Source organism: Pseudomonas sp. 8O (genome assembly GCF_902506495.1).
Taxonomy (GTDB): Bacteria; Pseudomonadota; Gammaproteobacteria; order Pseudomonadales; family Pseudomonadaceae; genus Aquipseudomonas; species Aquipseudomonas chaetocerotis.
The window spans coordinates 2099403-2214745 of sequence record NZ_LR733264.1 but is presented as its reverse complement, the minus strand read 5'-3'; the positions used below and the strand labels follow the sequence as shown (position 1 = coordinate 2214745).

The window sequence follows — 115343 nt, the reverse complement described above, 5'->3', positions numbered from 1 at the left end:
CTGGGCTACAAACTGGTCGGCCTGGTCAACGAAGCCGCCGGCGCGCCTCTGACACAGCGTGTGCGCGGCGTACGTCAGACCCTATCGGAAAGCCTCGGCTTCCTGCTGCCGGAAGTGCATATCCGCGACAGCCTGCGCCTTAAGGCATCGCAGTACAGCATCCAGATCAATGGCGAGAAGATCGACAGCGCCGAGCTGCATGCTGATCGCATGATGGCCATCCCCTCACCGGAGCTCTACGGCGAGATCGATGGCATCCTCGGCGTAGATCCGGCCTATCGCATGCAGGTCGTGTGGATCCAGCCGGAGGACAAGGCGCGTGCGTTGAATCTCGGCTACCAGGTCATCGACTGTGCCAGCGTTATCGCCACGCACCTGAACAAGGTCATCCGCGAACATCTGCCCGATGTGTTCAAGCACGACGACGTCGATCATCTGATGCAGCGTCTTCAGGTGCAGGCGCCGAAGCTGGCCGACAGCCTGAAGAGTCAGCTCAGCTACACCCAGCAACACCGTGTCTATCGCCAGCTGCTGCAGGAGCAGGTGCCGCTCAAGGATATCGTCACCATCGCGACGACGCTGCTCGAAGCCAGTGAATCGACCAAAGACCCGGTACTGCTGGCCTCGGACGTGCGCTACGCACTGCGCCGCAGCATCGTCGGCATGATCGCTGGCGAGCGTCAGGAGCTGTCGGTGTTCATTCTCGAAAACGCCTTGGAGAACACCCTGCTCAATGCCCTGGCCATCGCCCAGCAGGCCGGTGCGGTGAGCCTGGACAACATCCCGGTAGAGCCCAGCCTGCTCAATCAGTTGCAGAACACCATGCCGGTAGTGAAGGAGAAGTTGCGCAAGGACGGGCACCCGCCAATCCTTACCGTGATGCCGCAACTACGCCCGCTGCTGGCACGGTATGCGCGGGTGTTCAGCCCGGGCCTGCATGTGCTGTCGCAGAACGAGATCCCGGAAAGAGTGGGCGTCAATATTCTCGGCACGCTGGGCTGATCAGCAAACGTCGAGCACGCGGGTGGATGTTCTTCGCATCGACCCGCTCAGACCTGATAACAAGATTGCCGCGCCAGAGCGATCTCCTTCATCGCCCCTCCATCCGCCTCATCTAAGCCTTTTCCTTGCGCACTTTGCGCATTCCGTCGATCAGTCGGACGTACTCGGCCGTCTCCTCCTGCAAGGCCAGCCCGGCTTCGAAGAAGCCTGTGCGGGTATTCTCCTGCGACCACTGACAGACCATGTTCACATCCACCTGGCGCATCTCTCCCTGACGATCACGCATGCGCACGCGTAGCTTCAGTTCGCTTCCGGGCTCCACAGGCGTATCGCTCAGCAGTTTCATCCCGCATTCGGAAACATCGCCCGCATAACCGATCAGCGTGTCGCTTTCTCGATCGCTGATCTTGATGCGGAAGGTAGAGCGGAAGGTGATACGACTCGATTGACGCATAGGAGAATGCCTTAGTGCTCGCCACGTCTGGTTGGATCGCAAGGATCAGGAGTTATCAATCGAGATCATTCCGAAGGAAGTCGCGCATTGATGGCCTGTGGTTCATCAGAACAAGACGACCATAGCGAACACACACTTAAATTCGAGGTAACCGCTGATGACTTGCACGAGCGGCCTCTGCAGCGTGTCCACCTCAGGGTGCGTCGTGCGCACCGAGATGTCGGCGTCATTGGCGGTGCGCGCAGCGCACCCTACGCGAAGCGTTGTTTCCTACACAGAGAAGAAAACCAACCCGTAGGCGCCGTGCGCACCGGCATGTCGGCGTCATTGGTGGTGCGCGTAGCGCACCCTACGCGAAGCGTTGTTTTCCGGCGCACAAAGAAGAAACCCCAGACCGCGTTGGCGATCTGGGGTTTCGTATAGGAGCTTGACGATGACCTACTCTCACATGGTGAAGCACCACACTACCATCGGCGATGCGTCGTTTCACTACTGAGTTCGGGATGGGATCAGGTGGTTCCAACGCTCTATGGTCGTCAAGCAATTCGGTTGGGATCTCGCGGTTAGGCGCTATCCCTTGGATACGTGATAGATAATTTGTAGTTCTTGCAAATTTTCGGCTTTCTGTCGACTTCACCATCNCCCCTCCACCGCCGCCGCCACCTCCGCCACCCGAGGAGCCGCCCCCGGACGAGCCACCGCCGCCCGAAGAACTGCTCGACGGCGGTGACGACGCCAGGGCCGTGGCGCTGGCAAGGCCGGCGGCCAGCGCGCCACTGAGGGCCTGCGGCGAGCTGTAGCTGCTGCGGCTGTGGTACCAGCTCGGTTGATAGTCGCGCTGCGCCGGGTCGATCAGGCCGCTGGCCAGGGCCTCGCTGAAGCGCGCGCTCCATTTGTCTTCCACGCCCAGGGCCATGGCGAAGGGCAGATGACGCTCGTACAGCGCGATGCTCATCGCCGGGGCGTCGCCCGCCAGGGCCAGGGCGTCACGCTCGGCCAGTTGCAGGTAATCGCGATAGCCTTCCAGCGCATCGAGCAGTCGCCGCCCTTCCAGGGTCGGCGCCGGCAACAGGTAATAGAACACCAGCACCAGCAAGACATAGGCGACGACCAGCAGCAACGCCGGCACCGACACCGCCGCCGCAATCATCATCAGCCCCACGGGCACCGGCCAGCCGAACATCAGCGCCACCAGGTACAGCCCCATCTGCTTGCCGAAGCTGGGCTGGTGGCGGGCCATGTTGAACACGACCAGTGCCGGCACACCAAAGCCCAGGCTGAACACCAGCCCGGCCAGACCTGTGCCCCACTCATCTCCGCCCTGGCCACTCAAGAGCACGGTGGCGGCGCAAGCCAATGCGGCCCACACCAACCCCCAGGCCCAGATGCCGCGGTTGTTGGCGAACCAGGCCTTGCCCTGCTCGCCCAGCTGGCTGCTCAGCCCGGCTACCGCGTCCGCCAGGCGTGGCTCGTACTTGGTGCCGATGATCAGCGCGATGCCGGCCTTGTTGGCCGGGAACAGGCGCTTGCGCAGGTCACGATCCAGCTCGCTCATGTCGCCGCCCGTGCCCTGGTCGCGGGCCAGGCTGAAACCACCGCCGTGCGGCTTGTCCTCGATATGCAGGTGCTTGCGGATGGCCATGTCGGTGAGCCACACGCTGAAGGCCCGTGCCTCGCCGAAAGCGCCGCGCAACCCGCGATGCCAGAGGTAGCCCGCCTGCACCGCACTCATGCCCTGCGGCCCCTCGAACAGCGGGATGATCACGCCCTTCTGGGGATCGCGGCCGACGCTCTTCCAGGCACGCAGGTAGAACAGCAACAGACCGATCAGCAACACACCGCCAATGCCCACGCCCAGGTTGTCCAGCACTGCGCGGCTGGCGTTCTGCACCAAGCCTGGCCGTGGCACCAGTCCGGCCTGCCAGTCCACGGCCACGGTCAGGCCGTGATGGGCCGGCAGCGTCTCGGTGGTGGCCAGGCGCAGGTAGTCATCGCGCCGTTCGAGTATCTGGAAGTCCTGGCCCCGATCGCCCTGAGCACCGGTATAAGCCGCCAGTTGGCCAATGCGCGCGCCCGACGGCAGGCGCACCTCCACCGAGGCCTGGCGGATGGGGAATATCCAGCCGTTGCCGGTGACGTTCCAGTACAGCTCGTCCGCGTCGGCGTGATGCAACAGGGCACGCCCGACCCGATAACGCAGCTCGTAGCGATAGCGCCCCGGCTCCAGCAGGATGTTCGACGAGCCCAGATAGAAGCGCACCCAGGCGCCATTGCGCTCGCTGCGCACCGACTCGGGCCGGCCATCGCGGGTCACGCCCAGCAGGGTGATCGGGCTGCTTTGCTCCAGCCCCATTGGCAACGCATAGCTGACCGGCAGATCACGATAGATGCCACGGCGAATGTCCAGGCCTTCGGCCCGCACAGTGATGTGTTCGGTCACCAGCAGGTTGCCGTCCGCCTCGACCTGCAGGCTCACGGCAAAATCCTCGATCGCCTCCTGCGCCAGCGTCAAGCCGGGCAGCAGGACAGCCAACAGCAACAGCCCTCGCAGCCATCCGTGCATGCTCAGAACTCCATCTTCGGCGACTGGCCGTCACGCGGATCATCCAGCGTGAAGTATTCGGCAGGGGTAAAGGAAAATAGGCGCGCCACCAGATTGCTCGGCACCGACTCGACCAGCACGTTCAGCTCACGCACCGCGCCGTTGTAGTAACGCCGCGCCATCTGGATATGGTTCTCGACCTCGCTGATGTTGCCCTGCAACTCGCGAAACTGGTCGTCGGCCTTGAGCTCGGGGTAAGCCTCGACCAGGGCGAACAGCTGGCGCAATTGGCTGCCCAGTTGCGCCTCCACTGGCGCGCGCTGGCCCAGCGGCGAGTCGGCCAGTTGCACCGCGCGCATGCGCTCCTGCACCAGCGCCTGCAGCGTGCTCTGCTCGTAACTCATGTACTGCCGTACGCATTCCACCAGCGCCGGAATCAGGCTGGCGCGGCGTTTGAGTTGCACATCGATGCCGCTGCCGGCCTCGGCCACGCGGTGACGGTTGAACACCAGGCGGTTGTAGTAGAAAACCGTGGCGCCTCCGAGCACCAGCAGCGCGCCCACCAGCCACCCTAATCCTGAAACCTGCATAGCCTCTCCTTGATTGGCCGATGACCGCTCACTTTGCGCTGACATCGTGGCAGCCCGTATCCTGTAGTGCCAGCCAGTCAGCGAGGCCCGCATGCAGATCGAGTTGATCGAGATCCGCGACCACCTGAATCGCTTCGCCCCTTTCGACAATCTGCCGGAGCAGACTCTCGACGAGATCGCCCGCCAGGTGCAAGTGGGCTACTTCAAGGCCGGTAGCGAAATCCTCGCCGTCGGTGCGCCGATCCACGAGCTGCACTACGTACGCAGCGGCGCTGTGGAAATCCACCGGCGTGGCGGCGAACTACACAATCGTCTGACCGAGGGCGACATCTTCGGCCAGGCCGGCCTGCTGCGCGGCAACAAGGTGCGCCTGGGCGCCACCGCGCTGGAAGATTGCCTGATCTACTTCATTCCCGACACGCTGTTCCATCAGCTCTGCGAGCAGTTCGACAGCTTCGCCGACTTCGTCGAGGCCGAAGGTCAGTCGCGGCTCAAGTCCGCCCTTGAAGATAGCCACGGCAAGGCCAGCGAGCTGATGAAGGTCAAGGTGCGCAAGCTGATCTCGCGTGGCGCGGTCAGCGTGCCGCTGGATACACCGATCCAGCAGGTGGCGCAGGTGATGACCGAGCACAGTGTGTCCTCGGTGATCGTCGTCGATCCCGGCACGCGCTGGCCCGACCCGCACCAGGTGGACGTGGCCGAGCAACAGACCCAGGTGATGGCCGGCATCCTCACCGACCGCGACCTGCGTACCCGCGTGGTTGCCGCCGGCCTGCCCAGCGACACCCCGGTCAGCCAGATCATGACGCCCAACCCCATCACCCTGCAGGCCGACGACTCGGTGTTCGAGGCCATGCTGTGCATGCTGCGCAACAACATCCACCATCTGCCGGTGCTGCATCGCCGCCGCCCGGTGGGCGTGGTGGCGCTGGCCGACATCATCCGCTACGAGTCGCGTAGCAGCCTGTATCTGGTCAACAGCATCTTCAACAATACCTCGGTAGATGGGCTCAAGAGCCTGCTGCCTGACCTGCGCGCCACCTTCGTGCGCATGGTCGCCGACGATGCCAGTGCGCACATGGTCGGCAGCGCCATGAGCGGCATCGGCCGCGCCTTCAGCCAGCGCCTGCTGGAGCTGGCCGAGCAGAAGCTCGGCCCGCCGCCGGTGCCCTACTGCTTCATGGTCGCTGGCTCCATGGCCCGTGACGAGCAACTGCTGCTCACCGATCAGGACAACGCCCTGGTGCTCGACGACCGCTTCGATGCGGACGAACACGACGCCTACTTCGCCGAACTGGCGCAGTTCGTCAGCGACGGTCTGGCCGCTTGCGGCTACAGCTACTGCAAGGGCGGCATCATGGCCACCAACCCCAGGTGGCGGCAGCCGCTGAAGGTATGGCGGCAATACTTCAGCGAATGGATCGAACGGCCCAACCCGGAAACCCTGCTCAACGCCAGCATCTTCTTCGACCTCGATGGCCTCTATGGCGAAACCGAGCTGGTGGAAAACCTCAAGGACCTGCTGGCACAGAAGGCCAGCGCCAGCCCCGCCTTCCTCGCCGCGCTGGCGCGTAACGCGCTCAACCGCACGCCACCGCTGGGCTTCTTCCGCACCTTCGTGATGGAAACCGACGGCCGCCACCGCAACATCATCAACCTCAAGGGCCGGGGCACCGCGCCGCTCACCGACCTGATCCGCGTGCACGCCCTGGCCTGCGGCTCCAAGGCGCAGAACTCGCTGGACCGTCTCGACGCCATCGCTGCCACCAAACTGCTGCCCAAGGAGGCGCTGGAGCACCTGCGCTATGCCTTCGAATTCCTCAGCCTGGTGCGCGTGCGCCACCAGGCCCGTGAAGTCGAGGCCGGCAACGCGCCGAGCAACTACATCGAGCCGGAACAGTTCAGCGCCAGCGAACGCCAGCACCTCAAGGAAGCCTTCCAGGTGATCAGCAACGCGCAGAAATTCCTGCGTTTTCGCTACCCGGCGCAACCGGCGGGCCGCCCGCGATGAGCGAGCGCGCACCCCAGGACTGGCCGCAACTGTTCGCCAGCCTCGCCGACAGCAGCCGCGACCAGCGCCTGCGCGCCTTCTACGGCGCCGGCTGCGTCGCGGCTGATACACCTCTGGAGGATGTCCCGCTGGTGGCGCTGGACGTGGAAACCACCGGCCTCGACCCACGCGAAAACGCCATCGTCAGCCTTGGTCTGGTGCCGCTGAGCCTGCAACGCATCCGCTGCAGCGAGGCGCGCTACTGGGTGGTCAAACCCACCGGCGAGCTGAACGCCGAATCGGTCACCTTCCACCACATCACCCACAGCGACATCCGCCACGCCCCACGCCTGGCCAGCGTACTCGACGAACTGCTCGAAGCTCTGGCTGGCAAGGTCGTGGTGGCGCACTACCGCAATATCGAGCGCAGCTTCCTCGACCAGGCCGTGCGCCAGTACCTGGGCGAAGGGCTGATCTTCCCCATCATCGACACCATGGAACTGGAAGCCCGCCTGCACCCCAAGCGCACGGTGAGCTGGTGGGACCGCCTACGCGGCCGCGAGCCCCTCTCCATCCGCCTGGCCGACAGCCGCCTGCGCTACGGCCTGCCACTCTACTCGGCGCACCACGCCCTGACCGATGCGTTGGCTTGTGGAGAACTGCTGCAGGCGCAAGTGGCAACGCATTATCCGGCGCATACGCCGATCAGCGCACTCTGGAGCTGAACCCAACCGCAGGAACGATTGGGCGGCATTCCGCTTCAGCCGCGAAGCTTCTGGCTTTTAGAGCACGCCAACAAGCCACTTGGTTGAGCAACGCGATTCTCAGGACGGCGCGCATGGTCGAATATGCGCCGCACAACCGGTGGATGGAAAAAGCGTCATCCACCCTACGTGACTGGAGTTGTTGCTGATCGTTCGTCCCTATAAAGCGTGAGTGCCTGCAAATCATCAGCCTCAATAGTGATACCGCGCCTGAGCGAAAGGAAATTTCAAACCATGAATCAGATTGACTGGCATAAAAACCATATCGATGACAGCACATTAATCACAGACAACTATAAAACCACCCAGAATGTTCGTAGATACTTCAAATCAAAGTTCGGTGATAACTTTAAGTTTGACCGTAATTTCATGCTCTGGATGAAGACTGCTAAAGGGTTGACGATGGGCGATGCTTCGCAAGAATGGGTCAACCGTAAGAACTCAAAGTAAACTACAGATCATGCCCGCCTGGAACGTGACTGCTTTATCTTCCCCACACTCCGCGCGCGAATGCAGGCCAGGACGTTCTGCGCCGGCACCATCAATTTAAGACAGCACAGACGCACGCACATGAATCGCCGCAAAAAGATAAAGCAACTACTCGAAGCCCACGCCAAGAAGGCCAATGCCAAACTCGCGCCGAAAAGCAACAAACCCAAGTACATCAGCAAAGCTGACAGGCTGAAGTTGGAAGCAGAAGCAGCACAAGAACCCGTCACGCCCGCTGAGTAAAAGTCGGCAACCGGACAGTTGATCGTTCCCACGCTCCGCGTGGGAATGCAGCCCAGGACGCTCTGCGTCCGTTACGGTTTACGCTGCATCCGCCGACGCAGAGCGTCTCGAACGGCGGTGCCCACGCAGAACGTGGGTACCATCAGAAGCACCCTCTCCCACTGATCGTTCCCACGCTCCGCGTGGGAATGCAGCCCAGGACGCTCTGCGTCCGTTGCGGTTTAGGCAGAATCCGCCGACGCAGAGCGTCTCGAACGGCGGGATGACGCTAGCCGAGGACCTTGTCGGCGGTGTACACCGCCTCGTCGAGAAACACATTCACCGCCGGGTGATCGCGCTCGCCCTTGCGGTAGGCGAGGAAGACGCCGCGCTGGATATCCGGCAGCAAAGGTACGGCGGTGACGCCAGGCAATGGACGCACCAGGCGCAGGCCGGAGACGATAGAGATGGAGTTGCCCGAGGCGACCATGGCCGCGACCATCTCGAAGCCGGCGCAGTGGGCATTGATGCGCGGCGCGTAGCCCGAGCGGCGACACAGGTTGGTGATGAATTCGCCGAACGAGCTGCCGGTGGAATCCAGCGCCCAGGCTTCGTCGCGCAGCTCGGCAATGGTCAGGCTGTCGCGCCTGGCCAGTGCATGGTCGATGGGCAGCAAGACATGCAGCTGATCCTGAGTCAGCGGAATCAGCGCGTAGTTCTCGCGGTTCTCGTCGGGCTGCACCGCCAGGTCGTCGATCACCGCCACGTCGATCTGCCAGGCGCCGAGGGCACTGAGGCTTTCCTGTGGTTCCAGCTCCAGCACCACCACGTTCAGCCGAGGGTAGGCGCTGCGCAGCGCACGCACGGTTTCCGCTATCACCGCCACGGCGATCGAGGGGAAAGCGGCCACACGCAGCTCACCGGCGATTTCCCCACGCAGCAGCGCCAGCTCCGAGCGCGCTTCGTCGAGCACCATGAGGATGCGTTCGGCATGCGCCACCAGGCGCTCGCCAGCCGGGGTAAGCACCACGCCGCGACCGCGCCGTTCGATCAGCGCCATATCCGCTTCGCGTTCGAGCTGGGCAACCTGCTGCGAAACCGCCGAAGGCGTCAGGTGCAGCGACTCGGCGGCGGCCGCCATGGTGCGGCAGCGGGCCAGTTCACGCAGGGTGCGCAGGCGGGTGATGTCCATGACGCGTTCTCAATAGTTAAGGGTCGCTAACGAATAGGTTAAAAATAAATCAGTATACATAATGATATAGCCGGCCTTAGATAGAGATATCCACACGCGCTGAACCGGGCGCGTGGTTCACCCACATACAAGGCATCACTGAAAACCCGGTTTTCAGCTGTGCCCACAGAAGAAGAATCTCGCCATGGCTATCAGCGTTTTCGACCTGTTCAAAGTCGGTATCGGCCCCTCCAGCTCACACACCGTCGGCCCGATGCGCGCGGCCGCGCTGTTCACCCACGCCCTGGAGAACCACGGCCACATGCCGCAGGTGACCCGTGTCGCCGCCGAGCTGTACGGCTCGCTGGGCGCCACCGGCAAGGGCCACGGCAGTGACAAGGCAGTGTTGCTCGGCCTCAGCGGCTACGAGCCGGACACCGTCGACGTGGACCAGGTGCCCGGCTACATCGAGGCCATTCGCCGCGACAAGCGCATCGTCCTGGCCGGCAAGCACGCCGTCGCCTTCGACGAGAAGGCCGACCTGAAGATGTTCCGCAAGGCGCTGCCGCTGCACGCCAACGGCCTGCGTTTCGCCGCCTTCGATGCCGCCGGCATTCAGGTGCACGAGGCCACCTATTACTCAGTGGGCGGAGGCTTCGTGGTCAGCGAGGCGATCCTCGCCGACGGCTCCAGGCACAAGGTCATCGCCCCGGATGCCACCAGCTTGCCGCTGCCATTCAGCAGCGGTGCCGACCTGTTGCGCCTGGCGCGCGAGAACGGCATTGGCATCGCCGAGGTGATGCGTCGCAACGAACGTCACTGGCGCAGCGACGAAGAGACCGATGCCGGCCTGCTGGAAATCTGGAAGGTGATGCAGGCCTGCGTTGACCGTGGCTGCCGCACCGAGGGCATCCTGCCAGGCGGCTTCAAGGTGCGCCGCCGCGCCGCGATCCTGGCGCGCAAGCTGGGCGGCTTCCAGCGCAGCTACCTGGAAGACCCGCTGCGCATGCTCGACTGGGTCAACCTCTGGGCCCTGGCGGTGAATGAGGAGAACGCCGCCGGTGGCCGCGTGGTGACGGCACCGACCAACGGCGCCGCCGGCATCATCCCGGCGGTGCTGCACTACTACGCCAACGCCATTTCCGGCGCCAGCGAGCGCGGCATCATCGATTTTCTGCTGACTGCCGGCGCCATCGGCATCCTGTACAAGGAAAACGCCTCGATCAGCGGTGCCGAAGTCGGCTGCCAGGGGGAAGTGGGCGTGGCCTGCTCGATGGCGGCCGGCGCGCTGTGCGCGGTACTCGGCGGCACCCCGGAGCAGGTCGAGAACGCCGCCGAGATCGGCATGGAGCACCACCTGGGCCTGACCTGCGACCCGGTCGGCGGCCTGGTGCAGATCCCCTGCATCGAGCGCAACGCCATCGCCTCGGTGAAGGCCATCAATGCCGCGCGCATGGCGCTGTACGGCGACGGCTCGCACTACGTGAGCCTGGACAAGGTGATCAAGACCATGCGCGAGACCGGCGCGGACATGCTGACCAAATACAAGGAAACCGCCCGTGGCGGCCTGGCGGTGAACATCATCGAGTGCTGATGCACTCTCGCCAGATGCGAGAACGCCGCGGGCCCTGACAGGTTCGCGGCGTTTTGCTTTGTGGCCGGGGCGATGAGCCCCTCTCCCATCAATGGGAGAGGGGAGCGAGCTGCGTAGTTTTTAAGGAAACACTGAAAAAGCCGTCATGCCCGCGCAGGCGGGCATCCAGAACCTACGAATCATCTGGGCTCCCGCCTTCGCGGGAGTGACGATAAATGGCTTTCTCAGATCATTCCTAACGCGGTTCGCTCATCAGGCCTTTGACGATGGAAATACAGCCCACCAGCAGCACGATGGTGAACGGCAACCCCGTCGACACGGCCATGGCCTGCAGCGCCACCAGGCCACCGCCAAGCAGCAGGGCGATGGCAATGACGCCTTCGATGCTGGCCCAGAACACGCGCTGCGGTACCGGTGCATTGACCTTGCCGCCAGCGGTGATGGTGTCGATCACCAAGGATCCGGAGTCCGACGAGGTGATAAAGAACACCACCACCAGCACGATGCCGATGAACGAGGTGATGCCGGTAAGCGGCATCTCGCCGAGCATGCTGAACAGCTTCAGCTCCAGACCAGCGTCCTGCGCACCGGTGAACCCATCCACCAGCAGCTGGTTGATGGCAGTGCCACCGAAGGCGGTCATCCACAGCACCGAGACCAGCGACGGCACCAGCAGTACGGCAACGAGGAATTCACGCACGCTGCGGCCACGGCTGACGCGGGCGATGAACATGCCCACGAACGGCGACCAGCTGATCCACCAGGCCCAGTAGAAGGCAGTCCAGCCCTGGCTGAAGTTGGCGTCTTCACGGCCGACCGGGTTGGACAGCGCCGGCAGGTACTGCAGGTAGGCACCGAGGTTCTTGAAGAATCCGGTGAGGATGGCCAGGGTCGGCCCGACGATGATGACGAACAACAGCAGGGCCATGGCCAGGCCCATGTTGATCTCCGACAGGCGCTTGACCCCCTTGTCGAGGCCGGCGACTACCGAGGCCAGAGCGATCAGGGTAATGGCGACGATCAGCAGTACCTTGGTGGTGTCCGTGGCCGGAATGCCGAACAGGTACTCCACACCCGCCGCCGCCTGCTCCGCGCCCAACCCCAACGAAGTGACCAGACCGAACAGGGTGGCGAACACTGCGAGGATATCGACGATGTGTCCCGGCCAGCCCCAGACGCGCTCACCGAGGATCGGGTAGAAGATCGAACGGATCGACAGCGGCAGGCCCTTGTTGAACGAGAACAGCGCCAGTGCCAGCGCGACGATGGCGTAGATCGCCCAGGGGTGCAGGCCCCAGTGGAAGATGGTCGCGGCCATACCCAGGCGCACGGCTTCCTCGGCGTTGCCGGCGGCGCCGCCAAGCGGTGCCCAGTCGGTACGCACGCCGTCCTCACCAACAGTGATGCCGCCCATCGCCGAGCTGTAGTGCGACATGGGTTCGGATACGCCGTAGAACATCAGGCCGATGCCCATACCGGCGGCGAACAGCATGGAGAACCAGCCCATGTAGGTGTAGTCGGGGGTCGCGTCCTTGCCGCCGATGCGCACCTTGCCCAACGGCGAGACGATCAAGCCCAGGCACAGCAGGACGAAGATGTTGGCGGCGCCGATGAAAAACCAGGCCATGTGGTGGGTGAGCCAGTCGCGCACACCGCTGAACAGTGGTTCGATCTGGTTCTGCAGGGCCAGGGCGAGGATCACGAAGATCACCGCGACCAGCGCGGAGATGGTGAAGACCTTGCCATGAATGTCGAGGGCGAAGACGAATTGCCCTTTGATGTTGTCCTGACCGATGACGTAATCGGTGTCGATCAGGTTGGCTTCACCGGTCGGTGCCGGGATGCCTTCGTGGGTTTCCGCTACGGGTGGCGGGGTCGTGTCATGCGAAGGGACGTTTCCCATACTTGGCGTGCTCCTTGATGCGTTTGACTCGCTAGACGAGCGTGAACAGGACGGATGCCCTCCTCCAATTAAAGACGACCTGCAAACGGGTCGAACCGAAAAGGGTAACACATGAATTCCGCTCACTCAGACTCACAGACACATGAAAGTCTCGAATAATTCCTCGAAAGGTGGCAATTTGCCCGACACTGCCATTCTCCAGATGCCCATGGCAGGATGCTTGCGAACGCTGCACAACCCCCGTGGTCAGCTGCACACAGCCTGTGCAAAGGAAGACCCTGCATGCCTGCGGATTTCGGCATCCCCCATCTGTTCGCGTACCTGATCGCTACCATCCACGCCCTTGGCGTACTGGCCGCGATCCACGCCGTGCTGACAGTGCGCACCGCCCAGGGCGCGCTGGCCTGGGGATTATCGCTATTCTTCATGCCCTACCTGACGCTGCTGCCGTATCTGGTGTTCGGCCGCAGCCGCTTCGATGCCTACGTCAAGGCGCGGCGCCAGGCCGACAAGGAAATGCACCACGCCATGGCCGAGCAGGACTGGCGCCCCTGGGTCGAGGAAGCCAAGGCAGCGCACCTGTCGCCGGCCTACGACCGCCTGCGCGCGTTGCCACGTCTGTCGCATCTACCCGGCCTGACCGGCAACCGCGTCGAACTGCTGATCGATGGCGAGGCCACCTTCGCAGCGATCTTCGCAGCCCTGGCCAGCGCCCAGCAGGTGATCCTGCTGCAATTTTTCATCATCCGTGACGACAGCCTCGGCCGACGCCTGCACGACGTACTGCTGGAGCGCGCAGCCGCTGGCGTGCGGGTGCACGTGCTGTACGACGGCGTCGGCAGCCATTCGCTGTCCGCCGCCTTCATCGACCGCCTGCGCCGCGGCGGTGTGCAGGTGCACGCCTTCCCCACTCGCTCCGGTCTGTTCAACCGCTTTCAGCTGAATTTCCGTAACCACCGCAAGATCGTCGTGGTCGACGGCGAGATCGGCTTTCTCGGCGGGCTCAACGTCGGCATCGAATACCTCGGGCAGAAGCCACCGCTGGCACCCTGGCGCGACACTCACGTCGAAGTACGCGGCCCGGTGGTGGCCAGCCTGCAGGAAGCCTTCGCCGAGGACTGGTACTGGGCCTGCCAGAAGCTGCCGCCGCTGCTGATGCCGAGAAAGCAGGATGAGCCCGGCCTGCTCTGCCAGGTGATCGCCAGCGGTCCGGCCGACCCGCAGGAAACCTGCTCGCTGCTGTTCGTCGAAGCGATTCACGCGGCGCGCGAACGGGTGTGGCTGAGCAGCCCCTACTTCGTGCCCGACGAGGCGCTGTTCGCCGCCCTGCGCCTGGCGGTGATGCGCGGCGTGGACGTGCGCCTGCTGCTGCCGTCGCGCCCTGACCACCGCATCGTCTACGCCGCCTCCAGCCTGTATGCCTTCGAAGCGCTGCGCGCTGGCGTGCGCATCTTCCGTTACCAACCGGGGTTCCTACACCAGAAGGCGCTGTTGATAGACCAAGACGTCAGCATGCTGGGCAGCGCCAACCTGGACAACCGCTCGTTCCGCCTGAACTTCGAGGCCAGCCTGCTGACCTTCGACGAAGGCTTCAACGCTCAGGTGGCGAACATGCTGGAAGAAGATTTCAGCCGCTCACGCGAACTGGTCAACGCCGACCGGCGCAACCTGCACCGTCTACAGCGACTCGGCATGCGCGTCGCACGGCTGATCTCGCCGATTCTCTGAGAGTTGCGCCGACCTGATGCCTGCAAGACTTTGAACAGGCTCTGAGGCACGGCTATGGTTATCAGGCCAGCCGCTGTTAGCTGTCAGCGAGAATCTGCCTGCCATGACCAGATGCTTTGCCCTGCTGCTCTGCCTGTTCATCCTGCCCGCTCCGGCGCAGGAGGAAATTCACGTCGGTGTCGAACTGCAGCCCTATCAGCCTTATTCGGATGTGGAGAACGGCGAATACCGTGGCTATGCACGCGATTTGCTGGACGCTTTCGCCGCCGAGTACGGCTACCGCTTCATCTACTCGCCGCTACCGGTGAGGCGCCTGCTCGGTGATTTTCTGTCCGGCCGGGTCGACCTCAAGTTCCCCGACCACCCACAATGGAACGCCGACCAGAAAGCCGGCCAGCGCATCCACTACAGCGCCCCGGCTGCGCCCTACATAGACGGCATCCTGGTCAAGCCGCAGCACCTCGGCCAGGGCCAGCAGCGTATCGAATTGCTCGGCACGCAGAACGGCTTTACTCCCTGGCCCTATCTACAGGACATTCGTGCCGGAAAAATCCGCCTGATCCAGGCCAATCAGATCGACTCGTTGCTGCGCATGGCAGGCAGCGACCGCGTCGACGGGGTCTACCTCAACCCCAGGGTAGTGGCTCACCAACTCAGGCAGATGCGCATGGCCGCCGACAGCCTGGTGTTCGACCCAGAGCTACCGCACGTGGAAGATCACTACTACCTGTCGAGCATCCACCATCCGCAACTGATCGAGGCGTTCAACCGTTTTCTCGAAGAGCGAGCCGCGCTGGTGGGAGAAATCCGCCGCCGCCACGGGCTGTAAGTAGGCCCGTGGCACGGCGGCGGATCAGTACTTCCAGCTGACGCTCATGCTGGCATTACGCGGGGCACCGTAATAGGCCTGAGTCCAGTACAGGCTGCTCAGGTACTTTTCGTCGGTGAGGTTGTTGAGGTTGGCCGACACACTCCAGTTCGAGTCGATGTCGTAGCTGGCCATCAGGTCGACCACGGCGTAGGCCTTCTGCTCGGCATCGGCAGTGCCGATAGAGGTGAAACCGTCGTCGGCAGTCAGCGGCACGGCGATCTTGATATCGTCCTGCCAGCGCACTGCGGCGCCGACCTTGAGTTTCTCCATACCCGGGATACGGTAGGTAGCGGCCGCCTTGATCATGTGTTTGGGCGAGTAGGTCACGGCATGCCCGCCGTCGGCATTGGTGATGTCGACGAAGGTGTAGCCAGCGCTGAGCTGCAGACCGTCCAGCGGTTCACCGGAGAACTCCAGCTCATAGCCTTCACTGGTCAGGCCTTCAATGGCGCGGTAGTAGGCAACCGAACCGATCATGCCAGCCTGCTCGGCGAAGTTGTCCTGCTCGGTACGGAACACCGAGAGCGCCACATTGACCTTGTCGTCGAACAGCTCGCCCTTGATCCCGGCTTCGTAGTTCACCCCTTCCAACGGCGCCAGACGTGAGCCCGTCAAGTCGGTCTTGGTTTGCGGGGTGAAGATTTCGGTGTAGCTGGCGTAGACCGAGTACTGCTCGTTGAGGTCATAGACCACACCGGCATAGGGCACGACCTTGCCACTGTTCTTCGACGACTTGGCCAGACCGTAGTTGGTGCCGTCGCTCTTCACGTCGATCACGCGAGCGCCGGTGATCAGGCTCAAGTCATCCGTCAGACTCCAGCGCGCAGCACCGTAGACGCTCTTCATGCGATCGGTGAAGTCACTGCCGGCGCTGCCATTGTCATTACGCGGTTTCGGGTAGTCGCCGCTCCACTGCTCCAGCGGCGGCAGCATGGTGCCGGTGCTCGAGTCATACCAGGACAAGTCCTCCAACTCGGAGCGCGACCAGCTGCCACCGAGGGCCGCCTCATGCTGGCGCCCGGCAAGGTTGAACGGGCCACTGGCCTGCACATCGACGATCAGCTGTTTGTTCTTCTCGCTGTACTCGGACGGATAGGAGTACAGACCGGCACCGGTCGTGCGATTGGGTGTGCCGTAGACGTAGAACATCGAGCCGTCGCTTTTCTTCTCCACATGGGTAACCACGGTCTTGGCCTGCCAGCCGTTGTCGAAGGTATGCGCCAGTTCGGCGAAGGTACGGTTTTCCTGGTTGTCCCAGTAAGCCCAGTCGGTGGAGGTGCTGGTAGAGCGCGAGTAATTGGTCTTGCCGCCGTCCTGATACACCAGCGGCAAAGCGCCCCACATCGGCGAATTGGCGTCGCTGGTCTGCAGAGTGTGGCCGAGGGTGAAGATAGTGCGGTCGTCCAGATCGAACTCCAGCACGCCATGGAACACGTTCTTCTCGCGCGAATAGCGGTCGAGATAGGAGTTCTTGTTTTCGTTGGCGTACACCACACGTCCCCGTACGGTACCGGCATCATTGAGCGCGCCGGATACGTCGGTATCGATACGGCGCTTGTCCCAGGAACCGGCGGTCAGGTCCACCCGAGCCTGTGGTGCCAGTGTTGGCCGCTTGCGCACGAAATTGACGGTCGCCGAAGGGTTGCCGGTGCCGGAGATCAGGCCATTGGCGCCGCGAATGACTTCCACACGCTCGTACATGGCGGTATCCAGATCGCCCTCGACGTTGCCATAGACAAAGGGCACGGAGATACCGTCGTACTGGAAGTTGGTGATGTCGAAACCACGGGCGGTGTAGTAGGTGCGGTCGGTTTCGACTTCCTGCACCTGCACGCCCGGCACGGCCTTGAGCGCGTCGTTGACGCTGGTGAGCTTGAAGTCGCGCAACTGAGCGCCGCTCAGGGTGGAGATCGACTGCGGCGTCTGCCGCGGAGTCAGGTCGAGCTTGGTCGCAGCACTGCTGGGTGTGGATTTGTAGCTATCGACCTCGGCCACCGCACTGCTGCCAACCACGGTCTGGGCATCGAGTTCGAGCTGCTCCTGCTCGGCGGCCAGGGTTTGATTGAAACTGCAGGCGGCCGCAATCGCCACGGCCAGGTGGGTTTTTCTGCTGAACAAGGGACGGTCTCCTGATGCGCTGTCGATAGCCGCTGACAATCCCTTTGCAGCCGAGTGCTTCCCTGGCAGGCACTTGCCAATCGCAAATGCAAATAATTATCGACAAAATTCTCGCAGCAAAATGCCCAACCCGTCAATGAGAATTACTTACATTAAAATTGAAGATCATTGCCCGCCCAAGCTGCCGCAGTCCGCGCTCACCCAGCGCGCGCGGCCTTCCATGCTGAAGGGCTCGCGACTATAGGTGCCGCGGGTCTGGATGGTGAACGCCTTATTGCTGGCGAAAAGGATCTCGCCTTCGCCCTGGGATTCGTGGCAGACGAAGCTGAATTTCCACAGCGTCGCGCTGCGGTCGAGAGTTTCATAACTGCAGCCTGACTTGGGGGCGTACAAGGGGATGTCCTGGGCCTCGATCTGCTCCGCAGTCAGACACCTCTGCATCCCGCCGGCAACCAGCTTGAAACCCTGTTTGGCAAACCCGGCCTCCGCCCTCTGACGGCTATCGGGTGGCAAACTCTGCAACTGTTCCAACATCTCCCGAGTGCCGGGGACGATCTGACCACCAACCTGCATGCTGTCCGTGCTGACTTCCCAGACTCCAGGCAGCATATCCAGGGCACTGGCCGAAGCCGGCAACAGGCAGAAGGTGATAGGCAGGGCGAAACGGGGTATGGGGCGCATGACGATGCTCCTGACGGTGGTCCATAAAGCCTAGTCGCTGCGCACCGGACGAACAAAACCCCCACCGACCTGCGCCGCATGGGGGTTCTCTTCTTTCTTTCCACCGGCACTTGTGGCGCCGGAAGCCTGGGTCCGCTCTGGCGAACCTAACCCGCGTCAGGTGCGGGGGAGCTCAGCTCACAGCTCCAGAGTTCCAACGCCGGCTGGCTCGCTTGTGGCGGGCCGAGCCAGTCGCTCATCGGGCGACAACGCTGGTTGAAACACAGTTGGTAATCCCCGGCTTCAGGCGTACGCCCGACTCGCAGGGGTTGCAAAGGCGGTAGCTGACGCTGGTAGTGCCAGCTGCCATTGCGCAGTTCGGCGCCGTCGGGAATTTCCATTCCGGCGCCGGAACCCTTGACCCGCGCCTCGCCAAGCACCAAGCCCTCGGCGGTGACGCGGTAATCCTCTTCCCAGCGAATCTTCTCGATGGTGTGGGTCCAGGCCAGGGTGAAGGCCGGCGTGGGCAACTCTGCCCATACCGCGCCGGCCAATCCCAGGCACAGACCGATCACGCTGTCGCTGCCTCGGCACGACGGGCGCGCCAGACGTGCTGACCGATGAAGATGGCACTGAGGGCAAAGCCGATCTCGTCACTGATCGGGGTGGCGAGAATCAGGCTGGCGCCAGCGGCCAGCCCCAGAATGCGCTCCCACCAGGTCAACTTGGCCTGCAGGAAGCCGGTGAACACCACGCCCCAGATGCCGATGGCCAGCGCGGCCTTGAACAGCACGTAGAAGGTCGCCAACAGGCTATCGCCCTGCAGCATCAACGCGGGCGAGTAGACCGCCATGAAGGGCACGACGAAGCCGGCCACGGCGATGCGGATCGCCCACAGGCTGATCTTCAGACCACGCTCCTTGGCAATTGGCGCTGCGGCGAAGCAGGCCAGTGCCACCGGCGGCGTGAGGTCGGCCATGATGCCGAAGTAGAAGACGAACATGTGCGAGACGATCAGCGGCACGCCCAGCTCCAGCAGCGCCGGCGCGGCGATCGAGCTGGTGATGATGTAGTTGGGGATGGTCGGGATACCCATGCCCAGCACCAGGCAGGTCAGCATGGTCAGCACCAGCGACAGGAACAGGTTGTCCTGGCCGATGGCGAGGATGTAGCCGGCGAAGGTGGAGGCCACCCCGGTCAGCGACACCACGCCGATGATCACGCCGACCAGGGCGCAGGCGATACCGACCGGTACGGCATGACGCGCACCTTCGACCAGCGCATGCAGACACAGGGTCAGGGTTTCACGGCCGCCTTTGACGAACCAGCAGATCGCCACCAACAGGGCGATAACGCCGAACACCACGCCGATACCGAGCTGGAAGAAGCCGGCACAGAGCACGCCCAGGGCAATCCAGAAGGCGAAGCGCATGGCCTTGGACGAAACCTGCAGGATGATCGCCGAGCCAAGGATGACCATGGCGGTCAAGGCCAGGCCGACGGTACCGGAGAACAGCGGGGTACGACCGGAGAACAGCAGGTAGATGAGGATGAACAGCGGGATCAGCAGGAACCAGCGTTCGCGTACGGCCTTCCACGGGTTCGGACATTCTTCCTTGGGGAGGCCACGCAGGTTGGCGCGCTTGGCCTCCAGGTGAACCATCCAGAACACCGAGCCGAAGTACAGCAACGCCGGGATCAGCGCGGCCTTGGCCACTTCGAAGAAGGGCACGTTGATGGTCTCGGCCATGATGAAGGCCACGGCGCCCATGATCGGCGGCATGATCTGGCTGCCCATCGACGAGGTTGCCTCGACGCCACCGGCGAAGGCCGGGCGGTAGCCGAAACGCTTCATCAGCGGGATGGTGAACTGGCCGGTGGTGACCACGTTGGCCACACCGGAACCGGTGATGGTGCCCATCAGCGCCGAGGACACCACCGACACCTTGGCCGGGCCGCCGACCTTGTGGCCGAACAGACCCATGGCGAAGTCGGTGAACAGCTTGATCATCCCGGCCTGCTCGAGGAAGGCGCCAAACAGGATGAACAGGAAGATGTAGGTCGCCGAGACGTAAGTCGGCGTGCCGTAGAGGCCCTCGGTACCGAAGGCCAACTGGTTGACGATCTGGTCGAAGCCGTAACCGCGATGCATCAGCTCGCCCGGCAGGTACTGACCGAGCATGCCGTAGGCGAGGAACAGCGCGCAGATGATCGGCAGGGCGATGCCCATGACCCGGCGGGCAGCTTCGAACACCAGCGCGATCAGGATCAGGCCGATGATCATGTCGCCCGTGGTCAGGTCGCCCGAGCGCTGGATCAGATCCGCCTCGAAGTACCACTGGTAGACCGCCGTGGCCATGCCGGCCAGGCCCAGCAGCCAGGCCAGGGGCTGCCAGGGACGCTTGGCGCCGAAAGCCGGGATGCTGATGAAAACCACCAGCAACAGAAAGCCGACGTGCACAGCGCGCAGCACCTGGGTAGATACCGGGTGGAAGGCCGCGGTAACGATCTGGAAGATGGAAAACAGCAGCGCGACGGCGAACAACGCCTTCGGCCAGTCGGACGGGCTGGCGCCCATACCCTGATTCTGCTCACTCATGGAGTGCAAACCTCATGACTACTTCGATACGGGGACAGAGTCGCCAACAAAACCCACCGTCCATGAACGCCGGTTTTATTCGCGATTCTGTGAAGACCGGACCGTGGCGCAGGCACCACGGTCCGAGCCATCATTACAGCGCGCCAGCTTCCTTGTAGAAGCGCTCGGCACCCGGGTGCAGCGGGATCGGCAGGTTCTTGGTGGCGGTTTCCAGCTTGATGTCCTGAGCGGCGGAGTGAGCGGTGCCCAGACGGCCGAGGTTGTCGAACATCAGCTTGGTCATCTGGTAGGCCACTTCGTCGGAAACGCCTTCATGGCTGACCAGGATGTTGGTGATGGCGACGGTAGGTACGTCGGCGTCCTGGCCATCGTAGGTACCGGCCGGGATGGTGGCAGCCTGGTAGGCAGCGTTGTCGATCTTGGTAGTCACTTCGGCCGGAATGGCAACGAAGCTGATCTTCATGGTCGAAGCCAGGTCACGAATGGCGGCCATGCCCAGGCCCGAGGACTGCAGGGTGGCGTCCAACTGGCGGTTCTTGATCAGCTCGACCGACTCGGCGTACGGCAGGAATTCGACCTTGCCCATGTCCTCGTAGGTCAGGCCAGCCGCTTTGAAGATGGCGCGAGCATTGAGCTCGGTACCGGACTTCGGCGCGCCGACAGAGATGCGCTTGCCCTTGAGGTCTTCCAGGGTCTTGATGCCGGATTCGGCGTTGGCAACGATCTGGATGTAGTTCGGGTAGGTACCGGCAATGGCGCGGATTTTCTTCAGCGGCGCCTTGAAGCCAGCGTCTTCGACGCCGTTCCAGGCATCGGCTACCGAGTCGCCGAGGGCGAAAGCCAGCTCGCCACGACCGGCTTGCAGCAGGTTGAGGTTTTCCACCGACGCCTTGGTCGCCTGGACCGAGGTCTTGGAGCCCTCGATGCCGTTGCTGTAGAGCTGCGACAGGGCTACGCCGATCGGGTAGTACACACCGCTGGTACCACCGGTGAGCACGTTGATGAAGGTCGGGGCGGCAAGCACAGCGGTGCTGGCAGTGATGGCCGCGGCGGCGGCAAACAGGCTGAGTTTCTTGGTCAGTCGCATGGAAGTATCTCCGTCGTTGTTATTGGCTGTATGCAGAGTTTCACTCTAGACGACGCCGCACAGGCGGCGTCGACATTGCGCGATCAGCAGCGCAGGGTGCAGCTTCGGACAAGAGCCGCGGCAGGCGCAGCACGGAGACCCATGCACGGCAGCGAATGCGGCATGGCGCGAGGGACATGGCAGTTCATGGGCTGACCTCTTGTCGTTGTTATGGTCGCCACGTCGGCAAGATGCTGCGCGGCTACAACTGTCATAGCAGATGCCGTGCCAGGGGCTGAAAAGCCCGAGATAGAGGGGTTTTATCGATAGACCAATGGGTCACTGAGCGGGAAACCGCTTACACCCGAGCGAGCATAGGCAACAATCCGCTCACCAGGTAACCGGACGCAATCCGAGAATGAGGTGATCGCTACCTCCCGGATCGCATCCGGGTTACGGCTGCTCGCCAGACCGTAGGGTGCGCCGCGCGCACCGGCTGGCTCGAGAGCGTGGCACCAGGGGCGCACCGCGCACCTTACATATGCCCCGCCCGTCTACTCTTCGCCGCCCGGCAGGTAATCACCGCGTGCCAGGCCATGACGCTGCATCTTCTCGTTGAGGGTGCGGCGCGGCAGCTGCAGCATTTCCATGACAGCGGCGATGTTGCCCTGGCATTGCAGCAGGGCGTTGTGCAGACATTGCGCTTCGAAGGCCTCCATCTGCTGCGCCAACGCCTGGCCGGCGAAACGCTCGGCCGGCGGTGGGCTGGAAAGCCCCAGGGCATGGCGCTCGGCAGCGTTGATCAGCTCACGCACATTGCCCGGCCAGTCATGACCGAGCAACCGCGCCAGCTCGCTCGGGGCCAGTGGCGGCGCTTCGCGCCCATGACGCAGCGCCGCCTCGTGGGCGAAATGATCGAACAGCAGGGGAATGTCCTCGCGGCGCTCACGCAGCGGCGGAATATGCAGGGTGGCGACGTTCAGGCGATACACCAGGTCCTCGCGAAAACGCCCGGCCTTGACCTCGTCGAGCAGGTCCGGCTTGGCCGCACTGATTACCCGCAAATCGACCTGGATGCTCTTGTTCGAGCCGAGGCGTTCCAGGGTCTTTTCCTGCAGCACGCGCAGCAGTTTGACCTGTTGCGCCAGCGGCAGACTCTCCACCTCGTCGAGAAACAGAGTCCCGCCATCGGCATGCTCGATACGGCCGATGCGCCGCGCCTGGGCGCCGGTGAAAGCGCCGCTCTCGTGGCCGAACAGCTCGCTTTCGAAGATAGTCTCAGGAATCGCCGCACAGTTCAGCGCCGCGAAGGCTTTGCTGGCACGCGGGCTGAAGTCGTGCAGGCTGCGCGCCACGCGCTCCTTGCCGCTGCCTGTCTCGCCACGGATCAGCACATTGACCGAGGTACCGGCCAACTCGAGGATCTGCCGACGCAGATTTTCCATCGACCGCGAAATACCGATCAGCTGGCTCTCGATACGGCCCTTGTCGGCCACCTGCCGACGCAGCTGGCGGTTCTCGCAGACCAGCCGGCGCTTGTCCAGCGCGCGCCGCACGCTGTCGAGCAGACGCTCGGGGGTGAAGGGTTTCTCGATGAAGTCATAAGCGCCCTGACGCAGCGCCTGCACTGCCATGGGCACATCACCGTGACCGGTGACGAGGATCACCGGCAGGTCGGTGTCCACCTGCAGCAGCTTGTCGAGCAGTTGCAGGCCATCGCTGCCGGGCATGCGCACATCGCTGACGACGATGCCGGGGAAGTCGCGGTCGACCAGAGCCAGCGCTTCGGCCGCGCTGGCGCAGGTACGCACATCGAAACCGGACAGCTCCAGCCACTGCTGCACCGCCTCGCGAATCGCCGCTTCGTCGTCGACCACTATGACCTGAGCGCTCATGGCACCTCCTGTTCAAAACGGCGGGCAGTGTAGCCCGACGAATACAATACGGGGGAACGACCGGTGCGCACCGCGCACACTGCGATAAGGCAGCCCCGCGCAGAGAGCACCAGCCCACCCCAGACCCGCCGGCATGCCCCGTGTAGGAGCCGGCTTGTCGGCGATAGACCTGTGTGGCGCGGAGCATCGCCCGCGAGCGGGCTCCTACAAGGCATGCGCGCAGCCATCCGGGTTACGGCGCGGCGGGCAAACGCAAGGTAAACACCGCGCCCAGTTCGCCATTGCGCGCCTCCAGCGTGCCGCCGAGATCGCGCACGATACCGTAGGACACCGCCAGCCCAAGCCCCAGCCCCTGCCCCACCGGCTTGGTGGTGAAGAAGGGTTCGAATACCCGACCCAGGGTTTCCTCGGCGATGCCGCCGCCGCTGTCCTCGACGCTGAGCAGGCAGTCGCCGTCTTCGCGGGCGATGCGCACCAGGAGGATACGCGGCTCGCTGTCGGCCATGGCATCGAGGGCGTTGTGCAGCAGGTTGAGAATCACCTGCTCGATGCGGATCGCATCACCCAGCACCTCGGCCTCGTCATCGATCTGCGTGCGCAGCTCCACCTGCTCGCTGCGCATGCGTGGCGCCAACAGTTGCAGAGCCTGCTCCAGCACGTCACCCAGGCACAGGCGCTCGCTGAGGCCAGCCGGGGTCTTGCGGGCGAAGGTCTTGAGATGACCAGTCAGCGCGGCCATGCGCTGCAGCAGACCATCGATACGCTGCAGACCGTCGCGCACCGCTTCCGGCCGACCACTGCCCGCCAGCAGGCGCAGGCTGCCGAGCTGCATCTGCAGGGCGGTCAGCGGCTGATTGATCTCATGCGCCAGGGCCGCCGACATCTGCCCCAGCGCGGCCATCTTGGCAGCATGCACCAGGCCGTCCTGGGCTTCGCGCAACTCGGCGGTGCGCAGCGCCACCTCGCGCTCCAGACGTTCGCGGATGCCAGCCTGCAAGCGCTGGTTCTTGCGCCGCTGGGCGAGGAACAGAAACAGGAAGGCGAACGTCATCCACACGCCGGCAGCGGCCAGCCGATAGCTGCGCACACTGTCTGCCAGGCCGACCGGCTCGCTGAGCAGATGCAGGGTCCAGCCCTCCTCGGGCATGTGCAGACGCTGCCAGAGATAATCGCGGTTGCCGTCAGGGCCATCCACGCGCGCCCAATCCGCATCGGCGTCGATATGCCGATGCACCTGATGCGCCAGCGGCTGCAACGCCTGCTCGGCATAGCGGCGCACCTCCACCAGTTCAGCACGCGCCTGCTCGTTGAGCGGCTGCAGAGCGCGGAAGCGCCAGATCGGCTTGTTGCTGAGGATCACCACCTGATAGCTGTCGGCGACCATCAGTACCCCAGGCTGGCCGACCCATTCGCGCTGCAGGTCTTCCAACTCCAGCTTGACCACCAGCACGCCGAGCAGCTCGCCCTTGTCGTCGCGCACCACATGAGAAAGGAAGTAGCCGGGAATCCCCGTGGTCACGCCTACCGCGAAGTAGCGCGCGCCGCCATCACGCAGGGCGTTCTGGAAGTAAGGGCGAAAGGCGTAGTTGTTGCCGACGAAGCTGCTCCAGTCACGCCAGTTGCTGGCCACCAGGGTTTCGCCATGGGCATCGAGCAGGTACAGCACGGTGGAGCCGGCCGCCGCGTTGAGTCGCTCCAGGCGCTGGTTCAGCGCCAGGCGCAACTGACGATCATGCGGTGCGCGCAGCAGGCTACGAATGTCGCTGTCCAGCGCCAGCACCTCGGGTACCGAACTGAAGCGCTCGACCAGGGTGCGGATCGACTGGGCATAGAGCTGCAGCTGCCCGCGCGCCTCGACGCTGCGCTCGTCCCAGGCGCGCTGCTCGGCATAGCGTCCACCCAGCCACAGGCTCACCAGCAGGCCGGCAAGAATCGCCAGGACGGTGAGCAGAACGCGGGGGCGATAACGGGGACGCTGCGGCAAGGGCATGGGCGGCTCGCGGAATCAGAACGAGCCGCATGTTACCCCATCAGGCATAGAGGTCAGCACGTGTCCACGGCAGATCATGACCGCCGTCATCGCGCGGCTTCACCGCCAGTATCTGATGCAGGTTCATCCAGCCATGCTGGAAGCCGTACGCACAGCCGGCCAGGTACAGGCGCCAGATACGCAGGGATTTTTCCGGTACCCACTGCGCGGCCTTCTGCAGTTGCCGCTCCAGGCCCTGGCTCCACAGCTGCAAGGTGCGCGCATAGTGCAGGCGCAGGCTCTCGACATCGACGATCTCCAGCCCAGCCTCGCTGATCGCCTTGCTGATGGTCACCAGATGCGGCAGCTCGCCCTGCGGAAACACGTAGCGGTCGATGAACTCGCCAGCGCCACGACCAACCGGGCGGCCATCGGTGAAGCGCGAGGTGATGCCATGATTCATCACCAGACCACCGGCCCTGACAGCGCCGAACAGGCGCTGACAGTACAGCGGCAGATTGGCGTGTCCAACGTGCTCGAACATGCCGACGCTGACCACTTTATCGAAGCGGCCATCTTGCGGCAGGTCGCGGTAGTCCAGGCGCTCCAGAGTCACACGGCCCTCCAGACCCTCTTCGGCCACACGCTGCAAACCCAGCTCCAGCTGCGCCTGGCTCAGGGTGATGCCGTAGACCTCGGCGCCGAACTCGCGCGCAGCAAAACGCGCCAGGCCGCCCCAGCCACAGCCGACATCGAGCAGCCTGTCACCCGGCTGCAGGCGCAGCTTGCGACACAGGTGGCGCAGCTTCGCCTGCTGGGCCTGATCGAGGTCTTCCTGGCCGGTTTCGAAGTAGGCGCAGGAGTAGACCATGTCGCGGTCCAGCCACAGCCGGTAGAACTCGTTGGACAGGTCGTAGTGATAGCTGACGGCCTCGGCGTCGCTGCGCTTGTCGTGGGCGGCGTATTGCTCAGCTGGTGTGGATTCATCACCGAGCAGTGCCGTGCTCAGCGCATCGCCAACTGCGATGGCTTCTTCGATGGAACCTTCCAGATCCACCCGTCCTTCGACATAGGCAGCGCCCAGTGCATCCAGGCTGGGGTGAGCCAGTTGCGTGACCAGCGTGGGATCCTTCACCACCAGCGTCACCCGGGGTTTGGGCCCAAGGTCGATCTGCTTGCCGTCCCACAGTTTCAGGCGCAGCGGCAGTCGTAGATCACGAAGTGCGGTGGGCAATTGCGCGAGCATGGTCATCTCTCCTGGCCAGGAGTGCGTCTTACAGAGACTAGCTCAGATGACCTTTGCACCCTTCCAGCAGTTCGATCCTGGCGACTAGCGGCGCGTGTGATCGAAACGACTGGCGCAGAGTACGCCTGAGTTCGCTGGCGGATTGCGTAGTCATGCCTAAGCCGGCAGCGGCTGAGCGCTATCGACCCGCTGCAGCAGGCCGTCAGCCAGCCACTGGCGCAACCAGCTCACCGCTTGAACCGGTGCCTGTTCGCCCAGATGCGCCAGCTCGCCGCACAACTCGGCAAAGCACCAACCCTGCACGGCCATACCCTGCAACGCCGCCGCTTCATCGACGGCCAGACTGCGATAGCGGGTAATCAGTTGGTCGCGCCAGATCACACAGGTCTGCACCTCGGCCAATGGCTGGCTGCCGGGGAAGTCGCCCTGCTCCTTGCACGCACGCCAGATCGCCAGGCTGTTATGCCGGCACTCGAGCCACTGAACGCTCGGCAGCAGGCGGACTTGCAAGGTCGGCCACGCCTCGGCGGGCAGTTCGGCCATCTGCGTCAGGCTCAGGGGCTGGCCCTCGGGCGCATCGAAGGCCAGGGTAAAAGCCCATTCCAGCTGCGCCAGTTCGCTGAGCGGCGCGGCTTGCGCGGGGATCAGGTAGCCACCGATGAACGCCGACAGCTGTGCGCCGAGCCAGCGCAGGCTGAAGTGCTGCGAGGGGTGCGCATCGAGATAAGCCAGGGCCAGGGTGTCGAACTCGTCGTCACCAAGCCAGCCATGCACCGCCGGAAAATCACCACGCAAGGCTTCCAGCAGGCGCGCACGGTAAGCGTTGTGATAAATCGCCAGACCCTGTTCGGCACTCAGCGCCGCGCTGCCCAACAGGCTGGCCTGCAAGGCCGGGTTGGGCTGGGCATCGGGGCTGAGCAAATAGGCCTGAACCTGCGCCTGCCAGTCACTCAGGCGCATTGCGGCGTGCCTTGCAATGCTTGAGCGGCGAACCGGCGCGCGGTATTCAGCTCGTCGAGCAACACGTCCAGATCGGGAAAATGATCGTCGCGCTCCAGCAGCGTGGACACCGGGCCGAGGTGCTGCAGCGTGCGTTGATAAAGCTGCCAGACCGGGTCGCTGACCGGCTGATCATGGGTGTCGATCAGGTAGCTGCCGTAATCACTGTGGCCGGCCAGGTGCAACTGACGGATGCGCGACTTGGGCAGGCTGCTGATAAAGGTCCAGGCATCGAAACCATGGTTGCGTGCGCTGACGTAGACATTGTTGACGTCCAGCAACAGCTCACAGCCACTCAACTCGCTGAGCGCGGCGAGAAACTGCCATTCGCTGAATTGATCATCGGCGCAGCGCAGGTAGCTGGAGACGTTTTCCAGTACCAGCGGCCGCTCGATCACGTCCTGCACCTGGCGCACCCGCGCGGCCACATGCTGCAGGCTCTCCTCGGTGTAGGGCAGTGGCAGCAGGTCATGCAGCTGGTGGGCATTGCCCCGGCTCCAGCACAGATGATCGGAGATCCACGCCGGCTGCACGCGCGCAGCCAGTTGCTTGAGCTGACGCAGGTAGTCGCGGTCCAGCTCGTGCGGGCCGCCAATCGACAGCGACACGCCATGCATCACCAGCGGGTACCGTTCGCCGATGGCATCGAGAAAGTAGAGGGCCTTGCCGCCCGCTACCAGGTAATTTTCCGAGACGATCTCGAACCAGTCGATCGCCGGCCGTTGTTCGAGAATGGCTTGGTAGTAGGTGCTGCGCAGGCCCAGGCCGAAACCCAGATTGCCGCGTTGAGCATTCATCGCTGGCTCCTCGCTCGGTGATGCGGGGCAACCGCAGCGCGGCCGCCCCAGCTCACTTACTCGCCGACAGTACCGCCTGCAGCATTGCACTCAGCGAGTGTCATCGACTTGAAGCCGTGACCTTTGCAAGCACCCTGGCCTTTGCAGCTGTTTTCGGCGGTCTTGCAGTCGTTCTGGCCTTTGCAGGACGTGACGCCGTAACAATGTACCTTGGCTTCTTCAGCCACTGCTACGGTGCTTGAGAGACCAGCGAACAGGCTGGCAGCAGCGAAGGCGATGGCGGCACCAGTAGCAGCGGTGGATTTCATGCTCATGTGCGTATCCTCGGATGATCTGGGTTAGCCGGGCTAAGGTGTTTTGCGTGCCGGCATTCAACTAGAGCGACGAGGCGAACTGACGTTACAGCAGCGCTGAAAAAACTTTCGCGACTCAGCGCCGACGCAGCAGCAGAACGAAGAACACCCCACCGATGGCAGCGGTGACGATGCCGATGGGCAGGTCCTGCGGCGCCAGCCAGGTACGCGCGGCGACATCGACCCAGACCAGCAACAGCGCCCCCAGCAGCGCCGCCACCGGCAACACGCGACGGTGCTCGGCGCCGACCAGAAAGCGCGCCACGTGCGGCAGCATCAGGCCGACGAAACCGATGGCGCCGGACAGCGACACCAGCACCCCGGTGAGCAGCGAGGCCACCACGAACACCAGCAGGCGCACCCGCCGTGGCTCCAGACCCAGGCTCACTGCACTCTGCTCGCCGGCCATCAGCGCGTTCAGCGCGCGGCCCAGGCCCAGCAGCACGGCCAACGCCAACAGCAGGCACACGGCCGGCAGCCAGAGCAGCTCCCAGCGCGCCAGCCCCAACCCGCCGAGCATCCAGAACAGCACCGAGCTGGCCGCGTGCGGGTTGCCCAGGTACAGCAGCAGGTTGCTCGCCGCCATCATCACGAAGGACACCGCCACTCCGGCCAGCAGCAGCCGATCACTCTCCAGCCGCCCGCCACGACTGGCGATGGCCAGCACCAGCAGCATGCTCGCCAACGCACCGGCGAAGGCCGCCAGAGGCAGGCTGAGCAGGCCGGCGAATTCGCCCAGGTAGAGCACCACGAGCACCGCACCGAAGGCTGCGCCGGAACTGACGCCGAGCAGATGCGGATCGGCCAGCGGGTTGCGCGTCACCGCCTGCAGCGCCGTACCGACCAGCGCCAGCCCGGCGCCCACCAGCGCGCCAAGCAGCACCCGTGGCGCGCGCAGTTGCCAGACGATGCTGTCCTGGCCGACGCTCACCGCCGCATCGGGCACGCTACCGAACAGGTGCTGGCCAAGGATCGCCAGCACGTGCTCGAGCGGCACCTGCGCCGCACCGAAACCCAGCGAAAAAGCACAGGACAGCGCCAGCAGCGCGGTCAACCCGAGCAGCAACAGACGAAATCGACTCACCGGGCAAAGACCTCGGGATGCAGCGCCGCCGCCAGCGTCTCGATGGCCATCGCGTTGTCCAGGCTCGGGGTGACGGCCAGGTACGACAGCACCACGAAGCGCTGCTCGCGGATCGCCGTCACGCCTTGCAGCGCCGGATGCTGCAGGAGAAAATCGCGCTTCTGCGCCGCCGTGCGCTCACCATAATCGACGATCAGGATCAGTTCCGGGTCCTGCTCGACCACCGACTCCCAGCCCACCTTCATCCAGTTGGCCGCCACCCCATCCATCACATTGCGCCCACCCGCCGCCTCGATCAGCGGCTGCGGCATGCCCAGACGTCCGGCGCTGAAGGGCACGTCTTCGCCGCTGTCATAAACAAATACGCGCGGACGCGTCGGCTGCTCACCGAGCTGCGTACTGACTGCGGCCACGCGCGCCTGCATCCCTTGCACCAGTGCTTCGGCACGATCCTCGACGGCGAAGATGCGGCCCAGGTTGCGCAGGTCGTTGTACAGATCATCGAGACTGGCGACGCGACCCGGCATGACATGCGCACAGGACTCGCTCAGCTCATACACCGGAATGCCGAAGCGCTCCAGGCTGGCCGGGGTGACCTCGCCGCCGATGCGCATGCCGTAGTTCCACCCGGCGAAGACGAAATCGGCGCCCGCGCCCAGCAGGTTCTCCAGCGAGGGATAACGCGCGGCCAGTTCGGGCAGATCATCCAGATCGGCCTGCAGCTCCGGCGTCGGCGTCTTCCAGCCACTGACACCACTGTAGCCGACCATGCGCTCCTTCAGGCCCAGGGCCAGGAGCATGGCGGTCAGGGTGATGTCGTGGCTGACCGCACGCTGCGGCGGCTGCTCGATGGTCAGTTGGCGGTCGCAGCTGGTGACGGTGACGGCCCAGGCGGGGCTGGCCAGCAGCAACGCCGACAGCACGAGCGTGGGTAGGAGCGGCTTCAGCCGCGAATGACACAGACTCATCAGACTATCCAGGTAATACGCGGATGACCCGCCAGTGGATGGGTATCGACCAGCGCCTGCACACCGAACACCTGCAGCAATAGCTCGGCGGTGAGCACGTCGGCGGGCGTACCGATGGCCACCAGACGGCCGTGATCCAGCACGCAGAGACGGTCGCAGAAGGCTGCGGCCAGGTTGAGGTCGTGGAAGCTGGCCAGTGTGGCCAGGCCCAGCGCCTTGATCTGGCCGAGCAGTTCGAGTTGGTAACGCGGGTCGAGGTGGTTGGTCGGCTCGTCGAGAATCAACAATTGCGGCTGTTGCACCAGGGCGCGGGCGAGCAGCGCACGCTGCTTCTCACCGCCGGACAGCTGGGCAAAAGGCTGCCGCGCCAGCGCAGCGAGGCCGACCCGCGCCAGCGCCTCGCTGACCAGGCGCTGGTCGTCGGCATCGTCGCCATCGAACAGGCCCTTGTGCGGCGTGCGGCCCATGGCCGCCACCTCATGCACACGCAGGCCGAAATCCTGCGGAAACTCCTGCAGCACCACCGCCACTCGCTGCGCGCTCCAGCGCGGCGAGCGCTGCCACAGCGCCTCGCCGTCCAGCTCGACGCAGCCGACGCTGGGCTGCTGGAAGCGGTAGGCGCAACGCAGCAGGCTGGTCTTGCCACTGCCGTTGGGGCCGATCAGCCCCAGCAACTCGCCGTCGCCAACGTCCAGGTCGATGCCGTCGAGCAGCGGGCGCTGCCCATCAGGCGACCAGGCCAGCTCGCGGATGCGCAGGCGACCCATCAGAAGCTGTAGTCCGCGGTGACGAAGAACGAGCGCGGCGCCCCCAGGTACCACTGCTCGCCGTCGCTGCTGGCGCTGGTGGCGTACTGGCGGTCGAACAGGTTGTTCAGCTCCAGGCCCAGGCGTACGTCCGGCAATACCTGCCAGCCGATAGTGGCGTCGACCACGGTATAGCCGGGCACCTTGGCGGTGTTGGCCGTATCGGCGTAACGCGCATCGACATAACGCGCGCCGATGCCAGCGTCCATCCCGCCGCCAAGCGCCTTGTTCAGCCACAGGTTGGCAGTGCGCTTGGGCACGTTGGTTGGGCGATTGCCGCTGCGGTCACCACCGCCTTCGACGAAGTCGTCGTACTCGGCACGCACGAACGCGGCGTTGGCCGACACCTGCCAGCCCTGACCCAGCGCCAGTTCCAACGTGGCTTCCAGACCATCGGAAGACTGCTGGCCAATCTGCTCGGTGGGCGAGCTCGGGGTTTCGCGGCTGAGCAGCTTCTTCTTGACGATGTGGTAGGCGGCCAGCGTCCACTCGCCCTGACCATTCCAGAACATCTGCTTGAGGCCGATTTCGCTCTGCCTGGCTTTGCTCAGGTCGAATTGCTGCTGGCTCGGGCTGAGGGTCAGCAGGTTGTTCACCCCTTCGGTGCTGGTGGCGTACTGGCCGTACAGCGACAGATCGGGCGTCAGCGCGAAGACCAGGCCGACACGCCAGTTGCCGCCACTGAGGCTGCGGTCTACGCGGCTATCGCTCAGCAGATCGTCGCGCTGGATATGCACCTGGTCACGACGCACGCCAGTAACCAGCGACAGGCGCTCGCTGAGCTGAGTACGGTTCTCGGCGAACAGCGAGAACTGCCGGGCCAGGTTGCGCTCACGCGGCCCGTAACCGCGCGGGTCGGTGCTCTGGTACTGACCGCCACCGGAGCCGGCCAGCGGCACGCTGTCACTGAAGCTGCTGGCGAAATCGTGCTGACGGGCGAAGTGGATGCGGTTGTAATCCACACCGACCAAGGTTCGGCTGTCGAGGCCGAACAGGGCGTGGTCGAGGGTGAAGGTCTGGCGGTCGCCGACCTGCTCCTGGGTGTGCTTGATCTCGTAGAACTCGCTGCGCTCGACCGTATCGCCCGGCTGCCAGCGGTAGGCTTCGGCGTTGCGCCAGTAACGCTGGGTCTTGATGTAGTAGAGCTGGTTGCTGGCACTCAGTGCATCGTTGATGCGCCAGTCGGTGGTCAGGCGGGTGATCTGGTCGTTATAGCGAATGTCGGCGTTGGCGACGTTGTAGTTGCGCTCGCGGATGCTCTTGCGGTACTTGCCAGCCACCAGCGGCGTGCCGAGATAACGCAGCGGGCTCTGGTCGCCATGGTCGTGGGAGAGGGTGAAGCTCAGGTCGTCACTGGCGTCCCAACGCAGGGCAGCGCTGAGCGCAACGCTGTCCGAATCACCACGGTCGACCCAACCATTGCTGGCCTGTTGGTTGACGTTGAAGCGGTAGCTCAACGAATCGCTCAGCGAACCACCGCTGTCCAGCGCGGCCTGACGGCGGTCGTCGTTGCCGTAGCCGAGGCGCAGCTGGTTGCGAACCTCGCCTGCGAAGGGCTTCTTCGGCACCACGTTGATCACCGCGCCGGTGGCGCCTTCGCCATAGAGCACCGACGCCGGGCCACGCAGCACGTCGATGCGCTGCACCGACCAGGTGTCCACCGGGAAGGTCACCGTACCCGCGCCGATGTACTGGCGAGTGCCGTCGTACAGTTGCATGGTCGAGGCATGTCCGCTGAAACCGCGTGCCGACAGCGCCGTACCGCCATTGCCCGGCGTGCCGATGCTGCTGATGCCCGGCGTGCGGGTCACGGCATCCTGCACGCTGCGGTTGTTGCGCTCGCGTACCTCGGCGCCACTCAGGCTGGTGGTGCTGGCCGGCGTTTCCATCGCCGACAGATCGAGGCGTGAGCCGGACGTGGTCGGCGTGTGCAGCGTGGTCTCGCCCTCCTCCGCGGCTTGCGCCTGGACGGTGACAGCGGGGAGATCGACAGCGGACTCGTCGGCCAGGGCGGTACCGCCAGCCAAGACCACCAATGGCAGAGAACAGAAGCGCAAGAGTTGTAGCACGTGAACAATTCCGGGGCGTTGAAGAGGCTCGTCGAGTCGCTTCGAGGCTTTGGAATCGGGCCTTGCAACGGCCAGTGACGACTGCTGGTGGCCCTGGCCTGAAGCGATAATGTTATTGTTATAACATAACATTATCTTGTTTTGCAGGTAACCTGAAACGGGCTCAGGCCCTTCTTTCAGGCAGGAAGAAAAGAGGTTCTTGTAGCGGAAATGGCGCGCCATATTGCTTCCATCGCAAAGAGAAAAGGCACGGCAATCCGATGGAAATGCGCAACAGCAGACAGGGGCACGAGGGCGCCCTACTGGAGTCAACGCCCGCCCACCGCGGGTTGCCAGACACAAACGACTCCAGGCCGGTCTCCGGGCTTGCGAGGGTCATGAACGCATCGCCTTCCCATGCGCGTGGCGCACAGTGGCGTTTCGATGCGGTCGCTCGCTTACCGTTGCGGGGGCAGCGTCGGACTTCAACCGACTTCCCGTTTCACCTCACGCGCGGCGGCGTGAGACACCTGAAGCGGGGCGGATATGACCACCCGCATCCGCTCAAGTCAAGGCGCAGGGGCAATTGTGGCAGACGCTTTGGCGGCGACTGCTCGTAGCCTGGATTGGCCGCAGGCGTAATCCGAGTTGCTAATTGTTGCCCTGCTCATCGATACGCAACTCTGGCAACGACCTACCCGCCACCAGGCGCTCATCCACCAGACGAATCACCGCCGCCTCGTCCTTGATGCCATACCACTCACCCTGTGGATAAAGACTCGCGGTCGGGCCCAGGTCGCAGGGGAACTGGCACTGGCTGCGGGTGATGTGCACGCCACCCTCGCACTCCAGCTTGCCCGCGGCCTTGAGCCGCTGGCGCAGGGTTTTCCACAGCCCCAGCGCACCCTTGCGCGTGCAGCGCGGGCCGTTGCACAGCAGCAGGCGCTGCGCATGCGGCGGGATCTGCGACCAGGCGTGATGGGCCGGCACAGGCGGCACATCGCTGCAGGGGAGATGCGCCTCGCGATGCGCAAGCAGCGCGCCAAGGCCATCGAGCCAGGTGTCCTCAAGCGCCGTACAGACCACGAACACCCCTGCCCCGCCGCCCCGTTCGGTTATGCGCTCGCGCAGCCAGTCGCGGTGCGCAGCATCGGCGCGCGGCTCCAGATCCACCACCAGCAATGGCCGTGGTGCCTCGTCTATCGCCAGCCAGAAGCTTTCCTGCTCGCTGTCATGCAGGTGCACATCGCCCAGCAGCGCTCCGATGCGCTGCTGCAAACGCTCGGCCGAGGCACCACGACCCAGGCCGGGGCCGATGAACAGAATGCGGGCGTAGGGGGTTTGGCTCATGACGGTCTCCAGAACGGGCCGGCAGTCTAGCAGGGACGCGGAGCATGCCGACGGCAAGCATTTGGAATACCGATGGTACCCACGCTCCGCGTGGGCACCTGCGCGTGTGACCCTCCGCGTCGTGCCTGGCGAGGTTGATTGCTGTGCCAACGTGATGGACGCAGAGCGTCCAGAGCTGAATTCCCACGCGGAGCGTGGGAACGATCAGCGGCAGCCGTCCAGTTGCCGCTCAAGCGCCTCCCACAGGGCGTTCGGCTCGGCGAACTCACGCGTCACCAGCGGCAGTTCAGGCCGGCGCAACAACAACACCGGCAGACCCAGCTCGCGCGCCACCTGCAACTTCGGCTCGGTGGACGCGCTGCCGCTGTTCTTGCTCACCAGTACGTCGCAACGGATACGGGCGAACAGCGCACGCTCCTCGTCCAGCGTAAATGGCCCACGCGCACCGATGATCTCGGCGCGCGGCGGCGCCGGCTCGGCCTGCAGGCAGCGCACCGTCCAGTGCTGGTGCTCGGGAATCTCGTGCAGGTGCGCCAGCGGCTCGCGCCCGGAGGTGAAGAATGGCCGCTCGAAAGGTGCCAGCGCGCGGGTCAGTTCATCCCAGTCGTCCACCTCGCGCCAGTCATCACCGGCGCCAGGTTGCCAGCCAGGACGACGCAGCGCCCAGCAGGGCACACCGGTGATCTGCGCAGCACGCGCCGCGTTATGGCTGATCTGCGCCGCATAGGGATGGGTCAGATCCAGCAGCAGCTCGATGCCTTCAGCAGCAATAAAGGCGGCCAGGCCTTCGGCACCACCGAAACCACCGACACGCACGCGGCACGGCAGGTCATCCGGCACTCGACCCAGACCGGCCAGGCTGTAGACCGTCTCAGGCCCCAGACGACGAGCCAGGCGCAGCGCCTCGGTGATGCCACCGAGCAGCAGGATGCGCGCGCTCACGGCTTGCGCACCGCCAGCAAGGTGATCGGCAGCGCCGCGCGCCAGGTATCGAAGCCGCCCAGCGGCTGCGCCTGAGCCACAGTGAGCCGCAGCAGCTCGCCACCCTGCTGTTCGCGGAAGGCCACCAGCGCCATCTCGCTCTGAAGGGTCACGGCATTGGCCAGCAGACGCCCGCCCGGCTTGAGCGCGGCCCAGCAGGTATCCAGCACGCCAGGCACGGTGACGCCACCGCCGATGAAGATCGCATCCGGCGCCGGCAACCCGGCCAGTGCCTCGGGCGCATGCCCGGCGGCCAGTTGCAGGCTGGGTACGCCAAGAACATCGCGGTTGTGGCGAATATGATCCTGACGCCCCTCGTTGGCCTCGATGGCGATAGCGCGACAGGCCGGGTGCGCACGCATCCATTCGATGCCGATGGAGCCGCAGCCGGCGCCGACATCCCACAGCAGCTCGCCGGGCAGCGGCGCCAGGCGCGCCAGGGTCACTGCGCGCACATCGCGCTTGGTCAGTTGGCCGTCGTGGCGGTAGGCCTCGTCCGGCAGGCCGCAGGTCGGCGGCAACAGCTGCGCTTCGGCGTCGGCCATGCACTCCACGGCCAGCAGGTTGAGATCGGCGCCGCGCGGCAGGTTCCAGCTCGCGGCCAGGCCATCGAGGCGGCGCTCGTCAGGCCCGCCAAGGTGCTCCAGCAGGGTCAGGCGGCTGGCACCGAAACCGCGCGCACGCAGGGCTTCGGCAACCTGCGCGGGTGTGTCGCCATCGGCGCTCAATACCAGCAAGCGAATGCCGGGATACAGCCGGGCATTGAGCGTGGCCAGCGGTCGCCCCACCAGCGACAGCACCTCCACCTCCTGCAACGGCCAGCCCAGACGCGCCGCCGCCAACGACACCGAGGATGGCGCCGGCAGTACCTGCAACTCGTCGGCCGGCACCTGGCGCGCCAGGCTGGCGCCAACGCCGTAGAACATCGGGTCGCCACTGGCCAGCACGCACACCGCCTCGCCACGCCGCGCCAGCAGCGGCTCAAGGTCGAAGGGGCTGGGCCAGGTTTCCCGCTGGCCGCTGATGCACGGCGGCAGCAGCGCCAGTTGGCGCGGCGCGCCGACGATGCGCGTGGCTGCCAGCAGCGCGCGGCGCGCGGCCTTGCCCAGGCCGGGATAACCGTCTTCGCCGATACCGACCAGAGTCAACCAGGGTTTCATCCAATGTCCTCGCACAGGCCCGACGGACCGCCTGTCCGCGCTCCGGGCAAAGCGGGCATAATAGCGCCTTCGTCGGTGTCCTTTATAAATGGGCCTAAGAGTCTGTTTACGATCTCGCGAGCTAGAGCCATGCAAGGCGCAACGACCAACGGGAGTAACAGCCAAAGGCTGGCCCGGAGGGTGAGCGCCAGCGAATAAAAGCAGGCGAGGAAGCGCAGTGTGCTGTAGCACATGAGCATTCCGAGTCTGCTTTTAACGCAGCAGGGCCGACGCGCAGCAGATCGTAGACAGGCTCGAAGAGGGAACACGGTAATACCGTGGCTGCCCCCGCAACTGTAAACAGCGAGTCTGCCGCAACCGCGCCACTGGATTTCCGGGAAGGCCGCGGCAGATAAAGACCTGTCAGCCAGGAGACCTGCCGACGAACGCTGGTCGCGAGTGCCAACATCGGGCGGGGTGTACCGATGCCATGGAGTCCCCTATGGGATTTCGCTGGTTCGGTCGCCGCGTCTTTGTTGCTGGTGAACCCTGTGCGCGACCGCTCCATCACCGTCGAATCAATCCTGCCCCGGGCCTCCGCTTGCCCCGGTCTGCTGCGCATCGTCCCAGCGCTCGATGGCGGCATCTGCCGCATCAAGCTGCCTGGCGGTGTGCTGCGCTGTGCGCAGGCGCGGGCGATTGCCGAGGCAGCGCGGCTACATGCCAGCGGCGTGCTGGAGCTGACTAACCGCAGCAACCTGCAGATTCGTGGCGTGCTCCCCGGCCAGGAAAGCGCACTGATCGACGCCCTGCTGAGCGCCGGTCTAGGCCCGCGCGTGGCCGCCGCTGACGATGTGCGCAACCTGCTGCTCAGCCCTGCTGCCGGCCTCGACCCGCAGGCGCGAATGGACGTGCGCCCGCTGGCCAGCCAGTTGCTCGACCTGCTGCAGGACACTCCAGCGCTGCATGCCCTCTCCCCCAAATTCGCCCTGCAGCTGGACGGCGGCGAAGCCCTGGCCATGCGCGCACACCCCCACGACCTGTGGCTGGCCGCCGAGGATGAACAGCACCTGTTGCTGGGCCTGGCCGGCTGCCCCATCGACACGCCATTGGCGCGAATCGAGGCGACCCAGGCGGTCACGCTGGTGCGCGAACTCCTGTTGCTGTTCCTCGAACTGGCGACTCCCGAGCAATCACGCATGCGCCAGTTGCTGACGCAGATCCCTGCCGACGAATTGCTGCAACGCCTGCAGGCACGCCTGGATTTCACCCTGCAGGCCCCCCCGGCGTGGCAGCCTGCCGCAACGATCGAACACACCCCGGCAGGGATTTATCCACAGGCGCAGAATGGCCTGCACATGGTGTTGGCCGGCGCCCGGCTCGGTCGACTGCACGCCGAACAACTGCTGGCGCTGGCCGAGCTGAGCGAGCGCCACGGCGACGGCGAGCTGCGCCTGACACCCTGGCAAGGCGTGCTGCTGGGCAATGTGCCCGAACCCGCCAGCCGTGAACTGCTGGCAGCACTGGGCGAACTGGGCCTGCTGACCCACGTCGACGAGCCGCTGCTTGGTCTGGTCGCCTGTACCGGCTCGGCCGCCTGCGCACGCGGCCTGGCCGATAGCAAGCACCATGCCCTGCACCTGGCCGACCTGCTGCGCGAAAGCGGCGCGCGACCACAGGTGCACCTCAGCGCCTGCCCGCGCAGTTGCGCCAGCGCTCGCGTGCAGCCCTACACCCTGCTGGCCAGCACGCCTGACCACTACCAGCTCTATCAACGCACGCCCGAGGCGCCCGGTTTCGGCCGCCTGCTGGCGCCCGCCATGACCATCGACGAGGCCGGCGCCTGGTTCGCCCGCCAACACTCCGCAGGAACACCCGATGCTTGATTACATCCGCGACGGCCAGGAAATCTACCGCCGCTCCTTCGCCACCATCCGCGCCGAAGCCAACCTCGACGGCATCCCCGCCGACCTGGAAAAACTGGCCGTACGGGTGATCCACGCCTGCGGCATGGTCGATGTGGTGCAAGACCTGCGCTTCTCCCCCGATGCCGGCGCTGCCGGCCGTGCGGCCCTGCTGGCTGGCGCGCCGATTCTCTGCGATGCACGCATGGTCGCAGAAGGCATCACCCGCCCACGCCTGCCGGCCAATAACCCGGTGATCTGCACCCTGCACGATGCCGGCGTTCCGGAGCTGGCCCGCGAAGTCGGTAATACCCGCTCGGCGGTGGCCCTGGAGCACTGGCGCGAACACCTGGGCGGCAGTGTGGTGGTGATCGGCAACGCGCCCACTGCGCTGTTCTACCTGCTGGAAATGCTCGACGCCGGCGCGCCGAAACCAGCGCTGATCATCGGCATGCCGGTGGGCTTCATCGGCGCCGCGGAATCCAAGGATGCCCTGGCCGCAGACAGCCGTGGCGTACCTTACGTGATCGTCCGTGGTCGTCGTGGCGGCAGTGCCATGGCGGTAGCGGCGGTCAACGCCCTCGCCTCGGAGGTGGAGTGATGGCTGGCCGTCTGCTTGGCCTCGGTGTCGGCCCCGGCGACCCCGAGCTGCTTACCCTCAAGGCCCTGCGCCTGCTGAAAAGCGCACCCGTGGTGGCCTACTTCGTGGCCAAGGCCAAGCACAACGCCGGCCATGGCGGGAATGCCTTCGGCATCATCGAAGAGCATCTGGACGCCGCCCAGCAGCGCCTGCCGCTGGTCTACCCGGTGACCACCGAGAAGCTGGCCCCGCCGCTGTCCTACGAGGATGTGATCGCCGATTTCTACGACACCTGCGCCGAGCAGATCGCTCGCCTGCTGGACGCAGGCCAGGACGTGGCGGTGATCTGCGAGGGCGACCCGTTCTTCTACGGTTCCTACATGTACCTGCACGACCGCCTGGCCGGCCGGTATGAGGTGGAGGTGGTGCCCGGCGTGTGCTCCATGCTCGGTTGCGCCTCGGTGCTCGGCACCCCGCTGGTGTATCGCAACCAGAGCTTGAGCGTGCTGTCCGGCGTGCTGCCGGAAGACGAACTGGAACAGCGCCTGCGCGACGCCGAAGCCGCCGTGGTGATGAAGCTCGGGCGCAACTTCGACAAGGTCCGCCGGGTGCTGCGCAAACTCGGTCTGGATGGCCGCGCTCACTATGTCGAGCGCGCGACCATGGCCAGCCAGAAGATCGTCGCGCTGGACGAGGTGGAGCCGATGGATTCGCCGTATTTCTCGATGATCCTGGTGCCTGGGCAGAAGTGGCGGGGGTAAACGCGCGCACACTCTGGTGGATGAAAAAGGCGTCAGCTCCGTACTCGTTGATACACCGTCATTGTGGGAGGGGCTTCAGCCGCGACAATCGCCGCTGAAGCTCCTCCCACGGATCGCTGCCTGACCTCCCGGATGCAATCCGGGACACCCATTCCCCGGATTGCATCCGGGCTACAGGATTTACCGCATGAACATCGTCATCCTCGGCGCCAGCGCGCTGGCCACTGCACACCGCCTCCAGGCGCTTTATCCACAGGCCGTGATCCATGGCCTGCGCGGGCGCGCCGACGGCGCCGAGTGCCACTACGACGATTTCGGCGACACCCTGCGCGCCCTGTACCGTGCAGGCGAGCCACTGGTGGCGCTGTGCGCCGCCGGCATCGTCATCCGCAGCCTCGCCCCGCTGCTGGCGGAAAAGGGCGCCGAGCCGCCGGTGCTGGCCCTGGCCGAAGACGGCAGCGCCGTGGTGCCGCTGCTCGGCGGCCTGGCCGGGGTCAATCGCCTGGCTCACGAGATCGCCGCGCACCTGGGCGTGACGGCAGCCATCACCACCAGCGGCGAACTGCGCTTCGGCACCTGCCTGCTGGAGCCGCCAGCCGGCTATGCACTGGCCGACCTGCAGCAGGGCAAGCGCTTCGTCAGCGACCTGCTCGGCGGCGAGACGGTACGCATCGAAGGCCAGGCGCCCTGGCTGGAGGCCGCGCAACTGCCTGTGGATAAAGCCGCCAGTCGGGTTATCCACATCACCGCAGAGGCGCGCCCCGCGCAACCGGACGAGTTGCTGATCCACCCGCGCTGCGCCGCCGCGCTGATCGAACGCCCCGGCGCCGAACTGCTCGCGCGCCTGCAGCAGGCGCTGACCGCCGCCAACCTGGCGCCGCAAGCGTTGGCTGTGCTGCTCGCGGACAAAGGCTGGATGGCCAACGCCGAACTGCACGCGACGGCACAGGAACTGAAACTGCCGCTGCGCTTTATCCACAGCACATCCGCGCTGCCAGCCGAACACCATATTGGTGACGGCCTACGCCTGCTGCTGGACGAGCAGCCGCTGGATATCGAGCGCCTCGGCCAGCGCCGTGGACGCCTCAGCGTGGTTGGCCTCGGCCCCGGCGCTGCCGAACACATGACTCCGGCCGTACGCCGCGCCCTCGACGAAGCCGAAGACCTGCTCGGCTACGACACCTACGTGAAGATGGCTGGCCCGCTGCGCGCCGAGCAACGCCTGCACCCCAGCGACAACCGCGAGGAGCTGCAGCGCGCCGCCCACGCCTTCGAGTTGGCCGCCACTGGCCGCCGGGTGGTGATGATTTCCTCGGGCGACCCCGGTGTGTTCGCCATGGCCGCCGCCGTGATGGAAGCGCTGGAAAGCCCGCAGAACAACGCCTGGCACGGCGTCGAACTGGAGGTCTTGCCCGGCGTCTCCGCCGCCCTGGCCACTGCCGCCAAGGCCGGCGCGCCGCTGGGTCATGACTTCTGCCTGATCTCGCTTTCCGACAACCTCAAACCCTGGGCAGTGATCGAAAAACGCCTGCAGCACGCCGCCATCGCCGACCTGGCCATGGCCTTCTACAACCCGATCTCCAAGGCTCGCCCCTGGCAGCTCGGTCGCGCCTTGGAGCTGCTGCGCCAGCACCGCGAACCGCAGACCCTGGTGGTGCTCGGTCGCGATATCGGCCGGCCCGCCGAAGCGCTGCGCAGCCTCACCCTCGGCGAGCTGACCCCGGAGATGGTCGACATGCGCACCCTGGTGATCATCGGTTCCAGCCAGACCCGCCGTTTCCCCCGCGCAGATGGCGGAGAGTGGGTCTACACGCCGCGCTGGTATCCCGATCTGTAGGAGCCCGCTTGCGGGCGATACAGCACCATCGGACATACTGATCGCCGGCAAGCCGGCTCCTACGAAAAGCGCGTCCACGCACACCTTACAGACCCACGCACCAAGTGCCGGTATCCCAACCCGTAGGAGCCCGCTTGCGGGCGATACAGCACCATCGGACATACTGATCGCCGGCAAGCCGGCTCCTACGAAAAGCGCGTCTACGCACACCTTACAGACCCCACGCACCAAGTGCCGGTATCCCAACCCGTAGGAGCCCGCTTGCGGGCGATCCAGCACCGTCGAACACCTTGATCGCTGGCAAGCCAGCTCCTACGAAAGGCGCCTGCACAAACCTTCTAGTCCTGCTCGCCGAACGCGCTAAGCTCTGACGTTCACAGCACAAACGGGCAGCAGGCGATGAACGCGCAGTCATGGGTCGACCTCAAGCAGGATGCCGATACCGGTATTGAGGTGATCCGCGCGCATTTCGAGGGCCACGCCTACGATCCGCACTGGCACGACAGCTACCTGATCGGCTTCACCGAACAGGGCGTGCAGCAGTTCCATTGCCGCCGTGCGCTGTTCAGCAGCCTGCCGGGACAAACCTTCTTCCTCGAGCCCGGCGACATCCACGACGGCCATGCACCGACACCGGGCGGCTTCACCTACTCCACCCTCTATCTCGAGCCAGCCTGGCTGGAGCGCGCGCTGCCGGCGCTGTTCGAGCAGGCGCCCAGCGATTGCCTGCCCGGCGTACCACTCACCCAGCCGGACGACCCCGGCCTGCTGCCGTGCATCGCCAATGCCCTGCAGGCGCTGAGTGACGATGAGCCGCGAATGGTGCGCGACGCCGCACTGGATGCGCTGCTGGAGCGGATCTCGCGCAGCCTGCACTGGCGCCAGCGCCTGCCGGGCAACCCGCAGATCGCCAGCGTGGCCCTGCGCGCACGCGAGTACCTGCATGCGCACTTTCACGAGAACATCGGCCTCGACGAACTGGCGCACGTCTGCGGCGTCGACCGCTTTCGCCTGAGCCGCGCCTTCAAGGCCGCCTTCGGCATCGCCCCACACGGCTACCTGATCCAGCTGCGCCTGGTGCGCGCCCGCCGTCTGCTGGCCCTCGGCACGGCACCAGCGGATGTCGCCAGCGACCTGGGTTTTGCCGACCAGAGCCACCTGGGCCGCTGGTTCCGCCGCGCCAACGGTCTCACCCCGGGCGCCTACCGCAACCTCTGCACAAAGCTTCAAGACCACTGACATAGCTGCCCGGACAATCGCGCCATATCCCGATATGGCGCGATGCCAAATGTCTTTCACTGCCCGCCGGGCTCTGCCATGAACCAGTGGCTGCCCTTCATCCTTTTCGCCTCAGTGGCCTCGATCACACCCGGCCCGACCAACCTGCTGATCCTCGGCAGCGCCGCCCGCTTCGGTCTGTCCATCGCGCTGACCATCGCCGTGGGCGCCAGTCTCGCGGCCAGTCTGATGCTGCTGGTGGTCGGCCTGGGCCTCGGCGAACTGCTGGCCCGCGCCCCGCTGCTGCAGACGGTGATGACCTGGGCCGGATCGGCCTGGATCAGTTGGATGGCCTGCAAGCTGATGCGCGCCGACACCGCCAGCCTGGACGAGCGCAGCATCGACCAGCGTCAGGGTTTCGCCCAGGGCGCCGGCCTGCAACTGATCAATCCCAAGACCTGGCTGATGACCGTCTCGGTCACGGCGATCTTCCTCGATGGCCAGGCTTCGCTCGGCGCGGTGGCGGGCTACGCAACGCTGTTCCTGCTGGTGTCGACGCCCTGCCTCATCGTTTGGGGTCTGCTCGGCGCTGGCGGTGCGAAGTTGCTGCGACAACCGGCCAGGCTGCTGCTGTTCAACCGCTGCATGGCTGTGTTGCTGCTCGCTTCGGTTTGGCTGCCGCTGCTGGCAAGCCTGTAGGAGCGCCGCCCCGGCGCGAAGCGATTGCGGACACCGCCATACCGGCGTTGCCCTGACATTCGCCGCGAGGACGCGGCACCTACAAGTTGGAGGAGTTTGCGCCGCCCTGACGGCGGAAGGTGCCGGGCGCCAGGCCGAAACGCTGGCGGAACAGCTTGCCCAGATGGCTGGCATCGCTGACGCCAATCTCGTCGGCGAGTTGCGCCAGGCTGTGGCTGGAATTGAGCAGGCGCCAGCGTACGTGCTGCAAGCGCAGCTCGTTCCAGTATTCGCGTGCACTCATGCCCTGGCTGGCGTGGAACAGCCGGTCGAGCTGACGACGACTGATGCCGACGCTGGCCGCCAGCTGCTCGATGCCGTCGGCACTGGCCAGGCCGTGGCGCATCAGGGCAATGGCGCGGTCGACATGACGCTCGCCGCTCGACGTCGCGTGCAGCGAACGCAGCGCGTGCTGGCCGCTGCGTGTCTCGTCCACCAGCATGTCGGCCAGGCCTTTGAGCGCCCTCGTCCGGCCGCTGCCCTGGGCCAGCAGCTCCACTGCCAGATCGATGGCCGCCGTGCCTCCCGCGCAGGAGATCCGCGCGCCATCGAGGCAATACAGGCGCTCGTGAGCCAGACGCAGGTGCGGGAAGCTGGCACGGAATTCCGCCTCATGGCGCCAGTGCACCGCCACCCGATGGCCGTCGAGCAGGCCGCAGGTGGCGAGCAGAAAACTGGCGTTGTCGATCGCTACCAGCTTCACTCCGGCGCGCGCCGCACGGCGCAGCAACGGCTGGTAAGCCGGTGCCAGCGCGGCGGTGGCCTGCGCGTTGCGACCGCCGAACAACACCAGGTAGTCGTAGTCAGCCAGCTTCAGCTCGTCCGGCGTGGCCTCGATGCGCAGCGCCGCACCGCTGCTGGACAGCACATGCCCCGGCTGCAGGCCGAGAATGCTCCAGGCGCAGTAGCGCTGGCGGCTGTAGTCCTCGTCGTCGGCGCTGAAGCGCAACTTGTCGAGAAAACCACCGAACGGCAGCAGGGCGAACTCCGGCAACGGCAGCAGGAGAAAACGCAGATCGGGGTTTTCGGCCATGAAAAGTCCAAAATAAACCGTTAGATGACCAGAATCTACCTTATTCCAACACCTGCCGCTGACTAGACTGGCCGCGCCCTCACAGGAGACCCGCATGGCCCTCGAACTCTGGCTCGTCTACTTCGTCGCCACCCTCGGCCTGGCGCTGACGCCCGGCCCCAACAGCCTGCTGGCACTGACCCACGGCGGGCTGTATGGCGCACGCATGGCGCTGGCCACCATCCTCGGCGGCGTGGTCGGCTTCAGCACGCTGATCGCCCTGGCCATGTTCGGCCTCGGTGCCCTGCTCAAGGCCGCGCCCAGCGCACTGCTGGCGCTGAAGTGGATCGGCGGCGCCTATCTGATCTGGCTGGGCGTGCAGCTGTGGCGCTCGCCGCCGATGAACCTGACGCTGGCCGATAGCGGCGCCCGCCCCAGCGCCAGCCGGCTGTTTCGCCAGGGCCTGCTGTCGGCGTTGTCAAACCCCAAGGTGATCCTGTTCTACGGCGCCTTCCTGCCGCAGTTCGTCGACACGCAGCGCAGCCTGGCCGTGCAGTTCGTGGTGATGGCAGCGACCTTCGCCGTGGTCGAATTTCTCGTCGAGCTGCTGCTGGCACTGCTGGCCATTCGCGTACGTCCCTGGTTGCAGCGTGGCGGCCGTGCCTTCAACCGCAGTTGCGGCGTGCTCTTCGTGTTGATCGGCGTGGCGTTGCCGTTGGCGCGCTAATACAAGGAAGGACGGTTGCGAGTGTTACCTGCCTCACAGCCTGAGGACACAACCTTGCCAGGATGACGCTGACCGATAGAATGCCGCCCTACCGATGCACCGAACGACCAGCGTCCGGGCATATCCAACCAGCGATTAAGGACGATCAATATGCGGCACTTTCACTGCCTGCCAGTAGTTTTCTCCGCTCTGATGCTCGGCTGTGCCAGCACGCCCGAGCAGCACGATACGACTGCGGATCTCAACGCCACCCTGCCCAAGTTGACGCTGAAGACCGTGCTGCCCCCTGCGCAGGCAAATTCGTACTGCACAGCGCAAATGGACAGCGACATTCTCTATGGCTTGGGCATGCAGCTGTTCAACGCCAACGACACGGCAAACGCCAAAAGCTGCCTGATTTTCGCCGCTCCCGAACACAACCGGGCCTTCTGCTACCTGTCGCTGATTGCCGACAGAGACCAGGAAAAATCCCAGGCCGAGAAGGATCAGGAGTCCTTCAACTACATCGCCTATGCCGCGAGCCAGAACGATTGGTGCGCAGAGTACGGCATGTGGCGCATCTACCAGATCGGTAGCAAAGGCGTGGAGCGGGACCCGGAGCGTGCCAAGCGCTGGCTGGAGCGCTCGGCTCTGCATGGCTATGGTGAATCGCAAAGCGCTCTTGCCTATCGCTACGAAGCGGACGAGGACTTGGCCTCCAGCCTGGCCTGGTCACGCATCGTCGGCGACGACCACGCCGAACAGCAAGAGCAGCTGCGTCAGAAGATGGATGCCAAGCAACTCGATTCCAGCGACAAGCTCTATGAGAGCCTCCAGAAACGGGTCATCAGCAAGGAAACCATGTACGCAGAAGCGCGCGAAGAGGATATCGGCCGCTATTCGGCGACCATCCACCTCAACGATCCCGAGGTTCTGCAGGGCATGGAGACGGAGCACCGTCGCGACTTCATCCGCCAGGCCATGTTCACCGCGCTGGAACTGCCCTACGTAGAGACGCGCGAGCAGGTCACCCTGTACATGGTGCTGTCGCGCCGTGCCCAGATGCTCGAACCGGGTGCCGACATCCTGCAGAACCCGCAACTGGTGGCGCTCCTGCAGGATACGGAGCTGTCGTTTGAGCAGGCGAATGCCGATGCTCGGCGGATCATCGAAAGCACTTATCGCTGAAACGCCCTCTCCAGAGCCCATGATCCTTATCATGGGCCCTGTCACTTCAGGCCTTGAGCGCCTCGCCAATCGCGTAGTAATGACCGCCCGCAACGTGATGCAGGCTGCGCAGGCTCGGGTCGGCCGTTTCGAAATGCCAGCGACCGTCGCGGAACACGCGCTCGTCCGCCCAAGCCGCGATCACCTCGCCGATGAACAGGTCGTAGGCCTGCTGGTTATGCGGCTCATCAAGCAACCGGCAGACCAGCCAGGCCGAGCAGCCCGCCACCAGCGGCAGGTCGAGGCCTTCCATCGTGAACAACTCGACGCCGGCATGCGCCAGCTTCGCCGGATCGTCGGCCAGGCTGGTGTTGCCTACCGCCTGGGTCAGTTGCAGTTGCGCCACCGTCGGCACCTGGATGGCGAACAGGCCACTGCCCTCGATCAGCGCGCGAGTGCGAGTGGCCTTGTCCAGCACCACTGTGAGCTTCGGCGGGTCGAAATCCAGGGCGCAGCACCAGGCCGCCGCCATGACGTTATCCACAGCCTGATGACGAGCCGACACCAGCACGGTGGGGCCGTGGTTGAGCAGGCGGTAGGCCTTGGCCAGGTCGACGGGACGGATGTGCGCGCTCATGCAGACTCCTGATAACGAAAAAGGCGCTCGCATGCTGGCCTGTGAAGGCCCGCATCGCAAGCGCCTGCCGCAGCAGCGGTGAATCAGAACTCCTGCACGGTCGGGCGCAGGACGATCTCGTTGATGTCGACGTCGGCCGGCTGTTCGATGGCGTAGGCGATGGCGCGCGCCACCGACTCAGCCGGAATCGCCTGCTTGTAGAAGTCGACGACGAAGTCGCGGCTCTGCTGGTGGGCACTGCCAAACTTCAGCTCGGAGTCCACCGCGCCCGGCTCGATGGTGGTGGTGCGGATGCTGCCGCCGACCTCGTGACGCAGGCCTTCGGAGATGGCGCGCACAGCGAACTTGGTGCCGCTGTAGACGGTACCGCCCGGGCTGAACACCTTGATCCCGGCCACCGAAGCGATGTTGATGAAGTGCCCGGCGTTCTGCTGCTGGAACACCGGCAGTGCAGCAGCGATGCCGTACAGCACGCCCTTGATGTTGATGTCGATCATGCGCTCCCACTCCTCGACGAGCACGTCGCTCAGTGGCGCGATGGCCATCAGCCCGGCGTTGTTGACCAGCACATCGACGCGGCCGAAGGTGTCCAGTGCGCCCTGGATCAGCGCCTTGACCTCATCGGCGCGGGTCACGTCGGTCTGGTAGGCCACGGCCTCGCCGCCAGCGGCAACCAGCTCGCTGACAAGCTGCTCGAGACGCTCCTTGCGCCGCGCCGCCAGCACCACCTTGGCGCCCAGTTGGCTGAGGTGACGCGCGGCGGCTTCGCCCAGGCCGCTGCTGGCGCCGGTGATGACCACGACCTTGCCGGAAATGTTGTTGCTCATGGGTAAGCCCTCTCTCGATTCGTTGGAGTGTCCGTGCCATACGCCGGACATGGGCTCACGTTAGAGGTGATTTCAGTTTCAATGAATGGAAGAGTTTGGATTAGGCTATTCCACATTCTGGAATACAGAGGCACCCCGACATGCTCAATCGCATGGAGATGATCCGCATCTTCTGCAGCGCGGCCGACTGCAGCAACTTCCGCGAGGCAGCGACTCGCCTGGGGGTTTCCCCGCAGGCGGTGACTCGTGCGATCAAGGCGCTGGAGGAGGAGCTCGGCGAGATTCTCTTCCACCGCAACACCCGCCAGGTGCATATCACCGCTTTCGGCGAGGCCTATGCGCTGCGCGCCCGGCAGATGCTGGAGGATTTCGACGCGCTGTTTCGCGGCCACCGCGCCGATGCCGAATCGGCCATCGCCGGGCGCATCGGCATCACCGCGCCACAGGCCATCGGCAAGCGCTTTCTGGTGGCGTTCCTGCAGCCCTTGCTCAAGCAGCACCCGCAACTGGTACTGAACCTGCGCCTGGAGGACGAGATCACCGACGCGGTGGAAGCGCAGATCGACATCGGCATCCGCGTCGGCTTCCTGCGTGACAGCCGCTACGTCGCTCGGGCCCTGGCACCAGTACCCTTGCAAGTGGTGGCCACACCGGAACTGATCGCTGCCAGCGGCGCGCCGCGTGACCTCGACGAGTTGCAGCAACGGCCGCTGTCGGTGCTGATCGACCGCAAGAACGGACGTCCCTGGCCATGGACATTCGCCCACGGCCCCAGCCTGCATCCGCCCGCGCCAGCGCTGGTATGTGACGACCCCGAAGCCGAGCTGGAAGCCGTGCTTGCCGGCCTGGCCTACGGCCAGTTGCCTGCCTACCTGGCGCAGCCGTATCTGCAAAGCGGCCACCTGCAGGCGGTGCTGACGGAGCAGGCGCCCGATCCCTGGCAGCTGTTCATCTACCGCCCACAGCAAGGTCCCGTGCCACCGCGTGTGCGCCTGGTGTTCGATCACCTGCGCGCCTGCTTTTCCGATCCGGCGCAGTTTCCCCAGGGCTGAGGTCGCTCACGGCAACGCCGCTGTCGCCTGCGAAGCGCCCGCCCCGGCCATCGCTCCGTAACCTGCCTGAAGCCGTCTAAATCAGGGATCAGGAGCGTCGCATGAATGCTATCAACGCAGGCCAGCAGGTCAGCCCGGCCACCTTGCACAAGGTGATCGCCGCCTCGGCCATCGGCAATTTCGTCGAGTGGTTCGACTTCGCCGTCTACGGTTTTCTCGCCGTAACCATCGCCTCGCTGTTCTTCCCGCCGGGCAATCCGACCCTGGCGCTGCTGCAGACCTTCGCCGTGTTTGCCGTGTCGTTTGCCCTGCGCCCGCTCGGTGGCATCGTCTTCGGTATTCTTGGTGATCGCATCGGACGCAAGCGCGTGCTGTCGATCACGGTGCTGCTGATGGCCGGCGCCACCACGCTGATCGGCCTGCTACCGACCTACGCCAGCATCGGCCTGTTCGCCCCATTGCTGCTGGCGCTGGCGCGTTGCCTGCAGGGTTTCTCCGCCGGTGGCGAGTATGCCGGCGCCTGCGCCTTCGTGATGGAGCACGCGCCCACCGAGCAGAAGGCGCGTTATGGCAGCTTCGTGCCAGTCTCGACCTTCATGGCGTTCGCCTGCGCGGCCGGGCTGGTGTTCGGCATGGGCTTGTGGCTGGATGAAGCGCAGATACAGGCCTGGGGCTGGCGCGTACCCTTCCTGATCGCCGCACCGCTGGGCCTGGTCGGCTTGTACATGCGCTTGCGCCTGGACGAATCACCGGCCTTCCAGGCCCTGACGGCGCAGCCTCATCCGGAACATTCGCCGCTGCGCGAAACCCTGCGCGAGCACGGCGGCACCGTGCTCTGCCTGTCGGCATTCATCTCCGCTACGGCGCTGTCGTTCTACATGTTCACCACTTACCTGACCACCTACATGCAGGTCGTCGGTGGCGCAGCACGGCCGGCGGCTTTGCTGGCCAGCCTGATCGCGCTGTTATTCGCCGCCCTGCTATGCCCCTTCGTTGGTCGCTACTCGGATCGCGTTGGCCGCCGCCGCACCATCCTGACTGCCGGGGTGGCGCTGATTGTAGCGGTGTATCCGGCCTTTACCCTGGCCGCCTCGGGCACCCTGCTGGCTTCAGCCCTGGGCGCCATGCTGCTGGCCGTCGGTGCAGTGATCTGCGGCGTGGTAACCGCCGTGCTGCTGTCCGAGCAGTTCCCCACCCGCGTGCGCTACACCGCCTCGGCGTTCACCTACAACCTGGCCTACACGATCTTCGGCGGCACCGCGCCGCTGATCGCCACCTGGCTGATCGAGGCAACCGGCAATCGCATGTCGCCGGCCTACTACCTGATCGTCATCGCCCTGCTGGCCCTGGCGGGGGGCCTGGCACTGCCCGAGTCGTCGAGGCGGCCGCTGAACTATCAACCGGCCTGAGACCTCTCCACGCTTGACTCAAGGCTGTGGCGCACAGGCCGCAGCCTACCTGCTGCCACTCGGTGGGCGCTGGCAGTCATTGATGGCCAGACAGCGAATAGGACCGTTGCGCAAAGTGGATCAATAAAAATCCGCGAAAATGGATCTATGTGGCTAGACCACTGCTGCGTACATTCGTCCCCACCGAGCCACAGTGGTTCTGCCAGTTGCAGAGGGGCATCGGTTTCTTCTCAACTCGCATACGGATGATGACCATGAGCCAGCGCCTCGACTACTTTGCACTCTCTCCCAAAGCCTCCGGCAAGTACGCCGAATTCTCCACGCTGCTGACCCGCAGCCCGTTCCTCGCGCCGCTGGCTCATCTGGTCATGCTGCGCGCCTCGCAGATCAATGGCTGCGCCTTCTGCGTCGACATGCACGTGAAGGAAGCGAAGATCCATGGCGAGCGCGAGCTGCGCCTGCACCATGTCGTCGTCTGGCGCGAATCGCCGCTGTTCTCCGCGCAGGAGCGCGCCGCACTGGAGTGGACCGAAGCCCTGACCCAACTGTCGCCGCATGGCGTGTCCGACGCCATCTACGCCAGCGTACGCGAGCAGTTCTCCGAGCAGGAACTGTCGGACCTGAGCTTCCTGGTGGTCGCCATCAATGGCTGGAATCGCCTGAGCGTGGCCTTCCGTAACGTGCCGGGCTCCGCCGACAAGCAGTTCGGCCTGGACAAGGCTGACCTGGCCTGAAGCCCGATCTCAGAGAGGTTACGCCCATGCCTGCAGCTATCCGTGTACTGCGCCTGATCAGCAGCACGCGTGGCGCTGAATCAGAAAGCCTGCGTCTGTCTCACCAGGTGCTCGACGGCCTCGCTGGTCGGCACTCACTGGAGGTACAGGACGTCGACCTCAACGATCTGCAACATGTCGACCGGGACTATGCCATGGCTCTGGCGTCTCCCTCTGACAGTGACCAGACAGAGCCCGGCAGCGCCCTGCGCCGCTCCGCCGAGCTGATCCGTCAGCTCGACGAAGCAGATGTGCTGCTGATCGCCACCCCCATGCACAACTACACCGTCCCCTCGGCACTCAAGGCCTGGGTCGATCACATCGTGCGGATACGCATGACATTCAACGGCACACCGCAAGGCAAGGTTGGCTTGCTACGTGACCGCCCGGTGTACGTGGCATTGGCCTCAGGTGGGCTGATCAGCGGTGAGCAGGCGCGGCAACCAGACTTCCTGCGCCCCTACCTGCAGGCGGCCCTGGCCACGGTGGGCCTCAGGAACATGCACTTCTTCTGTGTGGAGGGTACCGCCAGAGGTGATCAGGCCCTGCTGGAGGCCCGCGCCGTGGCGCAGTCACAGGTAACCGCGTTTTTCTCCGCCGAGTGAAACGGCTGGCAACGCGTCAGGCGTCTGAACGAAGGATTCTGTAGGGTGGCGGGCGATGGTGACGAATCGCCTGCGTCATCCATCAGACAGACTCGTAGCCCGCTCAATGGAACCTTCGCATGTTGCCCCAGCCGCTATACGCCCGACCGGCCCGCCTGGCCCTGCTGACCTTCAACTGCCTGGCAGCACCAATCGCCCTGGCTCAGCAGCCCATGCAACTGGACGCCATGCAAATCAGTGGCGCACCGCTGAGCGAAATCGAGGCCGCGCAGGAAGCGCTGAAACAGGTCCCCGGCGCCACCAACCTGGTGGACATGGACAAGGTCGAGCAGGGCCGAGTGGCCGGCGTCGCCGACGTGCTGGCCTACCAGCCCGGAGTCTATGCGCAGTCGCCCGGCAACGAGGGCGTCAAGATCAGCGTGCGCGGCTCGGGCATCAACCGTGGCCCCGGCTCGCATGCCTCCGGCACCCATATCCTGCTCGACGGCCTGCCGCTGACCGGCTCTGGCGGCACGCCCTATGAGCTGCTGGAACCCCTGTGGATAAGTCGCGCTGAAGTGCTGCGTGGCGCCAATGGCTTCGATCGCGGCTCGCTGGCTCTGGGCGGCGCCATCGACTACATCACCCACACCGGCTACACCGCGCCCAAGCTGCAACTGCGCTATGAAACCGGCAGCTACGGTTACCAGAAGCGCAACATCGCCTCGGGCCAGGTGCTGGGCGATTTCGACTATTACCTCGCCCTCACCGACAGCCAAACCGATGGCTATCAGGATCACTCATCGGGCAAGGGCAAAGGCGTGGCCGCCAACTTCGGCTATCGGCTCAACGAGAATCTGGAGACGCGCTTCTACCTGCGCTACCGCGAAACCGAGCACGAAACGCCCGGCCGCCTGAGCAAGGCCCAGCTCAAGGACGACCCACGCCAGGCCGCTGCGGCCAACCTGCGCATCGACGCCCACCGTGACCAGCCCGGCAGCACCTGGCTGGCCAACAAGACCACCTGGCGCATCGACGACGACTCCACCCTGGTCGCCGGCCTGGCCTATCACCACTACCCCATGGATATCACCGAGACCGCCTACCGAGGCGGCGCCTACCGTATCCGCGTGGACTACAGCGACATCAGTGGCAGCCTGAATTACACGCGCCGGCATACCCTGTTCGGGCTCAACAGCAGCACCACCATCGGCTGGCGCAGTACCACCAACCTGCCGAGCAGCAAAGCGAAAGAGACCGCAGCGTTGCCGATCAACGTCAACGGCACGCCCTATCCGGCCGGCACCCTGATGCGCGACTACGAGCACCTGGGTTCGGACAACGTGCTGCATATCGGCAACGAACTGGAGCTGACGCCTGACCTGTGGCTGACCAGCGGCTTGGCGCTGATCCATACCCGCCGCGACGTGCAGGTGACCTGGCCGGCCACCGACGACAAGCTCGACGAAAGCACCTGGGACTACGCGCCACGTATCGGCCTGCGCTATCAGCTCAACCCCGAGGTGCAGCTGTACGGCAATATCAGCCGTTCAGTGGAACCGCCGCATGCCTGGTCGATGCTCTGGAGTTCGCCACTGCGCTTCTCCAGCACCACCACGCAGCCCTATGCCGCGCGCCAGCGCGCTGCCATCAGCCTGGACAACCAGACCGCCACCACCTTCGAGGTCGGCGGGCGCGGTGATTCCGCGCTGGGCCAGTGGGAGCTGGCCTACTACTACTCGCAGGTGCGCCACGAACTGCTCACCGTCGAGATCGAGCCCAACGTCTTCGCCGAATCCAATGCCAGCCCCACCGTGCATCAGGGCATCGAAGCCGGCCTGACCAGCCAGCTGTGGCAAGGTGGCGCCGCTGGCGCCCTGAGCCTGCGCCAGGCCTACACCTTCAGCGACTTCCATTACCGCGACGACGATGCCTTCGGCGACAACCGCCTGCCTGGCCTGCCACGCCACTACTACCAGGCCGAACTGCGCTACGACCACCCGAGCGGCTTTTACGCAGGCCTCAACACCCAATACGCCTCCAAGGTCGCGGTGGACTACGCCAACTCCTACTACGCCGATGCCTACGCCACCTTCGGCGCCACCCTCGGCTACGCCTCGCCGAAGGACGACTGGCAAACCTGGCTCGACCTGCGCAACCTGACCGACAAACGCTATGCCGCCACCGTTACGCCGGGCTATGACGACAACGGCGCGGATGTAGCGCGCTCCACGCCCGGGGAAGGGTTTGGGGTGTATACGGGGGTTTCCTGGAGTTGGCTGTGAGGTGGGTTTGAGCCTCGCGAAAGGGGTCGGTAAACCGATCCCTTGTACCTAGGCCCGCACATCCACCCTGCTGACCTGCCCCTGAGACCGCTGGATGATTTGCAAAGCGGATTCCAGCATTCTCTGAGTCGCTCCGTCATTACGCGATTGTGCGCCCTCGATACCGTCCCGAATCTTCTGCGTGAAATCGTGACGCGCGCCATCACGTTCTGCAGGTATCTCGCCGCTGAGGCTGCCTACCGGAATTTTCAAGGTCATAGCCATGAAGGGCCGCCTGTCATCAAGTGACATTTCCCCGTTGCTGATTTGAGTATTGACCCAATCACGCATTTCCTGGCGGGTCATGCTGGTGAAATCACTCTGTTTGGTGCCATCAATCTGAGTGGCAGATTGAGCGGCCAAAGAGGGCGTAGCAACTGAATGATTGGCGGAAGTTTGCTGGCGCTGATTCACGTATGGGTAGCTTGTTCCTGCATCGACTCTCATCGAAACCATGCCTCCGGCACGTTATTGACAAGATCACCTGAGGCAAGACTCGCGCCAAGCAAGACTGTTCACCCAGCCCCCAGGAACAACAGAGAGTTAGCCTCGTACGCGTTCAATTAATCGACCAAGAACGGCAGGGTATTGCCGAACAACGGCAGCCTTTTGCCTGGAGTGAGGTCTGCAATTCGACCACACCAATCACGGATAGCCATAGGCATCACAGCCTATCCAAGCGAGCGACCATATCCGGACACTGTTCGGTCGGCTTAATCAGCAGCGCCGCTTATGGACTAGCGCATAGGGTAGACAAGACTCTTCTTGTCCACCCTTGATGACCTGGGCACGTCAGCCTCCGGGTTATAGTCGGGCTTTACCTGTGAGGTTCGTGATGAGCCAGCCCTACACCACCTACTACCTGGAGATGACCAGCACCGAGCAACTGCGCGTCAAACCTCAGCGCAGCGACCTGCAGATCATTGAGTGCGAAGAGCCGCAACCGGCGCTCAATCGCTTTCTCTACCAACTGGTCGGCTCGACCTGGGAATGGGGTGATCTGGATAGCTGGGACGACGCACAGTGGCAAGCCATGGTCGAAAGTCCAGCGCACCGAACCTGGGTCGCCTATCACCGTGGCGCTATCGCAGGTTACTACGAGCTGTTCCGTCCTGACGGGCGCAGCACGGAAATCCGCTACTTCGGCCTGGCTCCGCAGTTTCTCGACCGCGGCTTAGGTGGCCCACTGCTCAGCCATGCCATTCACTCGGCCTGGCAGTGGCCGGGGACCGAGCGCGTTTGGGTACACACCTGCACCTTCGATCATCCAGCTGCATTGGCTAATTACCAGGCACGTGGGATGCGGATTTATCAGGAAGAAATCAGCAACATCGATAACCCCAATTGAGTCGTTGAACGGCAACAGAGCGAGAACAGCATGGACTGCATGATCAGGCTTGCAACAAAGGACGATGCGACAGCGATCAGTCGTGTCGTGATCGCCTCGTTACGTGAGTCGAACGCTCAAGACTATCCGCCCGAGGTGATCGCCCAGGTCGAGAAAAGCTTCACGCCAGAAGCTGTTGAGGTCTTGCTCAACAAGCGCAAGGTTTTCGTCGCCTCAATGCAAGACGATCTGATCGCCACCGCCAGCCTCGACGGCGGTGTTGTCAGAACGGTCTTCGTTGAGCCCAAGTATCAGGGCTGCGGAGTGGGTCGCAAGCTAATGGCAACGATCCACGCTCAGGCGCTGAACGCCGACATACTCACCCTGTTGGTACCATCCTCACTAACCGCAGAAGGCTTTTACGCCAGCCTGGGCTATCGGAAAATTCGCGATGAGCTCCACGGTGCGGAACGCACTGTCGTGATGGAAAAATCGCTGCAGGCCTACTCAAAACACGAGTAACGCGTAGGGTGGACAACGCTCTGCTTGTCCACCGTCCTAACGTCATCCCTGCGCCGAACCGTTCTTGCGCAGCAAACTGAGGCAAGGCATTTGACCCAGTGATGAACATTTCATAGGCCGTACCAACGTAGACGCCTCGGTAGATTCGCAAGCACTGGCCGGACCAAGAGGTGGTATCCGTCGTCTCATCAGGACTTGTCTCATTGCGAAAACTCAACAGTAAGTTACACTTATCGTCACTTACCGTTGAGTTATTCCGATGAGCCAACGCCGCGAAACAGTCCAGCCCATACGCCGCCTCCATGACGGCCTGAGCAGCTTGGCGAATGCCGAACGCTACCTGTTCACGCCTTCGGATATGCGCGCTCTGGTTCCGGACATTTCCGCCGAGGCCTACCGCGCATTGCTCAGCCGGGCTGCCAGGGACGGCAAGCTGGAGCGCATCTGCCGTGGCCTCTACTTCTATCGGCCAGCCAAACCGACAACCGGCCTGTTGCTGTTTCATGCTGCGGCGCGCCTGCGCGCACATGAATTCAACTACATAAGCCTGGAAACGGCGCTGAGCGACACGGGCATCATTTCGCAGATACCGATGAACTGGATCACGCTGATGTCGTCGGGCCGCAGCAGCCTGATCAAATGCGGTTCGTGGGGCACCATCGAATTCGTTCACACCGCGCAGAAAGCCGAAGCGCTCTCGGGACAGCTCGATTACGACAGCAAATGCCGAATGTGGCGAGCCAAGCCTGCGCTGGCCATCCGCGACATGAAGGCGGCGAAAAGGAATCTCGACCTGATCGACTGGAGCATCGCCAATGAGCTTGTTTGACCAACTGGTAGACCAGGCCATCGGCAACCTGCCTGACCTGGCCAACCTGCGCGTCGTGGTAGAAAAGGAACTGCTGCATCACGACATCATGCTGGTGTTGAGCGAGGCCGGCCTGCTCGAGAAGCTCTGCTTTATCGGCGGAACCTGCCTGCGGGCTTGCTATGGCTCCAATCGCCTGAGCGAGGATCTGGACTTCACGGGTGGCGCCGATTTCAACCGGGACGACTTCGCCCAGATGAGTGAAGCACTGATCCAAAAGTTGCAGGCGAAATACAGCCTGCGTGTAGACGTCAGCGAACCGAGCAAGGAGTCCGGCAATGTTGATACCTGGAAGCTGAAGGTGCAGACACGTCCTGACGCACGCAACCTGCCAGCCCAACGCATCCATATCGATATCTGCGCCATCCCGAGCTACATCAGCACGCCCAGAGCGCTACTCAACCCCTATGGCGTGGACATGGGCACCCAAGGCCTGATCCTCAACGCAGAAGCACTCGAGGAAATCCATGTCGACAAGATCCTGGCATTCATTCTGAGGCAGGGGCGGATCAAGAGCCGCGACCTCTGGGATCTGCTCTGGATGAAACAGCAAAAGATAGAACCAGCCCTGCAGTTGCTGCCCGACAAACTCAACGACCATCGGGTGCAAACTCGCGACTTCCTGGAAAAAGCTGCACAGCGCTCAGCTACGCTGATCAACGACCCGCAGGTGAAGACGGATTTTCGCAGCGAAATGCAGCGCTTCCTGCCAATCCAACTCGTTGAACAGACGGTGAACGACGACAGATTCTGGGCTTATCTGATCGACGAGGTTCCCCGCTTGATACGCCGCGCGCAAAACAGCCTCGGCCCCGCAGAGGATTCCAGCCACTTCATGATGTAAGCGGGCTGCTCTTGCACAGGCGTAGGGAGGACAGCGCTCTTCTTCACCGCGCTTCATGTTACGCCTCCGCCACACCCTCTTTGCGCAGCAGATAACTATCCATGATCCACCCATTGCGCTCGCGCGCCTCGGCGCGGGTGGTGACGATGCGTTCGGCCACCTCATCCAGCGGACCGGCGATGAGGATTTCATCGGCGGTGCCGACGTAGGCCCCCCAGTAGATATGCAGGCCGTGGCCGACGAAGCGGCGGTAGGTGTCCTTGGCGTCGAGCATCACCGCCACGCTGTCCACGCCCTGCGGCCAGCCTTCGGCGAGCAGGCGGCCGGTGGTGATTTCCACGGCACGGCCGATGCTGTTGAGCGGGATGCGGTGGCGCGCGGTCAGCGCCTGCAGGCTGGTGATGCCTGGGATGACGTCGTAGGTGAAATCACTACGGCGCGCGGCGATGGCTTCGATGATGCGGATGCTGCTGTCATACAGCGACGGGTCGCCCCAGACCATGAAGGCCGCCGTCTCGCCATCGGCCATCTGCTCGTCGAGCAGTTGCTCGAACACCGCCTGCTTGTCACGGTTGAGTTCATCGACGCTGGCGCGGTAGTCGGCGACGTCACGCTCGCGTTCCGGCTGCTGGCCTTCGGCGAAACGCGGCGTGCGGCCATCGAGAAAGCGCGCACAGATCTCCCGGCGCAAGGCGTTGAGCTTGTGCTTGGCCGCGCCCTTGTCCATCAGGAAGATCACATCGCTGCGGCGCAGCGCCTTGATCGCCTGGTAGGTGATGTAGTCCGGGTCGCCGGCACCGATACCGACCAGCAGCAGGGTTTTCATGGGGTTCTCCAGGTAACGGACAACCCGTAGGAGCCGGCTTGCCGGCGATCATCACCCGCGAGGCTAGGCGCCCCCGCGGCTCCTACAGGCAGTAGATCATCGATATGGTGGTACTCGGCCTGTAGCGCCTGCGCCAGCTGGCGGGCACGGCCCAGGCGGATGGGCGCGCGTTCGGTGTCGAGCAGCAGGGTCGGACACGGCAGCGGCGCCAACGCTGGAAGATCACGCAAACGGCCATCGGTCAGGATCAGCAGGCGCTGGCGCTCGTTCGGTTTCGCGCGCTGGCGGCGCAGCAGCCAGTCGCCGGCCTGATTCAGCGCGTCGAGCAGCGGCGTGCCGCCTCCTGCGCCCAACTCGTGCAACCAGCGATGCAGCTCGGCGCTGGCCTTGCGCCCCTGCCACAACCATTGCGCTTCGCGGCCACCAGCCTGCAGCACGGCCAGGCGCGCACGCTGGCGATAGGCGCTGTCGAACACTTCGGTGAGCACGCCCTTGGCCCGGCTCAGCGCACCATGGCGCCGGGTCGAGGCAGAAGCATCGACCAGCACCAGCCAGAGTTCCTCAGCCTGCTGGCTGCGCGGGCGCAGTACCAACTGTTCGCGGCGTTGCGGTCGGCCCTGGCGCAGGGTCGCCGCCCAGTCGATACGACCGTGCACGCCAGCACGGGCAGCGCCGCGATGGCCGCCGCCGAGTCGTCCGGGCCGGTTACGGGCATCCGCGCCAGTGGCTGTGCGCGGGCGGATGCTCAGGGCTTTTTTGGCCAGCGCGGCGGCACCCGCCGCTCACCCATGGCCTGCGGCTGCGCCGGCAGCTCGCCCCACTGGCCTTCACCCTGGCTCTGTTCATTCGCCTGTTGCGGCGCCTGGCTCTGCTCGGGCGGCGTGGCAGCAGGCGGTTGCGACTGGCGACGGCGATGGCGCAGGACAAAGTCCTCCACCGCATCGATATCCACAGGCTCGATAGCCGCCGCGCCACGCCAGGCCGCATGGGCACGGGCAGCGCGCAGCCAGACCAGATCGGCGCGCAGGCCATCGACGCTGGCGGCGAAGCAGCGCTGGCTAATCTCACCCAGGGCGGCGTCATCCAGCGGAGTATCCGCCAGGCGCTGGCGGGCATTGCGGCAACGTTCGGCCAGGGCGCCCTGCTCGCCCTGCCAGCGTTGCAGAAAGGCGGCGGGGTCGGCATCGAAGGCCAGACGGCGACGGACGATCTCGGCGCGTTCGGCCGGTTGCGGCTGGCCATCGAGCGCCAGGTTGAGGCCGAAGCGGTCGAGCAGTTGCGGACGCAGTTCGCCCTCCTCGACGTTCATGGTGCCGATCAGCACGAAGCGCGCGGCGTGGCGATGGGAGATGCCGTCGCGCTCGACGTGGTTGACCCCGCTGGCGGCGGCATCGAGCAGCAGGTCGACCAGATGATCGGGCAGCAGGTTGACCTCATCCACATACAACACGCCGCCATCGGCACGGGCCAGCAGACCAGGGGAAAACTGCGCGCGGCCTTCGCCGAGGGCCGCATCCAGATCCAGGGTGCCAACGATGCGCTCCTCGCTCGCCCCCAGCGGCAGGGTGACGAAGCGCCCACCGTCGAGCAGATCGGCCAGGCCACGAGCCAGCGTGGACTTGGCCATGCCACGCGGCCCCTCTATCAGCACACCGCCGATGGCCGGATCGATAGCCGCCAGGCACAGCGCCAGCTTCAGCGAATCGGCGCCGACCACGGCGGCGAGGGGGAAGTGATGTTCGGTCATGGCAGTGATCCGTGGATATGGACGTAGCCCGGATGCAATCCGGGGCCTTTGGTCGCGCATTTCCCGGATTGCATCCGGGCTACGGGCTGCATGCCCCCGGGTGGGTTAGCGGCGCGGAACGTAGGTCTTGTAGCCGCGCCGGGGAGCAGCGCGCCGCGTAACCCACCGGGCGATGCCAGGCGTGACGCCAATGGTGGGCTACGCCGCACCCGCTTCGGTGATCCGGCCAAACACCGCAACAGGCGGCTAGCCCGCCCTACGGGAACGAGTCGCTTCATGACTCCTCACTATCGAGCAACAGGTTCTCCAGGGCTTCGCGGTATTGCCCGGGATTCTCCCACAGGCCGCGCTGCTGGGCTTCCAGCAGGCGTTCGAGGATATCGTTGAGCGCGCCTGGGTTGTGCTGCTGGATGAAGTCGCGGGTGTCCCTATCGAGCAGGTAGGCATCGGTCAGCAGCGCGTACTGGTGGTCATCGACCAGCTCGCTGGTGGCGTCGAAGGCGAACAGGTAGTCGATGGTCGCGGCTAGCTCGAAGGCACCCTTGTAGCCATGGCGCTTCATGCCCTCGATCCATTTGGGATTGGCGGCGCGTGCCCGCACCACGCGATTGAGTTCTTCCTTCAGGGTGCGAATGCGCGGCGTATCCGGCTGGCTGTTGTCACCAAAATAGCTGGCCACCTTGAGCCCGCGCAGGGTCTCTACCGCCGCCAGCATGCCGCCCTGAAACTGGTAGTAGTCGTTGGAGTCGAGGATGTCGTGCTCGCGGTTGTCCTGGTTGTGCAGCACCGCCTGCATCTGCTCCAGACGCTCGACGAAGCGCTGCCGAGCGGGTGCGCCCTCGGCGCCGCTGCCGTAGGCGTAGCCACCCCAGTTCAGGTAGACCTCGGCCAAGTCCGCGCGGCTCTGCCACAGACGCTCCTCGATGGCGTTCTGCACCCCGGCGCCATAGGCGCCCGGCTTGGCGCCGAACACCCGCCAGCCAGCCTGACGCCGCGCTTCGCCTTCATCCAGGCCGCTGTCCTTCAATGCCAGCGACTCACGCCAGACCCGCGCCGACAGCGGATTCATGTCTTCCGGCTCATCGAGCTCGATCACCGCCTGCACGGCCTCGTCGAACAGGCGAATCAGGTTGCTGAAGGCATCGCGGAAGAAGCCCGAGACGCGCAGGGTCACGTCCACCCGTGGGCGGCCGAGCTGCTCCAGCGGCAATACCTCGAAGCGCTCGACGCGCTGGCTGCCCGGCTGCCATACCGGGCGCACGCCCATCAGCGCCAGCGCCTGGGCGATGTCGTCGCCGCCGGTACGCATGGTCGCCGTGCCCCACACCGACAGGCCGAGCTGGCGCAGGTGGTCGCCCTCGTCCTGTAGATGGCGCTCCAGCAGACGGTCAGCCGCCTGCACGCCGAGGCGCCAGGCGGTGGGCGTGGGCAGGTGGCGTACGTCGACGGTGAAGAAGTTGCGCCCGGTGGGCAGCACGTCGAGGCGCCCACGGCTCGGTGCGCCGCTCGGCCCGGCGGGCACGAAACGCCCTGCCAGCGCGGCGAGCAAGCCACCCATTTCGGCATCGCCGCAGGCATCCAGCAAAGGCGCGATATGCTCGGTCAGCCCATCGAGAATCAGCGCTACCTCGTCGCCGAAATCGCTGATGCACTCGCCGGCCAGGCGCTGCTCGATCAACCTCAGCGCCAGCAGCTCCAGGCGCTCGCGGGTATCACCGACGCTGCGCCACAGACTGTTATCCACAGCCTGCAACGCCTGTGGACGTAACCCATCCCAGAGCTGGCCCATGTCGCAGTCCAGCGGGTCGAGGCCCAGCTCCAGGCCACGCGCCAGCGCGCGCAGCAGGCTGGCATTGGCGCCCTGGCCATCGCCACGGGGGATGCGCAGCAACGCCAGCAGCGTGTCGCGGCGCAGTTGGCCAGCAGGCGACTCGCCGAACACATGCAGGCCGTCGCGGATCTGCGATTCCTTGAGGTCGCACAGGTAGGCGTCGAGCTGCGGCAGCCAGCTCTCCGGGTCATCGTTGAGTTGCAGACCCAGCTCGCGGTCGAGGCTGGCCTCGCGCACCTTGGTCAGGATCTCGCCTCGCAGCTCCACGGCACGGCGCTGGTCGAGCTGGCTGGCCTCGAAATACTCGTCGGCCAGACGCTCCAGGTCGCGCAGCGGGCCGTAGCTCTCGGCACGGGTCAGTGGCGGCATCAGGTGATCGATGATCACCGCCTGGGTACGGCGCTTGGCCTGCGCACCCTCACCGGGATCGTTGACGATGAAAGGATAGATATTCGGCAACGGGCCGATCAGCGCCTGCGGCCAACAGTTCTCGGACAGGCCGACGCTCTTGCCCGGCAGCCATTCCAGGTTGCCATGCTTGCCGACGTGGATCAGCGCATCGGCAGAGAACGCCGTACGCAGCCAGGCGTAAAAGGCGATATAACCATGCGGCGGCACCAGATCCGGATCGTGGTACACCGCCGCCGGGTCGAGCTGGTAGCCGCGCGCCGGCTGGATGCCGACGAAGGTCAGGCCGAAGCGCAGGCCGGCGACCATCATCCGCCCGCTGCGGAACATCGGATCGGCCTGCGGCTCGCCCCAGCGCTCGCGCACTGCCTGCTGATTCTGCTCAGGCAGTCTGTGGAAAAACCTCAGGTAGTCGTCCAGCGCCAGGCTTTGCGCGCAGGGCCGCGAATCCAGGCCGTCGAGGTCGTTGGTGACGCCGCCGAGCAGGCTGTGGACAAGTTCGGTGCCGCTACCCGGCAGGTTATCCACCGGATAGCCCTGTACCTGCAGCGCACGGAGGATGTTCAGCGCGGCGGCGGGCGTATCCAGACCCACGCCGTTGCCAATGCGGCCATCGCGAGTCGGGTAGTTGGCCAGGATCAGACCTATTCGCTTCTGATCGTTACCTTTAACCGCCAAATGACACCAATTACTCGCCAGTTCGGCGATGAAGGCCATACCCGATTCGTGTGCCTGGTAGCACACCACGTCACTCTGGCTCCGCTCGCTGCGCCAGGCCAGGCCCTTGAAACTGATGGCAGTGCCGATCAGCCGACCATCCAGCTCGGGCAGCACCACGTGCATGGCCAGGTCGCGCGAGCCCAGGCCCTGGACGCTGGCCTGCCATTGCGTCTGGTTGTCCAGCGAGCAGATGGCCTGCAGCACCGGGATATCGCGGCGGAACACCCGTGCCTGCGGCGCCTCGGGGTTGGATAGCGCGAAACCGGTGGTGTTGATGATCAGCGCGGCGCTCGTCTCGTCCAGCCAGGTCTGCACCTGATCCAGGCAGGCCGCTTCCTTGAGACTGGCCACGGCGATGGGTAGCGGGTTGAGACCCTGAGTGACGAGGTGATCGCAGAAGGCATCGACGAAGGCCGTGTTCGCCGACTGCACATGGTTGCGGTAGAACAGCAGCGCCACCACAGGCGCGCCGGGTTGCCATTGCAGCTGCCAGTCAGCCAGCGCGGCCGGGCTGTGCTGCGGGTGATAGAGGCTGACGCGTGGCAGTGGCTGCGGCTCCTGCCAGCTGTCAGCGCGGCCCAGCCAGCGGCTGCCGATGCAGCGGAACAATTGGCGGGCGTTATCCAGCCCACCCTGGCGCAGGTACTGCCAGAGACGCTGGCTGTCTTCCTCACCGACGTTGCCGAGCGCATTAAGCTCCGGGTCGGGCTTGTCGTCGCCCGGCACCATGATCACCGTGGCGCCGCGCGCACCCAGCTCCACAAGGCGTTCGACGCCATAGCGCCAGTAGCTCACCCCGCCATGCACCGAAATCAGGATAACTTTGGCATGCTGCAGCACCTGCTCGACGTAGTAGTCCACCGAGGCGTTGTTGCTCAGCTGCGCCGGGCTGGCCAGGCGCAGGCTGGGGTAGTCTTCCGGCAGTTGCCGGGCGGCTTCGGCCAGCAGGGAGAGGTGCGAATCACCCGTGCACAGGATCACCAGCTCGGCAGGCGTCTGGCCAAGGTCGGCGATGCTGTCGGCCGGCAGTTGGGCGCCGGGCTGGGTACGCAGTAAGTGCATCTACGAATCCAAGTAAATCGCCCGCAAGCGGGCTCCTACAGGGTGCGTAGGAGCCCGCTTGCGGGCGATCATTATCAAGTCAGCGCCGCTTTCAGCTCGGCCTCGATGGCCGCGCGGTCAAGCTGTTGGCCGATCACCACCAGGCGGCTCAGACGCGGCTCGTCGGCCTGCCAGGCGCGGTCGAAGTGGCGGTCGAAGCGCTGGCCCACGCCCTGCACCAGCAGGCGCATCGGTTTGCCAGGGATCGCTGCGAAGCCCTTCACCCGCAGGATGCCGTACTTGGCCACCGCATCCTTCAACGCAGCCAGCAGGCGCGCCTCTTCGGCTTCGGGTAGTTCCACGTGGAACGAGTCGAATTCCTCATGATCGTGGTCGTCGTCTTCATCGTCGTGATGGGTGCGGCGGCTGTCGATATGCAGCTCGGTTTCGCTGTTCAGCCCCAGCAGCACGTCCAGCGGCAGCTCGCCGCCGTGCGCCTCGATCACCTTGACCGCCGGCGGCAGCTCCTCGGCCACCTCGGCGCGCACCACGGCCAGCGCCTCGGCGTCGAGCAGGTCAGCCTTGTTGAGGATCACCAGGTCAGCGCTGGCCAACTGGTCGGCGAACAGCTCGTGCAGGGGCGATTCATGATCCAGATTGGGATCGAGCTTGCGCTGCTCGTCCACCTGATCGGGGAAGGCGGCGAAGGTGCCAGCGGCCACAGCAGGGCTGTCGACCACGGTGATCACCGCATCGACCGTGCAGGCATTGCGAATTTCCGGCCAGTTGAAGGCTTGCACCAGTGGCTTGGGCAACGCCAGACCGCTGGTTTCGATAAGGATATGGTCGAGGTCGCCACGGCGCGCCACCAGCTCGCGCATCACCGGGAAGAACTCTTCCTGCACGGTGCAGCACAGGCAGCCATTGGCCAGCTCGAAAACGCGGCCGTTGGCCTCCTCTTCGCTGCAGCCGATGGAGCATTGCTTGAGGATCTCGCCATCGATACCCAGTTCGCCGAACTCGTTGACGATCACCGCTATACGGCGACCTTCAGCGTGGGCCAACAGGTGACGCAGCAGGGTGGTTTTGCCGGCACCGAGAAAACCGGTGACGATGGTGACAGGCAGTTTGGCGAGGGTTTTCATGAAGGGCCCCGTGGCGTCGTTAAGTTCGGCGGACGGGTACGCGCAGGCGGGCACGCAAGGGCGCGCTGGCCGCGTCGGATCACCCCGTCCGAGCAGTTGGCTGGTCAGTCGAGGCAGGTCTCCTGGCTCACGGTCTGCGCGTTGCGCGTCCTTCACCTTCCCGCCCTACGGCAGTGGTGTATCGAAGGGTTTAAGACCGTTCACAGTTGCGGGGGCAGCCAGGGCATCGACCCTGTTCCCTCTTAGCTCCCCAGCCGCTTGCCGGGAAGAACCTCGAAAGCGAGAAGGCTACGCAGGCCGCAGCGGCCGGTCAATCGCGGTTGACCGGTGGGATGCACCATGGTGAGCTACGCCGCTGCACAGCATGAGCTCCCTTGATGATGCCAAGCCCCTCGAACCCCGGCCCTGACGCCTCGCCCATGGTGGTAGCCGGGCTGGGTTGCAGGCGCAATTGCCCCCAGCAAGACCTGCTTGCCCTGCTCATCCACAGCCTGTCCCAGCATGAGCTGACTGTGGATAACCTCGTTGGATTGGCCAGCATCGCCCACAAGCGCGACGAACCAGGGCTGCATGAACTGGCCATGCATCTCAATCTGGAGCTGACATTCTTCACCCCCGAAGCGCTCACGCTCCACCAGCCGGAGAAAGCCGGCAGTCCTTTCATCCGATCCATAACGGGCAGCACCGCTGTAGCTGAGCCCTGCGCCCTGGCCCTGGCCACTCGACTGGGCACGACAGCCCAATTACTGGGCGAGAAAACCCGCACGGCCAACGCCACCTGTGCGCTGGCCACCTTCGATAGAGAACCCACAGCATGACCGTCTATTTCATCGGCGCCGGCCCCGGCGACCCCGAGCTGATCACCGTCAAGGGCCAGCGCCTGATCCGTTCGTGCCCGGTCATTCTGTATGCCGGTTCGCTGGTGCCCGAGGCAGTTATCGGGGGTAATAGCGCCGAACAGGTAATCAATACCGCCGAACTGCACCTCGGCGAGATCGTCGAGCTGCTGCGTCAAGCTCATCAGCGTGGCCAGGACGTGGCCCGCGTGCACTCCGGCGACCCATCGCTGTACGGCGCCATTGGCGAGCAGATTCGCGAGCTGCGTGCGCTGAGTATCCCTTTCGAGATCATCCCCGGCGTCACCGCCACTGCCGCCTGCGCGGCGTTGCTGGAATCCGAACTTACCCTGCCCGGCATCGCCCAGACCGTGATCCTCACCCGCTACGGCACTACTTCACCCATGCCAGAGGGTGAGCAGTTGCATGATCTGGCGCGGCACCGTGCGACCATGGCCATCCACCTCGGCGTACGCCAGTTACCGGCGATCGTCGCCGAACTGCTGCCGCACTACGGCGCCGACTGCCCCATCGCGGTTATCCACAGGGCCAGCTGGCCGGATCAGGACTGGGTACTGGGCACCCTGGCCGATATCGAGGCCAAGGTCGCCGCCAGAGGCTTTCGCCGGACGGCGTTGATCCTGGTCGGCCGCGTACTCGATCCCGGCGCCTTCGCCGAATCGGCGTTGTACGACGCGGCACATCACCATCTATACCGCCGCAGCACTGATTGAGCTTGGCGAGAAACCGTACAAAGCGCTGAAGGCCTTGCTATACAAGGCTTACATAACCTTATCAACAGGATAGAAAGCCTGTTATCCAAGCACTCTGTGGATAATGGGCATACAGGCGAGCAGTTTCTGTACAAGTCGCTGAAAGCCCCTACCTATCAGGGTTTTAGCCAGGTATCACAAGGATATCCACACGTTGATCCACGGCAACTGTGAGCAACTACTCAGAGCTGTACCTCGACCCGCTTGATGCCCAACACCCGCAGTTCCGGCATCAATTCATCCAGACTGGTAAAGGTCTCGACCTGATCGGCCTCATCCACCAGAAAGAAGCTACGCCCAGCGTCCTTCTTGAAAAATACGATCCACTCAGCGGTATTGGCCGGGTTGACCATCACCTGGGTGTCGAACACAACACCCTCGGTCGTTCTGCGTTTCACATCGCTACGCTTCATCCTCTCTCCTGTTCCAGCGTGACTCAGGTGACCCGACTGCCACTTAGTAAGCAGCGGGTACGGCTCCTAGTGTAATGGATGAGGGGGGCACGCCTTGCCGGTTAATAATCGGTAAGTGATATCAGGCCCGCAGTTATATATGATTCATATACGAAACATATATGAGGAGATTTTCATGGGCATCGTCAACATCGATGATGAGTTGCATGAGCAGATTCGCAGGGCGAGCAGCGTGTCTGGCCGCTCTATCAATGCCCAGGCGGGTTTCTGGATTCGCATCGGCATGCTCTGCGAGATGAACCCGACGCTGAGCTTCAACGAGGTAATAGCAGCCGAGATGCGTGCAGCCGGCGTGGTGGCTCCGCCAAGAATGGCGGACGCCTCATGAGCAAGACGCCGCAACAGATCGCCCTGATGGCGGAGTCCGGCAGGTTACTGGCGTCCGTGTTCGGCTATCTGGATCGCCTGGATCTGCTTGGGATGTCCACTCTGCAGGTCAATGACCTTGTGGATAACTACATCGTGGGGGAACTCAAGGCGCGCCCGGCGAGCAAGGGACAGTATGGTTTCGCCTACGCCATGAACACGTCGCGCAACGAGGTGGTGTGCCATGGCGTACCCAGCGCCGACGATATCCTGCGCGACGGCGACCTGGTGAATTTCGACATCACCCTTGAAAAGAACGGCTATATCGCCGATTCGAGCAAGACCTACCTGATCGGCGAGGTATCGGAACAGGCGCGTCAACTGGCCCAGGTCACCTATGAGGCCATGTGCAAAGGCATCGAAGCCGTCAAACCCGGCGCCCGTCTCGGCGATATTGGTCACGCCATCGAACGGCATGCCCGTGCCCATCGCTACTCGGTGGTCAGGGAGTACTGCGGCCACGGCATCGGCCGGGAAATGCACGAACCACCCGAAGTGCTGCACTGGGGCAAAGCCGGCACCGGCCTGACGCTGCGCGAAGGCATGACCTTCACCATCGAACCCATGCTCAACCGGGGAACGGAGGATGTACGCACGCTGCGCGACGGCTGGACGGTGGTGACCCGAGATGGCCAACTCTCGGCGCAATTCGAACACACCGTGGCGGTCACCCGAGACGGCGTTCGCGTGCTTACGCTGCGCCCCGAAGAGCACCACCTGAGCAGGATTTCGGCGTGATAGAAACGCAAAAGCCCGTCCATCTGGACGGGCTTTTCTTCGCCAGCGGCCTTATTCGACCGTGACGCTTTTGGCCAGATTACGCGGCTGATCGACGTCGGTACCCTTGAGCACGGCGACGTAGTACGACAGCAGTTGCAGCGGCACGGTGTAGAGGATCGGTGCGAGCAGGTCATGGATATGCGGCATGGCAACGACGTGGGTGCCCTCACCATTGCTCATGCCGGCCTGCTGGTCGGCGAAGACGATCAGCTCGCCGCCACGGGCGCGGACTTCCTGCAGGTTGGACTTGAGCTTTTCCAGCAGCTCGTTGTTCGGCGCCACGGTAACCACCGGCATGTCGGCATCCACCAGGGCCAGCGGACCGTGCTTGAGCTCACCGGCCGGATAGGCCTCAGCATGGATGTAGGAAATTTCCTTGAGTTTGAGCGCGCCTTCCATGGCCACCGGATACTGCGCACCGCGACCAAGGAAGAGACTGTGGTGCTTCTCGGCGAACAGTTCGGCGATCTTCTCCACGGTCTTGTCCATGGCCAGCGCTTCGCCCAGACGGGTCGGCAGGCGACGCAATTCTTCCACCAGCTCGGCAGCCAGCGCCTTGTCGAGGCTGCCGTGCACCTGGCCGAGGGCCAGGGTCAGCAGCATCAGGCCGACCAGCTGGGTGGTGAAGGCCTTGGTCGAGGCCACACCGATTTCCGGGCCGGCCTGAGTCAGCAGGCACAGGTCGGATTCGCGCACCAGCGAGCTGGTGCCGACGTTGCAGATCACCAGGCTGGCCAGGTAGCCGCCCTGCCCCGGTGCCTTCTCCTTGGCGTTGCGCAGCGCGGCCAGGGTGTCAGCGGTTTCACCGGACTGCGAGACGCTGACGAACAGGGTATCAGGCTGCACCACCACCTTGCGGTAGCGGAACTCGCTGGCCACCTCGACCTGGCAGGGAATGCCGGCCAGCTCTTCCAGCCAGTAACGGGCAACCATGCCGGCGTGGTAGCTGGTGCCGCAGGCGACGATTTGTACGTTCTTCACCTTGGCGAACAGCTCGGCAGCCTGCGGGCCAAAGGCCTGCACCAGTACGTGATCACTGCCCAGACGTCCTTCCAGGGTGCGTTGCACCACCTTGGGCTGCTCGTGGATCTCCTTGAGCATGAAGTGACGGTACTCGCCCTTGTCCGCAGCTTCGGCACCTTCGTGGTACTGCACGGCTTCGCGCTGCACCAGATTGCCGGCGGCGTCCCAGATCTGCACGCCATCGCGGCGAATCTCGGCGATATCCCCTTCTTCCAGGTACATGAAGCGGTCGGTGACCTGGCGCAGGGCCAACTGGTCGGAGGCGAGGAAGTTTTCACCCAGGCCCAGGCCGATCACCAACGGGCTACCACTGCGGGCAGCAAGCAGGCGATCCGGCTGCTTGGCGCTGATCACCGCCAGGCCGTAGGCGCCATGCAACTCGGGAATCGCGGCTTTGAGCGCGGCAGCGAGATCGCCGAGCTGTTGCAGCTTGTGCTCGAGCAGGTGGACGATGGTTTCGGTGTCGGTATCGGAGGTGAAGACGTAGCCCAGGCCCTTGAGGCGCTCGCGCAGCTCTTCGTGGTTCTCGATGATGCCGTTGTGCACCACGGCCAACTCATGGCCAGAGAAGTGTGGGTGAGCGTTGCGCTCGCTCGGCGCACCGTGCGTGGCCCAACGGGTGTGGGCGATGCCCAGACGCCCCGCCAGCGGTTCGGCCTGCAGCGCGGTCTGCAGTTCGCTGACCTTGCCGACGCGGCGGCGGCGATCCAGCGCGCCCTGCTCGGTCAGCAGTGCTACACCGGCGCTGTCGTAGCCGCGGTATTCCAGGCGCTTGAGGCCTTCCACTAGAACAGGGGTGATATTGCGCTCCGCGATGGCGCCGACGATTCCACACATGGTTTATCTCCTCAAGTTTCCAGCGGCGCGAGAATCAGCTGGATGCCGCGCGCGCGTATCTGTTCGGCAGCCTGGGAATCCAGGCGCTCGTCGGTAATCAAGGTACGGAAGCTGCTCCAGGGCAGTTCCAGATTGGGTATGCGCCGGCCGATCTTGTCGCTCTCGACCATGACGATGACTTCTCGGGCCACTTCGGCCATCACCCGCGACAAACCGAGCAGCTCGTTGAAGGTGGTGGTGCCACGCTCCAGGTCGATGCCATCAGCGCCGATGAACAGTTGGTCGAAATCGTAGGAACGCAGCACCTGCTCGGCCACCTGGCCCTGGAAGGATTCCGAGTGCGGGTCCCAGGTGCCACCGGTCATCAGCAACACCGGCTCGTGCTCGAGTTCGCGCAGGGCATTGGCGACGCCCAGCGAGTTGGTCATCACCACCAGCCCAGGCTTGTGGCCGAGCTGCGGGATCATCGCTGCCGTGGTGGTGCCGCTGTCGATGATGATGCGCGCGTGCTCGCGAATCCGCGCCACACCGGCACGGGCGATCGCCTGCTTGTAGGGAGAGATGGGCTGCGTCGGCTCGCCGATGAGCTCCTGCGGTACTGGCACCGCACCGCCATAGCGACGCAGCAGCAGACCGTTCTTTTCCAGGGCGGCGAGGTCCTTGCGAATCGTCACTTCGCTGGTGGCGAAGTGCTGCGCCAGGGCGTCCACCGACACTTCGCCCTGCTCGGCGAGCATGGCGAGGATGGTGTGGCGACGTTGCGGCGTGTTGCGCTTCGACATACTTAAGTTTCGATTCGAAAGATAATGGCGCGAATCAAAACATATGATCGAAATGCCCGCAAGCGTCCGCCGGTCAGTTCAGCGTCAGTTTGACGCCGAAACCGATCAGGCAAAGCCCTGCAAATTTCTCCAGACCACGCGCGATACGGGGATTTGCGCGCATGCGCTCGGCGAGAAAGTGCGTCAGCAGCACGATCAACAAGCCGTAGAGAAAGGTCAGTGCCATGATGGTCACGGCCATGAAAGCGAAAGTAATCAACCCCTGATGGCGCTGCGGATCGATGAACAGAGGGAAGAAGGCCATGTAGAAGATGATGGCCTTGGGGTTGAAGACGGTGATCACCAGGGTTTGCCACAGGTATCGCCGCGGCTTGATGTCCAGCGTCGGCGCCGCACCAGGCTTGGCCAGGATCATGCGCAGGCCGAGGTAGACCAGATAGCCGGCGCCAAGCCACTGCACCACATGGAAGGCTGCCGGATAGGCCTTGAGCAACGCGGCGACCCCGGCCACCGCCAACCACAGCAGCACCTGGTCGCCGAGCATGATCCCGAAGGTCGAAGCCAGCCCGCCGCGAATCCCGCCCTTGCCCGTGGACAGGATCAACGCCAGGTTACCCGGCCCGGGAATGGCTAGCAGGATGATGAAGGCCACCACGAAGGCGGGGTAATCCGTCACACCGAACATACAGAACTGCCTCCGGCAGGTTATCCACAGGCCTGGTCACCCAGGCCAGAGCGGGTTCACTTCTTGGTGGGGCGCTTCCAGCCTTCGATATTGCGCTGCTTGGCACGGCCTACTGCCAGCGTATCTGCAGGCACATCGCTGGTCACCACCGAACCGGCACCGGTGGTCGCGCGGTCACCCAACGTTACCGGCGCCACCAGCGCACTGTTGGAGCCGATGAATACGTCCTCGCCCATTACCGTGCGGAATTTGTTGGCACCGTCGTAGTTGCAGGTGATTGTGCCGGCCCCGATATTCGTCCGCGCACCGATCTCGGCATCGCCCAGGTAGCTCAGATGGCCAGCCTTGGCACCTTCGCCCAGCACGGCGTTCTTCAGTTCGACGAAGTTGCCCACATGGGCCTTGGCGCCCAGTCTGGTGCCCGGACGCAGGCGAGCGAACGGGCCGCAATCGGCGCCCTCGCCCATCTCGGCACCGTCCAGGTGGCTGTTGGCTTTGACGATGGCGCCCCTGCGCAGCACCGAGTCCTTGATCACGCAATTCGGGCCGATCTGCACATCATCCTCGATGATCACGCGGCCTTCGAGGATGACGTTGATGTCGATGGTCACGTCGCGTCCGACGCTGACTTCACCACGCACATCGAATCGATGCGGATCGCGCAGGGTGACACCCTGGGCCATCAGGCGACGAGCCATGCGCTGCTGGTAATGGCATTCGAGCTGAGCCAGCTGGATGCGGTCATTGGCACCCAGCACTTCCATTTCGTCGGCGGCGCGCTCGGTGGCCACCACCAGACCGTCGGCCACCGCCATGGCGATCACGTCGGTCAGGTAGTACTCGCCCTGGGCATTGCTGTTGGACAGGCGGCCCAGCCAGTCGGCGAGCCGCTTGCCCGGTACGGCGAGAATACCGGTGTTGCCCTCGCGGATCTGCCGCTGTGCTTCGCTGGCATCCTTGTGCTCGACGATCGCCTGCACCACGCCATCGGCGTCACGCACGATGCGGCCGTAGCCCGTCGGGTCGGCCAGCTCGACGGTGAGCAAGCCCAGCTGATCATCGCTGACCAGGGCCATCAGCCGCTGCAGGGTGGCAGTTTCGATCAGCGGTACATCGCCGTAGAGAATCAGTACGGTATCGGCGTTGAGCTGCGGCAGAGCCTGAGCCACGGCGTGGCCGGTGCCGAGCTGCTCGGCCTGGATGACGAAATTCAGGTCATCGGCGGCCAGACGCTCGCGCACCTTGTCGGCGCCATGACCGATCACCACCTGGATGCTTTGCGGCTGCAGGCTGCGTGCAGTGTCGATGACATGACCCAGCATGGGTTTGTCGGCGACCGGGTGCAGCACCTTGGGCAAAGCGGAACGCATCCGCGTGCCCTGGCCAGCGGCAAGAATGACGATATCCAGACTCATAGAAAGCTCCTTGCTGGGCAAGAGTTGGCCGCGGCCAGAGAGCCGCGCGAAGAAAACGCTATTTTGCCAGAAACGCAAAGGGGCGACCTAAGTCGCCCCTTTGCGTGATACCGCGATACGCGATCAGCGGCTGCGGCCGCCGAACTTCTTGCGCATTTCGTCGATGGTGCGCAGCTGAGCAGCAGCCTCGGCCAGGCGTGCCGAAGCACTGCCGTAGTCGAACTCGGTGCCCTTCTCGCTCAGTGCCTTCTCGGCAGCCTTGCGCGCCTCGATGGCAGCGGCTTCATCCAGGTCGCCGGCACGAACAGCGGTGTCGGCAAGAACCTTCACCATGCTCGGCTGAACTTCCAGGAAGCCACCGGAGATGTAGAACACCTCCTCGGTGCCACCCTGCTTGATCACTCGCACCGGACCCGGCTTGAGATCGGTCAGCAGCGGGGTGTGGCCCGGCAGGATACCCAGGTCACCAAGGTGACCGTGGGCGATGACCATTTCCACCAGCCCCGAGAACAGCTCTTCTTCCGCACTGACGATATCGCAGTGGACTGACATAGCCATAACAATGCCTCGGTTGAGAGGCCGGATCGGGCTGCTGCCCGCTCCGGCCCGGACGCCCCCTGGGGGGCGCACCCGTTACTTACAGTTTCTTGGCTTTCTCGATGGCTTCGTCGATGCCGCCTACCATGTAGAACGCTTGTTCCGGCAGGTGGTCGTAGTCGCCTTTGAGAATGCCGCTGAAGCCGGCAATGGTGTCCTTCAGGGACACGTACTTGCCCGGGGCACCGGTGAAGACTTCAGCCACGAAGAACGGCTGGGACAGGAAGCGCTGGATCTTACGAGCGCGCGATACTAGCTGCTTGTCGTCTTCGGACAGTTCGTCCATACCCAGGATCGCGATGATGTCCTTCAGCTCCTTGTAGCGCTGCAGAACATACTGAACGCCACGAGCGGTCTCGTAGTGCTCCTGGCCGATCACGTTCGGGTCCAGCTGACGGCTGGTGGAGTCCAGCGGGTCAACGGCCGGGTAGATACCCAGGGAAGCGATGTCACGGGACAGAACGACGGTGGCGTCCAAGTGGGCGAAGGTGGTCGCCGGGCTCGGGTCGGTCAGGTCGTCCGCAGGTACGTATACAGCCTGGATCGAGGTGATCGAGCCTTTCTTGGTGGAGGTAATACGCTCCTGCAGAACGCCCATCTCCTCGGCCAGAGTCGGCTGGTAACCTACTGCCGACGGCATACGGCCGAGCAGTGCGGATACTTCGGTACCGGCGAGGGTGTAACGGTAGATGTTGTCGACGAACAACAGAACGTCACGACCTTCGTCACGGAACTTCTCGGCCATGGTCAGGCCGGTCAGTGCTACGCGCAGACGGTTGCCTGGTGGCTCGTTCATCTGACCGTAGACCAGGGCTACCTTGTCGAGAACGTTGGAGTCCTTCATCTCGTGGTAGAAGTCGTTACCCTCACGAGTACGCTCACCCACACCGGCGAACACGGAATAACCGCTGTGCTCGATGGCGATGTTACGGATCAGTTCCATCATGTTCACGGTCTTGCCGACACCGGCACCACCGAACAGACCGACTTTACCGCCCTTGGCGAACGGGCAGACCAGGTCGATAACCTTGATGCCGGTTTCCAGCAGCTCGTTGGAGCCAGCCTGTTCGGCATAGCTCGGCGCAGGGCGGTGGATTTCCCACTGCTCTTCTTCGCCGATCGGGCCGGCTTCGTCGATCGGGTTACCCAGCACGTCCATGATCCGGCCCAGGGTCGCTTTACCGACCGGTACGGAGATGGCCTTGCCAGAGCTGTTGACGTCCAGGCCACGCTTGAGGCCTTCGGTCGAACCCATCGCAATGGTACGTACCACGCCGTCGCCCAGCTGCTGCTGAACTTCCAGGGTGGTTTCGGCGCCAACTACTTTCAGCGCTTCATAAACACTCGGCACCTTGTCACGCGGGAATTCCACGTCGATGACGGCGCCGATGATTTGAACGATACGTCCGCTACTCATCTTTGGTTCCTCTGAATATTTGAACCGTTCTTAAACCGCGGCAGCGCCGCCGACGATTTCCGAAATTTCCTGGGTGATCGCTGCCTGACGTGCCTTGTTGTAAACCAGCTGCAGGTCTTTGATGAGATCACCGGCGTTGTCGGTTGCGTTCTTCATCGCGATCATCCGCGCAGCCTGTTCGCACGCGCTGTTCTCGACCACGGACTGATAGACCTGCGACTCGACGTAACGTACCAGCAGCGCATCCAGCAGTTGCTGGGCGTCCGGCTCGTACACGTAGTCCCACAGACCTTTCTGTACGCCTTGCGCATCGCTCGCGGCCAGCGGCAGCAACTGCTGCACTTCCGGCTTCTGCGTCATGGTGTTGACGAACTTGTTCGACACCAGATACAGACGGTCGATACGGCCCTCAGCGTAGGCATCCAGCACGACCTTGACGCTACCGATCAGGTCGTTGATGGACGGCTCTTCACCCAGCTTGCTGATGGCGGCAACCACGTTGCCCCCGTTGCTGCGGAAGAAGCTCGCGCCCTTGCTGCCTACCACGCAGAAATCAGCCTCGACCTTCTGGTCGCGCCATTCCTTCAGGCTTCTGAGCAGCGCCTTGAACAGGTTGATGTTCAAGCCACCACACAGACCACGGTCCGAGGTCACCACGATATAACCGACGCGCTTTACATCACGCTCCACCATGAACGAGTGGCGGTATTCCGGGTTCGCCTTGGCCAGGTGACCGATCACCTGACGAATACGCTCAGCGTAGGGGCGACCGGCAGCCATGCGCTGTTGAGCCTTGCGCATTTTGCTGACCGCCACTTTTTCCATGGCGCTGGTGATCTTTTGCGTGCTTTTGATGCTCGCAATCTTGCTGCGAATCTCTTTTGCGCCTGCCATTTCACACCTTTTGGTTCAAGCAGGCGGGGGCCGAAGCCCCCGCTGCGGTTACCAGGTTTGGGTGGCCTTGAACTTCTCGATACCGGCTTTCAGGCCAGCGTCGATTTCGTCGTTGAAGTCACCCTTCTCGTTGATCTTCGCCATCAGGTCGGCGTGATCACGCTTGAAGAAGGCGATCAGGGCCTGCTCGAAGCTGATGATCTTGGCGACTTCGACGTCCTGCAGGAAGCCACGCTCGGCTGCGTACAGGGACACCGACATTTCGGCAATGGACATCGGCGCATACTGCTTCTGCTTCATCAGCTCGGTTACGCGCTGACCATGCTCGAGCTGCTTGCGGGTGGCTTCGTCCAGGTCAGAAGCGAACTGGGCGAATGCCGCCAGTTCACGGTACTGAGCCAGAGCGGTACGGATACCACCGGAAAGCTTCTTGATGATCTTGGTCTGAGCCGCGCCACCCACACGGGATACCGAGATACCGGCGTTGACGGCCGGACGGATACCCGAGTTGAACATGGCCGATTCCAGGAAGATCTGACCGTCGGTGATCGAGATCACGTTGGTCGGAACGAACGCGGAAACGTCACCGGCCTGGGTTTCGATGATCGGCAGAGCGGTCAGGGAACCGGTCTTGCCCTTCACGGCGCCATTGGTGAACTTCTCGACGTACTCTTCGGAAACGCGGGAAGCGCGCTCCAGCAGACGGCTGTGGAGATAGAACACGTCGCCCGGGTAGGCTTCACGGCCTGGCGGACGGCGCAGCAGCAGGGAGATCTGACGGTAGGCAACGGCCTGCTTGGACAGGTCGTCGTACACGATCAGGGCATCTTCACCGCGGTCGCGGAAGTATTCGCCCATGGTGCAACCGGAGTACGGTGCGAGGAACTGCAGGGCAGCGGATTCGGAAGCCGAAGCTGCAACCACGATGGTGTTGGCCAGCGCGCCAGCTTCTTCCAGCTTGCGTACCACGTTGGCGATGGTCGATTGCTTCTGACCAATGGCGACGTAGACGCAACGGATGCCGCTGTCTTTCTGGTTGATGATGGCGTCGACGGCCAGAGCAGTCTTACCGATCTGACGGTCACCGATGATCAGCTCACGCTGGCCACGGCCTACCGGGATCATGGCATCGACCGACTTGTAACCGGTCTGCACCGGCTGGTCGACCGACTTACGCCAGATCACGCCCGGCGCAACCTTTTCAACGGCGTCAGTAGCGGCGGCGTTGATCGGGCCTTTGCCATCGATCGGGTTGCCCAGTGCGTCAACCACACGACCCAGCAGCTCCGGACCAACCGGAACTTCCAGGATGCGACCGGTGCACTTGGCGCTCATGCCTTCGGCGAGGGTCAGGTAACCACCCAGTACTACGGCACCTACGGAGTCTTGCTCCAGGTTCAGGGCCATGCCGTACACGCCACCAGGGAATTCGATCATCTCACCGTACATGACGTCGGCGAGGCCGTAGATGCGCACGATACCGTCGGAAACGCTGACGATGGTGCCTTCATTACGGGCTTGAGCGGATACATCAAGCGACTCAATGCGCTGCTTGATGATTTCGCTAATTTCGGAAGGATTCAATTGCTGCATGCCAGTTCCCTCAAATCAGGATTTCAACGCTTCGGCCAGCTTGTTCAGCTTGCCGCGGACCGAACCGTCGATGACCAGGTCACCTGCACGAATGACAACACCACCGATAAGGGCGGGATTGACCACGGGCGTGGGCTGGACGGTGCGATCGAGCCGCTTGGAAAGGGCGGCAGCCAGAGTTTGCAATTGCTCAGCACTGAGCTCGAAAGCCGACTCGACCTCGACATCGAGGGCGCGTTCGGCTTCAGCCTTCAGCACAGCGAATTGTTCGCGTACCACCGGGAGCAGCGACAGTCGGTCGTTGCTGCCCAGCGAGCGCAGGAAGTTGCTGAACGAAGCGTCGATGTGACCGGCACAGAGCTGCGCCAGTACATTGACTTTCTGCTCATCGGTCAACGCCGGGTTGACCAACTGCTGAGCCATGGCCGGCGCTTGAACCGCAGCCGCGGACAGCGACAGCATGTTCAGCCAGGCATCGGCCTGCTGTGCAGCACTGGCAAACTCAAACGCAGCTTTCGCGTAGGGCCGAGCGAGCGTGTTGGTATTGATCATCGCGAGCCTCGCTTAGAGTTGAGAGGCCAGTTTTGCGACCAGATCGTTGTGCGCAGCGCCGTCCACGGAGGACTGCAGGATCTGCTCGGCGCCGGTGACAGCCAGAGCTGCTACCTGTGCACGCAGTTGATCCTTGGCACGGTTCACTTCCAGATCGATTTCGGCTTTGGCGCCAACAATCAGCTTTTCACCTTCAGAGCGGGCCTGGGCCTTGGCTTCTTCGACGATTGCGTTGGCGGTCTTGTTCGCCCGATCGAGAATCTCGGCAGCTTGCTCTTTGGTTTCACGAAGCATCTGGGCAGCGCGTTCCTGGGCCAACTGCAGATCGCGCTCAGCGCGCCCGGCAGCATCCAGACCTTCTGCGATTTTCTTCTGGCGTTCCTGCATGGCCAGCGTCAGCGGCGGCCATACGAACTTCATGCAAAACCAGACGAAAATAGCGAAGGAAATCGTTTGACCGAACAGGGTCAGGTTAATGTTCACAGCGATTTACCTCGTGCTATCTCGTGTTCAGGGAAGAAAAGCCTGAAGAGGCAGCAATCACCTGCTGCCTCGAACTCAGGAACTCTTAACCCGCGACAACGAAGATCAGGTACATCGCGATACCAACACCGATCATCGGAACGGCGTCGAGCAGACCGGCCATCAGGAAGGTCTTGGTTTGCAGCTGCGGGCCCAGCTCAGGCTGGCGAGCGGTGGATTCCAGCAGCTTGCCGCCCAGCAGGGCGAAGCCGATACCGGTACCCAGGGCACCCAGACCGATCATGATGGCAGCGGCGATGTAGACGAGTTCCATAGTTAGCTCCAGAGTTTTTAGAGGTTAAGGTTACGAGTTAGGGGTTTTCGGGTTTTTCGATGTCGATCAGTGGTGATCTTCGTGCGCAGCACTCAGATAAACCACGGTCAGCACCATGAAAATGAACGCCTGCAGCGGAATGACCAGGATGTGGAAGATAGCCCATGGCACGTTGAGACCCCACTGAACGTAGAAGGGCAGCAGCGCGATCAGGATAAACACCACTTCACCGGCATACATGTTGCCGAACAGACGCAGGGCCAGGCTCAGCGGCTTGGTCAGCAGGCCGATGATTTCCAGGAACAGGTTGAAAGGAATCAGCGCCCAGTGATTGAACGGGGTGAACGACAGTTCCTTGGTAAAGCCACCGATGCCCTTGACCTTGATGCTGTAGAAGATGATCAGCAGGAACACGCCCAGGGAGATACCGAAGGTACCGTTAGGGTCGGCGGTAGGGACGATCTTGAAGTACGGCAGGCCCATGGCATGCGCCAGGCCAGGAATGTAGTCGACCGGAATCCACTTCAGGCTGTTCATCAGGAACACCCAGATGAAAATGGTCAGCGCCAGCGGCGCAACCAGCGGGTTCTTGCCGTGGAAGGTGTCCTTGACGATGCCCTGGACGAACTCGATGCACATCTCGGCCATGTTCTGCAGGCCGGTCGGCACACCGGTAACGGCTCGCTTGGCGGCGATGCGGAACAGGGTGATGAAGATCAGGCCCATGAACAGGGACCAGCCCAGAGTGTCCAAATGGACAGCCCAGAAGCCCATCGCTTTAACCTCTTCCGGGGTCTGGGCAATGATCCAGCCCTTATCCGGATGAGAGCCGTAGACCAGGTTCTGCAGGTGATGCTGGATATATTCTGCTGGGGTATCAGCCATAAACGCCTCAAACGGTCCAATGCTTCAGAAAACTTTCATGAGTAGGGGGGCACAGGCTGCAGCCAGAAGGCCTAGCAGATAACCGATGAACAGCTGCATCGGTGCAAGTGGTTCAACCCCTACGAACGCCAGTGCAAACAGCACTGCCGTGATAATCCATTTACCCATTGCCCCGGCCCAGATCGACTGGACGATGGCTCGGGCCGAACGCGCGCCAAAATAACGAAAGGCCTTGAATGCAAAATACGCGTTGGCCAGCAGGGCTATCAGCCCCCCCAGCAGTGCCGAATAGGCCGCGACCCATCCACCACTGACGGCAAAAATAACTGCGATCACAGCCGTCACGATGGCCTGAAGAATCAGGATCGGAAAACCTGGCTGACGATGAAACGGGACCTTACTGGGGATGCCCATCGACTTCTCCCTGCAAGGCGCCGAATCTCGGCCCGTAGCCGACAAAATTGCGCGGGGAGTATAGGGTTCAGCCTGCGCCTGATCAACCGTGCTGTAGTAGGAGAGAAGTAGGACTACAGACTGAATTGTTTCAACGAATGTGCGCCAGTACACCCTGCAATTCATCGAGGGAGTTGTAGCGAATCACCAACTGCCCTTTGCCCTTGCTGCCGTGCTTGATCTGCACGGGCGAGCCCAGACGCTCTGCGAGCTTCTGCTCCAGGCGACTGATGTCCGGGTCTGCCTTGGCCTTGACCGGGGCTGGTTTGGCGCTGAGCCACTGGCGCACCAGGGCTTCGGTCTGACGAACGGTCAGGCCACGTGCGACAACATGTCGCGCAGCTTCAACCTGCTGTTCGAGGGGTAAACCGAGCAGTGCACGGGCATGCCCCATCTCCAGGTCGCCATGGGAAAGCAGGGTCTTGATCTCTTCCGGCAGGGCGATCAGGCGCAGCAGGTTGGTGATGGTGACGCGGGATTTGCCCACCGCATCGGCGACCTGTTGCTGGGTCAGCTCGAATTCCTGCTGCAGACGCTGCAGGGCCACGGCTTCCTCGATCGGGTTGAGGTCTTCGCGCTGGATGTTCTCGATCAGCGCCATGGCGATGGCGGCTTCATCCGGCAGTTCACGGACCATGGCCGGAATCTTGTCCTGACCGGCCAGCTGGCTGGCACGCCAGCGTCGTTCACCGGCGACGATCTCGAAACGTCCACCACCGATGGGGCGCAGGACGATGGGCTGCATCACGCCCTGGGCACGAATGGAGGCAGCGAGCTCTTCCAGAGCGGTCTGGTCCATGTCACGGCGCGGCTGGTACTTGCCACGCTGGATCAGCTCCAGCGGCACGTATTGCAGTTCACGCGTGTCGACCTGAGCGGCCTCTTCCTGCAATGCATTGACGGTGTTGCCGCCGAGCAGTGCGTCCAGACCTCGACCCAGACCTCGTTTCTTCGCAGCCATGCGGATGTTCCTTAAGCGGTAGCGGTTTTCGCGGCGGCACGCTGACGGCGCACCAGCTCGCCGGCCAAGGCCAGGTAGGCGATGGCACCACGGGATTGTTTGTCGTAGACCAGCGCCGGCATACCGAAGCTCGGTGCTTCGGCCAGCCGTACGTTGCGCGGTATCACGACGTCATACAGCTTGTCACCGAAGTGCTGCTTGAGCTGAGCCGTGACGTCGTTGGTCAGGCTGATACGCGGGTCATACATGGTGCGCAGCAGACCTTCGATCTGCAGCTTGGGATTGAGCAGCTGGGCGATGCGCTGGATGCTGTTGACCAGATCGGAAAGGCCCTCGAGCGCGTAGTACTCGCACTGCATGGGGATGATCACACCATCGGCAGCGACCAGGGCATTGATGGTCAGCATGCTCAGAGACGGTGGGCAGTCGATGAGGATGTAATCGTAGTTCTCGCGGATCGGCGCCAAGGCATAACGCAGGCGACTCTCCTTCATCTTCATTTCCAACAGGGCGACTTCGGCGGCAGTCAGATCGCGGTTGGCCGGCAGCAGTTGGTAGCCGCCGTGTTCGGAGAACTGCATGGCCTGGCTCAGGTCGCATTCGCCGATCAGTACGTCGTAGATCGAGTGTTCGAGTCCATGCTTGTCGACACCGCTGCCCATGGTCGCGTTGCCCTGCGGGTCCAGATCGATGAGCAGCACACGGCGTTTGGTCGCTACCAGAGAGGCGGCCAGGTTGATGCACGTCGTGGTTTTGCCCACGCCGCCTTTCTGATTGGCGATCGCGAATACCTTGGCCATCTTCTTTCCCCTTAGACCGAGCGACGCAGTATCAACAGATGGCGCTGGCCTTGGCAACCGGGAACCCGCAACACATGCGTGGCACTGAGACGGAAGTCGGTCGGCAGAGCTTGCAACTCGTCATCCGGGTGCACGCCTTTCATCGCCAGCCAGAAGGTGTCGACGCTGCCGAGGTGACGTGTCCAGTTGCTGAAGTCTTCCAGGCTGCTGAACGCCCGCGAGCTGATACCGTCGAACGGCTGCTCGGGGCGATACGCTTCGACCCGGTTGTGGACAACCTCGAGGTTGGCGAGTTTCAGCTCCAGTTTCACCTGCACCAGAAAACGGGTTTTCTTGCCGTTGGAGTCGAGCAGGGTGAAACGCCGCTCGGGGAACATGATTGCCAGCGGAACACCGGGCATGCCGCCGCCGCTGCCGACGTCCAGCCAGTTATCCCCAAGCTCGGCCACGAACGGCACCACCGACAGGCTGTCGAGCAGATGGCGCGAAACCATCTCGTCGGGGTCGCGCACCGCAGTGAGGTTGTAAGCCTTGTTCCACTTGATCAGCAGGCCCAGGTAGGCGAGCAGTTGTTCCTGCTGCTGCGCGCTGAGTTCGATACCAAGCTCGCGGGCACCCTGGATCAGTTCTTCGGCGTGACGATGAGTGACCGACATCAGGCGCTTTGCTCCAGCTTCTGTCCGGCGCTGCGTTTTTTCAGGTGAATCAGCAGCAGGGAAATCGCCGCCGGGGTGACCCCCGGTATCCGTGAAGCCTGGCCAAGCGTGGCTGGGCGGGTGCTGCCGAGCTTGAACTGGATTTCCTTGGACAGCCCGGAGATCGAGGCATAGTCCAGGTCATCCGGCAGTTTGGTGTCCTCACTGGCCCGCAGCTTGGCGATCTCGTCCTGTTGGCGGTCGATGTAGCCGGCGTACTTGGTCTTGATCTCTACCTGCTCGGCCACCTGGTTATCCACAACCGGCGCGTCGGTCAGTTCGACCAGCGTGGCGTAATCGATCTCCGGGCGAGCCAGCAGGTTGAGCAGGTTGTATTCGTGGGCCAGCGGCGTACCGAAACGCGCGGCGATGGCATCGCCTTGCGGCGTGCCTGGGCGCACCCAGGTGCTCTTCAGGCGCTGTTCTTCCTGCACGATACCTTCACGCTTGGCCTCGAAGGCCGCCCAACGCTCGTCGTCGATCAGACCCAGCTCGCGGCCTTTCTCGGTCAGGCGCAGGTCGGCGTTGTCCTCACGCAGAATCAGCCGGTATTCGGCACGCGAGGTGAACATGCGGTACGGCTCCTGGGTGCCCAGGGTGATCAGGTCATCGACCAGTACGCCGATGTAGGCTTCGTCACGACGCGGGCACCAGGCTTCCTTGCCCTGCGCGCGCAGCGCGGCGTTGCAGCCGGCAAGCAGGCCCTGAGCGCCGGCTTCTTCGTAGCCGGTGGTACCGTTGATCTGGCCAGCGAAGAACAGCCCGCCGATGACCTTGGTTTCCAGGCTGTACTTGAGATCACGCGGATCGAAGTAGTCGTATTCGATGGCATATCCAGGGCGCACGATGTGGGCGTTTTCCATGCCACGGATGCTGCGCACGATCTCCAGCTGCACATCGAACGGCAGTGAAGTGGAGATGCCGTTGGGGTACAGCTCATGGGTGGTCAGGCCTTCCGGCTCGATGAACACCTGGTGGCTGTCCTTGTCGGCGAAGCGATGGATCTTGTCCTCGATCGACGGGCAATAACGCGGGCCTACACCTTCGATCACACCGGAGTACATCGGCGAGCGGTCGAGGTTGGCGGCGATGATCTCGTGAGTACGCGCGTTGGTGTGGGTGATCCAGCAACTGATCTGCTTCGGTTGATGTTCACGCTTGCCGAGGAAGGACATCAGCGGCGTAGGGGTGTCGCCCGGCTGCTCGGTCATCACCGAGAAATCCACCGAACGACCGTCGATGCGTGGCGGCGTACCGGTCTTCAGGCGACCGACGCGCAGTGGCAGTTCACGCAGTCGATGCGCCAGGGCGATGGAAGGTGGATCACCGGCACGGCCGCCAGAGTAGTTCTGCAGACCAATGTGGATAAGTCCGCCGAGGAAGGTGCCTGTGGTCAACACCACGGAATCCGCGTGGAACCTGAGGCCCATCTGGGTGACCACGCCCTTGACTTGAGCGTTTTCCACAATCAGGTCATCAGCAGCCTGTTGAAAAATCCACAGGTTGGCCTGGTTTTCCAGAATCTCGCGTACTGCGGCCTTGTACAGCACGCGGTCGGCCTGCGCGCGAGTCGCACGTACGGCTGGGCCTTTGCGGCTGTTGAGAATACGGAACTGGATACCGCCCTTGTCGGTAGCGATGGCCATGGCGCCGCCAAGGGCATCGATTTCCTTGACCAGGTGACTCTTGCCGATCCCGCCGATGGCAGGGTTGCAGCTCATCTGGCCTAGGGTCTCGACATTGTGGGTGAGCAGCAGGGTCTTCACGCCCATGCGTGCTGCAGCCAGAGCTGCTTCGGTACCGGCATGACCGCCGCCGATCACGATCACGTCAAAACGGGAAGGGAAATCCACCACGCACCTCGTGCCTGTTGAGAAAGGGATCTTTTGTAGCGTGAAAGTCGCGTAGCGACGCCCTCCATGATGCCCTTCTCCCTGGGGGAGAAGGTGGCGCATAGCGCCGGATGAGGGCGGGCATGCTGCGAAGGCTTCCATCGTTCGGGCGCGCTCGCGCCATGCCCGATCAGAAAGGCGGCAAGTATAGGGGCTTCAGCCTGCTGAATGAAGCCTTCTGCACAAAAAATAGCCAGCTGGTTGGCTATGTTCTTCTATGCTTGAGCCTTTACCTGATGACCCTATCCTGATGAAAAGTGCGCTCAGGCTTATAAAGAATAGAAAAGAGAGAATTTTTATAAAGCTTGTTCTTTATGTTTATGTATGGAGAGAACCTTTTCTGTGGATAAAGCTTTCTAAGCCATGCAGCTACTGGTGTACAGCGAATGATAAGCCTGTGTTATTCCTGCTCGGTTCCACTGAGAAAGCTGCTGAACCACTGTGGATGAAAGTGCCAGTTACCCACAGGGGGAGTTACGCCCAGCTTTGTCATAGGGTTATGGGCAGGGTTCAGGTGTGGTTTTCCACAGGGTTTATTTCGCTATGAATAAATCTTCAGAGAGCCCGGAATTCGGCTGAAAACCGGGCATTGTCACAGTGTCGTGTTAGCCCTTGATAGGTCTCAAGCTTATGTAAGGAGGGCTGGGCGAGCCGACGATTGCCATCGGTACCAGTCTGAGACGCAGCCTGCGTCTGGCCTGCAGTTCGTAGCCCGGATGAAATCCGGGAAGGCAGCAAGAGCAGGATTGATGACGCGACCTATGCTCTTTTCGCGGATAAATCCGCTCCTGCAGGCTAGCTGTGGATAAGAGGATGGTGAATGCAGAGCGCCTGAGTATGTGGCTTCACTTACCGATGCAGAAGCTGGAGAAGATGCGCCCCAGCAGGTCGTCGCTACTGAAGGCGCCAGTGATCTCACCCAGCGCTTGTTGGGCCATGCGTAGATCCTCGGCCAGCAGTTCACCTGCGCCCATCAGGGTGAGCTGGTTGCGGCCGTGCTCGAGGTGCTGCTCGGCCTGATGCAGTGCTTCGAGATGGCGGCGTCGCGCGCTGAAGCCGCTCTCTGCGGTCTGTTGATAACCCATGCAGGCTTTCAGGTGTTCGCGCAGCAGTTCCAGGCCGTCTGCGGATTTGGCTGACAGGCTGAGGGTGACGTGGCCATCGGCGCTGGTTTGCAGTGTGACTGCCTCACCAGAGAGATCGGCCTTGTTACGGATCAGGGTGACGTGTGCCGGATCCGGGCGCTGTTCCAGAAACTCAGGCCACAGGGCGAAAGGATCAGCCGCTTCCGGCGCTGTGGAGTCCACCACCAGTAGCACGCGATCAGCCTCGCTAATGGCCTTCAGCGCGCGTTCCACGCCGATGCGCTCGACCTGGTCGTCAGTGTCACGCAGGCCGGCGGTGTCGACCACATGCAGGGGCATGCCGTCGATGTGGATATGTTCGCGCAGCACGTCGCGGGTGGTGCCGGCGATATCGGTGACGATGGCCGCTTCACGCCCGGCCAGTGCGTTGAGCAGGCTGGATTTGCCGGCATTGGGCCGGCCGGCGATTACCACGGTCATGCCGTCGCGCAGCAAGGCGCCCTGGCCGGCTTCGCGCAGCACTGTGGATAAGTTTGCACGCACGCTGTCGAGCTGGCTTAGCACATGGCCATCGGCGAGAAAGTCGATCTCCTCCTCGGGGAAGTCGATGGCGGCTTCGACGTAGATGCGTAGCTGGATCAAAGACTCGGTCAGTGCATGCACCCGTTTGGAGAACTCGCCCTGCAGCGAACGCAGCGCATTGCGTGCAGCCTGTTCGGAGCTGGCCTCGATCAGATCGGCGATGGCCTCGGCTTGAGCCAGGTCGAGCTTGTCGTTGAGGAAGGCGCGCTCGCTGAACTCTCCCGGGCGTGCCAGGCGTGCACCCAATGCCATGCAGCGGCGTAGCAGCAGATCGAGCACCACCGGGCCACCATGGCCCTGAAGTTCCAGTACGTCTTCACCCGTGAAGGAATTGGGACCGGGAAAGTAGATGGCCAGACCTTCGTCCAGCGTCATCTCGCTCTCGCCATAAAACGGCCCGTGATGAGCGAAGCGTGGCTTCAACTCGCGCCTGCAGATGGCCTGGGCCAATTGACCCGCAAGAGGACCAGATACCCGCACGATACCCACACCACCCCGACCTTGGGCGGTGGCGACGGCGGCGATGGTATCTCGGGCGTGGTTCATGGCGGTTTACTCGATGCGTACGACTGAATATAGGAACGAGGGGAAGCCTGGTTCTCTGCTTGCAAAGCCTGTGGATACAGAGATTCGCGAGCAGAGCTCGCTCCTACGACAAATGCCTGGATAGCAAAACGCCCCAATCATGGGGCGTTTGCTTGATGCTTGGAAGCCTTGGCGAATCAGGCGTTGGCCGGTTTCGCTGCCGCTTCGATCTTGCGCGTAATGTACCACTGCTGGGCGATGGACAGGCAGTTGTTGACTACCCAGTACAGCACCAGACCTGCAGGGAACCACAGGAAGAAGAAGGTGAAGATGATCGGCATCAGCTTCAGCACGCGGGCCTGCATGGGGTCTGGCGGCGTCGGGTTGAGCTGCTGCTGGATGAACATGGTCGCGCCCATGATGATCGGCAGGATGAAGAACGGATCCTTGATCGACAGGTCGGTGATCCACAGCAGCCAGGGCGCCTGACGCATCTCGACCGATTCCAGCAGCACCCAGTACAGGGCGAGGAAGACCGGCATCTGCACCAGGATCGGCAGGCAGCCGCCCAGCGGGTTGATCTTCTCTTTCTTGTACAGCTCCATCATCGCCTGGGACATCTTCTGGCGATCGTCACCGTGCTGCTCTTTCAGCGCCTGCAGTTTCGGTGATACGGCACGCATGCGCGCCATCGAGCGGTAACTGGCGGCAGACAGCGGGAAGAAGATCAGCTTGATGATGATGGTCAGGAAGATGATCGACCAGCCCCAGTTGCCGAGTACGCCATGGATCACTTGCAGCAGCCAGAAGATCGGCTGCGCGAGGAACCACAGGAAGCCGTAGTCGACGGTCAGCTCCAGGCCCGGAGACAGGGTGCCCAGGTGCTCCTGCAGCTTGGGACCGGCGTAGAGGATCGCGCCAGTTTCGCCCTGAGCGCCGGCCGCGACCTGTATGGACGGGCCAGTGAAGCCGACGATGTAGTTCCCCTGGCTGTCCTTGCGAGTCTGTACCAGATTGGTGCTGTCCTTGTTCGGCACCCAGGCGGTGACGAAGTAGTGCTGCAGCCAGGCGACCCAGCCACCCTGCACGGTTTCCTTGAAGGACTGTTTGTCGATGTCCTTCATCGATACCTTCTTGTACGGCTCTTCGGTGGTCCACAGTGCGGCGCCGAGGTAGGTGGCGGTGCCGGTAGCGGTGGTCGAGGACGGGTCGCCGCTGTTGTCGCGCTTGAGCTGGGCGAACAGGTTGCCGCTCCAGGCTTGCTCGCTCTGGTTGTCGATCAGATAACGCACGTCGACCTGATAGGCGGACGGATCGATGCAGCCAGGCTTCTTCAGTTGTTGCTCACGCGCCGAGCATTGCGGATTGAGGCCGCGCTTGAAGCTGTAGCGCTTGATGTAGTTGACGCCGTTCTCGCTGAACGTGAGATCGACCACCAGGCTGTCCTGGCCTTCGGCCAGTTCGTAGCTCTGCTTCTCGCTGCTCCACAGGGAACGACCGCTGGATTTGTCCGGGGCGTTCTGGCCAATCAGGCCGCTCTGCGCCAGGTAGGTACGCTCGTTGCCGTTGTCAAACAGCTGGAACGGCACGTCCGGGCGATCCTGACGACGCGGGTACTGCGGTAGACGCAGTTGCACGACATCACCACCACGCGGGTCGATGGCCAGGTCCAGCACATCGGTCTTGACGCGAATCAGCTCGTCACTGGCAGCAGCGGTAGGCGCAACGGCAGCTGCAGTCGGCTCGGCCACGGCAGTTGGGATGTCGTCGCCGCCGGCGCTGGCAGTTGCAGCAGGTGTGTCGGGCAGGGCAGGCGTCGCAGCGGTCGAGGTACTAACCTCGGCTGGCAGGGCAGCCTGGCCATAGTCCTCGTTCCATTGCAGGACCATGAGGTAGGACACGACTGCCAGGGCGACGATCAGGATCGAACGTTGGATATCCATGATTATTCGGCCATCGAAGGGGAACGGGATGTTTTAACGGGTGGAACCGGATCGAAACCGCCGGCATTCCAGGGGTGGCAGCGACCAAGACGGCGTGCTGCCAGCCAGCCACCACGCAGGAAGCCATGTTGCTCGATGGCTTCGTAGGCATAGCAGGAGCAGCTGGGATAGAAGCGACAATGACTTGCCATCAGCGGACTGATGGCGTAGCGATAAACCTGTATACAGGCTAGAGCCGCTTTACGCATGGGGATTGTCGCTTGTCCCGGGGGATAAGTCTGCGTCGCGACTGGGCCGGCTTCGGGCCAAGCGTTTCCAGAGTTTGCCGAACTGCTGAGCGAGCTCGCCATTCTCCAGATCACCTAGCCCTTTGCGGGCGACCACCACGATGTCCCAGCCTGTCAGGTTGTCCTGATTGAGGCGAAAGGACTCGCGGATTTGACGCTTGATGCGGTTGCGCTCGACGGCGAGCTTGACGCTCTTCTTGCCGATCACCAAACCTAGGCGGGGATGATCAAGCTGGTTATCGCGCGCTAGCAACAGGACACTTTTGCCCGGAGCTTTACCGCTTGGGGAGTCGAAGACTGCCTTGAATTGCCGGGGAGTCAGCAGTCGCTTTTCCCGGCCGAAGCCTCGACTCACCACCTGTCTGGATTAATTAGACAGCAAGACGCTTGCGGCCCTTGGCGCGACGACGCGACAGGACGGCACGGCCGTTCTTGGTGGCCATACGGGCACGGAAACCGTGGGTGCGAGCGCGCTTGATGGTGCTGGGTTGGAAAGTGCGTTTCATGGTGCGTTACCTGGGTGATCGACTAGGGTCGGTATGACCCCGGTTTTAAGAGACCGGCAATTCTAGAGAAAGCCGCGCGGTAGGTCAATTTCCAACCAGCCTTATTCACCAGATAGAAATAGAAAGAAGGAAAAGGGTTTAAAGCTCTTTTTCTATGTTTATGTTGAATGGTGCTGCCAATGTCTGTGGACAACCCTCTGATGGCAGCGTTCTGCTTGCTCATCCGGCGATGATAAGTCTGTCCAAAAGGCGTGGTTCGTCTGTGCGTGTCCTGCATATAGCCTGAGGATAGAAAGCCGGGTTACCCACAGCGTGGTTATCCGACCGTTCATCCCCAAGGTTTTACAGAAGCTTATCGGGTGCTTATCCACAAGGCTTATGGGGTGGCTGATAAGCCTGATGAATGGAACTAAGGCTTTGATTTTACTTGGCCATCTACCCTCTGCTATGTGGATAACTCGGTCGTTGGCCGTTACAATGGCTGCTGTTTTTTGCATCGCCGCCTGGATAGGGGATAGTCAGTGTCAGTGGAACTATGGCAGCAATGCGTCGAGCTTTTGCGCGACGAGTTGCCGGCCCAGCAATTCAACACCTGGATCCGTCCTCTGCAGGTCGAAGCCGAAGGCGACGAGCTGCGCGTGTATGCGCCGAATCGTTTCGTACTCGACTGGGTCAACGAGAAATACCTGAGCCGTTTGCTTGAGTTGCTCGGTGAGCGTGCCGGCGGTCTGGTACCTGCGCTTTCCTTATTAATAGGCAGCAAACGCGCAGCCACTGCCCGTGTTGCGCCAACGGCCCCGTTGCCTGCTGCTGCACGTGCCGCTCAGGTGCAGGCAGCAGCAGCCGTCAGCAAGCCAGTGCCGCCGCCGGCGCAGCAAGAGCCGTCGCGTGCCAGCTTCGACTCCATGGCAGGCTCAGCGCCGCAACCGCCGACCCCAGCCGTTGCGCCACGCACCGAACGTACCGTACAGGTCGAAGGTGGCCTGAAGCACACCAGCTACCTCAATCGTACTTTCACCTTCGATAACTTCGTCGAGGGCAAGTCGAACCAGTTGGCGCGCGCTGCCGCCTGGCAGGTGGCGGACAACCCCAAGCACGGTTACAACCCGCTGTTCCTTTATGGCGGCGTCGGCCTGGGCAAGACTCACCTGATGCATGCCGTGGGTAACCACCTGCTGGCGAAGAACCCTAACGCCAAGGTGGTTTACCTGCATTCCGAGCGATTCGTCGCCGACATGGTCAAGGCGTTGCAGCTCAACGCCATCAACGAATTCAAGCGCTTCTATCGTTCGGTCGATGCGCTGCTGATCGATGACATCCAGTTCTTCGCCAAGAAGGAGCGCTCCCAGGAGGAGTTCTTCCACACCTTCAACGCGCTGCTCGAAGGGGGGCAGCAGGTGATCCTCACCAGCGACCGCTACCCGAAAGAGATCGAAGGTCTGGAAGAGCGCTTGAAGTCGCGCTTCGGCTGGGGCCTGACCGTGGCGGTCGAACCGCCCGAACTGGAAACTCGCGTGGCAATCCTGATGAAGAAGGCCGACCAGGCCAAGGTCGATCTGCCGCACGATGCCGCGTTCTTCATTGCCCAGCGTATTCGCTCCAACGTGCGTGAGCTGGAAGGCGCGCTGAAACGCGTGATCGCTCACTCGCACTTCATGGGCCGCGACATCACCATCGAACTGATCCGCGAGTCGCTCAAGGATCTGCTGGCCCTGCAGGACAAGCTGGTCAGCATCGACAATATTCAGCGCACCACCGCCGAGTACTACAAGATCAAGATCACCGATCTGCTTTCCAAGCGTCGGTCGCGCTCGATCGCCCGGCCACGTCAGGTGGCCATGGCATTATCGAAGGAACTGACCAATCACAGCCTGCCGGAAATCGGTGTGGCCTTCGGCGGCCGCGATCACACCACGGTGTTGCACGCATGCCGTAAGATTGCTGAACTTAGGGGATCCGACGCGGACATCCGCGAGGACTACAAGAACCTGCTGCGCACCCTGACAACCTGATCAAATCAATGCAGCTCCACGAGGCAAGGGACTAGACCATGCATTTCACTATTCAACGCGAAGCCCTGTTGAAACCCCTGCAACTGGTCGCCGGTGTCGTGGAACGACGCCAGACGCTGCCGGTATTGTCCAACGTGCTGCTGGTGGTCGAAGGCCAGCAGCTGTCGCTTACCGGTACCGACCTCGAGGTCGAACTGGTTGGCCGCGTCACACTCGAAGATGCCGCCGAACCGGGTGAGATCACTGTGCCGGCGCGCAAGTTGATGGACATCTGCAAAAGCCTGCCCAGCGACGCGCTGATCGACATTCGTGTTGATGATCAGAAGCTGCTGGTCAAGGCCGGTCGCAGTCGTTTCACCCTGTCGACTCTGCCGGCCAACGACTTCCCCACCGTCGAGGAAGGTCCGGGTTCGCTGACTTTCAACCTGCCGCAAGCCAAGTTGCGTCGTTTGATCGAACGCACCAGCTTCGCCATGGCCCAGCAGGATGTGCGCTACTACCTCAACGGCATGCTCCTGGAAGTACAGAGTGGTCTGTTGCGTGCGGTCGCCACCGACGGTCACCGTCTGGCCATGTGCTCGATGGAAGCGATCATCCAGCAGGAAGGCAAGCATCAGGTAATCGTGCCGCGTAAGGGTATTCTCGAACTGGCTCGTCTGCTCACCGAGCAAGACGCCGAAGTTGCCATCGTTCTCGGTCAGCACCACATCCGCGCCAACACCGGCGAGTTCACCTTCACCTCGAAACTGGTGGACGGCAAGTTCCCGGATTACGAGCGCGTGCTGCCGCGTGGTGGTGACAAGCTGGTGCTGGCGGATCGTCAGGGCCTGCGTGAAGCGTTCAGCCGCACCGCGATTCTGTCCAACGAGAAGTACCGTGGTATTCGCCTGACCCTGGCGTCTGGTCTGCTGAAGATTCAGGCCAACAACCCTGAGCAGGAAGAAGCCGAGGAAGAGATCGTTGTCGACTATGCAGGCAGCGGCCTGGAGATTGGCTTCAACGTTAGCTATCTGCTGGATGTGCTGGGCGTGATGGGCACCGAGCAGGTGCGCCTGATTCTCTCCGACTCCAACAGCAGTGCCCTGCTGCAGGAAGCCGACAACGACGATTCTGCCTACGTTGTCATGCCGATGCGTCTTTAATGTCCCTAAGCCGTATCACGGTCACCGCGGTGCGCAATCTGCACCCGGTGACCCTCTCCCCCTCCTCCCGCATCAACATCCTCCACGGCGCCAACGGCAGCGGCAAAACCAGCGTGCTCGAGGCTATCCATCTGCTTGGTCTCGCCCGCTCCTTCCGCAGCACACGCCTACAACCGGTCATTCATTACGAACAGCCCGCCTGTACCATTTTCGGTCAGGTGCAGTTGGCCGAAGGCGGTTCCAGCAATCTGGGCATATCGCGCGATCGTCAGGGTGAGCTGCAGATCCGTATCGATGGGCAGAACGCGCGGAGTGCTGCGCAGTTGGCCGATCTGTTGCCCCTACAGCTGATCAACCCGGACAGCTTCCGCCTGCTGGAGGGGGCACCGAAGATTCGCCGGCAGTTTCTCGACTGGGGCGTGTTCCACGTGGAACATCGCTTTCTAGGCGCCTGGCAACGGCTGCAGAAAGCCCTGCGGCAGCGGAACTCGTGGCTTCGCCATGGTACACTTGACGGTGCTTCGCAGGCCGCATGGGACCGCGAGCTGTGCAGTGCCAGCGAGGAAATCGACACCTACCGACGGGCCTACATTCAGGTGCTGAAACCGGTGTTCGAACGGACCCTGGCCGAGCTGCTGGAGTTGCAAGGGCTTACCCTCAGTTACTACCGTGGGTGGGACAAGGATCGTGACCTGAGTGAAGTGCTCGCCACATCCCTCCTCCGCGATCAGCAACTCGGGCATACCCAGGCCGGGCCGCAGCGCGCTGATTTGCGTCTGCGACTTGCGGGGCATAACGCGGCAGAGATTCTATCGCGGGGGCAACAGAAGCTGGTGGTGTGCGCGTTGCGCATTGCCCAGGGTCACCTGGTCAACGAAGCCAAGCGTGGCCAATGTATCTATCTGGTGGACGACCTACCGTCGGAACTGGATGAACAGCATCGTCAGGCATTGTGCCGGTTGCTGGAAGATTTGCGCTGCCAGGTGTTCATCACCTGCGTAGATCATGAATTGTTGAAGGAAGGCTGGCAGACGGATACGCCGGTTGCCATGTTCCACGTGGAACATGGTCGTATCACCCAGACCCAAGACCATCGGGAGTGAAGGCATGAGCGAGAACCAAACGTACGACTCCTCCAGCATCAAGGTGCTGAAAGGACTGGATGCCGTACGCAAACGTCCCGGGATGTACATCGGTGACACTGACGATGGTAGTGGTCTGCACCACATGGTGTTCGAGGTGGTCGACAACTCGATCGACGAAGCGCTGGCAGGCTACTGCAGCGAAATCACCATCACCATCCACCCGGATGAGTCGATCAGCGTGCGTGACAATGGCCGTGGTATTCCGGTCGATATGCACAAGGAAGAAGGCGTTTCGGCGGCCGAGGTCATCATGACCGTGCTGCACGCTGGCGGAAAGTTCGACGACAACAGCTACAAGGTATCCGGCGGCCTGCACGGCGTGGGTGTCTCGGTGGTGAACGCCCTCTCCAAGGAGCTGGTGCTGACCATCCGCCGTAGCGGCAAGATCTGGGAACAGACCTACGTCCACGGTGTGCCGCAAGCGCCTCTGGCCGCTGTCGGTGACACCGACGGTACCGGCACGCAGATCCACTTCAAACCGTCTGAACAGACCTTCGCCAATATCCATTTCAGCTGGGACATCCTGGCCAAGCGCCTGCGCGAATTGTCCTTCCTCAACTCTGGCGTGGGTATCCTGCTGCGTGACGAACGCACCGGCAAGGAAGAGCTGTTCAAGTACGAGGGTGGTCTGAAAGCCTTCGTTGAGTACCTGAACACCAACAAGACAGTGGTCAACCAGGTGTTCCATTTCAACATCCAACGTGAAGAAGACGGTGTTGGTGTCGAAGTGGCCCTGCAGTGGAACGACAGCTTCAACGAGAATCTGCTGTGTTTTACCAACAATATTCCGCAGCGTGACGGCGGTACCCACCTGGCCGGCTTCCGCTCTGCCCTCACCCGCCATCTGAACAACTACATCGAGTCCGAAGGCCTGGCGAAGAAGTTCAAGGTTTCCACCACCGGTGACGATGCGCGTGAAGGCTTGACTGCGATCATCTCGGTCAAGGTGCCGGATCCGAAGTTCAGCTCGCAGACCAAGGACAAACTGGTATCGAGCGAGGTGAAAACCGCGGTCGAACAGGAAATGGGCAAGTACTTCTCCGACTTCCTGTTGGAGAACCCTAACGAAGCCAAGGCCGTGGTCGGCAAGATGATCGATGCCGCTCGTGCCCGTGAAGCGGCCCGTAAAGCGCGTGAGATGACTCGCCGTAAAGGTGCGCTGGACATCGCCGGCCTCCCCGGCAAGCTGGCTGACTGTCAGGAAAAAGACCCGGCGCTGTCCGAACTCTACATCGTGGAGGGTGACTCCGCGGGCGGTTCTGCCAAGCAGGGCCGTAACCGCAAGACCCAGGCTATCCTGCCGCTCAAGGGCAAGATCCTCAACGTCGAACGCGCGCGCTTCGACCGCATGATTTCCTCTCAGGAAGTCGGCACGCTGATCACTGCGCTCGGTTGCGGTATCGGTCGTGATGAATACAACATCGAAAAGCTGCGTTACCACAACATCATCATCATGACCGATGCTGACGTCGACGGTTCGCACATTCGTACCCTGCTGCTGACCTTCTTCTTCCGCCAGTTGCCGGAGCTGGTCGAGCGTGGCTACATCTATATCGCTCAGCCGCCGTTGTACAAGGTGAAGAAAGGCAAGCAGGAGCAGTACATCAAGGACGACGAGGCCATGGATGAATACATGACCCAGTCGGCTCTGGAAGACGCCAGCCTGCACGTTAACGAGAACGCCCCAGGTCTTTCTGGCAGCGCGTTGGAGAAGCTGGTCGGCGACTACCGTGGCGTGATGAAGACCCTGGATCGCCTGTCGCGCGTTTATCCCAAGGACATCACCGAGCACTTCGTCTATCTGCCCCGCATTTCGGTGGAGCAGCTCGCTGACCAGGCCTTCATGCAGAACTGGCTGGAAGGCTTCGCTGCACGTCTGAAGACTACCGAGAAGTCGGGCCAGACCTACAGTGCCAGCCTGCGCGAAGACCGCGAGCGTCACCTGTGGCTACCGGAAGTGGAAGTCAGATCGCACGGTCTGTCCAGCTACACCACCTTCAACCGCGACTTCTTCGCCAGCAACGATTACAAGACGGTCACCACCCTGGGTGATCAGTTGAACAGTCTGCTGGAAGAAGGCGCCTACGTGCAGCGTGGCGAGCGCAAGAAGCCGGTCAGCACCTTCAAGGAAGCGCTGGACTGGCTGATGACCGAAAGCACCAAGCGTCACAGCATCCAGCGATACAAAGGTCTCGGCGAGATGAACCCGGATCAGCTGTGGGAAACCACCATGGACCCGGAAGTGCGCCGTATGCTCAAGGTGACCATCGAGGACGCCATCGCCGCCGACCAGATCTTCAACACCCTGATGGGCGATGCCGTGGAGCCGCGCCGCGACTTCATCGAGTCCAATGCCCTGGCGGTGTCGAACCTGGACTTCTGATGGCTACTCTGTTGCCAAGTCAGTCATGCTAGTGGGCGTGAAATGAAAAGCCCCTGTCGATGCGAATCGACAGGGGCTTTTCATTTTTAACGGGTGTTCGGACTCCGGTAGCCAGGCTATGGCTAGCTACTCCCTACCCCGCTTTGTCTGCAACCAGATTGAGTTAGCGTTGGCGAGTCTTCCTGTGGCGCTCACGCCACGCCGCGCGCTGACCGCGTACTTCCACCATGGCTGTCAGCATGGTGCGGTAGCGCTTGCTGTTGAGCGTCAGCAGGGTAGCCAACGGCAGCAGCAGACTGATGGAATACAGCAGGTCGGGTGCGCGTCTGCCCCAGTGACCGATGACCACGAGGATGCAGGCCGCCATAGCTGCGACGATCAGCCATACTGCCCAGGGGCGGCCGCGAATCACCAGAAGGTTGGCCGCGCACAGGTACAAGGACATCCCGCAACTGCCCAGCATCATGTAGATGCCATAGTCATCCAGACTGGGCGGGTGGACTTCCAGCAGCAGAATCTGACTGATCGCCAGGGAAAACAGTGCCAGAAAGAATGCGGCGATGAAGACCGGAAAATGGCGGCGCAGTATCGTGAGGAAATCGAGTCCCTGCTTCACTCCTCTAGCTCCTCGTAAAGACCAATAGCGTAGGTCTGTACCATGTTGCTGCCGAGCAGACCGATCCCGGCACCCAGCGCATCTCTGATATTGATCGCCAATGTCGACGAGATTTCGCTGGTGCTGAAGCGTTTCGGAAGCTCGCCACCACGCTGCAGCGCTTTGCGCAGCGCGGGAGTAAGTGCTGGATTACGATTCTCCAGAATCTCGTTGGTCAACCGTCGTCGTTCCTGACGGCTCAGTCCATTCAGGCTTTGGTACCAGCTTCGCCCTGTCATGGCCCTGCGCATGTTCATCACACGCAAGATCGTTGCTCCGGCCCCGGCTACGCCGCCCAGAGAAATGATATCCAGTGCTGTGGATACGTCCTGATACCACTGCTGGCTGTCCAGCCTATCGAGTGCTTCCGGGTTGTTCACTTCGGTATAGACTCGCGCAGCACCTGCCATACACTGCACTGAGCTTGCCGATGCGGCCGCCACGCCCAGTGTCGTGATCACCAGACTCGCCCCACCCGTAAACGGCACGATGGCCGTGCCGCCGATGATCGCGATCCAGCCCAGCACCGCGCCGGCACAGGCCAGGCTGGTGTTGACGCTCTCGGCCACCAGCCGCGATTCGCGCGGATTGGATTGCACCTGCTGGACGAACTGCTGCGGCGATACATTGCGCTGGGCTTCACGAATGATGATGCGCTTGGGCCTGATGCTGCAGATCGGGGTGAACTCGCGCAGGGTCACCACGTTGAAATTGGCATCGATGTACACCACCCCAGCACCGGAGATGGCGGGGTCGGCATCGATAGCTGTGTAGAGCTTGCGCAGGTCGATCATGGCTTCGATGCGCTGTCGCGCCATGACCTGTGATGGGGTGTTTCTCAACCCGATCAGGTAGTCGGACATTTGCCCTCCTTGGTAGAAACTCCGATAGCCGCTGCTCCGTCCGGAAAGGGCGGACCAGCGGCGCGTCCGGTCAGTCAATCATCCGCAAGGACTCAGACGTTCGGGCAGGGAATCGGTGCCCAGTCGCCCATATCCGGGTTGCTGCACATGCTGTTGACCTGGTTGCTACCGGCTACAGCCACCTGCTGGCTCTTGCTCTGCTTGGCTTCGGCCTGCTGCAGAACGCGCTCGGTATTGACTGCTTCGGTAGGCACCTTGGTCTGCTTGACCGGCTTGTTGGCAGGGGCCTTGGCGACTGTGGTCACTTCGGCGCGCTCGACTCCGACGTTCTTCAGGTCAGCCTCGTAGGCCTGGGTGTAGTTGCTCAGGTTCTCACCCGCCTTGCCGTTGACGGCGGTGATCAGGCTGTTGGACTCGTTCAGGCCGGCAATGATTTCGGCCAGACGCTTGCGCCCTTCTACATCGTTGATCGCGCCGGACTTACGCTGCTCCAGCAGGCTGGTGAACTCTTTCTGATAGCAGCTCTGCGAGGCTTCGGCGTAGGCGATGCTGCGGTCGAAGGTGCTGGCACTGGCATTGATGTCGGTGGAGTAGGAGCCGATGCGCTGGCGGTCATCGCTGATCTGCTGTTGCTTGGAGGTGTAATAGGCCGCTGCGCCACCGATCAGGGCACCGCCGGCGGCGCCGATGGCAGCGTTACGCGAGCGATCTTCCTTGTCGGCAGTCAACGCACCAGTCAAGGCGCCGCCGACTGCACCCAGCACGGCGCCGGTAGCGATCGAGCGAGTCATGTTGGAGTCGGTATCGCGCAGGTGCTGAACGGGTTGGTAGCAGCTTGGGTAATAGGTGACCTCGGTGGTTTTACCGACACGGTTGACGGCGGAGGTGGAGCAGCCGCTGACCAGTACGGTCATCGAGGCAAAACCGATAGCGGCGAGTGTCATGACGCGGCTACGAGGTTGCGAGGTGAGGTTCGTTGTGGATGGACGCATAGCTAGGCTCTCTCTGCTTGTGGTTGATTGATGTTTGGAGACAATGGCTGGCGTACTCACGGTTGCGGCACCGCTTGCGTTTCCAGCAACTGCTTGAGGATCTCGGCCGGATTGGCACGCTGTTGGGCGCGGTACAGCGCGACGTGATTGACGAACAGGGTGGCGCGGTTGACCAGGCTGTTGCCGATCACAGGCTTGCGCGCGAGTTCTTCCTTGATGCGCTGGAATTGCACCTGGATCACCGTGTTGGTGTAGCGGGTGCCGCTGGCCATGTTGTCGATGTAGATCGCCACGGCGCCGTTGAGCGCCTTGGTGCCGTTATCAATGGCGCCGCTCAATATCTGCGCCGAAGCGGCATCATTGTTCTGCTGCGCCTGGCGCTGACTCTTGCGCAGGTTGGTCAGGCGGATGTTGTAGTTGTTGATGGTCTCCGCCACCAGGGCGGCAGACTGGATCAGGTTGCCAGCGGCCTCTTCGCGCTGGCGGGCGATCAGCGAGACGTTACGCTTGAGCTCTTCATTGACCAGCCCGAGCTCGGCCTGCAAGCGTGGGTCGGTAGCGCCGGCGATGATGCTGTCCAGGCGTTGCGTCGGGTCCTCCGCATCGCCGATATCATCGGTCAGTCCAGCCAGGCGTCCCTGTTTCTGCCATTGAGCGAACAACTCGTCGTAGCGCGAGCGCGGGGCGGACAAGGCGCCGATGGCTACCCGAAACCCGGTGGTCTCGTTACGCTGCTCGCTGCCATCTGCACCGAACAGCGGGTACTCGCGGCGCATGCCGGTGAACAGCGTGCCCTCGCCTTCCAGGTAGTTGCCGCCCTTGACCACGAAGCCGCCATAGGTGCCCTGGCGGCGCCCGGCACTGACCAACTGGAAGGACTCCTGCACCATCTCGGCGGCGTTACCGATCACATCGAACAGCCCCAGCGGATTGGCCTGCTTGGTGCCGATCGGCATCAGTCGGGGCGCCTGTCCGGTACCGCCGGCCACCTGGTTGAACACGGCCCAGTTAGCCAGCGGGCCGTCATCGTCACTGCCCTCGACCGGACGCGGGAAAAGCCGGCCTTCCAGCTCCTGGCGGCTGACCTGCGAGCCGCCACGGGCGGCGAACTCCCATTCCACTTCGGTGGGTAGACGGACGAATGCTGCGCCGCCCTCTTCTGCCTTGCTGCCTCTGCCGCTAACGGGTAGCAGATCACGGTGATTGGCCAGCAGCCAGGCGCTGTAGACCGCTGCAAAACGCTCTGCCTCGAAACGCGACAGCTTCACCTGCGGCAGTCGCCCACTCATATCGGTGACCGGCGCACAAGCGGGTGCAGGCTCGCCACTGGCCAGCGCCTGAGCCTGGGCCATGACCTGAGCATACTGACGAGCAGTGACCTCGTACTTGCCGATGAAATACATCATCGGTTTCAACGGGCTGCCGGCGTCGATCCTGGGCAGGCGCTCGGCGATCTGCTTCTGCCACTGCGGCGCCAGGTCCTGCAGGCTGAACTGGCCGTTGATGAAGTCGCGGCGATAGCCGGAGATGAAGGATTGCTTGTAGCCAGCCTCACCTTCGCTGAACGGATATCCTAGGCTGACTTCGCGGTCGTCCAGGCTGCCCTGGGTGAGCACATAGACATGGCGGAACAGCATTTCACCGCCACAGGGCAGCGGTAGGCTGACGTCGCCGGGTAACGGTTTGGGGTTGTCCAGTCTGGCCAATTGCTCCGCATCGAGCTCGCGGGGAGCTTCAGCTTCGGACTGCGCAGATGTGGCGGGTGTGTTCGCCGCTGGTGGCTCATCGCCCGGCGAGCAGGCCGTCAGCGCGAGCGTGGCGAGTATCAGGGCGGAGGGAGCGAAACGACTGTCAGACATCACGAATTCCTTGAGAGGCGTCGATCCGGGCCACGCGCATGCCTCCCAGCGCAGCGGCAAGGGCGCTGGCCAGCAGAACGGCACCGAGGGCCACCAGGTAATGCTCGGGCAGCAGACGACTGGCGTAATCGCCCGGCACCTGCACGAAAAGATGGTTGAGACCGCCCTCCGCCAGTCGGTACAGCAGGGCCGACAGGACGCTGGCGAACAGGCCGCTGTACAGCGCCTGGAGAACCACGAACAGCAGCAGCGCGCCGCTGCCGAAGCCCAGCAGGCGCAGCACGGCCAGTTCACGTTGCTTGCGCTCGACGGCGGCCAGGGCGCCGGCGCTGGTGGCTGCCACTGCGCCGCCCAGAGCCAGCGTGGTGATCAGCCAGAACAGCAAATCGAGGTTGCGGCTCAGTGCCTTCACCTGGGCTATCTGCGCTGCCTGGGTGACGACCTGCACCTGCTGTGCGGCCAGGTACTGGCGCAGCGGTTCGACGTCATCCAGCGCGCGCGCGTACAGACGAAAACCGGGATAAATGCGCGGCGCCTGTGTCGCCGCTGCGCCCGGCCAGCCCAGCGCAGCCACTGACAGACCGTCGCGGTAATCCTCGACGGCTTCCAATAGCGCCGCTTGCGCGAACAGCGCATCGCGCTCGAAGGCGGCCAGCGGCAACACAGCCAGGACCTGCAGGGTGGTCTGTTGCCACTGCAGGTCGGCGCCACGCTGGCGGCCGAAGCGGGCCTGCAGCTGGCTGCCGGGCGTGATGCCCAGCTTCTCGGCAGCGGTATGACTGAGTACCACCTGTTGCAGCGTCTGCGGCACCGGCAGGTCCTGCAATAAGGGATCGCCTGCTGCCGTCGGCAGCATCTCCACGCTTACCCTCGCCTCCCCTGGCGTTACCTGCAATTCGCTGGTGGCGGCGATCTGCCGGGTACGTGGGATGGCGAAGGCGACCTCCTCGCGTTGCCCCAGTGCTTCGATGAAGTCTGCCTGCAGGCGCGTGCCGCCCAGCGGGATGATTTCGCGCACGGCAGGGTCGCGTTGCAGGCGCTCGGTAAGGCTGCCGACCAGGCCGTGCTTGAGGCCGAACAGCACCAGCAGCGGCGCGATCACCGCCACCAGGGCCAGCACGCCGCACGCCGACAGGCGTGCCTCGCGACGATAGTCCTGCCAGGCCAGCCCGGCGATCAGTAGCGGGCGCATCAGGCGACCTGCTCCAGATGGGCGCTGACACCGCCGTCGGCGTCGCGCCGGCAGTTCATGCGCAAGATGGTCAGGCCGGCGCGCTGCGCCAGCGCCTCGTCGTGAGTTGCCACCACGCAGGTCGCCCCGGTTTTCGTGGCCTGAGCGAGCAGCAACTGCATGACCCGTTCGGCATTGAGTGGGTCCAGCGCTGCAGTGGGTTCGTCGGCCAGCAGCAATTGCGGCCCGTGAGCCAACGCCCGTGCACAGCTGACGCGCTGGCGCTGGCCGATCGACAACTGCGCGGGATATTTATCCAACTGCTCCTGCACATCCAGCGCCTGTGCCAGATGCTGCACCTGGCCGCTGTCTGCCATCCCGAGCAATTGCCGGGGCAGAGCGATATTGCGGCGCACATCGAGAAAGCCGAGCAGCCCGCCAGCCTGCAGCACGTAACCCAGATAGTGGCTGCGCAGCTGTGCCAGTTGGCTGTGCCGGCCCTGTCGCCACAATCCGGCGATATCGCTGACCGAGCCGGGCAACTCGAGGTTGAAGGTTTCGGCGGCATCCGGTGGCAGCACCAGGGCCAACAGATCGAGCAAGGTGCTCTTGCCGCAGCCGCTGGGGCCAACCAGTGCCACCTGCGCGCCGGCCTCCAGCTGCAACTGCTCGATGGCCAGGCTGTAGCGCTGTGCGCCCTGGCCACGTTGCTTGAGGACCTGCTGCAGGCGAATCATCATGGCAGCGTCGACAGCGGGACACGGTACAGGGCGTCGCCTGGTTCGGCGTTGCCGAAGCGCACCCAGTTGGCCATGTCGTTGTGGAAGGTTTCGTAGAGGCGAATCTTCGACTCCAGCTCGTCGATGAAGTCCTCCTGCTCGGCCACCGACAGCGACAACCAGAGGTCCTGGCTCATACTCAGTGCCTTACTGCGATACGGCAGCCCGTCGAGGTACTCGCCGAGCACACCGCTCTGCGCCAGATTGGCGCCCTGGCGCAGCGCCGAGGGGTCGCGACTCATGTAGGCGCTGGCGCTGGCGATCTCGCTGAAGAAGTCGGCCGGGGAGGTCTTGGTCTTGCGCGCGGCGTCGACGATCAGCTTGAGCGATTGCTGCAGGTCGTTGAGCTGCAGCTTGGTCAGCATCACGCACACCTGCAGTGTTGGCAGAGTCGGGTTGCTCAGGTCGCGGTCGGCGGTCCAGGCGCTGACCAACTGCGGCGCCTGGCTGGCGCTGCGGCGGCCGAGAAAATCCATGTGCATGGCGTAGCCGATGGCCTGCGATTTGGCTGCCAGATTGGCTCCCCCTGACAGTTGCGGGGTGACGGGCGCCTGCTGCGCGCGAACTTGCTGCGCCAGTTCGGCGAAGGTCGAGCCGATCTCGCGTACACGCTCGCCGAAGGCCTGGACATCACCGCCCGGCACTGAGACGTAGAGGTCGCCGATCTGCGGGTTGCTGTCGGCCGTCAGCACCCGATACTGCAGCTCGGCCGAGGCGTGGTTGGCCGTGCCAGCGGGGGTGCGCAGGTGCAGGGCAAAGATCTTGATCTGCTTGCTCAGTGCCGCCTGGCGTACCTCGGCCTCGTTCATCGAGGTGCTGCTGTAAGGGTCGTTCTTGCGCAGCGCGCCGGCATCGCTGACCAGCAGGATCAGGCGGCCGCCATAGCTCGACCAGTCCATGCCTTCTACGGCTTGCATGACGCCTGCGAAGGCGTCTTCGTTGAAGGAGTGGCTGGATACGGTGGTCGCCTGAACCTGTTCGGCAGCGCGCAGGAAACGCTGGGGATCACTGCCCTCCTGCAGGCTGACCAGGGTCTTGCTCAGGTATTGCAGGCCCGGTGTGCGCGACGTGCTGTTGCGATAGCCGACCAGGCCGAAGCTGACGTTATCCAGCTCACCGCGCGCCTGCAGCTGGCTCTGCAGCTCGCTGACCACCTGGCGCACGCGGTCGATGTAGGGCTGCATCGACACCGAGGTGTCGACCACCAGCACGATGCCGGTACGGAAACCCGAGTCGTTGGCAGCGACCGGCTTGTCGGCAGGGCTCTGAGCTGCACTGCCGGGGTCGATCGAGGCAATGTTGAGCAGCTGCACCGGCTGGCCCTCGGCATCGAAGGCTTCGCGGAAGTCGAAGATCGGCATCAGGTAGAACTGGTCCTGCGGAACCGCACTGCTCGTCGGCTCCAGTGCCACCACCTGCGGTACCTGCTCGGGATAGTTCTGTGCCTGAATCAGTAGCTCGCGAGCCTGGCTGGTGCGGTCGATCAGCTGTTCGACGTCGGAGGCCTGCTGCATGAACAGCACCGGCGCTCGCCCGGAACGCTCGGTGAACTTGAGTACCAGGCTCTGTTTCCAGTCGGTAGCCTGTTCGGCGGCGATCCAGCCTTGCACGCGGCCATCGCTGGCTGCGCCGACCTGCATCCAGGACTGGCCGTCCTGGTTGCGCCGGGCATATACATAGAGCACCGAGAAGGCCGGTAATGCTTCGCCGGTGGCGGTGCCCGGAGCACTCAACAGCTGCGCCCCGGGCTTGGCCAGGATGCGTTGGTAGAGCGTGGTCTTGCCCGGCATCAGCAGCGGCCGCTCGCCGGCCTCACCCGTATCGTCAGCCAGTGGCGCGACAGCTGCGACCTGCCCGTTGTCTTGCGGCGAGCTATCCGAAGCCACCACGGCGGATGGCTGGCCTAGCCACCAGTAGACGCCGCCACCGAGGCCCAGCGCAGCAGCCACGGCAACCGCCAGCAGCGCCATGCGTGGCCCCTTGCTAGCAGTGGACGGTCGTGCCGCTGCGCTGCTGGCAGCGGCAGTCGGTGCGGGTGCCACGGTCGCCGCCGACGTCGGCGTACTGCGTGGAATCTCGATGGATACCGGTTGCAGCTCCCCCAGTTCACTCGTCGAGGGCGCGCCCAGTGTGGCTTGCTGAGTGAACGCCGGACGGATCAGGGTGGCATCCGAGTCGGGTGCTGGCTGGGCATCGAGCGCGGCTAGCAGTTCCCCGGCATTGTTGAAACGCTCATCCGGGTTCTTCGCCAGCAGGCGCTGCAGCAGGGTCTGATAACGGCTGTGCTGCAGCGGCAGATCCGGTAACGGCTGAGTCAGGTGTGCCAGTGCCGTGGACAGTGCGTCGGTGCCCATGTACGGCAGCTCACCGACCAGTATTTCGTAGAGCACGACGCCCAGCGCGTAGAGGTCGGCGCGGCCGTCGATATCCAGCCCGCGCGCCTGCTCGGGGCTCATGTAGTTGGGTGTGCCGACGGCGAAACCGACCTGGGTGAACTGGGTACGGTCGTCGAGTGACTTGGCGATGCCGAAGTCCGACAGCACCGCCGTACCGTCGGCGCGAAAGAGGATGTTGGCCGGTTTCACGTCGCGGTGGATCAGCCCCTGGCTGTGGGCATAACCCAGCGCCGAGGCGATCTGGCGGATGTACTGCAAGCCCTGCTCGGGGCTCAGGCCGGCGGCGATACGCTCACTCAGGGTACCGTTGGGCAGGTACTCCATGGCCATGTAGTAGTGCTCGCCGGCATTGCCGATGTCGTGCACGGTGACGATATGCGGGTGCGCCAGACGCGCCAGGGTCTTGCCCTCACGCAGGAAGCGCTCGCAGAACGAGGCGTCGGCCGCCAGCGCCGGGGCCATGATCTTCAAGGCCACCTTGCGCTCGAGGGAGCGTTGTAGAGCCAGGTAGACGGTGGCCATGGCGCCTTCGCCAATCATCCTGTCGATGTCGAAGCCGGGAATATTCAGGTCCATGAGACGGGCTCGCTCGCCTTGATGACGATGGCGGTGATGTTGTCGGGGGCGCCGCGTGTCAGGCCTAGATGGACCAGGCTGCGCACCACCTGATAGGGGTCGTTGTGCGCCAGCACATCGCGGATCTCGTGGTCTTCGGCCGTTCGGGTAAGGCCGTCGCTGCACAGCAGCCAGGTGTCGCCCGGTTGGATGTCGAAGACGCTGCAGGCGAGCTCCAGCTGGTCCTGCACGCCCACCGCGCGGGTGACGACGTTGGCGCGCGGGTGCAGGCGCGCCTCGGCTTCGCTGAGCAGGCCGCTGTCCTGCAGGTCCTGCACATAGCTGTGGTCACGGGAAACTGCCTGCAGCTCGCCTGCCCGCAGTCGGTACAGGCGGCTGTCGCCGGCCCACAGGCACAAGCCCTGGTCGCCGCGGGCAACCATCAGCACCACGGTGCTACCCATCATGGTCACGCCACGCAGGTGGGTTTGCTCGCGCACGGCAGCGTTGATCTGGCTCAGGCTGAGCCGTAGCACATGCTCATAGTCACTCAGGGTGTCGCTCGCCTTGATGTGGCGCAGGCTGTCGACGATCAGACTGCTGACGTAATCGCCGGCCGCGTGCCCGCCCATGCCGTCGGCCACTACCCAGAGGCCCGCTTCCGGGCGCTCCAGGTAGGCGTCTTCGTTGATCTGACGAACCAGGCCGACATGGCTGTAGGCCGCTGACTGGTAATGCAGTGCGGTCATTGCGCGACGACCTCCGGGCCCAGCAGATAAGCCGCGAAGGACTCGGTCGGTGGCAGCCCCTGACAACGGCGCAATCCGGGCGCGATGCGTTGCGAGCCACGCCCCCACCACAGGCTGGCACCGCTGCAGGCCTCGGCAGCGAGTGCCGCCAGACGCCCCGGCGCATCGACCACCGGCCAATGCTGCAGACCATGTGCCTGGTCGTAGACGGGCAGTGTCGTAGCCGGCAGGGGCTCCAGGTTCTGCACCGCTGTTTCGAAGTCCTCGAAGCGGGCGCCCTCTTCCAGGGTGCTCAGCAGCAGGTCCTCGATCCGCTCGAACCACACTTCGTTCGTCTGCAATGCCTGCAGCGGCTGCCCGCAGGGAATACGGCAGGCGACCGTCAGCGGGAAGTAGCGGCCGACACGGTCGATGCTCGGCATCAGCACTCCGGTTATGGCCTCGCTACCACAGACGCCTGGGGCGAGTGCGAAGCGCCACAGCGGGCTGGTCAGGTAGGCGTCCAGCCAGCTTTCGCCGAGCTGGCCCTGGCTGCTCTGCAGGCCAGCCGATAGCCAGGCGTCCCAGCCGCGTTGGAAGTCTTTCGTCAGGTTGCGTTCGATGAAGTCGCCGCGACTGGCGACCTTGCCGTAGAAACCCATCATCGTCATAGCCGCTCCGGCAGGGTGAAGCCGGCTACCGCGCGACTCTTGAAAGGATTGAAAGCACTGCTGGCGCGCAGTTCGTAGGCAACGCTGGAGCGGTCCAGGCGCACGCGCAGGTTGAAGCGGTCCGGCGAGGCGCCACCAATCAGCTCGGACTGATCGAGCAGGCGGAACCAGGCCCACGGCCCTTCCAGGGTCAGCGCCGAGCGCCCGCCTTCGACCGGTGGCGACACCGTGAGGCGCACCACGCCGATGCTGCCGGGGTTCGGCCATTGCACCGCGACCGGCCGGCTCGGGCCGTGGTCGAAGCCGATCAGCTGGCCGTCGAGATCGAGCTGCGACTGGCTGATGGTGGCATCCATGCTCACCGGTTTGAGGTCGAAGCGCACGCTGGGTTGCAGGCCGCCACTGCGGAAATACTCGTCGCGGATCAGCGCCGCCCGCTGGAAGGTCTGCAGCACGCCGGCGGAAATACCCAACTTCTGCGCCGCGCCTGGCTGCCAGCGCCAATTGCGTGCCGAGGTATCGACGTAGGGCTGCAGGTACTTGCGGAAGTAACTGTCCATGACCCCGCCGACGCCGAAGAACTGGCCGAAATCATCCAGCGTGGCGTCGCGCTGGCTGCCCGGCACCATCGGGTAACGGCCGCTCAGCGACTGCCGCCAGACGTTGACCACATCACTTTGCCAGGCGGCGTTGAGCTGGTTACGCACGCCGCCCATCATGCTGTTGGTGCTGGCGGCGACGACCGAACGTACCAGTCCCTGGACCAATGCGGGCTGGCGTGCGGCGGTCAGGTTGGCCCGCGCTGCTGCGGCGCTGGCCTGATTCTTCGCTTCACCGAGCAGCGCCTCGCCGCTGGCGCCAACCATGCTGCTGAGTTGCACGTAGAGCGCGTTGAGGTCTGCCAGCAGGCCATCGATGGCCATCGGTGCCGTTGGGTCCTGGCTGACCAGGCTGTTGAGTTCGGCGAAATGCGCGCTGACCGGATCGATCTGCGTGACCGCAGCCACGGCATTGCCGGCCGGGGACTGGCCGAGCAGCGAGCCGAGTTTCTGCTTGAGTTGCTCGACACCCTCGTCGGTCGGCTTGGCCATGCCTTCGGACTCGGGCGCCTGCTGCAGGTCGGTTTCCCCTGCCACTGCGATCAGCAGTTGCTTGAGCGGCGAGGATGGTCCGGACAGGATCCGCAGCACGTCGGCTGCCTGAGCCACGCTGGTGATCGACACGAAGTCGAGGTCGGCCAGCAGCGCATCCCACTGTTGCACGTAATCACGCAGGTACAGCTGGCGCACATCGGCGGCCAGGTTCACGGCATCCTGTGTGCTGTCGAGCTGACGGCCCAGTACCCATTGTTCCTCGGCCACGACACTGGCCTGGCTGACGCTGGCGCGCAGGAAGGCTTCGCGGTAGCCACGGCGTGTGTAGAAACCGCTCAGCGGGTCGCTCAGCGCCTTGCCGCTCTTGCGCGTGAAGACCAGTGCGGCGTCGCGCCCGGCGGCCTCGCTGAGACGGAAGTCGCTGACTCCAGCCGGCAGCTTCTGCCGCTTGACCCGGTCATACACACGCTGCGCCAGCGGTAGGCGCTGCAGCTGCATGCGCAGCTCGTCGACCAACCGCTGATCCAGGCGCGCATCCGGTGGGCGCCGCTCGAACAGCGCCTGCAGATGCTCATCGAGGGCCTGGCGTTGCTCGCCCGACAGATCGCGCGGCAGGCTCTGATCCCAGTCCAGACCGATCCAGGCCTTGATGAACTCGGCGTCATACTGCTCGCCACCGCCGAACATCAGGTAGGCCTTGAGCCCTTCGTAGAGGTAGTCGGAGCCACCGCCAGTGCGCAGCTGTTCCTCTATTCGGCTAACCAGGCGTGGAGCGAAGGTGGCCACCAGCAGGCGGCGATAGACGCTGGCTGCCTGCTCTTCGAGCATGTCGCCCTGGTACAGACCCAGGCCCTTGGCCCAGTCCGGCGGGTCACCGGCCAGGTTGCGTACGGCGCTGAGCAGTGGCAGCACCGCCAGCACATCGCGCTGCGCCGGGCTGAGGCTGCGTACCTGCTGCTCCAGAGGCGCAGTGCGGGCGCCGACCTGGGCGATGTAGTCGCGATTGGCGTTGAAGCTGAGCAGCCACAGTGTGCTCACCACCAGCACCAGCAGCACACTGGCTGCCAGCGAACCGATGGCCAGCCATTTGCGGCGGCGCTCGACTTTCTGGTCGACGCCGACCAGGCCGCGCTCGGCGAATGCGACGCGGCTGAACAGATGCTGGAGGAAGTAGCTGCGACCACTGCCACTCTGCCGGGCCAGGTGCTGACGGTCGAGGCTCATGCTCTGCGCCATGGCACCGATCAGGCGGTCGATCGGGCTGCCTTCCTGGGTACCGCTGGTGAAGTACAGGCCGCGCAACAGGGTGCGTTCCTCGTAGGCATTGGGTTTGAACACGCCATTGAGGAATTCGCCGAGCAGGCTCTTGATCGCGGCGAACTGCTGCGGAAAGCCGTAGATCAGATCACGTCGGGCCGGGTCGCGTTCGCGCTGCAAGCGCTCGACCAGACGTTGGTTGAGGCGTTGTTCGAGAGCGACGAACTCGCTGTCGAAACTCTCCAGCGGGCCGCCGACACTCTTGCCGTCGTCCAACGCGAAGGTGAAGCCCCAGACCTGGGCGCGCTCCTCACGGCTGAGGTCATCGAAGAACTCCATGAAGCCCGGCACCAGGTCGCACTTGGTGAGCATGACGTAGACCGGGAAACGCACGCCGAGCTGGCTGTACAACTCCTGCACCCGCGAGCGGATAGCCGCCACATGTGCGGCGCGTTCGCTGTCGCTGCTCTGCAGCAGGTCGGACAGGCTGATGGCGATGAAGGCACCATCGATCGGGCGACGTGCGCGCTGGTTCTTGAGCAGGTCGAGAAAGCCGAGCCAGGCGGCCTTGTCTATCTGGGCGTGGCTGTCCTGGGTGGTATAGCGCCCGGCGGTGTCGAGCAACACGGCCTCGTCGGTGAACCACCAGTCGCAATTGCGCGTGCCGCCCACACCACGAATGGCGCCGGCGCCCAGCTGCGCCGCGAGGGGGAAATTCAGCCCGGAGTTGACCAGCGCGGTAGTCTTGCCGGAACCCGGCGGGCCGATGATCACGTACCACGGCAGCTGATACAGGTTGCGCCGCTCATCGCCGCCCAGGCGCGCCTTTTTCAGCAGCGCCAGGGCTTCGTCCATGCGCTGGCGCAGGGTCGCCAGCTCCTCGGCGGTCGCTACGCTGACGGCGTCCGGCGGTGTTTGCGCGGCCAGGCTGTCGAGCACCTTGCGCTCCTGCTGACGTTCGCGCAGCAGGCAGAACAGGCGCCAGCCGAGCCACAGTGCGAACAGTACGACGATCAGCGTCCAGCGCGTCCAGGCCGGCTGCAGCACGTTGAGCAGCGGGCCGATGAACCAGATGATCAGGCTCAGGGCGATCAGCCCGAGCACGGGGATGACCCAGCGGGTGATGAATCCGAACAACGCCTTCACTCCACACCCTCCGCCAGTACGGTGATCTCTACGCGGCGATTCTTCGCCCGTCCTTCGGCCGTGGCATTGGAGGCCAGCGGTTCGGTGTCGCTCAGGCCCTCGGCACTGAAGCGCTCGGCCTGGCCGGTACGCGCCGCGAGCATCTGTAGCACCTCCTCGGCACGGGCGCGCGACAGCGCCCAGTTGGACGGGAAGCGCAACGTGGCGATCGGCTGATTGTCGCTGTGCCCGGTGATGCGCACCTGGCCCTTGACCTTGGCGATTGCCTCGGCGATGCGCAGCAGCAATGGCTGGAAGTCATCGCGGATGCTGGCGCTGCCGGAGCTGAACAGCTCGTCGCCACGGATGGTGACTACCGAACGGTCGACGCCATCCTCGACCGCTACGCGATTGGCGCGAATGTCGTCGGCGAGGAAGGTGGCCAGGCGTGGCCGCTCGACCACGCGCGGCTTGACCACAGCCGGCTCGATGCTCTGCACCGGTACCTCGCCCAGGGCGTGAATCTGCCGGAACACCGGTTCGGCATCGGCCGTCAGCTTCATCCGCAGCACCAGCAGCAACAACAGCAGCAGTGCCAGCGCCACGGCCAGACCAACCCAGGGTGGCAACAGCCGCGACAAGCGATCCGGTGCCACGCTGACCCCGCGCCAGTGCGGCGACAGCTCGTGTTCGCGTTCGCCCCGCACGCTGTGCAGGGTCGCCGCGGTGCGCTCGCGCAGCGCCTCCAGCTGGCTGCGGCCGTCGTGCATGACCCGATAACGGCCCTCGAAACCGAGGCTGGTGCACAGGTACAGCAGCTCCAACAGGTCGAGGCGTTCACGCGGGCTTTGCAGGCAGTGTTCGAGCAGCTGGAACACCTTCTCGCCGCCCCAGGCTTCGTTATGCACGGTGATCAGCAGGCTCTGCTTGCCCCATTCGCTGGTGCTGCCCCAGGGCGTACTCAGCACCGCCTCATCGAGCGCGGTACACAGCGCGTAGCGCGCCAGCAGCACATCGTTGCGTGGCACGCCGGCGGCTTCGGCGCGTTGCTCGAACTGGCGCAGGTAGCCCAGCAGCTGTGCACGCAGGCTGGCCGGTGCGGGGTGGGCGAGGGTGCTGCGCAGTCGGGTGAGCATGCTCAGCAGCGGTCCTGCGGCCTGTTCCAGAGGGTTCATGCCACGGGCCTGGCCTGCCGGTAGCGGTGCGGCCGGCATCTGCAGCGGTGCAGCTGGCGCCTCGGCGGCGGGCTGCGGCCCACGGCCACCCGGGCGCGGCATGAACTGGGTGCGGTCGTTGTTCTGCGGCTGCGCTGCCGGTGGCTTGTTCAGCCAGTCGTCTTGATCCGTCATGGATTAACCCCGTATTGCCCAGAAGGCCAGGTTCAGGCCGGGGTACTCGCCCGCGACGTGGAAAGCGAAGCCGCCGGAATGTGCCAGCTGCTTCCAGTGTTCGCTGCCACGGTCGAGCTCGTAGTAGGTCGAGCCGGCATGGAACGGGATCTGCCGTGGGGCCACCGGCAGCGGCAGCAGGTTGATGCCCGGCAGCTGCAGGTTGACCAGGTCGCGAATGTGCTCCACCGAGCCAATCTTGCTCTGCTGGCCGAAGCGTCCGCGCAGGGTTTCGGCGGGCATGTCGGCGCGTACCACCAGGACGAAGCTGGCGTTGTCCAGCAGGCTGCGGTCGGCCAGCATGGCCACGTGCACGCCATAGGCCTTCTCGACGATGGGAATGGGCACGGCCTTGCTGTCGATCAGCATCGACAGCGCTTCACGCAGCGCCTGCATCACCGGGGTGAAACAGCTTTGCAAGTCGTCGTGCAGGTAGATCGGGAACTCCGACGGGCGCCGCCCGGCGCTCGCAAAGGTGGCGAACTCACCGGCCAGCGCCAGCAGTTCGCTGTACAGACGCTCCGGGTGCAACGGTTGCAACTGGGCCAGGTGGGCAAACAAAGGCTGGGCGCGGTTGACCAGCTGCAGCAGCATGAAATCGGCGATCTCCGAGGCGCCGCCGGCGCTGGAGGCGACCACTCGGCCGGCCAGGGCTTCGCCACGCTGATGCAGCAGCCCCAGCAGCTCGCCCCGAAAAGCGGCCAGCGGCGCACTTGCTGCCACATCAAGCAGTGGCGCAATGTACTGTTCGTCCAGCACCAGGGCCCGGTCGGCGCGTTTTTCGCGGACTCGCGCCACACCCAGTACAGCGTATTCCTGCAGGCCGTCGGCGGCGGTCAGCAGACGCAGTGCGCGTTCGCCGACCATCACCGGTACGCGGCTTTCGAATGCGGCGTTATCGTCACGCACCTCGCGAACCTGGCCACGGTAGCGAGCGCCACCCAGTGCTTCACCCGCTTCGACGGTGTCACGCACACCTGCCCGGCGCAGCGGCAGGGCCAGATAGACCACGCCGTCGCGCAGGTCGTCGGGGATTTCCAGCGGCGCTGGCGCCACGTCGTCCTGCGGAATATTGAACGGCGTGCCGTCGGGTAACAGGCCACGGGCGCTGACGATGGCCAGTTTGCCTTGTGCCAGTAGCCCCATATCGAGCTGCAGATCGGCGAAGCCCCAGCCATCCGCTGACAGTGGACGGCTACGTGCATCGATCAGCGCCTCCAGGTAGCGGTCGTGCTGCTGGAAATGCTGGGTGCCGATGAACATGCCTTCGGACCAGATCACACGGTTGTTCCAGGACATCAGGGGGCTCCTGTTAGCGAGAGTCAAGGCGAGACGGCGCGGCGAGCTCAGCAGCGCTGGCGGCGTTGATCCCGAGGTCGATGCGGTAATGAGTGAGCGTGTCCTGCTTCGGCTCCAGCACCAGGCGCCACTGCGCCCGGTCGATTTCGCGGTAGCCGACCAACAGGCCGAGATGGCGGGTTGCCGGATCCAGCACACGGGTCAACTCACGGGTCTGGCCGGGATGCACCAGCCATTCATCCTCAGCCACCAGTTCGTTGCCCAGGCTTGCCGCCGCACGTTCGGCGAGGCTGAAGTAATCCGTCCGGCTGAATGCGGCGGCGCTGCGCAGCTCCAGCAGGCGTACGCGTACGGGCGCGCTGTAGCCGTCGATGGTGGGGTTCAGCTCATCGCCTGCCTGCAACTGCAGGACGACGGTGGTCGGCCCCTGCTCGGTGTCGGCACTCTCCATCGCGTCCTTGCTGCAACCGCTGCTCAGCGCTGCCAGCAGAAAGCCCAACAGAACGGGCCGGGGTGTTCGTTTGTGCACGTTGCTCATCCTTGTCTACGCCCTCAAGGGCGACGTTGACGGGCGATATGTTGCTCATAGGCCCGGCCGAACTCGCGGCCGAACAGGTCCTGAAAATCGTCTTCGGCTTCGCGCGAAAGGGTCGAGTAGAGTTCGACGAACTGCTGCCAACACTGAGCCTGGCGAGCGTTCGGCAGCAGGCTGGCCAGCCCGCCGCCCTTACCCATGCGCGCTTCCAGTTCCTGCGGCTCGAAGCGCGCCAGCAGGTGACGAATGGCCGCCTGCACACCTGCCATGACGGCCAACTGATGGGCGCGCAGATCATCGAAGCCGTCCTGCACGGCCTGGTCGGCCGACATGAACGCCGAATTGCCGCCGCGTAGCAGCAGGAGCAGGGCCTCTTCCGCGTTGGGCGCGAATTTCAGCGGATTGTTTTCCACGGGCTGCACCATGGTCTGCTGCAGGCGGAACTCGCCTTTGAGGCTGCTGCGCGCCCGCAGCACGTCGATCAGACCATCGACCATCAGGCGGTAACTGCGTCCGATGCTTTCCATCTGCGCGGCTGCCTGCTGGGCATCCAGACGCAGGCGCTCCAGCCCGGCGCCGCGGAGGAAGGCCTGCAGCAGCAGGTCGTCGTTCTGAGCAACCTGAGGCTGACTGGCGGCAGGGGCAGGGGCAGGGG

The 115343-nt window shown here is 63.6% G+C and carries 102 protein-coding genes, 1 rRNA gene and 3 riboswitches (1 of these 106 only partly in view); of the genes, 33 read left to right on the top strand and 70 right to left on the bottom strand.

The genetic code is table 11. The features are described 5' to 3' along the window. Nucleotides 1-1002 carry the 3' portion of a flagellar biosynthesis protein FlhA gene (gene flhA / locus GV002_RS12995; protein WP_160018760.1) on the top strand. It extends 1095 nt beyond the left edge of the window, so only the last 1002 of its 2097 coding nucleotides appear in the window; the start codon falls outside the window, past its left edge; it ends in the stop codon at nucleotides 1000-1002. Between the two features lie 112 nt (nucleotides 1003-1114). Here the strand turns inward: flhA and GV002_RS12990 are convergent, their stop codons facing one another. From GV002_RS12990 to GV002_RS12975, 4 genes are all read right to left on the bottom strand, one after another. Continuing rightward, a complete protein-coding gene (locus GV002_RS12990) occupies nucleotides 1115-1456 on the bottom strand; it encodes a PilZ domain-containing protein (protein ID WP_160018759.1) in 342 nt (113 codons plus the stop codon). A gap of 425 nt (nucleotides 1457-1881) precedes the next feature. Then, nucleotides 1882-1997: ribosomal RNA gene (gene rrf / locus GV002_RS12985) — 5S ribosomal RNA — on the bottom strand. A gap of 101 nt (nucleotides 1998-2098) precedes the next feature. Then, a partial coding sequence (locus tag GV002_RS12980) for a DUF2207 domain-containing protein (protein WP_160018934.1) occupies nucleotides 2099-4019 on the bottom strand: 1921 nt, incomplete at its 3' end. A gap of 2 nt (nucleotides 4020-4021) precedes the next feature. Beyond that, nucleotides 4022-4588: a LemA family protein gene (locus GV002_RS12975; RefSeq protein ID WP_160018758.1), complete on the bottom strand. Its 567-nt coding sequence runs from the start codon at nucleotides 4586-4588 to the stop codon at nucleotides 4022-4024. Between the two features lie 91 nt (nucleotides 4589-4679). On the opposite strand from GV002_RS12975, the gene GV002_RS12970 reads away from it, so the two are divergent. From GV002_RS12970 to GV002_RS12955, 4 genes are all read left to right on the top strand, one after another. After that, entirely contained in the window at nucleotides 4680-6599 is a 1920-nt protein-coding gene (locus GV002_RS12970; protein ID WP_160018757.1) for a DUF294 nucleotidyltransferase-like domain-containing protein, read from the top strand. Beyond that, nucleotides 6596-7303, top strand: coding sequence for a 3'-5' exonuclease (locus GV002_RS12965; protein ID WP_160018756.1), 708 nt, complete (start codon nucleotides 6596-6598; stop codon nucleotides 7301-7303). Before GV002_RS12970 ends, GV002_RS12965 begins: the two co-directional genes overlap by 4 nt. Nucleotides 7304-7576: 273 nt before the next feature. Continuing rightward, on the top strand, nucleotides 7577-7792 hold the full coding sequence (locus GV002_RS12960; protein ID WP_160018755.1) for a DUF6434 domain-containing protein: 216 nt from the start codon (nucleotides 7577-7579) through the stop codon (nucleotides 7790-7792). Nucleotides 7793-7912: 120 nt separating this feature from the next. Further along, entirely contained in the window at nucleotides 7913-8074 is a 162-nt protein-coding gene (locus GV002_RS12955) for a DUF2986 domain-containing protein (protein WP_074855744.1), read from the top strand. Nucleotides 8075-8342: 268 nt separating this feature from the next. Here GV002_RS12955 and GV002_RS12950 read toward each other — a convergent pair whose 3' ends face one another. Continuing rightward, a complete protein-coding gene (locus tag GV002_RS12950) occupies nucleotides 8343-9245 on the bottom strand; it encodes a LysR family transcriptional regulator (protein ID WP_160018754.1) in 903 nt (300 codons plus the stop codon). 184 nt (nucleotides 9246-9429) lie between these two features. Between GV002_RS12950 and GV002_RS12945 the strand changes: the two genes are divergently transcribed. After that, entirely contained in the window at nucleotides 9430-10818 is a 1389-nt protein-coding gene (locus GV002_RS12945; RefSeq protein ID WP_160018753.1) for an L-serine ammonia-lyase, read from the top strand. Between the two features lie 235 nt (nucleotides 10819-11053). On the opposite strand, the gene GV002_RS12940 is transcribed toward GV002_RS12945, so the two are convergent. Next, nucleotides 11054-12721, bottom strand: a complete 1668-nt coding sequence (locus GV002_RS12940; RefSeq protein WP_160018752.1) for a BCCT family transporter — start codon at nucleotides 12719-12721, stop codon at nucleotides 11054-11056. Nucleotides 12722-13003: 282 nt separating this feature from the next. Here GV002_RS12940 and cls point away from each other — a divergent pair, with 282 nt between their 5' ends. After that, a complete protein-coding gene (gene cls, locus GV002_RS12935) occupies nucleotides 13004-14449 on the top strand; it encodes a cardiolipin synthase (protein ID WP_160018751.1) in 1446 nt (481 codons plus the stop codon). Between the two features lie 103 nt (nucleotides 14450-14552). Next, nucleotides 14553-15278 (top strand): substrate-binding periplasmic protein, encoded by a 726-nt coding sequence (locus tag GV002_RS12930; protein WP_160018750.1) that lies wholly within the window; start codon nucleotides 14553-14555, stop codon nucleotides 15276-15278. A gap of 24 nt (nucleotides 15279-15302) precedes the next feature. On the opposite strand, the gene GV002_RS12925 is transcribed toward GV002_RS12930, so the two are convergent. The 18 genes from GV002_RS12925 to cbiE all read right to left on the bottom strand — a co-directional run bounded on the left by GV002_RS12925 (nucleotide 15303) and on the right by cbiE (nucleotide 37419). Beyond that, nucleotides 15303-17438 carry a TonB-dependent siderophore receptor gene (locus tag GV002_RS12925; RefSeq protein WP_160018749.1) on the bottom strand — a complete coding sequence of 712 codons (2136 nt, stop codon included), beginning with the start codon at nucleotides 17436-17438 and terminating at the stop codon, nucleotides 15303-15305. 165 nt (nucleotides 17439-17603) lie between these two features. Beyond that, nucleotides 17604-18119: a DUF3617 domain-containing protein gene (locus GV002_RS12920; RefSeq protein ID WP_160018748.1), complete on the bottom strand. Its 516-nt coding sequence runs from the start codon at nucleotides 18117-18119 to the stop codon at nucleotides 17604-17606. Between the two features lie 146 nt (nucleotides 18120-18265). Then, the gene (locus GV002_RS12915; protein ID WP_160018747.1) at nucleotides 18266-18673 is read right to left on the bottom strand and encodes a DUF1850 domain-containing protein; all 408 of its coding nucleotides are present in this window, start codon (nucleotides 18671-18673) and stop codon (nucleotides 18266-18268) included. Continuing rightward, on the bottom strand, nucleotides 18670-20697 hold the full coding sequence (locus GV002_RS12910) for a TRAP transporter permease (RefSeq protein WP_160018746.1): 2028 nt from the start codon (nucleotides 20695-20697) through the stop codon (nucleotides 18670-18672). The genes GV002_RS12915 and GV002_RS12910 overlap by 4 nt, the downstream gene beginning before the upstream one ends. Before the next feature lie 133 nt (nucleotides 20698-20830). Further along, nucleotides 20831-21784, bottom strand: a complete 954-nt coding sequence (locus GV002_RS12905) for a TAXI family TRAP transporter solute-binding subunit (RefSeq protein ID WP_160018745.1) — start codon at nucleotides 21782-21784, stop codon at nucleotides 20831-20833. A 533-nt stretch (nucleotides 21785-22317) separates the two neighbouring features. After that, nucleotides 22318-23658 (bottom strand): sigma-54-dependent transcriptional regulator, encoded by a 1341-nt coding sequence (locus GV002_RS12900; RefSeq protein WP_160018744.1) that lies wholly within the window; start codon nucleotides 23656-23658, stop codon nucleotides 22318-22320. A 232-nt stretch (nucleotides 23659-23890) separates the two neighbouring features. Next, a complete protein-coding gene (locus GV002_RS12895; RefSeq protein WP_160018743.1) occupies nucleotides 23891-25648 on the bottom strand; it encodes a sensor histidine kinase in 1758 nt (585 codons plus the stop codon). A 40-nt stretch (nucleotides 25649-25688) separates the two neighbouring features. After that, nucleotides 25689-26873 (bottom strand): C17 cyclopropane fatty acid synthase CfaB, encoded by a 1185-nt coding sequence (cfaB, locus tag GV002_RS12890; protein ID WP_160018742.1) that lies wholly within the window; start codon nucleotides 26871-26873, stop codon nucleotides 25689-25691. A gap of 156 nt (nucleotides 26874-27029) precedes the next feature. Then, nucleotides 27030-27833 carry a DNA-binding domain-containing protein gene (locus GV002_RS12885; protein ID WP_160018741.1) on the bottom strand — a complete coding sequence of 268 codons (804 nt, stop codon included), beginning with the start codon at nucleotides 27831-27833 and terminating at the stop codon, nucleotides 27030-27032. Then, nucleotides 27824-28669, bottom strand: a complete 846-nt coding sequence (locus GV002_RS12880; protein ID WP_160018740.1) for a DUF692 domain-containing protein — start codon at nucleotides 28667-28669, stop codon at nucleotides 27824-27826. Before GV002_RS12880 ends, GV002_RS12885 begins: the two co-directional genes overlap by 10 nt. A gap of 56 nt (nucleotides 28670-28725) precedes the next feature. Further along, nucleotides 28726-28983 (bottom strand): hypothetical protein, encoded by a 258-nt coding sequence (locus tag GV002_RS12875; protein ID WP_160018739.1) that lies wholly within the window; start codon nucleotides 28981-28983, stop codon nucleotides 28726-28728. A gap of 115 nt (nucleotides 28984-29098) precedes the next feature. Continuing rightward, complete coding sequence (locus tag GV002_RS12870) at nucleotides 29099-30106, bottom strand: FecCD family ABC transporter permease (RefSeq protein WP_160018738.1); 1008 nt, start codon at nucleotides 30104-30106, stop codon at nucleotides 29099-29101. Further along, entirely contained in the window at nucleotides 30103-31074 is a 972-nt protein-coding gene (locus GV002_RS12865; RefSeq protein ID WP_160018737.1) for an ABC transporter substrate-binding protein, read from the bottom strand. Before GV002_RS12865 ends, GV002_RS12870 begins: the two co-directional genes overlap by 4 nt. After that, complete coding sequence (locus tag GV002_RS12860; RefSeq protein ID WP_160018736.1) at nucleotides 31074-31841, bottom strand: ABC transporter ATP-binding protein; 768 nt, start codon at nucleotides 31839-31841, stop codon at nucleotides 31074-31076. Before GV002_RS12860 ends, GV002_RS12865 begins: the two co-directional genes overlap by 1 nt. Beyond that, nucleotides 31841-33949 (bottom strand): TonB-dependent receptor, encoded by a 2109-nt coding sequence (locus tag GV002_RS12855; protein ID WP_160018735.1) that lies wholly within the window; start codon nucleotides 33947-33949, stop codon nucleotides 31841-31843. The genes GV002_RS12860 and GV002_RS12855 overlap by 1 nt, the downstream gene beginning before the upstream one ends. Before the next feature lie 333 nt (nucleotides 33950-34282). Next, nucleotides 34283-34477: riboswitch (cobalamin riboswitch) on the bottom strand. 102 nt (nucleotides 34478-34579) lie between these two features. Beyond that, complete coding sequence (locus GV002_RS12850) at nucleotides 34580-35278, bottom strand: (2Fe-2S) ferredoxin domain-containing protein (RefSeq protein ID WP_160018734.1); 699 nt, start codon at nucleotides 35276-35278, stop codon at nucleotides 34580-34582. A gap of 204 nt (nucleotides 35279-35482) precedes the next feature. Continuing rightward, a complete protein-coding gene (locus GV002_RS12845) occupies nucleotides 35483-36220 on the bottom strand; it encodes a cobalt-precorrin-6A reductase (protein WP_160018733.1) in 738 nt (245 codons plus the stop codon). Beyond that, a complete protein-coding gene (gene cbiE / locus GV002_RS12840) occupies nucleotides 36217-37419 on the bottom strand; it encodes a precorrin-6y C5,15-methyltransferase (decarboxylating) subunit CbiE (protein ID WP_160018732.1) in 1203 nt (400 codons plus the stop codon). Before cbiE ends, GV002_RS12845 begins: the two co-directional genes overlap by 4 nt. A gap of 250 nt (nucleotides 37420-37669) precedes the next feature. Further along, a riboswitch (cobalamin riboswitch) is annotated at nucleotides 37670-37857 on the top strand. Between the two features lie 26 nt (nucleotides 37858-37883). On the opposite strand from cbiE, the gene cobG reads away from it, so the two are divergent. From cobG to GV002_RS12810, 6 genes are all read left to right on the top strand, one after another. Further along, on the top strand, nucleotides 37884-39284 hold the full coding sequence (gene cobG / locus GV002_RS12835; protein WP_160018731.1) for a precorrin-3B synthase: 1401 nt from the start codon (nucleotides 37884-37886) through the stop codon (nucleotides 39282-39284). Then, on the top strand, nucleotides 39277-39903 hold the full coding sequence (locus tag GV002_RS12830; RefSeq protein WP_160018730.1) for a precorrin-8X methylmutase: 627 nt from the start codon (nucleotides 39277-39279) through the stop codon (nucleotides 39901-39903). Before cobG ends, GV002_RS12830 begins: the two co-directional genes overlap by 8 nt. Further along, entirely contained in the window at nucleotides 39903-40643 is a 741-nt protein-coding gene (locus tag GV002_RS12825; RefSeq protein WP_160018729.1) for a precorrin-2 C(20)-methyltransferase, read from the top strand. Before GV002_RS12830 ends, GV002_RS12825 begins: the two co-directional genes overlap by 1 nt. Before the next feature lie 187 nt (nucleotides 40644-40830). Further along, nucleotides 40831-42480, top strand: coding sequence for a precorrin-3B C(17)-methyltransferase (cobJ, locus tag GV002_RS12820; protein WP_160018728.1), 1650 nt, complete (start codon nucleotides 40831-40833; stop codon nucleotides 42478-42480). Nucleotides 42481-42879: 399 nt separating this feature from the next. Then, nucleotides 42880-43719 (top strand): AraC family transcriptional regulator, encoded by an 840-nt coding sequence (locus GV002_RS12815; RefSeq protein ID WP_160018727.1) that lies wholly within the window; start codon nucleotides 42880-42882, stop codon nucleotides 43717-43719. 78 nt (nucleotides 43720-43797) lie between these two features. Then, a complete protein-coding gene (locus GV002_RS12810) occupies nucleotides 43798-44397 on the top strand; it encodes a LysE family translocator (RefSeq protein WP_256667068.1) in 600 nt (199 codons plus the stop codon). Between the two features lie 79 nt (nucleotides 44398-44476). Here GV002_RS12810 and GV002_RS12805 read toward each other — a convergent pair whose 3' ends face one another. Then, nucleotides 44477-45469, bottom strand: a complete 993-nt coding sequence (locus tag GV002_RS12805; RefSeq protein ID WP_160018725.1) for a GlxA family transcriptional regulator — start codon at nucleotides 45467-45469, stop codon at nucleotides 44477-44479. Nucleotides 45470-45563: 94 nt separating this feature from the next. Between GV002_RS12805 and GV002_RS12800 the strand changes: the two genes are divergently transcribed. Further along, a complete protein-coding gene (locus GV002_RS12800; protein ID WP_160018724.1) occupies nucleotides 45564-46175 on the top strand; it encodes a LysE family translocator in 612 nt (203 codons plus the stop codon). Between the two features lie 150 nt (nucleotides 46176-46325). After that, entirely contained in the window at nucleotides 46326-47342 is a 1017-nt protein-coding gene (locus GV002_RS12795; protein WP_160018723.1) for an SEL1-like repeat protein, read from the top strand. A gap of 46 nt (nucleotides 47343-47388) precedes the next feature. On the opposite strand, the gene GV002_RS12790 is transcribed toward GV002_RS12795, so the two are convergent. Both GV002_RS12790 and GV002_RS12785 read right to left on the bottom strand, forming a co-directional pair. After that, the gene (locus GV002_RS12790; protein ID WP_160018722.1) at nucleotides 47389-47958 is read right to left on the bottom strand and encodes a flavin reductase family protein; all 570 of its coding nucleotides are present in this window, start codon (nucleotides 47956-47958) and stop codon (nucleotides 47389-47391) included. Nucleotides 47959-48041: 83 nt separating this feature from the next. Continuing rightward, on the bottom strand, nucleotides 48042-48785 hold the full coding sequence (locus GV002_RS12785) for an SDR family oxidoreductase (RefSeq protein ID WP_160018721.1): 744 nt from the start codon (nucleotides 48783-48785) through the stop codon (nucleotides 48042-48044). A gap of 140 nt (nucleotides 48786-48925) precedes the next feature. Between GV002_RS12785 and GV002_RS12780 the strand changes: the two genes are divergently transcribed. From GV002_RS12780 to GV002_RS12760, 5 genes are all read left to right on the top strand, one after another. Continuing rightward, on the top strand, nucleotides 48926-49837 hold the full coding sequence (locus GV002_RS12780; protein ID WP_160018720.1) for a LysR family transcriptional regulator: 912 nt from the start codon (nucleotides 48926-48928) through the stop codon (nucleotides 49835-49837). 101 nt (nucleotides 49838-49938) lie between these two features. After that, complete coding sequence (locus GV002_RS12775; RefSeq protein WP_160018719.1) at nucleotides 49939-51246, top strand: MFS transporter; 1308 nt, start codon at nucleotides 49939-49941, stop codon at nucleotides 51244-51246. Between the two features lie 245 nt (nucleotides 51247-51491). Then, nucleotides 51492-51980: a carboxymuconolactone decarboxylase family protein gene (locus GV002_RS12770; protein WP_160018933.1), complete on the top strand. Its 489-nt coding sequence runs from the start codon at nucleotides 51492-51494 to the stop codon at nucleotides 51978-51980. A 26-nt stretch (nucleotides 51981-52006) separates the two neighbouring features. Next, on the top strand, nucleotides 52007-52624 hold the full coding sequence (locus GV002_RS12765) for an FMN-dependent NADH-azoreductase (protein WP_160018718.1): 618 nt from the start codon (nucleotides 52007-52009) through the stop codon (nucleotides 52622-52624). 119 nt (nucleotides 52625-52743) lie between these two features. Continuing rightward, the gene (locus GV002_RS12760) at nucleotides 52744-54888 is read left to right on the top strand and encodes a TonB-dependent receptor family protein (protein ID WP_160018717.1); all 2145 of its coding nucleotides are present in this window, start codon (nucleotides 52744-52746) and stop codon (nucleotides 54886-54888) included. 48 nt (nucleotides 54889-54936) lie between these two features. Here the strand turns inward: GV002_RS12760 and GV002_RS12755 are convergent, their stop codons facing one another. Further along, entirely contained in the window at nucleotides 54937-55341 is a 405-nt protein-coding gene (locus GV002_RS12755) for a hypothetical protein (protein ID WP_218580341.1), read from the bottom strand. 421 nt (nucleotides 55342-55762) lie between these two features. Between GV002_RS12755 and GV002_RS12750 the strand changes: the two genes are divergently transcribed. The 4 genes from GV002_RS12750 to GV002_RS12735 all read left to right on the top strand — a co-directional run bounded on the left by GV002_RS12750 (nucleotide 55763) and on the right by GV002_RS12735 (nucleotide 58488). Continuing rightward, a complete protein-coding gene (locus tag GV002_RS12750; protein WP_160018715.1) occupies nucleotides 55763-56275 on the top strand; it encodes a GNAT family N-acetyltransferase in 513 nt (170 codons plus the stop codon). Between the two features lie 30 nt (nucleotides 56276-56305). Then, entirely contained in the window at nucleotides 56306-56776 is a 471-nt protein-coding gene (locus GV002_RS12745) for a GNAT family N-acetyltransferase (protein ID WP_160018714.1), read from the top strand. Between the two features lie 259 nt (nucleotides 56777-57035). Next, nucleotides 57036-57605, top strand: coding sequence for a type IV toxin-antitoxin system AbiEi family antitoxin (gene abiEi / locus GV002_RS12740; RefSeq protein WP_160018713.1), 570 nt, complete (start codon nucleotides 57036-57038; stop codon nucleotides 57603-57605). Then, a complete protein-coding gene (locus GV002_RS12735) occupies nucleotides 57592-58488 on the top strand; it encodes a nucleotidyl transferase AbiEii/AbiGii toxin family protein (RefSeq protein ID WP_160018712.1) in 897 nt (298 codons plus the stop codon). Before abiEi ends, GV002_RS12735 begins: the two co-directional genes overlap by 14 nt. Nucleotides 58489-58546: 58 nt before the next feature. Here GV002_RS12735 and cobF read toward each other — a convergent pair whose 3' ends face one another. From cobF to cobW, 5 genes are all read right to left on the bottom strand, one after another. Continuing rightward, on the bottom strand, nucleotides 58547-59314 hold the full coding sequence (gene cobF / locus GV002_RS12730; RefSeq protein ID WP_160018711.1) for a precorrin-6A synthase (deacetylating): 768 nt from the start codon (nucleotides 59312-59314) through the stop codon (nucleotides 58547-58549). Then, nucleotides 59311-60078, bottom strand: a complete 768-nt coding sequence (locus tag GV002_RS12725; protein WP_306109747.1) for a vWA domain-containing protein — start codon at nucleotides 60076-60078, stop codon at nucleotides 59311-59313. The genes cobF and GV002_RS12725 overlap by 4 nt, the downstream gene beginning before the upstream one ends. Then, complete coding sequence (locus GV002_RS12720; RefSeq protein ID WP_160018710.1) at nucleotides 60060-61061, bottom strand: ATP-binding protein; 1002 nt, start codon at nucleotides 61059-61061, stop codon at nucleotides 60060-60062. Before GV002_RS12720 ends, GV002_RS12725 begins: the two co-directional genes overlap by 19 nt. A gap of 274 nt (nucleotides 61062-61335) precedes the next feature. Then, a complete protein-coding gene (gene cobN, locus GV002_RS12715; RefSeq protein ID WP_160018709.1) occupies nucleotides 61336-65082 on the bottom strand; it encodes a cobaltochelatase subunit CobN in 3747 nt (1248 codons plus the stop codon). 74 nt (nucleotides 65083-65156) lie between these two features. Then, nucleotides 65157-66206 (bottom strand): cobalamin biosynthesis protein CobW, encoded by a 1050-nt coding sequence (gene cobW / locus GV002_RS12710; RefSeq protein WP_160018708.1) that lies wholly within the window; start codon nucleotides 66204-66206, stop codon nucleotides 65157-65159. Nucleotides 66207-66300: 94 nt separating this feature from the next. Continuing rightward, a riboswitch (cobalamin riboswitch) is annotated at nucleotides 66301-66497 on the bottom strand. A gap of 86 nt (nucleotides 66498-66583) precedes the next feature. Between cobW and GV002_RS12705 the strand changes: the two genes are divergently transcribed. Together GV002_RS12705 and cobM are read left to right on the top strand one after the other, a co-directional pair. Further along, nucleotides 66584-67024 (top strand): cobalamin biosynthesis protein, encoded by a 441-nt coding sequence (locus GV002_RS12705; RefSeq protein WP_160018707.1) that lies wholly within the window; start codon nucleotides 66584-66586, stop codon nucleotides 67022-67024. Next, on the top strand, nucleotides 67021-67776 hold the full coding sequence (gene cobM, locus GV002_RS12700; protein WP_160018706.1) for a precorrin-4 C(11)-methyltransferase: 756 nt from the start codon (nucleotides 67021-67023) through the stop codon (nucleotides 67774-67776). The genes GV002_RS12705 and cobM overlap by 4 nt, the downstream gene beginning before the upstream one ends. A 221-nt stretch (nucleotides 67777-67997) precedes the next feature. Here the strand turns inward: cobM and GV002_RS12695 are convergent, their stop codons facing one another. Beyond that, a complete protein-coding gene (locus tag GV002_RS12695; protein WP_160018705.1) occupies nucleotides 67998-68228 on the bottom strand; it encodes a hypothetical protein in 231 nt (76 codons plus the stop codon). Between the two features lie 175 nt (nucleotides 68229-68403). Between GV002_RS12695 and GV002_RS12690 the strand changes: the two genes are divergently transcribed. Continuing rightward, a complete protein-coding gene (locus GV002_RS12690) occupies nucleotides 68404-68616 on the top strand; it encodes a ParD-like family protein (RefSeq protein ID WP_160018704.1) in 213 nt (70 codons plus the stop codon). Next, on the top strand, nucleotides 68613-69392 hold the full coding sequence (gene map, locus GV002_RS12685; RefSeq protein WP_160018703.1) for a type I methionyl aminopeptidase: 780 nt from the start codon (nucleotides 68613-68615) through the stop codon (nucleotides 69390-69392). Before GV002_RS12690 ends, map begins: the two co-directional genes overlap by 4 nt. 51 nt (nucleotides 69393-69443) lie before the next feature. Here the strand turns inward: map and glmS are convergent, their stop codons facing one another. The 22 genes from glmS to rpmH all read right to left on the bottom strand — a co-directional run bounded on the left by glmS (nucleotide 69444) and on the right by rpmH (nucleotide 90639). Further along, complete coding sequence (gene glmS, locus GV002_RS12680) at nucleotides 69444-71294, bottom strand: glutamine--fructose-6-phosphate transaminase (isomerizing) (RefSeq protein ID WP_160018702.1); 1851 nt, start codon at nucleotides 71292-71294, stop codon at nucleotides 69444-69446. Between the two features lie 11 nt (nucleotides 71295-71305). After that, nucleotides 71306-72076 carry a DeoR/GlpR family DNA-binding transcription regulator gene (locus GV002_RS12675; RefSeq protein WP_160018701.1) on the bottom strand — a complete coding sequence of 257 codons (771 nt, stop codon included), beginning with the start codon at nucleotides 72074-72076 and terminating at the stop codon, nucleotides 71306-71308. A 73-nt stretch (nucleotides 72077-72149) separates the two neighbouring features. Continuing rightward, the gene (locus GV002_RS12670) at nucleotides 72150-72761 is read right to left on the bottom strand and encodes a LysE family transporter (protein ID WP_160018700.1); all 612 of its coding nucleotides are present in this window, start codon (nucleotides 72759-72761) and stop codon (nucleotides 72150-72152) included. Between the two features lie 56 nt (nucleotides 72762-72817). Beyond that, a complete protein-coding gene (gene glmU / locus GV002_RS12665; protein ID WP_160018699.1) occupies nucleotides 72818-74176 on the bottom strand; it encodes a bifunctional UDP-N-acetylglucosamine diphosphorylase/glucosamine-1-phosphate N-acetyltransferase GlmU in 1359 nt (452 codons plus the stop codon). A 123-nt stretch (nucleotides 74177-74299) separates the two neighbouring features. After that, on the bottom strand, nucleotides 74300-74734 hold the full coding sequence (locus GV002_RS12660; RefSeq protein WP_160018698.1) for a F0F1 ATP synthase subunit epsilon: 435 nt from the start codon (nucleotides 74732-74734) through the stop codon (nucleotides 74300-74302). Nucleotides 74735-74813: 79 nt separating this feature from the next. Next, the gene (gene atpD / locus GV002_RS12655) at nucleotides 74814-76190 is read right to left on the bottom strand and encodes a F0F1 ATP synthase subunit beta (protein ID WP_064493638.1); all 1377 of its coding nucleotides are present in this window, start codon (nucleotides 76188-76190) and stop codon (nucleotides 74814-74816) included. A 30-nt stretch (nucleotides 76191-76220) separates the two neighbouring features. Then, nucleotides 76221-77084, bottom strand: a complete 864-nt coding sequence (gene atpG / locus GV002_RS12650; RefSeq protein WP_099525062.1) for a F0F1 ATP synthase subunit gamma — start codon at nucleotides 77082-77084, stop codon at nucleotides 76221-76223. Nucleotides 77085-77132: 48 nt separating this feature from the next. Further along, nucleotides 77133-78677 (bottom strand): F0F1 ATP synthase subunit alpha, encoded by a 1545-nt coding sequence (gene atpA / locus GV002_RS12645; protein WP_021487437.1) that lies wholly within the window; start codon nucleotides 78675-78677, stop codon nucleotides 77133-77135. 15 nt (nucleotides 78678-78692) lie between these two features. After that, entirely contained in the window at nucleotides 78693-79229 is a 537-nt protein-coding gene (locus GV002_RS12640; protein WP_074677173.1) for a F0F1 ATP synthase subunit delta, read from the bottom strand. A 12-nt stretch (nucleotides 79230-79241) separates the two neighbouring features. After that, nucleotides 79242-79712, bottom strand: coding sequence for a F0F1 ATP synthase subunit B (locus GV002_RS12635; protein ID WP_160018697.1), 471 nt, complete (start codon nucleotides 79710-79712; stop codon nucleotides 79242-79244). Nucleotides 79713-79797: 85 nt separating this feature from the next. Beyond that, entirely contained in the window at nucleotides 79798-80037 is a 240-nt protein-coding gene (atpE, locus tag GV002_RS12630) for a F0F1 ATP synthase subunit C (protein WP_224490516.1), read from the bottom strand. Nucleotides 80038-80091: 54 nt separating this feature from the next. Then, entirely contained in the window at nucleotides 80092-80910 is an 819-nt protein-coding gene (gene atpB / locus GV002_RS12625; protein WP_160018696.1) for a F0F1 ATP synthase subunit A, read from the bottom strand. 24 nt (nucleotides 80911-80934) lie between these two features. Beyond that, on the bottom strand, nucleotides 80935-81324 hold the full coding sequence (locus tag GV002_RS12620; RefSeq protein ID WP_045733559.1) for a F0F1 ATP synthase subunit I: 390 nt from the start codon (nucleotides 81322-81324) through the stop codon (nucleotides 80935-80937). 130 nt (nucleotides 81325-81454) lie between these two features. After that, a complete protein-coding gene (locus tag GV002_RS12615) occupies nucleotides 81455-82324 on the bottom strand; it encodes a ParB/RepB/Spo0J family partition protein (protein WP_160018695.1) in 870 nt (289 codons plus the stop codon). Nucleotides 82325-82335: 11 nt separating this feature from the next. After that, nucleotides 82336-83124: a ParA family protein gene (locus GV002_RS12610; RefSeq protein WP_074677179.1), complete on the bottom strand. Its 789-nt coding sequence runs from the start codon at nucleotides 83122-83124 to the stop codon at nucleotides 82336-82338. Between the two features lie 11 nt (nucleotides 83125-83135). Beyond that, nucleotides 83136-83780 (bottom strand): 16S rRNA (guanine(527)-N(7))-methyltransferase RsmG, encoded by a 645-nt coding sequence (gene rsmG, locus GV002_RS12605; RefSeq protein ID WP_160018694.1) that lies wholly within the window; start codon nucleotides 83778-83780, stop codon nucleotides 83136-83138. Next, nucleotides 83780-85672: a tRNA uridine-5-carboxymethylaminomethyl(34) synthesis enzyme MnmG gene (mnmG, locus tag GV002_RS12600; RefSeq protein ID WP_160018693.1), complete on the bottom strand. Its 1893-nt coding sequence runs from the start codon at nucleotides 85670-85672 to the stop codon at nucleotides 83780-83782. Before mnmG ends, rsmG begins: the two co-directional genes overlap by 1 nt. Before the next feature lie 884 nt (nucleotides 85673-86556). After that, nucleotides 86557-87924, bottom strand: a complete 1368-nt coding sequence (gene mnmE / locus GV002_RS12595) for a tRNA uridine-5-carboxymethylaminomethyl(34) synthesis GTPase MnmE (RefSeq protein WP_160018692.1) — start codon at nucleotides 87922-87924, stop codon at nucleotides 86557-86559. A 176-nt stretch (nucleotides 87925-88100) separates the two neighbouring features. Next, complete coding sequence (gene yidC, locus GV002_RS12590) at nucleotides 88101-89846, bottom strand: membrane protein insertase YidC (RefSeq protein ID WP_104729444.1); 1746 nt, start codon at nucleotides 89844-89846, stop codon at nucleotides 88101-88103. A gap of 2 nt (nucleotides 89847-89848) precedes the next feature. Next, entirely contained in the window at nucleotides 89849-90094 is a 246-nt protein-coding gene (gene yidD, locus GV002_RS12585; protein ID WP_013717990.1) for a membrane protein insertion efficiency factor YidD, read from the bottom strand. Continuing rightward, complete coding sequence (rnpA, locus tag GV002_RS12580) at nucleotides 90087-90491, bottom strand: ribonuclease P protein component (protein ID WP_036994791.1); 405 nt, start codon at nucleotides 90489-90491, stop codon at nucleotides 90087-90089. The genes yidD and rnpA overlap by 8 nt, the downstream gene beginning before the upstream one ends. Nucleotides 90492-90504: 13 nt before the next feature. Next, nucleotides 90505-90639, bottom strand: coding sequence for a 50S ribosomal protein L34 (gene rpmH, locus GV002_RS12575; protein ID WP_002551315.1), 135 nt, complete (start codon nucleotides 90637-90639; stop codon nucleotides 90505-90507). Between the two features lie 521 nt (nucleotides 90640-91160). On the opposite strand from rpmH, the gene dnaA reads away from it, so the two are divergent. From dnaA to gyrB, 4 genes are read left to right on the top strand one after another with little or no spacing between them, the layout of a single operon-like run. Further along, complete coding sequence (dnaA, locus tag GV002_RS12570; protein WP_160018691.1) at nucleotides 91161-92651, top strand: chromosomal replication initiator protein DnaA; 1491 nt, start codon at nucleotides 91161-91163, stop codon at nucleotides 92649-92651. A gap of 38 nt (nucleotides 92652-92689) precedes the next feature. Continuing rightward, a complete protein-coding gene (dnaN, locus tag GV002_RS12565; RefSeq protein WP_160018690.1) occupies nucleotides 92690-93793 on the top strand; it encodes a DNA polymerase III subunit beta in 1104 nt (367 codons plus the stop codon). Then, entirely contained in the window at nucleotides 93793-94896 is a 1104-nt protein-coding gene (gene recF, locus GV002_RS12560; RefSeq protein WP_160018689.1) for a DNA replication/repair protein RecF, read from the top strand. The genes dnaN and recF overlap by 1 nt, the downstream gene beginning before the upstream one ends. 4 nt (nucleotides 94897-94900) lie before the next feature. Further along, a complete protein-coding gene (gyrB, locus tag GV002_RS12555; RefSeq protein ID WP_160018688.1) occupies nucleotides 94901-97321 on the top strand; it encodes a DNA topoisomerase (ATP-hydrolyzing) subunit B in 2421 nt (806 codons plus the stop codon). A 163-nt stretch (nucleotides 97322-97484) separates the two neighbouring features. Here the strand turns inward: gyrB and GV002_RS12550 are convergent, their stop codons facing one another. The 14 genes from GV002_RS12550 to tagH all read right to left on the bottom strand — a co-directional run. Continuing rightward, nucleotides 97485-97937: a hypothetical protein gene (locus tag GV002_RS12550; RefSeq protein ID WP_160018687.1), complete on the bottom strand. Its 453-nt coding sequence runs from the start codon at nucleotides 97935-97937 to the stop codon at nucleotides 97485-97487. Then, the gene (locus GV002_RS12545; protein ID WP_160018686.1) at nucleotides 97934-98839 is read right to left on the bottom strand and encodes an NAD synthetase; all 906 of its coding nucleotides are present in this window, start codon (nucleotides 98837-98839) and stop codon (nucleotides 97934-97936) included. Before GV002_RS12545 ends, GV002_RS12550 begins: the two co-directional genes overlap by 4 nt. 92 nt (nucleotides 98840-98931) lie before the next feature. After that, nucleotides 98932-99831 (bottom strand): type VI secretion system-associated lipoprotein TagQ, encoded by a 900-nt coding sequence (gene tagQ / locus GV002_RS12540; protein ID WP_160018685.1) that lies wholly within the window; start codon nucleotides 99829-99831, stop codon nucleotides 98932-98934. Between the two features lie 56 nt (nucleotides 99832-99887). Further along, nucleotides 99888-101690, bottom strand: a complete 1803-nt coding sequence (locus GV002_RS12535; protein ID WP_160018684.1) for a formylglycine-generating enzyme family protein — start codon at nucleotides 101688-101690, stop codon at nucleotides 99888-99890. Continuing rightward, the gene (locus GV002_RS12530) at nucleotides 101683-102882 is read right to left on the bottom strand and encodes an ABC transporter permease (RefSeq protein WP_160018683.1); all 1200 of its coding nucleotides are present in this window, start codon (nucleotides 102880-102882) and stop codon (nucleotides 101683-101685) included. The genes GV002_RS12535 and GV002_RS12530 overlap by 8 nt, the downstream gene beginning before the upstream one ends. After that, nucleotides 102882-103598 carry an ABC transporter ATP-binding protein gene (locus GV002_RS12525; protein WP_160018931.1) on the bottom strand — a complete coding sequence of 239 codons (717 nt, stop codon included), beginning with the start codon at nucleotides 103596-103598 and terminating at the stop codon, nucleotides 102882-102884. The genes GV002_RS12530 and GV002_RS12525 overlap by 1 nt, the downstream gene beginning before the upstream one ends. Beyond that, nucleotides 103598-106612, bottom strand: coding sequence for a serine/threonine-protein kinase (locus GV002_RS12520; RefSeq protein WP_160018682.1), 3015 nt, complete (start codon nucleotides 106610-106612; stop codon nucleotides 103598-103600). The genes GV002_RS12525 and GV002_RS12520 overlap by 1 nt, the downstream gene beginning before the upstream one ends. Continuing rightward, nucleotides 106603-107340: a PP2C family protein-serine/threonine phosphatase gene (locus GV002_RS12515; protein WP_160018681.1), complete on the bottom strand. Its 738-nt coding sequence runs from the start codon at nucleotides 107338-107340 to the stop codon at nucleotides 106603-106605. Before GV002_RS12515 ends, GV002_RS12520 begins: the two co-directional genes overlap by 10 nt. Further along, a complete protein-coding gene (gene tagF, locus GV002_RS12510; RefSeq protein WP_160018680.1) occupies nucleotides 107337-107990 on the bottom strand; it encodes a type VI secretion system-associated protein TagF in 654 nt (217 codons plus the stop codon). The genes GV002_RS12515 and tagF overlap by 4 nt, the downstream gene beginning before the upstream one ends. Next, nucleotides 107987-111487, bottom strand: a complete 3501-nt coding sequence (tssM, locus tag GV002_RS12505; protein ID WP_160018679.1) for a type VI secretion system membrane subunit TssM — start codon at nucleotides 111485-111487, stop codon at nucleotides 107987-107989. The genes tagF and tssM overlap by 4 nt, the downstream gene beginning before the upstream one ends. Continuing rightward, nucleotides 111484-112815 carry a DotU family type VI secretion system protein gene (locus GV002_RS12500; protein WP_160018678.1) on the bottom strand — a complete coding sequence of 444 codons (1332 nt, stop codon included), beginning with the start codon at nucleotides 112813-112815 and terminating at the stop codon, nucleotides 111484-111486. The genes tssM and GV002_RS12500 overlap by 4 nt, the downstream gene beginning before the upstream one ends. Nucleotides 112816-112818: 3 nt before the next feature. Then, nucleotides 112819-114153 (bottom strand): type VI secretion system baseplate subunit TssK, encoded by a 1335-nt coding sequence (gene tssK, locus GV002_RS12495; protein WP_160018677.1) that lies wholly within the window; start codon nucleotides 114151-114153, stop codon nucleotides 112819-112821. Nucleotides 114154-114166: 13 nt separating this feature from the next. Continuing rightward, entirely contained in the window at nucleotides 114167-114682 is a 516-nt protein-coding gene (tssJ, locus tag GV002_RS12490) for a type VI secretion system lipoprotein TssJ (RefSeq protein WP_256667067.1), read from the bottom strand. 23 nt (nucleotides 114683-114705) lie between these two features. Then, on the bottom strand, nucleotides 114706-115343 hold a 638-nt coding region (tagH, locus tag GV002_RS12485), incomplete at its 5' end, for a type VI secretion system-associated FHA domain protein TagH (RefSeq protein WP_160018675.1).

Coding starts and splice junctions, on each gene's coding strand:
- GV002_RS12790 (WP_160018722.1), bottom strand. CDS start 47,958: ATGAGCGCGCACATCCGTCCCGTCGACCTGGCCAAGGCCTACCGCCTG.
- map (WP_160018703.1), top strand. CDS start 68,613: ATGAGCAAGACGCCGCAACAGATCGCCCTGATGGCGGAGTCCGGCAGG.
- GV002_RS12775 (WP_160018719.1), top strand. CDS start 49,939: ATGAATGCTATCAACGCAGGCCAGCAGGTCAGCCCGGCCACCTTGCAC.
- abiEi (WP_160018713.1), top strand. CDS start 57,036: ATGAGCCAACGCCGCGAAACAGTCCAGCCCATACGCCGCCTCCATGAC.
- cobJ (WP_160018728.1), top strand. CDS start 40,831: ATGAACATCGTCATCCTCGGCGCCAGCGCGCTGGCCACTGCACACCGC.
- GV002_RS12675 (WP_160018701.1), bottom strand. CDS start 72,076: ATGTCGAAGCGCAACACGCCGCAACGTCGCCACACCATCCTCGCCATG.
- GV002_RS12735 (WP_160018712.1), top strand. CDS start 57,592: ATGAGCTTGTTTGACCAACTGGTAGACCAGGCCATCGGCAACCTGCCT.
- GV002_RS12705 (WP_160018707.1), top strand. CDS start 66,584: ATGATGCCAAGCCCCTCGAACCCCGGCCCTGACGCCTCGCCCATGGTG.
- GV002_RS12900 (WP_160018744.1), bottom strand. CDS start 23,658: ATGAGCGCTCAGGTCATAGTGGTCGACGACGAAGCGGCGATTCGCGAG.
- GV002_RS12760 (WP_160018717.1), top strand. CDS start 52,744: ATGTTGCCCCAGCCGCTATACGCCCGACCGGCCCGCCTGGCCCTGCTG.
- GV002_RS12970 (WP_160018757.1), top strand. CDS start 4,680: ATGCAGATCGAGTTGATCGAGATCCGCGACCACCTGAATCGCTTCGCC.
- yidC (WP_104729444.1), bottom strand. CDS start 89,846: ATGGATATCCAACGTTCGATCCTGATCGTCGCCCTGGCAGTCGTGTCC.
- GV002_RS12960 (WP_160018755.1), top strand. CDS start 7,577: ATGAATCAGATTGACTGGCATAAAAACCATATCGATGACAGCACATTA.
- GV002_RS12815 (WP_160018727.1), top strand. CDS start 42,880: ATGAACGCGCAGTCATGGGTCGACCTCAAGCAGGATGCCGATACCGGT.
- cobM (WP_160018706.1), top strand. CDS start 67,021: ATGACCGTCTATTTCATCGGCGCCGGCCCCGGCGACCCCGAGCTGATC.
- GV002_RS12795 (WP_160018723.1), top strand. CDS start 46,326: ATGCGGCACTTTCACTGCCTGCCAGTAGTTTTCTCCGCTCTGATGCTC.
- GV002_RS12955 (WP_074855744.1), top strand. CDS start 7,913: ATGAATCGCCGCAAAAAGATAAAGCAACTACTCGAAGCCCACGCCAAG.
- GV002_RS12905 (WP_160018745.1), bottom strand. CDS start 21,784: ATGCGACTGACCAAGAAACTCAGCCTGTTTGCCGCCGCCGCGGCCATC.
- rsmG (WP_160018694.1), bottom strand. CDS start 83,780: ATGTCGGTCACTCATCGTCACGCCGAAGAACTGATCCAGGGTGCCCGC.
- GV002_RS12695 (WP_160018705.1), bottom strand. CDS start 68,228: ATGAAGCGTAGCGATGTGAAACGCAGAACGACCGAGGGTGTTGTGTTC.
- GV002_RS12500 (WP_160018678.1), bottom strand. CDS start 112,815: ATGACGGATCAAGACGACTGGCTGAACAAGCCACCGGCAGCGCAGCCG.
- GV002_RS12865 (WP_160018737.1), bottom strand. CDS start 31,074: ATGAGTCTGTGTCATTCGCGGCTGAAGCCGCTCCTACCCACGCTCGTG.
- GV002_RS12640 (WP_074677173.1), bottom strand. CDS start 79,229: ATGATCAATACCAACACGCTCGCTCGGCCCTACGCGAAAGCTGCGTTT.
- GV002_RS12750 (WP_160018715.1), top strand. CDS start 55,763: ATGAGCCAGCCCTACACCACCTACTACCTGGAGATGACCAGCACCGAG.
- GV002_RS12805 (WP_160018725.1), bottom strand. CDS start 45,469: ATGGCCGAAAACCCCGATCTGCGTTTTCTCCTGCTGCCGTTGCCGGAG.
- GV002_RS12940 (WP_160018752.1), bottom strand. CDS start 12,721: ATGGGAAACGTCCCTTCGCATGACACGACCCCGCCACCCGTAGCGGAA.
- GV002_RS12875 (WP_160018739.1), bottom strand. CDS start 28,983: ATGAGCATGAAATCCACCGCTGCTACTGGTGCCGCCATCGCCTTCGCT.
- GV002_RS12965 (WP_160018756.1), top strand. CDS start 6,596: ATGAGCGAGCGCGCACCCCAGGACTGGCCGCAACTGTTCGCCAGCCTC.
- dnaN (WP_160018690.1), top strand. CDS start 92,690: ATGCATTTCACTATTCAACGCGAAGCCCTGTTGAAACCCCTGCAACTG.
- recF (WP_160018689.1), top strand. CDS start 93,793: ATGTCCCTAAGCCGTATCACGGTCACCGCGGTGCGCAATCTGCACCCG.
- GV002_RS12950 (WP_160018754.1), bottom strand. CDS start 9,245: ATGGACATCACCCGCCTGCGCACCCTGCGTGAACTGGCCCGCTGCCGC.
- cbiE (WP_160018732.1), bottom strand. CDS start 37,419: ATGAAACCCTGGTTGACTCTGGTCGGTATCGGCGAAGACGGTTATCCC.
- GV002_RS12520 (WP_160018682.1), bottom strand. CDS start 106,612: ATGGACCTGAATATTCCCGGCTTCGACATCGACAGGATGATTGGCGAA.
- GV002_RS12530 (WP_160018683.1), bottom strand. CDS start 102,882: ATGCGCCCGCTACTGATCGCCGGGCTGGCCTGGCAGGACTATCGTCGC.
- yidD (WP_013717990.1), bottom strand. CDS start 90,094: ATGCGTAAAGCGGCTCTAGCCTGTATACAGGTTTATCGCTACGCCATC.
- GV002_RS12945 (WP_160018753.1), top strand. CDS start 9,430: ATGGCTATCAGCGTTTTCGACCTGTTCAAAGTCGGTATCGGCCCCTCC.
- GV002_RS12850 (WP_160018734.1), bottom strand. CDS start 35,278: ATGAGCCAAACCCCCTACGCCCGCATTCTGTTCATCGGCCCCGGCCTG.
- atpB (WP_160018696.1), bottom strand. CDS start 80,910: ATGGCTGATACCCCAGCAGAATATATCCAGCATCACCTGCAGAACCTG.
- GV002_RS12535 (WP_160018684.1), bottom strand. CDS start 101,690: ATGTCTGACAGTCGTTTCGCTCCCTCCGCCCTGATACTCGCCACGCTC.
- tagQ (WP_160018685.1), bottom strand. CDS start 99,831: ATGCGTCCATCCACAACGAACCTCACCTCGCAACCTCGTAGCCGCGTC.
- GV002_RS12745 (WP_160018714.1), top strand. CDS start 56,306: ATGGACTGCATGATCAGGCTTGCAACAAAGGACGATGCGACAGCGATC.
- GV002_RS12615 (WP_160018695.1), bottom strand. CDS start 82,324: ATGGCTGCGAAGAAACGAGGTCTGGGTCGAGGTCTGGACGCACTGCTC.
- cfaB (WP_160018742.1), bottom strand. CDS start 26,873: ATGCTCGCGCAATTGCCCACCGCACTTCGTGATCTACGACTGCCGCTG.
- GV002_RS12780 (WP_160018720.1), top strand. CDS start 48,926: ATGCTCAATCGCATGGAGATGATCCGCATCTTCTGCAGCGCGGCCGAC.
- GV002_RS12825 (WP_160018729.1), top strand. CDS start 39,903: ATGGCTGGCCGTCTGCTTGGCCTCGGTGTCGGCCCCGGCGACCCCGAG.
- atpD (WP_064493638.1), bottom strand. CDS start 76,190: ATGAGTAGCGGACGTATCGTTCAAATCATCGGCGCCGTCATCGACGTG.
- GV002_RS12610 (WP_074677179.1), bottom strand. CDS start 83,124: ATGGCCAAGGTATTCGCGATCGCCAATCAGAAAGGCGGCGTGGGCAAA.
- GV002_RS12515 (WP_160018681.1), bottom strand. CDS start 107,340: ATGACCGCACTGCATTACCAGTCAGCGGCCTACAGCCATGTCGGCCTG.
- GV002_RS12720 (WP_160018710.1), bottom strand. CDS start 61,061: ATGACCGAACATCACTTCCCCCTCGCCGCCGTGGTCGGCGCCGATTCG.
- GV002_RS12660 (WP_160018698.1), bottom strand. CDS start 74,734: ATGGCTATGTCAGTCCACTGCGATATCGTCAGTGCGGAAGAAGAGCTG.
- GV002_RS12525 (WP_160018931.1), bottom strand. CDS start 103,598: ATGATTCGCCTGCAGCAGGTCCTCAAGCAACGTGGCCAGGGCGCACAG.
- GV002_RS12860 (WP_160018736.1), bottom strand. CDS start 31,841: ATGGGTCGCCTGCGCATCCGCGAGCTGGCCTGGTCGCCTGATGGGCAG.
- GV002_RS12930 (WP_160018750.1), top strand. CDS start 14,553: ATGACCAGATGCTTTGCCCTGCTGCTCTGCCTGTTCATCCTGCCCGCT.
- GV002_RS12885 (WP_160018741.1), bottom strand. CDS start 27,833: ATGCGCCTGAGTGACTGGCAGGCGCAGGTTCAGGCCTATTTGCTCAGC.
- atpA (WP_021487437.1), bottom strand. CDS start 78,677: ATGCAGCAATTGAATCCTTCCGAAATTAGCGAAATCATCAAGCAGCGC.
- rpmH (WP_002551315.1), bottom strand. CDS start 90,639: ATGAAACGCACTTTCCAACCCAGCACCATCAAGCGCGCTCGCACCCAC.
- mnmE (WP_160018692.1), bottom strand. CDS start 87,924: ATGAACCACGCCCGAGATACCATCGCCGCCGTCGCCACCGCCCAAGGT.
- cls (WP_160018751.1), top strand. CDS start 13,004: ATGCCTGCGGATTTCGGCATCCCCCATCTGTTCGCGTACCTGATCGCT.
- cobW (WP_160018708.1), bottom strand. CDS start 66,206: ATGAAAACCCTCGCCAAACTGCCTGTCACCATCGTCACCGGTTTTCTC.
- cobG (WP_160018731.1), top strand. CDS start 37,884: ATGCCATGGAGTCCCCTATGGGATTTCGCTGGTTCGGTCGCCGCGTCT.
- GV002_RS12880 (WP_160018740.1), bottom strand. CDS start 28,669: ATGAATGCTCAACGCGGCAATCTGGGTTTCGGCCTGGGCCTGCGCAGC.
- gyrB (WP_160018688.1), top strand. CDS start 94,901: ATGAGCGAGAACCAAACGTACGACTCCTCCAGCATCAAGGTGCTGAAA.
- GV002_RS12975 (WP_160018758.1), bottom strand. CDS start 4,588: ATGCAGGTTTCAGGATTAGGGTGGCTGGTGGGCGCGCTGCTGGTGCTC.
- GV002_RS12920 (WP_160018748.1), bottom strand. CDS start 18,119: ATGCGCCCCATACCCCGTTTCGCCCTGCCTATCACCTTCTGCCTGTTG.
- GV002_RS12895 (WP_160018743.1), bottom strand. CDS start 25,648: ATGCCCTTGCCGCAGCGTCCCCGTTATCGCCCCCGCGTTCTGCTCACC.
- GV002_RS12690 (WP_160018704.1), top strand. CDS start 68,404: ATGGGCATCGTCAACATCGATGATGAGTTGCATGAGCAGATTCGCAGG.
- GV002_RS12620 (WP_045733559.1), bottom strand. CDS start 81,324: ATGGGCATCCCCAGTAAGGTCCCGTTTCATCGTCAGCCAGGTTTTCCG.
- GV002_RS12990 (WP_160018759.1), bottom strand. CDS start 1,456: ATGCGTCAATCGAGTCGTATCACCTTCCGCTCTACCTTCCGCATCAAG.
- GV002_RS12770 (WP_160018933.1), top strand. CDS start 51,492: ATGATGACCATGAGCCAGCGCCTCGACTACTTTGCACTCTCTCCCAAA.
- tagF (WP_160018680.1), bottom strand. CDS start 107,990: ATGACGATGATGGGTTTCTACGGCAAGGTCGCCAGTCGCGGCGACTTC.
- cobN (WP_160018709.1), bottom strand. CDS start 65,082: ATGCACTTACTGCGTACCCAGCCCGGCGCCCAACTGCCGGCCGACAGC.
- cobF (WP_160018711.1), bottom strand. CDS start 59,314: ATGAAAACCCTGCTGCTGGTCGGTATCGGTGCCGGCGACCCGGACTAC.
- GV002_RS12830 (WP_160018730.1), top strand. CDS start 39,277: ATGCTTGATTACATCCGCGACGGCCAGGAAATCTACCGCCGCTCCTTC.
- GV002_RS12545 (WP_160018686.1), bottom strand. CDS start 98,839: ATGTCCGACTACCTGATCGGGTTGAGAAACACCCCATCACAGGTCATG.
- glmS (WP_160018702.1), bottom strand. CDS start 71,294: ATGTGTGGAATCGTCGGCGCCATCGCGGAGCGCAATATCACCCCTGTT.
- GV002_RS12765 (WP_160018718.1), top strand. CDS start 52,007: ATGCCTGCAGCTATCCGTGTACTGCGCCTGATCAGCAGCACGCGTGGC.
- GV002_RS12810 (WP_256667068.1), top strand. CDS start 43,798: ATGAACCAGTGGCTGCCCTTCATCCTTTTCGCCTCAGTGGCCTCGATC.
- atpG (WP_099525062.1), bottom strand. CDS start 77,084: ATGGCAGGCGCAAAAGAGATTCGCAGCAAGATTGCGAGCATCAAAAGC.
- GV002_RS12910 (WP_160018746.1), bottom strand. CDS start 20,697: ATGAGTGAGCAGAATCAGGGTATGGGCGCCAGCCCGTCCGACTGGCCG.
- tssK (WP_160018677.1), bottom strand. CDS start 114,153: ATGTCCTGGAACAACCGTGTGATCTGGTCCGAAGGCATGTTCATCGGC.
- GV002_RS12785 (WP_160018721.1), bottom strand. CDS start 48,785: ATGAGCAACAACATTTCCGGCAAGGTCGTGGTCATCACCGGCGCCAGC.
- GV002_RS12800 (WP_160018724.1), top strand. CDS start 45,564: ATGGCCCTCGAACTCTGGCTCGTCTACTTCGTCGCCACCCTCGGCCTG.
- GV002_RS12670 (WP_160018700.1), bottom strand. CDS start 72,761: ATGTTCGGTGTGACGGATTACCCCGCCTTCGTGGTGGCCTTCATCATC.
- glmU (WP_160018699.1), bottom strand. CDS start 74,176: ATGAGTCTGGATATCGTCATTCTTGCCGCTGGCCAGGGCACGCGGATG.